Origin of the sequence: Sporosarcina sp. P12(2017), from assembly GCF_002743035.1 — a bacterium.
Taxonomy (GTDB): Bacteria; Bacillota; Bacilli; order Bacillales_A; family Planococcaceae; genus Sporosarcina; species Sporosarcina ureae.
In genome coordinates this window covers 1-115,343 of sequence record NZ_PDYL01000001.1, presented here as the reverse complement: position 1 = coordinate 115,343, position 115,343 = coordinate 1, and the positions used below count along the sequence as shown (strand labels likewise).

The 115,343-nt window shown below is 42.0% G+C and carries 122 protein-coding genes, 1 other RNA gene and 1 other annotated feature (1 of these 124 running past the window's edge); of the genes, 24 read left to right on the top strand and 99 right to left on the bottom strand.

Annotated features, from left to right (window positions below):
• The 5 genes from CSV80_RS00605 to rpmG form a co-directional block, all read right to left on the bottom strand.
• Positions 1–456, bottom strand: the start of a protein-coding gene (locus CSV80_RS00605) for a YqgU-like beta propeller domain-containing protein (protein ID WP_099669152.1). 564 nt of this gene lie to the left of the window's left edge; 456 of the gene's 1,020 nt are visible here — the first part of the coding sequence; the start codon lies at positions 454–456; its stop codon lies off the left edge, out of view.
• Positions 457–523: 67 nt separating this feature from the next.
• Positions 524–2,419 carry an LTA synthase family protein gene (locus CSV80_RS00600; protein ID WP_099669151.1) on the bottom strand — a complete coding sequence of 632 codons (1,896 nt, stop codon included), beginning with the start codon at positions 2,417–2,419 and terminating at the stop codon, positions 524–526.
• A gap of 124 nt (positions 2,420–2,543) precedes the next feature.
• Positions 2,544–2,729, bottom strand: coding sequence for a YqgQ family protein (locus tag CSV80_RS00595; protein WP_083030629.1), 186 nt, complete (start codon positions 2,727–2,729; stop codon positions 2,544–2,546).
• Positions 2,722–3,306: a 5-formyltetrahydrofolate cyclo-ligase gene (locus CSV80_RS00590; RefSeq protein ID WP_029054518.1), complete on the bottom strand. Its 585-nt coding sequence runs from the start codon at positions 3,304–3,306 to the stop codon at positions 2,722–2,724. The genes CSV80_RS00595 and CSV80_RS00590 overlap by 8 nt, the downstream gene beginning before the upstream one ends.
• A 55-nt stretch (positions 3,307–3,361) precedes the next feature.
• Complete coding sequence (gene rpmG / locus CSV80_RS00585) at positions 3,362–3,511, bottom strand: 50S ribosomal protein L33 (protein ID WP_029054517.1); 150 nt, start codon at positions 3,509–3,511, stop codon at positions 3,362–3,364.
• Between the two features lie 174 nt (positions 3,512–3,685).
• Between rpmG and CSV80_RS00580 the strand changes: the two genes are divergently transcribed.
• Both CSV80_RS00580 and CSV80_RS00575 read left to right on the top strand, forming a co-directional pair.
• Positions 3,686–4,045 (top strand): hypothetical protein, encoded by a 360-nt coding sequence (locus CSV80_RS00580; protein ID WP_099669150.1) that lies wholly within the window; start codon positions 3,686–3,688, stop codon positions 4,043–4,045.
• Entirely contained in the window at positions 4,042–4,491 is a 450-nt protein-coding gene (locus tag CSV80_RS00575; RefSeq protein ID WP_099669149.1) for an endolytic transglycosylase MltG, read from the top strand. The genes CSV80_RS00580 and CSV80_RS00575 overlap by 4 nt, the downstream gene beginning before the upstream one ends.
• 52 nt (positions 4,492–4,543) lie before the next feature.
• Here CSV80_RS00575 and CSV80_RS00570 read toward each other — a convergent pair whose 3' ends face one another.
• The 4 genes from CSV80_RS00570 to CSV80_RS00555 all read right to left on the bottom strand — a co-directional run bounded on the left by CSV80_RS00570 (position 4,544) and on the right by CSV80_RS00555 (position 9,624).
• Positions 4,544–6,694, bottom strand: coding sequence for a peptidoglycan D,D-transpeptidase FtsI family protein (locus CSV80_RS00570; RefSeq protein WP_233201483.1), 2,151 nt, complete (start codon positions 6,692–6,694; stop codon positions 4,544–4,546).
• Between the two features lie 99 nt (positions 6,695–6,793).
• Entirely contained in the window at positions 6,794–7,402 is a 609-nt protein-coding gene (locus CSV80_RS00565; protein ID WP_029054514.1) for a superoxide dismutase, read from the bottom strand.
• A gap of 87 nt (positions 7,403–7,489) precedes the next feature.
• Positions 7,490–7,972, bottom strand: coding sequence for a DUF456 domain-containing protein (locus CSV80_RS00560; protein ID WP_029054513.1), 483 nt, complete (start codon positions 7,970–7,972; stop codon positions 7,490–7,492).
• 20 nt (positions 7,973–7,992) lie between these two features.
• Positions 7,993–9,624, bottom strand: coding sequence for a Na/Pi cotransporter family protein (locus CSV80_RS00555; RefSeq protein ID WP_099669148.1), 1,632 nt, complete (start codon positions 9,622–9,624; stop codon positions 7,993–7,995).
• Positions 9,625–9,866: 242 nt separating this feature from the next.
• On the opposite strand from CSV80_RS00555, the gene CSV80_RS00550 reads away from it, so the two are divergent.
• From CSV80_RS00550 to CSV80_RS00530, 5 genes are all read left to right on the top strand, one after another.
• On the top strand, positions 9,867–10,370 hold the full coding sequence (locus tag CSV80_RS00550) for a DUF1189 family protein (protein ID WP_099669147.1): 504 nt from the start codon (positions 9,867–9,869) through the stop codon (positions 10,368–10,370).
• Positions 10,371–10,416: 46 nt separating this feature from the next.
• A complete protein-coding gene (locus tag CSV80_RS00545) occupies positions 10,417–10,761 on the top strand; it encodes a hypothetical protein (protein ID WP_029054510.1) in 345 nt (114 codons plus the stop codon).
• Positions 10,762–10,816: 55 nt separating this feature from the next.
• Positions 10,817–11,944, top strand: a complete 1,128-nt coding sequence (ispG, locus tag CSV80_RS00540) for a flavodoxin-dependent (E)-4-hydroxy-3-methylbut-2-enyl-diphosphate synthase (protein ID WP_037562033.1) — start codon at positions 10,817–10,819, stop codon at positions 11,942–11,944.
• Complete coding sequence (locus CSV80_RS00535) at positions 11,941–12,531, top strand: 5' nucleotidase, NT5C type (protein WP_099669146.1); 591 nt, start codon at positions 11,941–11,943, stop codon at positions 12,529–12,531. Before ispG ends, CSV80_RS00535 begins: the two co-directional genes overlap by 4 nt.
• Before the next feature lie 140 nt (positions 12,532–12,671).
• On the top strand, positions 12,672–13,421 hold the full coding sequence (locus CSV80_RS00530; protein ID WP_099669145.1) for a sulfite exporter TauE/SafE family protein: 750 nt from the start codon (positions 12,672–12,674) through the stop codon (positions 13,419–13,421).
• Positions 13,422–13,486: 65 nt separating this feature from the next.
• Here the strand turns inward: CSV80_RS00530 and CSV80_RS00525 are convergent, their stop codons facing one another.
• From CSV80_RS00525 to CSV80_RS00515, 3 genes are read right to left on the bottom strand one after another with little or no spacing between them, the layout of a single operon-like run.
• Entirely contained in the window at positions 13,487–13,903 is a 417-nt protein-coding gene (locus CSV80_RS00525) for a Fur family transcriptional regulator (protein ID WP_099669144.1), read from the bottom strand.
• Positions 13,904–13,928: 25 nt separating this feature from the next.
• The gene (locus CSV80_RS00520; RefSeq protein WP_099669143.1) at positions 13,929–14,759 is read right to left on the bottom strand and encodes a metal ABC transporter permease; all 831 of its coding nucleotides are present in this window, start codon (positions 14,757–14,759) and stop codon (positions 13,929–13,931) included.
• Positions 14,756–15,526 (bottom strand): metal ABC transporter ATP-binding protein, encoded by a 771-nt coding sequence (locus CSV80_RS00515; RefSeq protein WP_029054707.1) that lies wholly within the window; start codon positions 15,524–15,526, stop codon positions 14,756–14,758. Before CSV80_RS00515 ends, CSV80_RS00520 begins: the two co-directional genes overlap by 4 nt.
• 99 nt (positions 15,527–15,625) lie before the next feature.
• Here CSV80_RS00515 and CSV80_RS00510 point away from each other — a divergent pair, with 99 nt between their 5' ends.
• The gene (locus CSV80_RS00510) at positions 15,626–15,868 is read left to right on the top strand and encodes a hypothetical protein (RefSeq protein WP_099669142.1); all 243 of its coding nucleotides are present in this window, start codon (positions 15,626–15,628) and stop codon (positions 15,866–15,868) included.
• A gap of 33 nt (positions 15,869–15,901) precedes the next feature.
• On the opposite strand, the gene CSV80_RS00505 is transcribed toward CSV80_RS00510, so the two are convergent.
• Both CSV80_RS00505 and CSV80_RS00500 read right to left on the bottom strand, forming a co-directional pair.
• Entirely contained in the window at positions 15,902–16,804 is a 903-nt protein-coding gene (locus CSV80_RS00505) for a deoxyribonuclease IV (protein WP_099669141.1), read from the bottom strand.
• The gene (locus CSV80_RS00500; protein ID WP_029054704.1) at positions 16,801–18,096 is read right to left on the bottom strand and encodes a DEAD/DEAH box helicase; all 1,296 of its coding nucleotides are present in this window, start codon (positions 18,094–18,096) and stop codon (positions 16,801–16,803) included. The genes CSV80_RS00505 and CSV80_RS00500 overlap by 4 nt, the downstream gene beginning before the upstream one ends.
• Before the next feature lie 109 nt (positions 18,097–18,205).
• On the opposite strand from CSV80_RS00500, the gene vrrA reads away from it, so the two are divergent.
• Positions 18,206–18,655: a VrrA/YqfQ family protein gene (gene vrrA / locus CSV80_RS00495; protein ID WP_099669140.1), complete on the top strand. Its 450-nt coding sequence runs from the start codon at positions 18,206–18,208 to the stop codon at positions 18,653–18,655.
• A gap of 69 nt (positions 18,656–18,724) precedes the next feature.
• Positions 18,725–19,690: a 4-hydroxy-3-methylbut-2-enyl diphosphate reductase gene (locus CSV80_RS00490; protein WP_029054703.1), complete on the top strand. Its 966-nt coding sequence runs from the start codon at positions 18,725–18,727 to the stop codon at positions 19,688–19,690.
• A gap of 37 nt (positions 19,691–19,727) precedes the next feature.
• Here the strand turns inward: CSV80_RS00490 and CSV80_RS00485 are convergent, their stop codons facing one another.
• The 9 genes from CSV80_RS00485 to ccpN all read right to left on the bottom strand — a co-directional run bounded on the left by CSV80_RS00485 (position 19,728) and on the right by ccpN (position 28,710).
• Complete coding sequence (locus CSV80_RS00485) at positions 19,728–20,849, bottom strand: Nif3-like dinuclear metal center hexameric protein (protein ID WP_099669139.1); 1,122 nt, start codon at positions 20,847–20,849, stop codon at positions 19,728–19,730.
• Positions 20,836–21,543 carry a tRNA (adenine(22)-N(1))-methyltransferase gene (locus CSV80_RS00480; RefSeq protein WP_099671848.1) on the bottom strand — a complete coding sequence of 236 codons (708 nt, stop codon included), beginning with the start codon at positions 21,541–21,543 and terminating at the stop codon, positions 20,836–20,838. Before CSV80_RS00480 ends, CSV80_RS00485 begins: the two co-directional genes overlap by 14 nt.
• 117 nt (positions 21,544–21,660) lie before the next feature.
• On the bottom strand, positions 21,661–22,038 hold the full coding sequence (gene cccA, locus CSV80_RS00475; protein WP_199083902.1) for a cytochrome c550: 378 nt from the start codon (positions 22,036–22,038) through the stop codon (positions 21,661–21,663).
• A gap of 138 nt (positions 22,039–22,176) precedes the next feature.
• On the bottom strand, positions 22,177–23,316 hold the full coding sequence (locus CSV80_RS00470; RefSeq protein WP_099669303.1) for an acyl-CoA dehydrogenase family protein: 1,140 nt from the start codon (positions 23,314–23,316) through the stop codon (positions 22,177–22,179).
• 117 nt (positions 23,317–23,433) lie between these two features.
• Complete coding sequence (locus CSV80_RS00465; RefSeq protein ID WP_099669136.1) at positions 23,434–24,000, bottom strand: hypothetical protein; 567 nt, start codon at positions 23,998–24,000, stop codon at positions 23,434–23,436.
• An 80-nt stretch (positions 24,001–24,080) separates the two neighbouring features.
• Positions 24,081–25,250 (bottom strand): RNA polymerase sigma factor RpoD, encoded by a 1,170-nt coding sequence (rpoD, locus tag CSV80_RS00460; protein ID WP_099669135.1) that lies wholly within the window; start codon positions 25,248–25,250, stop codon positions 24,081–24,083.
• A 15-nt stretch (positions 25,251–25,265) separates the two neighbouring features.
• A complete protein-coding gene (dnaG, locus tag CSV80_RS00455; protein ID WP_099669134.1) occupies positions 25,266–27,074 on the bottom strand; it encodes a DNA primase in 1,809 nt (602 codons plus the stop codon).
• 167 nt (positions 27,075–27,241) lie between these two features.
• On the bottom strand, positions 27,242–28,060 hold the full coding sequence (locus tag CSV80_RS00450; protein ID WP_099669133.1) for a pyruvate, water dikinase regulatory protein: 819 nt from the start codon (positions 28,058–28,060) through the stop codon (positions 27,242–27,244).
• Between the two features lie 11 nt (positions 28,061–28,071).
• Positions 28,072–28,710 (bottom strand): transcriptional regulator CcpN, encoded by a 639-nt coding sequence (ccpN, locus tag CSV80_RS00445; RefSeq protein WP_099669132.1) that lies wholly within the window; start codon positions 28,708–28,710, stop codon positions 28,072–28,074.
• A gap of 317 nt (positions 28,711–29,027) precedes the next feature.
• Here ccpN and CSV80_RS00440 point away from each other — a divergent pair, with 317 nt between their 5' ends.
• Complete coding sequence (locus tag CSV80_RS00440) at positions 29,028–30,407, top strand: glycine--tRNA ligase (protein WP_029054693.1); 1,380 nt, start codon at positions 29,028–29,030, stop codon at positions 30,405–30,407.
• Positions 30,408–30,435: 28 nt separating this feature from the next.
• Here CSV80_RS00440 and recO read toward each other — a convergent pair whose 3' ends face one another.
• The 25 genes from recO to gpr form a co-directional block, all read right to left on the bottom strand.
• Positions 30,436–31,230: a DNA repair protein RecO gene (recO, locus tag CSV80_RS00435; RefSeq protein WP_099669131.1), complete on the bottom strand. Its 795-nt coding sequence runs from the start codon at positions 31,228–31,230 to the stop codon at positions 30,436–30,438.
• A gap of 30 nt (positions 31,231–31,260) precedes the next feature.
• Positions 31,261–32,169, bottom strand: a complete 909-nt coding sequence (gene era, locus CSV80_RS00430; RefSeq protein ID WP_099669130.1) for a GTPase Era — start codon at positions 32,167–32,169, stop codon at positions 31,261–31,263.
• Positions 32,150–32,563 (bottom strand): cytidine deaminase, encoded by a 414-nt coding sequence (locus CSV80_RS00425; protein ID WP_099669129.1) that lies wholly within the window; start codon positions 32,561–32,563, stop codon positions 32,150–32,152. The genes era and CSV80_RS00425 overlap by 20 nt, the downstream gene beginning before the upstream one ends.
• Positions 32,564–32,591: 28 nt before the next feature.
• Positions 32,592–32,942 carry a diacylglycerol kinase family protein gene (locus CSV80_RS00420; protein ID WP_099669128.1) on the bottom strand — a complete coding sequence of 117 codons (351 nt, stop codon included), beginning with the start codon at positions 32,940–32,942 and terminating at the stop codon, positions 32,592–32,594.
• 4 nt (positions 32,943–32,946) lie between these two features.
• Positions 32,947–33,420 carry an rRNA maturation RNase YbeY gene (ybeY, locus tag CSV80_RS00415; RefSeq protein ID WP_099669127.1) on the bottom strand — a complete coding sequence of 158 codons (474 nt, stop codon included), beginning with the start codon at positions 33,418–33,420 and terminating at the stop codon, positions 32,947–32,949.
• Between the two features lie 15 nt (positions 33,421–33,435).
• Complete coding sequence (locus tag CSV80_RS00410; protein ID WP_199083901.1) at positions 33,436–35,553, bottom strand: HD family phosphohydrolase; 2,118 nt, start codon at positions 35,551–35,553, stop codon at positions 33,436–33,438.
• A 78-nt stretch (positions 35,554–35,631) separates the two neighbouring features.
• Positions 35,632–36,543 carry a PhoH family protein gene (locus CSV80_RS00405; protein WP_051210593.1) on the bottom strand — a complete coding sequence of 304 codons (912 nt, stop codon included), beginning with the start codon at positions 36,541–36,543 and terminating at the stop codon, positions 35,632–35,634.
• A gap of 56 nt (positions 36,544–36,599) precedes the next feature.
• Entirely contained in the window at positions 36,600–37,691 is a 1,092-nt protein-coding gene (locus CSV80_RS00400; protein WP_099669125.1) for a sporulation protein YqfD, read from the bottom strand.
• Positions 37,681–37,938: a YabP/YqfC family sporulation protein gene (locus CSV80_RS00395; protein WP_029054684.1), complete on the bottom strand. Its 258-nt coding sequence runs from the start codon at positions 37,936–37,938 to the stop codon at positions 37,681–37,683. Before CSV80_RS00395 ends, CSV80_RS00400 begins: the two co-directional genes overlap by 11 nt.
• 47 nt (positions 37,939–37,985) lie before the next feature.
• Complete coding sequence (locus CSV80_RS00390; RefSeq protein ID WP_099669124.1) at positions 37,986–38,510, bottom strand: hypothetical protein; 525 nt, start codon at positions 38,508–38,510, stop codon at positions 37,986–37,988.
• Between the two features lie 33 nt (positions 38,511–38,543).
• Positions 38,544–39,536, bottom strand: coding sequence for a flotillin-like protein FloA (floA, locus tag CSV80_RS00385; protein WP_029054682.1), 993 nt, complete (start codon positions 39,534–39,536; stop codon positions 38,544–38,546).
• Complete coding sequence (locus CSV80_RS00380) at positions 39,536–40,873, bottom strand: NfeD family protein (RefSeq protein ID WP_099669123.1); 1,338 nt, start codon at positions 40,871–40,873, stop codon at positions 39,536–39,538. The genes floA and CSV80_RS00380 overlap by 1 nt, the downstream gene beginning before the upstream one ends.
• A 511-nt stretch (positions 40,874–41,384) precedes the next feature.
• Entirely contained in the window at positions 41,385–41,558 is a 174-nt protein-coding gene (gene rpsU / locus CSV80_RS00375; RefSeq protein ID WP_029054680.1) for a 30S ribosomal protein S21, read from the bottom strand.
• A gap of 144 nt (positions 41,559–41,702) precedes the next feature.
• Positions 41,703–42,401 (bottom strand): deoxyribose-phosphate aldolase, encoded by a 699-nt coding sequence (deoC, locus tag CSV80_RS00370; RefSeq protein WP_369802793.1) that lies wholly within the window; start codon positions 42,399–42,401, stop codon positions 41,703–41,705.
• Between the two features lie 67 nt (positions 42,402–42,468).
• Positions 42,469–43,809 (bottom strand): tRNA (N(6)-L-threonylcarbamoyladenosine(37)-C(2))-methylthiotransferase MtaB, encoded by a 1,341-nt coding sequence (gene mtaB / locus CSV80_RS00365; RefSeq protein WP_099669122.1) that lies wholly within the window; start codon positions 43,807–43,809, stop codon positions 42,469–42,471.
• A gap of 16 nt (positions 43,810–43,825) precedes the next feature.
• Positions 43,826–44,566 (bottom strand): 16S rRNA (uracil(1498)-N(3))-methyltransferase, encoded by a 741-nt coding sequence (locus tag CSV80_RS00360; RefSeq protein ID WP_099669121.1) that lies wholly within the window; start codon positions 44,564–44,566, stop codon positions 43,826–43,828.
• A gap of 2 nt (positions 44,567–44,568) precedes the next feature.
• Positions 44,569–45,513 (bottom strand): 50S ribosomal protein L11 methyltransferase, encoded by a 945-nt coding sequence (gene prmA / locus CSV80_RS00355; protein WP_029054676.1) that lies wholly within the window; start codon positions 45,511–45,513, stop codon positions 44,569–44,571.
• A gap of 15 nt (positions 45,514–45,528) precedes the next feature.
• Positions 45,529–46,650, bottom strand: coding sequence for a molecular chaperone DnaJ (gene dnaJ, locus CSV80_RS00350; protein ID WP_029054675.1), 1,122 nt, complete (start codon positions 46,648–46,650; stop codon positions 45,529–45,531).
• A gap of 136 nt (positions 46,651–46,786) precedes the next feature.
• Positions 46,787–48,622 (bottom strand): molecular chaperone DnaK, encoded by a 1,836-nt coding sequence (gene dnaK / locus CSV80_RS00345; RefSeq protein WP_099669120.1) that lies wholly within the window; start codon positions 48,620–48,622, stop codon positions 46,787–46,789.
• A gap of 37 nt (positions 48,623–48,659) precedes the next feature.
• Positions 48,660–49,238, bottom strand: coding sequence for a nucleotide exchange factor GrpE (gene grpE / locus CSV80_RS00340; protein ID WP_029054673.1), 579 nt, complete (start codon positions 49,236–49,238; stop codon positions 48,660–48,662).
• Entirely contained in the window at positions 49,235–50,290 is a 1,056-nt protein-coding gene (gene hrcA, locus CSV80_RS00335) for a heat-inducible transcriptional repressor HrcA (RefSeq protein WP_051210589.1), read from the bottom strand. The genes grpE and hrcA overlap by 4 nt, the downstream gene beginning before the upstream one ends.
• A 90-nt stretch (positions 50,291–50,380) precedes the next feature.
• A complete protein-coding gene (hemW, locus tag CSV80_RS00330; protein ID WP_099669119.1) occupies positions 50,381–51,520 on the bottom strand; it encodes a radical SAM family heme chaperone HemW in 1,140 nt (379 codons plus the stop codon).
• 72 nt (positions 51,521–51,592) lie between these two features.
• Positions 51,593–53,419 carry a translation elongation factor 4 gene (gene lepA, locus CSV80_RS00325; protein WP_199083900.1) on the bottom strand — a complete coding sequence of 609 codons (1,827 nt, stop codon included), beginning with the start codon at positions 53,417–53,419 and terminating at the stop codon, positions 51,593–51,595.
• A gap of 80 nt (positions 53,420–53,499) precedes the next feature.
• A complete protein-coding gene (gene spoIIP / locus CSV80_RS00320; protein WP_233190741.1) occupies positions 53,500–54,300 on the bottom strand; it encodes a stage II sporulation protein P in 801 nt (266 codons plus the stop codon).
• Between the two features lie 53 nt (positions 54,301–54,353).
• The gene (gene gpr, locus CSV80_RS00315; RefSeq protein WP_099669117.1) at positions 54,354–55,391 is read right to left on the bottom strand and encodes a GPR endopeptidase; all 1,038 of its coding nucleotides are present in this window, start codon (positions 55,389–55,391) and stop codon (positions 54,354–54,356) included.
• Positions 55,392–55,585: 194 nt separating this feature from the next.
• Between gpr and rpsT the strand changes: the two genes are divergently transcribed.
• Complete coding sequence (gene rpsT, locus CSV80_RS00310; protein WP_099669116.1) at positions 55,586–55,837, top strand: 30S ribosomal protein S20; 252 nt, start codon at positions 55,586–55,588, stop codon at positions 55,835–55,837.
• A 49-nt stretch (positions 55,838–55,886) separates the two neighbouring features.
• Here rpsT and holA read toward each other — a convergent pair whose 3' ends face one another.
• Positions 55,887–56,894, bottom strand: a complete 1,008-nt coding sequence (gene holA / locus CSV80_RS00305; RefSeq protein WP_099669115.1) for a DNA polymerase III subunit delta — start codon at positions 56,892–56,894, stop codon at positions 55,887–55,889.
• A gap of 103 nt (positions 56,895–56,997) precedes the next feature.
• Between holA and CSV80_RS17410 the strand changes: the two genes are divergently transcribed.
• Positions 56,998–57,162: a hypothetical protein gene (locus tag CSV80_RS17410; protein ID WP_155979536.1), complete on the top strand. Its 165-nt coding sequence runs from the start codon at positions 56,998–57,000 to the stop codon at positions 57,160–57,162.
• Between the two features lie 173 nt (positions 57,163–57,335).
• Positions 57,336–57,470 carry a YqzM family protein gene (locus CSV80_RS00300; RefSeq protein ID WP_029054667.1) on the top strand — a complete coding sequence of 45 codons (135 nt, stop codon included), beginning with the start codon at positions 57,336–57,338 and terminating at the stop codon, positions 57,468–57,470.
• Positions 57,471–57,529: 59 nt separating this feature from the next.
• On the opposite strand, the gene CSV80_RS00295 is transcribed toward CSV80_RS00300, so the two are convergent.
• The 11 genes from CSV80_RS00295 to CSV80_RS00245 form a co-directional block, all read right to left on the bottom strand.
• Positions 57,530–59,791 carry a DNA internalization-related competence protein ComEC/Rec2 gene (locus CSV80_RS00295; RefSeq protein ID WP_099669114.1) on the bottom strand — a complete coding sequence of 754 codons (2,262 nt, stop codon included), beginning with the start codon at positions 59,789–59,791 and terminating at the stop codon, positions 57,530–57,532.
• 17 nt (positions 59,792–59,808) lie between these two features.
• Positions 59,809–60,372 carry a ComE operon protein 2 gene (locus CSV80_RS00290; protein ID WP_099669113.1) on the bottom strand — a complete coding sequence of 188 codons (564 nt, stop codon included), beginning with the start codon at positions 60,370–60,372 and terminating at the stop codon, positions 59,809–59,811.
• Between the two features lie 13 nt (positions 60,373–60,385).
• Positions 60,386–61,051, bottom strand: coding sequence for a helix-hairpin-helix domain-containing protein (locus tag CSV80_RS00285; RefSeq protein ID WP_233201481.1), 666 nt, complete (start codon positions 61,049–61,051; stop codon positions 60,386–60,388).
• A gap of 68 nt (positions 61,052–61,119) precedes the next feature.
• Positions 61,120–61,860 (bottom strand): class I SAM-dependent DNA methyltransferase, encoded by a 741-nt coding sequence (locus CSV80_RS00280; protein WP_099669112.1) that lies wholly within the window; start codon positions 61,858–61,860, stop codon positions 61,120–61,122.
• Positions 61,857–62,201: a ribosome silencing factor gene (gene rsfS, locus CSV80_RS00275; protein ID WP_029054662.1), complete on the bottom strand. Its 345-nt coding sequence runs from the start codon at positions 62,199–62,201 to the stop codon at positions 61,857–61,859. Before rsfS ends, CSV80_RS00280 begins: the two co-directional genes overlap by 4 nt.
• 3 nt (positions 62,202–62,204) lie before the next feature.
• The gene (gene yqeK, locus CSV80_RS00270; protein WP_099669111.1) at positions 62,205–62,777 is read right to left on the bottom strand and encodes a bis(5'-nucleosyl)-tetraphosphatase (symmetrical) YqeK; all 573 of its coding nucleotides are present in this window, start codon (positions 62,775–62,777) and stop codon (positions 62,205–62,207) included.
• Entirely contained in the window at positions 62,758–63,336 is a 579-nt protein-coding gene (locus CSV80_RS00265) for a nicotinate-nucleotide adenylyltransferase (protein ID WP_029054660.1), read from the bottom strand. The genes yqeK and CSV80_RS00265 overlap by 20 nt, the downstream gene beginning before the upstream one ends.
• Positions 63,337–63,346: 10 nt before the next feature.
• On the bottom strand, positions 63,347–63,637 hold the full coding sequence (yhbY, locus tag CSV80_RS00260; protein WP_029054659.1) for a ribosome assembly RNA-binding protein YhbY: 291 nt from the start codon (positions 63,635–63,637) through the stop codon (positions 63,347–63,349).
• A gap of 2 nt (positions 63,638–63,639) precedes the next feature.
• A complete protein-coding gene (gene aroE, locus CSV80_RS00255) occupies positions 63,640–64,461 on the bottom strand; it encodes a shikimate dehydrogenase (protein ID WP_099669110.1) in 822 nt (273 codons plus the stop codon).
• Positions 64,462–64,483: 22 nt separating this feature from the next.
• Entirely contained in the window at positions 64,484–65,584 is a 1,101-nt protein-coding gene (yqeH, locus tag CSV80_RS00250; RefSeq protein WP_099669109.1) for a ribosome biogenesis GTPase YqeH, read from the bottom strand.
• A gap of 2 nt (positions 65,585–65,586) precedes the next feature.
• Positions 65,587–66,099 (bottom strand): YqeG family HAD IIIA-type phosphatase, encoded by a 513-nt coding sequence (locus tag CSV80_RS00245; protein ID WP_099669298.1) that lies wholly within the window; start codon positions 66,097–66,099, stop codon positions 65,587–65,589.
• A gap of 158 nt (positions 66,100–66,257) precedes the next feature.
• Here CSV80_RS00245 and sigK point away from each other — a divergent pair, with 158 nt between their 5' ends.
• Positions 66,258–66,956 carry an RNA polymerase sporulation sigma factor SigK gene (sigK, locus tag CSV80_RS00240; RefSeq protein ID WP_029054655.1) on the top strand — a complete coding sequence of 233 codons (699 nt, stop codon included), beginning with the start codon at positions 66,258–66,260 and terminating at the stop codon, positions 66,954–66,956.
• 220 nt (positions 66,957–67,176) lie between these two features.
• Here sigK and mtnN read toward each other — a convergent pair whose 3' ends face one another.
• From mtnN to cymR, 15 genes are all read right to left on the bottom strand, one after another.
• Positions 67,177–67,869, bottom strand: a complete 693-nt coding sequence (gene mtnN / locus CSV80_RS00235; protein ID WP_099669108.1) for a 5'-methylthioadenosine/S-adenosylhomocysteine nucleosidase — start codon at positions 67,867–67,869, stop codon at positions 67,177–67,179.
• A gap of 72 nt (positions 67,870–67,941) precedes the next feature.
• Positions 67,942–68,664: a DUF1510 family protein gene (locus CSV80_RS00230; RefSeq protein ID WP_158231828.1), complete on the bottom strand. Its 723-nt coding sequence runs from the start codon at positions 68,662–68,664 to the stop codon at positions 67,942–67,944.
• Positions 68,665–68,765: 101 nt separating this feature from the next.
• Positions 68,766–69,242 carry a transcription elongation factor GreA gene (gene greA, locus CSV80_RS00225; protein WP_099669106.1) on the bottom strand — a complete coding sequence of 159 codons (477 nt, stop codon included), beginning with the start codon at positions 69,240–69,242 and terminating at the stop codon, positions 68,766–68,768.
• Positions 69,243–69,461: 219 nt separating this feature from the next.
• Entirely contained in the window at positions 69,462–70,097 is a 636-nt protein-coding gene (gene udk, locus CSV80_RS00220; protein ID WP_099669105.1) for a uridine kinase, read from the bottom strand.
• 26 nt (positions 70,098–70,123) lie between these two features.
• Positions 70,124–70,762: an O-methyltransferase gene (locus CSV80_RS00215; protein ID WP_099669104.1), complete on the bottom strand. Its 639-nt coding sequence runs from the start codon at positions 70,760–70,762 to the stop codon at positions 70,124–70,126.
• A gap of 23 nt (positions 70,763–70,785) precedes the next feature.
• Complete coding sequence (gene mltG / locus CSV80_RS00210) at positions 70,786–71,964, bottom strand: endolytic transglycosylase MltG (protein WP_099669297.1); 1,179 nt, start codon at positions 71,962–71,964, stop codon at positions 70,786–70,788.
• Between the two features lie 52 nt (positions 71,965–72,016).
• Positions 72,017–72,304, bottom strand: coding sequence for a DUF1292 domain-containing protein (locus tag CSV80_RS00205; protein ID WP_029054648.1), 288 nt, complete (start codon positions 72,302–72,304; stop codon positions 72,017–72,019).
• A gap of 13 nt (positions 72,305–72,317) precedes the next feature.
• Positions 72,318–72,737, bottom strand: a complete 420-nt coding sequence (ruvX, locus tag CSV80_RS00200; RefSeq protein WP_099669103.1) for a Holliday junction resolvase RuvX — start codon at positions 72,735–72,737, stop codon at positions 72,318–72,320.
• Complete coding sequence (locus CSV80_RS00195; RefSeq protein ID WP_029054646.1) at positions 72,734–73,006, bottom strand: IreB family regulatory phosphoprotein; 273 nt, start codon at positions 73,004–73,006, stop codon at positions 72,734–72,736. Before CSV80_RS00195 ends, ruvX begins: the two co-directional genes overlap by 4 nt.
• Before the next feature lie 205 nt (positions 73,007–73,211).
• The gene (gene alaS / locus CSV80_RS00190) at positions 73,212–75,845 is read right to left on the bottom strand and encodes an alanine--tRNA ligase (RefSeq protein ID WP_099669102.1); all 2,634 of its coding nucleotides are present in this window, start codon (positions 75,843–75,845) and stop codon (positions 73,212–73,214) included.
• Between the two features lie 42 nt (positions 75,846–75,887).
• Positions 75,888–76,094: a binding site (T-box leader), on the bottom strand.
• Positions 76,095–76,133: 39 nt separating this feature from the next.
• A complete protein-coding gene (recD2, locus tag CSV80_RS00185) occupies positions 76,134–78,560 on the bottom strand; it encodes an SF1B family DNA helicase RecD2 (protein ID WP_099669101.1) in 2,427 nt (808 codons plus the stop codon).
• 32 nt (positions 78,561–78,592) lie between these two features.
• Entirely contained in the window at positions 78,593–79,258 is a 666-nt protein-coding gene (locus tag CSV80_RS00180) for a tetratricopeptide repeat protein (protein ID WP_099669100.1), read from the bottom strand.
• A 12-nt stretch (positions 79,259–79,270) separates the two neighbouring features.
• On the bottom strand, positions 79,271–80,389 hold the full coding sequence (gene mnmA / locus CSV80_RS00175) for a tRNA 2-thiouridine(34) synthase MnmA (protein WP_099669099.1): 1,119 nt from the start codon (positions 80,387–80,389) through the stop codon (positions 79,271–79,273).
• A 21-nt stretch (positions 80,390–80,410) separates the two neighbouring features.
• Positions 80,411–81,559, bottom strand: a complete 1,149-nt coding sequence (locus CSV80_RS00170) for a cysteine desulfurase family protein (RefSeq protein WP_099669098.1) — start codon at positions 81,557–81,559, stop codon at positions 80,411–80,413.
• A gap of 12 nt (positions 81,560–81,571) precedes the next feature.
• A complete protein-coding gene (gene cymR, locus CSV80_RS00165) occupies positions 81,572–81,991 on the bottom strand; it encodes a cysteine metabolism transcriptional regulator CymR (protein WP_029054640.1) in 420 nt (139 codons plus the stop codon).
• A 126-nt stretch (positions 81,992–82,117) separates the two neighbouring features.
• On the opposite strand from cymR, the gene CSV80_RS00160 reads away from it, so the two are divergent.
• Positions 82,118–83,413, top strand: coding sequence for a replication-associated recombination protein A (locus CSV80_RS00160; protein WP_099669097.1), 1,296 nt, complete (start codon positions 82,118–82,120; stop codon positions 83,411–83,413).
• A 64-nt stretch (positions 83,414–83,477) separates the two neighbouring features.
• Here CSV80_RS00160 and CSV80_RS00155 read toward each other — a convergent pair whose 3' ends face one another.
• The 7 genes from CSV80_RS00155 to nadC form a co-directional block, all read right to left on the bottom strand.
• Positions 83,478–84,278: a DUF6612 family protein gene (locus tag CSV80_RS00155; protein ID WP_099669096.1), complete on the bottom strand. Its 801-nt coding sequence runs from the start codon at positions 84,276–84,278 to the stop codon at positions 83,478–83,480.
• A gap of 90 nt (positions 84,279–84,368) precedes the next feature.
• Entirely contained in the window at positions 84,369–85,448 is a 1,080-nt protein-coding gene (locus CSV80_RS00150; protein WP_099669095.1) for a branched-chain amino acid aminotransferase, read from the bottom strand.
• Between the two features lie 19 nt (positions 85,449–85,467).
• Complete coding sequence (locus tag CSV80_RS00145) at positions 85,468–86,712, bottom strand: glutamate-5-semialdehyde dehydrogenase (protein ID WP_099669094.1); 1,245 nt, start codon at positions 86,710–86,712, stop codon at positions 85,468–85,470.
• Positions 86,713–86,731: 19 nt separating this feature from the next.
• Positions 86,732–87,823: a glutamate 5-kinase gene (gene proB, locus CSV80_RS00140; protein ID WP_099669093.1), complete on the bottom strand. Its 1,092-nt coding sequence runs from the start codon at positions 87,821–87,823 to the stop codon at positions 86,732–86,734.
• A 57-nt stretch (positions 87,824–87,880) separates the two neighbouring features.
• Entirely contained in the window at positions 87,881–88,111 is a 231-nt protein-coding gene (locus tag CSV80_RS17275; protein ID WP_143560439.1) for a hypothetical protein, read from the bottom strand.
• A gap of 46 nt (positions 88,112–88,157) precedes the next feature.
• Entirely contained in the window at positions 88,158–89,267 is a 1,110-nt protein-coding gene (nadA, locus tag CSV80_RS00135) for a quinolinate synthase NadA (protein ID WP_099669092.1), read from the bottom strand.
• A gap of 5 nt (positions 89,268–89,272) precedes the next feature.
• Complete coding sequence (gene nadC, locus CSV80_RS00130) at positions 89,273–90,121, bottom strand: carboxylating nicotinate-nucleotide diphosphorylase (protein ID WP_099669091.1); 849 nt, start codon at positions 90,119–90,121, stop codon at positions 89,273–89,275.
• 108 nt (positions 90,122–90,229) lie between these two features.
• Between nadC and CSV80_RS00125 the strand changes: the two genes are divergently transcribed.
• Both CSV80_RS00125 and CSV80_RS00120 read left to right on the top strand, forming a co-directional pair.
• A complete protein-coding gene (locus CSV80_RS00125; RefSeq protein WP_099669090.1) occupies positions 90,230–91,381 on the top strand; it encodes an IscS subfamily cysteine desulfurase in 1,152 nt (383 codons plus the stop codon).
• A gap of 16 nt (positions 91,382–91,397) precedes the next feature.
• The gene (locus tag CSV80_RS00120; RefSeq protein WP_099669089.1) at positions 91,398–91,937 is read left to right on the top strand and encodes a transcription repressor NadR; all 540 of its coding nucleotides are present in this window, start codon (positions 91,398–91,400) and stop codon (positions 91,935–91,937) included.
• 13 nt (positions 91,938–91,950) lie between these two features.
• Here CSV80_RS00120 and CSV80_RS00115 read toward each other — a convergent pair whose 3' ends face one another.
• Together CSV80_RS00115 and CSV80_RS00110 are read right to left on the bottom strand one after the other, a co-directional pair.
• Positions 91,951–92,643: an LrgB family protein gene (locus CSV80_RS00115; RefSeq protein ID WP_099669088.1), complete on the bottom strand. Its 693-nt coding sequence runs from the start codon at positions 92,641–92,643 to the stop codon at positions 91,951–91,953.
• On the bottom strand, positions 92,640–93,017 hold the full coding sequence (locus CSV80_RS00110; RefSeq protein WP_099669087.1) for a CidA/LrgA family protein: 378 nt from the start codon (positions 93,015–93,017) through the stop codon (positions 92,640–92,642). The genes CSV80_RS00115 and CSV80_RS00110 overlap by 4 nt, the downstream gene beginning before the upstream one ends.
• Before the next feature lie 246 nt (positions 93,018–93,263).
• On the opposite strand from CSV80_RS00110, the gene CSV80_RS00105 reads away from it, so the two are divergent.
• Entirely contained in the window at positions 93,264–93,476 is a 213-nt protein-coding gene (locus tag CSV80_RS00105) for a cold-shock protein (RefSeq protein WP_099669086.1), read from the top strand.
• A gap of 77 nt (positions 93,477–93,553) precedes the next feature.
• Here CSV80_RS00105 and CSV80_RS00100 read toward each other — a convergent pair whose 3' ends face one another.
• Complete coding sequence (locus CSV80_RS00100; RefSeq protein ID WP_099669085.1) at positions 93,554–93,751, bottom strand: zinc-finger domain-containing protein; 198 nt, start codon at positions 93,749–93,751, stop codon at positions 93,554–93,556.
• 109 nt (positions 93,752–93,860) lie between these two features.
• Here CSV80_RS00100 and CSV80_RS00095 point away from each other — a divergent pair, with 109 nt between their 5' ends.
• Positions 93,861–94,262 carry a reverse transcriptase-like protein gene (locus CSV80_RS00095; protein ID WP_099669084.1) on the top strand — a complete coding sequence of 134 codons (402 nt, stop codon included), beginning with the start codon at positions 93,861–93,863 and terminating at the stop codon, positions 94,260–94,262.
• 353 nt (positions 94,263–94,615) lie between these two features.
• Here the strand turns inward: CSV80_RS00095 and CSV80_RS00090 are convergent, their stop codons facing one another.
• The 8 genes from CSV80_RS00090 to CSV80_RS00055 form a co-directional block, all read right to left on the bottom strand.
• A complete protein-coding gene (locus CSV80_RS00090) occupies positions 94,616–94,810 on the bottom strand; it encodes a hypothetical protein (RefSeq protein ID WP_099669083.1) in 195 nt (64 codons plus the stop codon).
• A gap of 177 nt (positions 94,811–94,987) precedes the next feature.
• Entirely contained in the window at positions 94,988–96,214 is a 1,227-nt protein-coding gene (locus CSV80_RS00085; RefSeq protein ID WP_158231827.1) for an S-layer homology domain-containing protein, read from the bottom strand.
• 210 nt (positions 96,215–96,424) lie between these two features.
• Positions 96,425–97,195, bottom strand: a complete 771-nt coding sequence (locus CSV80_RS00080; RefSeq protein WP_099669081.1) for an ABC transporter permease — start codon at positions 97,193–97,195, stop codon at positions 96,425–96,427.
• Between the two features lie 12 nt (positions 97,196–97,207).
• A complete protein-coding gene (locus tag CSV80_RS00075) occupies positions 97,208–98,122 on the bottom strand; it encodes an ABC transporter ATP-binding protein (protein WP_099669080.1) in 915 nt (304 codons plus the stop codon).
• A gap of 288 nt (positions 98,123–98,410) precedes the next feature.
• Positions 98,411–99,199, bottom strand: coding sequence for a glutathione-dependent disulfide-bond oxidoreductase (yghU, locus tag CSV80_RS00070; RefSeq protein ID WP_099669079.1), 789 nt, complete (start codon positions 99,197–99,199; stop codon positions 98,411–98,413).
• A gap of 220 nt (positions 99,200–99,419) precedes the next feature.
• On the bottom strand, positions 99,420–100,019 hold the full coding sequence (locus CSV80_RS00065; RefSeq protein ID WP_099669078.1) for a metallophosphoesterase family protein: 600 nt from the start codon (positions 100,017–100,019) through the stop codon (positions 99,420–99,422).
• A 6-nt stretch (positions 100,020–100,025) separates the two neighbouring features.
• Positions 100,026–100,850: a sulfurtransferase gene (locus CSV80_RS00060; RefSeq protein ID WP_099669077.1), complete on the bottom strand. Its 825-nt coding sequence runs from the start codon at positions 100,848–100,850 to the stop codon at positions 100,026–100,028.
• The gene (locus CSV80_RS00055) at positions 100,847–104,440 is read right to left on the bottom strand and encodes a dynamin family protein (protein WP_099669076.1); all 3,594 of its coding nucleotides are present in this window, start codon (positions 104,438–104,440) and stop codon (positions 100,847–100,849) included. The genes CSV80_RS00060 and CSV80_RS00055 overlap by 4 nt, the downstream gene beginning before the upstream one ends.
• A 258-nt stretch (positions 104,441–104,698) precedes the next feature.
• On the opposite strand from CSV80_RS00055, the gene CSV80_RS00050 reads away from it, so the two are divergent.
• Positions 104,699–105,157: a chemotaxis protein CheX gene (locus tag CSV80_RS00050; protein ID WP_099669075.1), complete on the top strand. Its 459-nt coding sequence runs from the start codon at positions 104,699–104,701 to the stop codon at positions 105,155–105,157.
• A 59-nt stretch (positions 105,158–105,216) separates the two neighbouring features.
• Here CSV80_RS00050 and CSV80_RS00045 read toward each other — a convergent pair whose 3' ends face one another.
• The 3 genes from CSV80_RS00045 to rnpB form a co-directional block, all read right to left on the bottom strand.
• The gene (locus tag CSV80_RS00045; RefSeq protein ID WP_099669074.1) at positions 105,217–107,118 is read right to left on the bottom strand and encodes an ATP-dependent DNA helicase; all 1,902 of its coding nucleotides are present in this window, start codon (positions 107,116–107,118) and stop codon (positions 105,217–105,219) included.
• A gap of 62 nt (positions 107,119–107,180) precedes the next feature.
• Positions 107,181–108,308 carry a THUMP domain-containing class I SAM-dependent RNA methyltransferase gene (locus CSV80_RS00040; protein ID WP_099669073.1) on the bottom strand — a complete coding sequence of 376 codons (1,128 nt, stop codon included), beginning with the start codon at positions 108,306–108,308 and terminating at the stop codon, positions 107,181–107,183.
• Between the two features lie 141 nt (positions 108,309–108,449).
• An RNA gene (gene rnpB / locus CSV80_RS00035) (RNase P RNA component class B) lies at positions 108,450–108,825 on the bottom strand.
• A gap of 580 nt (positions 108,826–109,405) precedes the next feature.
• Here rnpB and CSV80_RS00030 point away from each other — a divergent pair.
• Both CSV80_RS00030 and CSV80_RS00025 read left to right on the top strand, forming a co-directional pair.
• Positions 109,406–111,670, top strand: a complete 2,265-nt coding sequence (locus CSV80_RS00030; protein ID WP_099669072.1) for an ATP-binding cassette domain-containing protein — start codon at positions 109,406–109,408, stop codon at positions 111,668–111,670.
• A gap of 44 nt (positions 111,671–111,714) precedes the next feature.
• The gene (locus CSV80_RS00025; RefSeq protein WP_143560438.1) at positions 111,715–112,383 is read left to right on the top strand and encodes a DNA-3-methyladenine glycosylase family protein; all 669 of its coding nucleotides are present in this window, start codon (positions 111,715–111,717) and stop codon (positions 112,381–112,383) included.
• A gap of 60 nt (positions 112,384–112,443) precedes the next feature.
• Here CSV80_RS00025 and gpsB read toward each other — a convergent pair whose 3' ends face one another.
• The 3 genes from gpsB to CSV80_RS00010 all read right to left on the bottom strand — a co-directional run bounded on the left by gpsB (position 112,444) and on the right by CSV80_RS00010 (position 114,598).
• Positions 112,444–112,743, bottom strand: a complete 300-nt coding sequence (gpsB, locus tag CSV80_RS00020; RefSeq protein WP_029052994.1) for a cell division regulator GpsB — start codon at positions 112,741–112,743, stop codon at positions 112,444–112,446.
• Positions 112,744–112,820: 77 nt separating this feature from the next.
• A complete protein-coding gene (locus CSV80_RS00015) occupies positions 112,821–114,095 on the bottom strand; it encodes a ribonuclease H-like domain-containing protein (RefSeq protein ID WP_099669070.1) in 1,275 nt (424 codons plus the stop codon).
• Positions 114,096–114,376: 281 nt separating this feature from the next.
• Positions 114,377–114,598 (bottom strand): transcriptional regulator, encoded by a 222-nt coding sequence (locus tag CSV80_RS00010; protein ID WP_099669069.1) that lies wholly within the window; start codon positions 114,596–114,598, stop codon positions 114,377–114,379.
• 130 nt (positions 114,599–114,728) lie between these two features.
• Between CSV80_RS00010 and CSV80_RS00005 the strand changes: the two genes are divergently transcribed.
• Positions 114,729–115,175, top strand: a complete 447-nt coding sequence (locus CSV80_RS00005; protein WP_099669068.1) for a DUF4385 domain-containing protein — start codon at positions 114,729–114,731, stop codon at positions 115,173–115,175.
• The last annotated feature ends 168 nt before the right edge of the window (positions 115,176–115,343 follow it).

Sequence of the window (115,343 nt, the reverse complement as noted above, 5' to 3'; positions counted from 1 at the left end):
AGCAGTTATAAGCATTTGTGAAGCGTCGATACCGTTCCATTGTATTTCAAGCTCTGAGGATGCTACCGACACTTCATTTAGTGGAGTACCTGCATGATCAAGTATATGTAGGATGGCTTCCGTTTGGTCGTCCGCTGTTTTGACTAGTAGTTGCGAAGCAGTAGAATGAACTTGCACTTCAGAAATCGTTGAAGAAGTGGTAAATATCGTATGTATATCTCCGGTTTGCAAATCATACGACAGCAGACGGTCTTCAGTATCTTTGTGAGCGACGAATAAAATCGCCGTTTCATTTAACCAGCCTACAACAAAACGAATATCATCTTGCGAAGCCGTAAGAGTTTTTACTGGTTCGACTTCATTTTCTACTGATTGTTCTTCGGTTTCAATATCTTCAGATTGCGTACATGCTATTAAAAAAACTGAACATACTAATAGGACGAGTATTCTCTTCACTTTTTCACTTCCTCTTCTTTTAGTTAAAAAAAGCTGCACGGCATAGGCAGCCGCGCAGCTCATCAAGTTATTTACTTTCTTTCATTTCAGGACTGCCCACTGGTCTTTCTTTGAATCGAAGCAAGTCACCATTGATGATGGTATCTGAATAATTTAATTCAGTATTGGCACGCTCAACATACGGCTCACATTGTGCTTTATCTAGCGATGGTTCTCCTGTTTCGATATCATAGCAAACTTCATGTGCGTAAATATTTTTGTCTGTGATAAGACGGCCGTCACGGAAAATGACGAATGGTTCATGATCTGGCGAGAATAAATCGGAACCGAATTGCATATCCGCTTTCGTATCAATTCCTAGTAGGTGAAGAATGGTAGGACGGATATCTATCTGTCCGCCAAGCTCATGCATTTGCTTACCTTCACCAGAACCTGGCATATGAATGAACAATGGAACTTTTTGAAGTTCTGCATTATCGAATGGTGTAATTTCTTTATCCATGTACATACCCATTGCTTTATTGTGGTTTTCGGAAATACCATAATGGTCTCCGTACATGACGATGATCGAGTCTTCATACAAACCACTTTCTTTCAAGTCTTCAAAGAACTCCTTAACCGCTTCGTCCATATATCGAACCGTCTGGAAATACTTATTCAACGTGTTGGAATTTGATGTGTATTCAGGAATTAATTTATCCTGTTCATCCAAATCAAATGGATGATGATTTGTTAGTGTAATCATTCGTGTAGCAAATGGTTGCTTAATATCTTTCATTAAATTAACGGATTGATGGAAAAACGGAATATCTTTCATTCCCCAGTTGACTGCTTCGTCTTCACCGATTGTGTAGCTATCTACATCATAGAACTTCTGGACATTAAGCGCTTTGTACATAATATCGCGGTTCCAGAAGCTCTTGCTGTTGGCGTGCATGACACTTGTGGCATACCCATTCTCGCCTAGTCGTTCAGAAAGCGAGTTATACGTATTACCGCTGTGCGTAAAGAATACCGCACTACCGTTACGTCCATATAAGGAGTTCTCTACAATAAACTCGGAGTCAGACGTTTTCCCTAATCCAGTTTGCTGATAAAAGTTGTCAAAGTAGAATGTATCTTTATCGTTTGTTAATTCATTCAAGAATGGAGTAATTTCATGTCCATCCATGTCATTGTTAATAACAAAGTTCTGCAATGATTCAAGAGAAACAATAATAACGTTTTTACCTTTTGCTGTACCGAACATTTTCGGATCCGGCTGTGCATGGTTAGCTTTGACGTAGTTTTCTATTTCTGTCAATTCCGTTCCATCAGCAAATGTACGTTGTGCATGGGATTTGGATTGAACGAATAGATCATATAAATGGTAATTATACGTACCAATGTTTTTAACGAGTAATTCGCGGTCAAAACTTCTTGTCAATAGCTGTGGGCGTTGCGCTTCAGCAAGAGCCAAGTTGAACATCATCAACGTAGCAGCTGCTGCGAAATACACTTTGCGTCCCATTTTACGGCTTGACTCTTGAATTGGCCCTTGCTTAAAGTAGCGAATGGCTATAAAAATAATCAAGGCGTCAGAGAAAAAGAATAGATCAAGAAGTCGCAAATTCTCAGTAATAGAAGAACTTAAATCTGCAAAGTTACTTGTCTGGAACAATAGAGGCAGTGTAATAAAGTCCGTAAAGAAACGATAGAACACAGCATTGGCAAACATGATAAAAGAAGTAATAAAACTAACCGCTAAAATATATCGGTTACGTGTTTTCGTCTTTTTAATAAATAAAGCTACCCCGTAAATAAATAATAGAAATGCCAGGGGATTAATTAGTAGAATAAATTGTTGCATAGCATTATCGATCTTCATATTGAAACTGGTGAAATACCCTATGTAGGTAGTCAACCAAGTTGCGATTACAGCGATAATGAGTACGGAATGCTTAGGCCATGAAAATTTTCTCATTCCATCTCTTCCTTTCGTTTCGTTTAGATACTGTTTTATAGTTATCATATATATTGACGTTTGACTGCGTGAAAAGTTTCACATGAGACGAGGAATGAGTAGTTCGTATATTGTTAGCTAGTTGTTAGCTCGTTTGTTCTCTTCTCAAAACAAGCAATGCTTGAATATATGTTTGTTGATCAATAAATTGATGGTCATACAGTTCTTTGACTTCGGACTCCATCACCATGCTGTCCTGTCTTTTATCGCCTGTATAAATGATTACACCAAAACGTTTAAGCAATTTCATCACGTCATAAAATTCATTCATTTTCTTCACGAGCTTTCTGACAATCTATAATATGTTCGTCTGTGTAAATATAGGACACCGGAACATCGTGCGGCTCCCTAACTATATTATGACGGATTTGACAGTCAAATGCCAGTGATATCGTTTGAAATGGAAAATTTATCAAATAACGATCGTAGTAACCGCCACCGAATCCAATACGATAACCAGTCTCTGAATACACGACACCCGGTACAATTTGCAAGTCTATGTCTTCAGGTTTTATAGGCTCTGTCAGATCAATCTTCGGCTCTTTTAAATCCATATAAACCACTTCTGTTTGATCAAATGAATTGATCAGACGAAAATCCATTTCTCTCGTAGAAGAAATACATCGTGGAATCGCAATTCGCTTTCCAGCTTGCCAGGCGGTTTCTATCAAACGATGCGTGTCCACTTCCGGAAATCTGGATAATGTGATTCCGATGGTCTCTGCATGCTTAAATTCATCCGAAGCAAGAACTTTATCTCTTATAATGGCTGATTTCCGTTCGTGATCAGATGGAGTTAATTGATGTAATTGCTGTATAACCTGTTTTCGAAGAAGCTGCTTTTCCACTGTATTACCTCCCGTAAGAAAAAACCAAAACCGAAGCAGGTTTTGGTTTTAATGATTATTTCGTTTCACGGTGCAAAGTTTGCTTTTTTTCACGTGAGCAATATTTCATCATTTCAATACGTTCTGGATTGTTACGCTTGTTTTTCTTAGTAATATAATTACGCTCTGCACATTCTGTACAAGCGAGTGTTACGTTTACGCGCATTACTGTCCCTCCCACTCAATAGCTATAGATATAAGTAAAACATGAGCATGATCTATACGACTAATATATTATACCATAGTTTTATTCATTGTACAGTAAAAAATATTCAATTATCATTCATCATATGCTTATGGTATTATGAAGGAAAATCTAGTTATTTTGGAGGGAAACGGTATGGATATCCCCTTAATCTTACTCAGCATTGGTGTATTGGCTGTCATTCTTTCATTTTTAGTGGGAAATAAGACTCGTGCAATCGATGATGAGTTGGAAAATGTATCGATCAGTCTCCATCAGGAAACGAGTAATCTAAAAAAGAGAGTACGATTGCTTGAAGAAGAATTGATGGTCGCATCCCCTGCTCCAGAACCCATTGCAGTAGCACCTCAAAAACCAATACACGCAATTATTGTTAATCAAATTACCTCCCTTCACAAGCAAGGCTATACGATCCCCGAGATTGCAAAACGCGCTTCACTCAGTGAAAAGGAAGTAACTGAAGTGCTACATTCTAAAGGAGTGCGGTTGTCATGATCAAGGAAGTATTGCGCGCTGTAGGTATTGGTTGTTTGATAGCCGGCGGTATTTTGTATTTTGTACAGCAGCAAACATCTGAAGGTGCGCTGCAAAAACAATTGGCTGATTCTAAAGAAGAAATAGCTATCCTTAAAAAGGAACTTGCAGTTTCACAGACATTGTCACGGAGAGAATCTATTCGTAAACCGGAATCCGAACAAGAAACGATTCCAGCTGAAGATGAAGCGGATGAAATTGTTACAAAGAGTTTTACCGTAAAAGCAGGCATTACACCCGCCGAACTATCGCGGGAGTTAGAAAACGAAAAGTTAATACAAGATGCCGAAGCATTTGAACTATATATAATGGAAAATGAATATACTCGAAAAATCAAAACCGGCACATATGAATTACGCTCTGATATGCGCTTTCCGGAGATTGCTAGAATCTTTTTACACTTATAAAATAAAAGACGAAAACCAATTGGTTTTCGTCTTTTATTTTGATTGACCCTGTTTACTTCTGTATTCTCACATCCGGAGATGCACCGTCTGCTTTTGCGTTTCTCTGCCTTTTCTGTTCAAAATATACATCCAGTGCTTCTTTGGCGATTTCACTTGCTGTTGCGGATGGATAGCGTTTTGTATTCGTCGAAATATAAGGGACAATTACTGAATACGCAACTTCCGGTTTGTCCGCTGGAGCGTACCCTACATGAGACAGGTTGATTGTCGGAATAACAGGGTTGGATTTATTACCCGTATAATAAAACGATTCTGCGGTACCCGTCTTTCCCGCTCCCGTATACGGCGCACCCGCTAGTAATCCAGAAGCTGTACCGTTCGCGCCGTAGTATACGTAATGCATACCTTTCTTTACTTGATCGATTTCCGCTTGGGAGTTTTTCAGGTGATTCAACACTTTTACAGGTGTTTCCTCAATTAGTTCGCCAAGTATCTCCCCGTCTGGAGAAGGTTCACGGATTTCCTTTAAAATCTTCGGTGCTATTCGATTACCGTCAGCTGCAATGGTCGCAACATATTGTGCCATTTGCAAAGGAGTATACGTATCAAACTGTCCAATCGAGAAGTCAAGAAGTTTTCCGGGGATTGTTTCAGTACCGGTTACCCCAGTATATTCACCTGGTAAATCAATTCCTGTTTTAACACCCAATCCAAATGCCGCAAAGTTCTCTCGGAATGTATCAAAGGCTTTCTTGTCAATTGGTAATCCTTGACCTGGTCGGTATGTTGCTTTTCCTAATCCCATTGCAATGCGGAACATATATACGTTAGACGACCGACCGATAGCGGCAATATCGTTTAATGCCACTCGACCATTTGGATTAAACAATGACCGTTTGTATCTGCCACCAATATTGATCGGTTGGTCAATTTTCACCTCACCGATTCTTGCAGCTCCTTCATTATAACCTGTAAGCATCGTCGCCAATTTCACGGTGGATCCGACTTCATACGCTGAAGTAAACGTACCATATGTGTAATCTTGTATCGTCCATCGCCCTGTCGATTCGTCCTTTACTACTTTCTTACCGACAAGTGACAATATTTCTCCGTTATTCGGGTCTAGCATGACAAGGAACGCTGATTCTAACGCACTTGTATTCGGACCTTGTTTTAAGCGCAATAATTTATTGGATACAACATCTTCAAGCGCCTTCTGCAATTCGGTATCCGTAGTCAAGACCAGATCTTTACCTGGCTTTCCTTCTTTCACCGTTTTTGTTTCAACGACTTTTCCTGTGCGGTCTTTGATATTTTTCACTATCGTTTTTTGACCTTTTAGTAAGTCTTCATAATACAATTCCAAATAACTTCGTCCGACGCGATCATTACGCGAATAATCTCTCGCTAGAAAATAGTTTATGTGAGAACGCGGAATTCCTTCTACCGGACTCGTTGTAGATCCTAGAATCGCACTATCGGATTTCTTGACCCGATCCCAGTCCGTAGTCGTATTGACGCCCGGCAGTTGATCCAACCTTTCAGACACAACAGCAAGTTCTTGATCGGTCACGCCATCGCTTTTGATAATTTGTGGTGAGTAGGCATAACCTGCCATCATTTCTCGATAAATTGCGAGTACTTCAACATCTTCCGCTGACAATGTAGCTAGTTCTTCGTCCGTGATTCGGTCACGCGTCAGCTGGTTAATCTCTCGTTGGATATCTTTTTGAGATTTATTGTCATCTTTACTGAGCTCTGCTTGCTCTTTCTTAGGTACTTTCTCTGCTGCTTTAACAGGGTTCAATAAAATCCAAAAATCTCGTTTGTCGCCCATTGTGACACGTTGTGTATCCTGATCAATCAACTTGGCAATTTTTCTTGCCAGCGCAAGCATTTCTTTCGTCGTCGTGGAAGATGTTTTCGTATACGTGATAGCATTTTTCGCTTCATTGTCTATGAGCACTTTTCCCGAGCGATCGAAGATTCTTCCACGCGGCGTGCTCGTGTTGACCGCAATCTCCTCGGTTCGTTCAAGACTGCGTGCATAATCTTCTCCCTTGACGATTTGCATATAACCTAAACGGAATATAAGTAAGGAAAAAAGGACAAAAATCGCTACAAATAAAAAATTCATTCGAAATGCAATATGTTGACGTTGACTCGTTTTTAGCGGCTCCGTCTTTTTCTGGTTTCTCTTCAACAGGAATCTCCTTTCTTAGGAAGTTTATGTATAAGAATTATAGCATGAAAATAATAAAGAACACACATCTAGACGAACTAGATGTGTGTCAGGTTTCAATTACTTATTGTCTTGGTAACGCTTTTCCACTTCATCCCAGTTTACTACGTTCCAGAATGCTGAAATATAGTCAGGACGACGGTTTTGATAGTTTAAGTAGTATGCATGCTCCCAAACGTCCAAACCTAGTAATGGTGTTTTACCATCCATATAAGGTGAGTCTTGGTTAGGAGTTGATGTTACTTCAATTTCACCGTTGTTTACAACAAGCCAAGCCCAACCTGAACCGAAGCGAGTTGTTGCAGCTTTAGCGAACTCTTCTTTGAAAGCGTCAAAGCTACCGAACTTCTTGTCGATTGCTTCTGCAACTTCTCCAGTTGGGTTGCCGCCACCGTTTGGTGAAAGGATCGTCCAGAACAATGAGTGGTTAGAGTGCCCACCACCGTTATTGCGGACTGCTGTACGCTTGTCCTCTGGAACCTTGTCCAAGTTTGCAACTAACTCGTCAACAGGCATATTAAGAAGTTCTTCGTGACCTTCTAATGCATTGTTTACGTTTGTTACGTACGTGTTGTGGTGTTTCGTGTGATGGATGTTCATCGTTTCTTTGTCGATGTGTGGCTCCAACGCATCATATGCGTATGGTAGTTCTGGTAATGTATAAGCCATTTTCCATTCCTCCTCTAATTTATCTCTGTTTTGCCCTACCTCTTCACATTATCAAAATATGAGTCAGCATTCAAAGAAAATGGACTGTTAACGGAGAAAAAATAGAAAAATGACAATCATGACCACCATAATAATACCTTTTACAACAACGGATGTCAGAAAACCAACAACAGAGCCGATTCCTGTGCGGAAAGCCTGTTTGATACTTGTACGAGTAAATATCAGTTCTGCAATAATGGCACCAAGAAAAGGTCCAGCTAGAATACCAACGACAGGAATGACGAATGGACCTATGAGCAGTCCAATCGTACTTCCCCACATACCTGCTTTGCTGCCTCCGAAGCGTTTAACACCGACGAGATTAGCGAGTGTATCCGCTCCGAACAATAACAAAACGAATAATACTTGAATCACCCAAAACAACCACGTTAACTCCTCAAATGAAACGAACGCTCCATAAAGCAGGAAACCCGCCAATATAAATACAACAGATGGAATGACAGGGTAGATCAATCCGACAAACGCGATCGCGAACATGATAATTGCCAATGTCCAACCGATCCATAACATAGCTGTCACTCCTTATTTCATTATACGTGCTTGCCTAAAATTGCTTCCGCAATGTTTACTGCATGGTCACCAATTCGCTCAAGGTTCGAAACGATATCGACAAATACCATGCCAGCTTGTGCACTACAATGTCCTTCATTCAAACGGACAATATGATTTTTACGGAATCGGCGTTCCATGTTATCAATTAGATCTTCTTTCTCTGATACGACACGCGCTAGATCTGTATCGTCTGAGTCTAATGATTCAATCGCTTTTTGAACGGTTTCAATTGTCAATGTAAACATTTCTGATAGATCTTCCATCGCATCATCTGTCAGCTTCAATTTATTGGTTTCACGTAAATCTATTAGCTCGATGATGTTTTCAAAATGGTCACCAATTCGCTCGATATCCCGGACAGTATCCATCAATAAGACGTGCCGTCCAGATTCAGCTGGCGAAACGATGACTACAGATACTTCTACTAAGTAATCTGTAATTTTACGGTCGAGATTATTGATGGCATCTTCAATTTGATACGCTGTTTCCGCATATTTTTTCTGACCTGTCTTCAAATACTCGAACGATTCCTGAAGACCTCGGACACTGAAATCACCCATTCGGACAATTTCTTCCTTGGCTTGTCCTATCGCTACAGCTGGTGATTGTGTGATGAAGCGACGGTCGAGATGTTTCGGTTTATACTCGATCGTCACATCCTCGCCCGGTATCATCTTCGTAACGAGATATGCCCAAGCACCGATGAACGGAAATTGTAGGACGGTATTGGCGATGTTGAATGAACCGTGCGCAAATGCGATTTGCATCTTGCTTTCGAGATTCAAGACACTCGCCATCCATTCAACATACGCTGTAAATGGTATGAGTAGGATCATAAAGACAATGGTACCGACTATATTGAATAGTACGTGAACAGCTGCCGCTCGTCTTGCTGCAACAGATGCCCCTAGTGCCGCAAGTACTGCAGTAATTGTCGTTCCGATGTTATCACCGAATAAAATCGGCAATGCAGCCTGCATTGTAACCAAGTCTTCAGCGAATAGTCCTTGCAAGATTCCGACAGTCGCACTGGAGCTCTGTACGATTAGCGTGAAGATTGTTCCCGCTACAACACCCAGCAATGAATGTTCACTCATTGCTAGTGTGAAATCAGCAAATGCTTCTAATGATCGTAATGGCTTCATTCCGTCACTCATTAATTCAAGTCCTAAGAACAATCCACCGAAACCGAAGATGACTTCTCCTAGGTTTTTAATTTTGGCCTTACGCACGAAGAAAATTAAAAAGGCACCTAATGCCATGATCGGTAATGCATATGCACCGACGTCTAGACCAATAATAAACGCAGTCACAGTCGTACCGATATTGGCGCCCATAATGACGCCGATTGCCTGACGGAGTGTCATGAAACCAGCACTTACCAGACCAACAGTAATAACAGTTGTTCCGGAACTAGACTGGATTAACACTGTTACGATAATACCGACAAGAATCCCCATAAATGGATTGGTAGTAAAACGGTCTAAGATCGCACGAAGTCTGTCCCCTGCAGCCTTTTGCAATCCATCCCCCATGTACTTAATTGCGAATAGGAAAATTCCTAAGCCTCCAAGAAATTGGAATGCCACTTCTTGCCAGTTCACTTCCATTTAAATGTCAACCTCCATCAAACGTTTTATGTATGATTTCTAACTGCCCTTCACCTCTTGATATTCGCGTGAAGTTTCAACCTATTATGAGAGTTGTATACGTCAATTGTAAAGTGTCCTACCGCAATCTTTACATCACCTTAACAATGCGGCAATAAAATGTCATAAGAATGTCGAAATTTCTGCAAAGCAGTATGTTTTAAAAAAATGGTAGACTATATGTAGAAAGGGAGGCCGGCTCAGTGAAATTCCATCAACTTTTCAAAGCTTCTTTACATGAACCGAAAAAACTTGCGGCATTTCGCTTGTTATCGATCGGTAAAGTCATTCAATACATATTCGTGTTTATCTTTCTTTACACCGGTGTATCGTTTTTGCAATTTGTCATAGGCGATCACACACTGTTCCAGTCATCTCCTGAATTAGCGGAAATCAGCGAAACGATCGGCTTTTTGATCTATCCAATCGCATTTGTCCTGCAATTGGTCATTATTACGTCGTATTTATTTATTCGCATCAGTATTTTTGCTATCATAGGGGTATTGCTATTGAAACTATTGCATCGCCGAGGCGAATTCCGTTTTATGTGGCGAACGGCAGCGATTGCTGCAACATTACCCATTTTGCTGACGATGGCATTTGAATTTGTTCCCTCTATCCAATCGTATAGCCTGTCGATCGCATCGTTAGTCCATCTTCTCTACGTGTGGAGGGCAGCAGTCTATTATCCAAAACAACCACGATGAATAGACTTCCTCTTGTCTGCATAGTGTAGAGCAGGAGGGATGCATGATGAGAATTTTACTGATCGCACTTGCTGTATTTTGTACAGTTCATTTTGTACGAATGGATTTAACGGAAGGGACAATCCCTCTTGCAGCCTTTTTTGAAGATGAATCGTCCTGTATAGAGGAAACGCCAAATCATTCAATTGCCATTCGAGTGGTTGAAGGTGATACAATAGAATCGTTATTCGCATTATATCCAGATTCAACACAAAACTTTCTTGAGAGGTTGGAGCAATTTTATTCCATGAACCCTCATCTCGAACGCCAACAATTTGTAGCTGGCGAACAAATTAAGCTGCCGATTGGTGAACAAATAGAATCTGTTTGCGAAGAAGGCGAAAAAAGATAACTTTATATTCCATCTATATACGATGGTATTTACTCATTTGAAGGAGAGAGACATAATGACTGAAATGATTCATCGTTCCAATACCCGTCCCGTAAAAGTTGGCAATTTAACTATCGGGGGAAGCAATGAGCTGTTTATGCAAAGCATGACGACGACAAAAACACATGATGTCGAAGCAACAGTTGCAGAAATTAAACGCTTGGAGGATGCAGGCTGCCAAATCGTACGTGTAGCATGTCCCGATGAGCGTGCTGCGTATTCGATTGGTGAAATCAAAAAGCAAATCAATATTCCGTTAGTAGTGGATATTCATTTTGACTATAAATTAGCATTGATTGCAATAGAACAAGGTGCAGATAAAATCCGTATCAACCCGGGTAATATCGGCCGTAAAGAAAAAGTAGAAGCTGTTGTTAACGCAGCAAAAGCAAAAGGCATTCCAATTCGTATCGGTGTCAACGCAGGTTCACTAGAGAGAAAAATTCTAGAGAAGTACGGCTACCCTACTGCAGAAGGTATGGTTGAAAGTGCATTGCATCATATCAAAATCCTTGAAGATTTGGATTTCCATGATATTATCGTGTCACTTAAAGCATCTGACGTTAACTTGGCGATCGAAGCGTATAAGCTTGCAGCTGCAGCATTCGATTATCCATTGCACTTAGGTATTACAGAATCTGGTACGTTATTCGCGGGATCGATTAAAAGTGCAGCAGGACTTGGTTCCCTTCTATCAGCAGGTATCGGTAACACGCTGCGCGTATCGTTAAGTGCGGATCCAATTCAGGAAATCAAAGTTGCGAAAGAGTTACTGAAAGTGTTCGGCTTATCATCTAACGCTGCGACATTAATTTCTTGTCCAACATGCGGTCGTATTGAAATCGACTTAATTTCTATTGCCAATGAAGTAGAAGAATATATCTCGAACATTAAAGCACCGTTGAAAGTAGCAGTTCTTGGCTGTGCGGTAAACGGCCCAGGTGAAGCACGTGAAGCGGATATCGGTATCGCTGGTGCTCGAGGTGAAGGATTGCTCTTCATGCATGGTAAAACTGTACGAAAAGTTCCCGAAGAGACAATGGTCGAAGAATTGAAAAAAGAAATCGATATTTTGGCTGAGGAATATTTCGAGAAGAAGAGACAAGAAGAAGCACTTGCAGCACAAGGTAGCGTTTCTGAATGAGGGACATACGTTTCGGGATCGACATTGACGGAACGGTAACCTGTCCTACAGCGCTTCTCCCTCATATCAATAAACGTTTCGGTTCTAATCTGACACTCGATGATATTAAAGAGTATGACTTGACGAAGGCGTTTGATGTAGATCCTATACAGTTTGGGCAATGGTACAAGGAAACGGAAGATTTGATCTATCAGACTTCCCCAGCGCAGCAGTTTGCGAAAGAAGTACTAACGAACTGGAAAAAGCAGTATGAGTTATTCTATATTTCAGCACGCGGTAACAACGTCTTGGAATGTACGACGAACTGGTTCCATGAGCAACAAATACCTTATGACCACGTAGAGTTGATTGGCACTCATCATAAAATTGAGGCAGCTAAGCAATTCAACGTAGATGTATTTTTCGAGGACAAGCATGACAATGCGGTAGGAATCCATGAAGAATTGGATATTCCGGTGTTCTTGTTTGATACTCCTTATAATCAGGATCCGATTCCTGAAGGCGTCATACGAGTAGCGAATTGGAAACAAGCTGATCAGTACGTTAGACAGCTGTTTCATGAGACGGAAATGATGAAGAGCAAGTAATTGGTAGAGCATCGCATATTGCGGTGCTCTTTTTTTCGTAGTATTCTTGTATATCTTCATCTTACTTTGAACTAGATTTGTATGTTAAAATGTAGTAGACAATTATTACACAAAATAGTAGATATCGAGGTTTTTTGTTCATGTCTGTCAATCTTATCGTATTAGTAATACTTGCCGTGTTTATTGGTGCTTTGTCGCGTGCCACATTCGGTTTCGGTGAAGCAGTTGTCAGTATGCCATTGCTCGCATTATTATCAGTAGACTTGCACACGTCTATTTCTTTAATAGGCTTAGTCGGACTCACGGTGGCGTTATTTACAGTAGTTTCAGAATGGCGTCATGCGGACCGTCAGGCTTTACTTCGCTTAGTCATAGGTGCTTTAGCAGGAATCCCTGTAGGTATTGTATTGGTCGTCAAACTCCCTGATACGTTAATTACTATTGCACTCGGGGTCTTTTTAATTCTTTATGGTTCATATTCATTTGGCAAGATTCTATTACAACATACTACTACTTCAGAAAGACTGAAGGCGAAGTTCTGGTCATGGCCAGTTGGATTTGTCTCCGGTGTTCTAGGAAGTGCTTATAATACACACGGTGTGCCTGTAGTAGTGTACGGTACGTTAAGACGTTGGGAACCTAAGCGTTTTCGCGGAACCTTGCAAGCCCATTTTCTTATTACAGGTACATTTATAGTTGCTGGACAAGCTTTGGGAGGGCTATGGTCAAAAGATGTATTTATATTATACGGGTACTCTTTCCCGACTGTAATACTCGCAACATGGCTCGGGATGTTTATACAACGTTGTATTCCAAATGAAAAATTTATACGGTATGTATTTCTTCTTCTAACACTACTAGGGGCTATCTTATTATTTACTTCCATTTGAATTCTGTTCAATAAAAAAAGGCGGCACATCATGAACAAAATGATGTACCGCCTTTTTTATTTAAACTACCCTACTTTACACTTCGGACATCTGCCATAAATTTCAAACTTATGCCCTTCTATTTCATACTCTGACAAATTGACCGTTACACTATCCATCGGGCAAATCGGAATGGATTTCGTGCCACCACACGCTGTACAAATGAAATGGTGGTGATGATGATCCGTTGCACATTGCATCCGGAAAAGTCGCTCGCCGTTCAGTTCTGTTTCATCTAAAATACCAAGCTTTGAGAACATCGCAAGATTCCGGTAGATCGTATCAAAACTAATGCCCGGATTATCTCGCTCTACTGCCATGCGAACTTCCATAGCCGTCACATATCGATCCACTTCATCAAAAAACCGTAATAAGATTTCTCGATTTTTTGTCCGTTTATAATCATATTTCAATAGAATATCCCATGCTTCATCTATCGACATATTGAAACGCCACCTTTCCTGCTTCTCATGACCGTACTTTTTTCACAAAAAGTACTAACAGTAAAATAAACACCGACGTAACTACAATGGTCCCTCCAGGCGCGATATCTAAGTAATATGCAGAAATCAGTCCGATAACTACGGCGATTTCTCCGAATATTATGGAGTATACTAGTGCACCCTTATAGCTTTTAGCCACTTGAATAGCAGCTGCAACAGGCAATGTCATCAACGAAGACACGAGCAAAATCCCAACAATTCGCATAGATGCACCAATGACTAGTGCTGTGATAATCATAAATGACGCCTGAATGACGCGTTCATTTATCCCCGATACTCTCGCATACTCTGGATCAAACGCCAATGAAAATAACTCTTTATATAAGAAATATATAAATGCGATCACAATAACAGCAATTAAAATTACGATGTATAAATCCTGCCGACTCACAGCAGATACTGATCCAAATAAATAACCAACTAAATCTGTACCGAATCCTTTAGCAAGAGATATGAATATTGCCCCAAAGCCAATTCCAGCAGATAAAATAATCGGAATCGCCAGTTCTTCAAAGCTTTTATACACTCTGCGCAATCGCTCGATTAATAAAGATCCGACTACCGCTGCACCCATCCCTAAATACACTGGATTAAGCGCAGCAAAAAACAATACTTGCTGACTTAAGTAGAGACTGCCCGCAATCCCTGCAAGTGCTACGTGACTGAGCGCATCTGAAATCATTGACATACGACGTACCACGATAAACAATCCGAGCATCGGTGCAATTAAGCCGATGATCAGTCCAGATAATACAGCATTTTGTAAAAACTCGTATGTGAAAATAGCTTCAATCATCTAACCGGCTCCGTTTCTTTTTGATGGAGCCGACGAATAGGATGACCGTACCAGCCCGACAATTCCGTCTCACTCATTTTTTCATAATCTGCATGAACTCCATGGAAATGGATGGAACGATTCAAGCATGCGATATGAGTTGCGAGCTTTGTCACGACATCGATTTCATGTGTCACGAGTAAAATCGCTATTCCATACTCACGATTCAATTCGCTAAGCATAGAATAGAAGGATTCAACATTTTGTCTGTCGATTCCCACTGTTGGCTCATCCATAATCAGCAAATCCGGGTGACTCACGAGGGCTCTTGCAATAAAGACTCGCTGTTGCTGACCTCCTGACAGATCACCTATACTTTCATCTTTACGGTCTGCCATTTTCACTACATGCAACGCGTCGATAGCTCGCTGTTCATCCTCTTTATTGAACCGTTTGAACAGTCCCTTTTTACTCGTTAAACCGCTTTTCACGACTTCCAATACCGTAGCTGGAAACTTCGTCGTAAATGCGTTGGACTTTTGAGAGACGTAACCGATTCGTTGCTGTTGGTTAAACGAATCTATAGGCCCGCCAAACAGTTCAATCGTGCCTTGTGACGGTTTCAGCAATCCTAATATGATTTTTAATAATGTAGATTTACCCGAACCGTTTGGACCGATTAACGCCCAAAACTCCCCTTGTTTCACTTCTAAACTGACATCAGATAGCGCAATGGAATGGTTAAATTTATGCGTAATATGCTCTAAGTTAATAATGGAATTTGTCATATACATATCCCTTCCTTTAATTCGGAATCATTCCGATTACTTTATGAATTATATAGTAAGATGCGAAGGGATACAACCAATTGAGAGGAATTGATGAAGATGGATTTACTTCAGTTAATTCAGGAAATTAAACAACTGACCGATCAAGAAGCTGTTCATTACGCGGCAAGTTACGGTGTGGAATTGTCTATTAAAGAAGTACAGCAGTTACGTCCTTTGCTTGATGAGGTTTCATTCACTTGGCTGTTTACAGGCATTCCTCCCGTATTTATTGAAAAAATCACATCAATCATTGGATACGAGAAAACTATGCTGTATATGGAACAGTATAAACTACAATAAAAAAGCGTTGCAAATATGCAACGCTTTTCATTTTCAATTATTCAATTCTTCTAATCGAGCAGGAGTGAATTGATGATTTTTTAACATGTCAATTTCTACTGCATAAGGTGCTTTTTTATTCGCTTTATCTGTTCCGATAAATGGTGTTTCCAAAATTTTTGGAACCTCTTTAAATGCCGGATGATGAACGATATAAGCTAACGGTTCGAAGCCGATATGCCCCATGCCGATATTTTCGTGGCGATCTTTTCCAGCGCCGCAAATGTTTTTGCTGTCGTTAACGTGGATAACAGAAATACGATCCAGTCCGACAATATGGTTAAATTGATCTAAGACACCTGAGAAGTCATTGACGATATCATACCCTGCATCGTGGACGTGGCATGTATCAAAACATACGGATAAACGTTCGTTATGCTTTACACCGTCGATGATCTTCGCGATTTCGTCAAAACTTCTACCACATTCTGTTCCTTTACCAGCCATCGTTTCAAGTGCGATGCGAACATTTGCGTCTTCAGATAACACTTCATTTAAGCCTTCAATAATTTTGTCGATGCCTGTTTCTGCTCCAGCACCCACATGTGCACCCGGATGGAGGACGATTTGGTTGGCACCAAGCGCTTCAGTACGCTGGATCTCTTGTTGCAAAAAGTCTACGCCCAGACGAAACGTTTCAGGCTTTGTAGTATTCGCAAGGTTGATAATATACGGCGCATGGATGACAAGATTTGATTGACCGTTTTGCTCCATACTCTGTATACCGCTTTCAATATTTAATTCTTCAATTGGTTTACGTCTCGTGTTCTGAGGTGCTCCCGTATAGATCATGAATGTATTGGCTCCATAGCTTAGAGCCTCTTCACTTGAGCCAAGCAGCATCTTTTTACCACTCATGGATACGTGAGAACCTAGAAGGATATCATCTTGTGTCATGATTTCTTCTTTATTCTCCTTTGTCTTCTTTTAAAGTTCTCTTTTTGTTCTGCCATCTTTTTCTTGTAACCCGGCTTTACTTTATCCGGCTTACGAATAAAGGAATCCGCTTTTTTATCAATTTCATCCACTTCACGTACACGTTTCTTACGTGCTTGACGCTCTTTTACTTCAATCCACTCACCATTTTTGACATCTTCGTGAATGAAAGGAATACCAAGCTTTTCAATTTGATTTATCGCATCTTCATCAGACGGTTCGTACAACGTAATCGCATGACCTTGCATGCCTGCACGTGCAGTACGTCCTACGCGGTGAACGAAGAATTCGAGATCATCTGGTAATTCAAAGTTAATAACGTGACTGACACCAGGAATATCGATCCCTCTTGCCGCCAAGTCAGTTGCCACGATGTATTGATACTCTAGATCGCGTACTTGCTTCATAACACGTGTACGTTCTCGTGGTGTTAAATCACCGTGGATTTTTCCAGGCTTATGGCCGTGTTCTGCCAAATAGGTAGCTAGACGATCAGCGTTTTGCTTAGTATTCATGAAGATAATCGCAAGATATGGCTGTAGGGCATCCATCACGTGAAGGAGTTTCTTATTTTTATCCATACTTCTAACAGGAACCAATGAATAACGCATATTCTCCGTCAACGGTTTCTTATCATCCATCCGCACATGAACGGGTGAGTTCATATACTTCGACAAGAATGGCTTAAGTTTCTCAGGAATCGTTGCAGAGAATACATACATGCTGATCTTCTCCGGCATTCTTGAAGCAAACTTATCAATATCTTCAATAAAGCCCATATCAAATGCAAGGTCTGCTTCGTCAATGACAAGCTGAGAAGCTGTGTGGATCGGTAATGCGCCGGTTTCCGACAGATCTTGGATACGTCCTGGTGTACCGACGATGATGTGCGGTGTGCTCTTCAATCGTTCAGCAGAGCGTTTTTTATCTGTACCGCCAATCAAGATCGCACTTTTGATCTCCGTTCCTTCAATTAGCTTTTTCAATTCATCATGAAGCTGAACAGCTAATTCACGTGTCGGTGCTGTAATGACCGTTTGCAGTTCGTTCTGCTCCGGCTTAAGTTTTTCAACGAGTGGAATTAGGAAACTATGAGATTTCCCTGTTCCTGTATGGGCTTGTCCAATAGCACTTGTGTTTTTCATGATCAATGGAATCATTTCTTTTTGAATCGGTGTTGGTTCTTCAAACCCTAATTTTTGAATGGCTTCCCTCAAAAACGGTTTGAATTGGTAATCAGTAAACTTAGACATATCGTTCCTCCTCTAGATAATTCTTATTGTACCATGATTCGGTGCCATCAGTGGTTTTTTTCGCATAGTATATAGGGGAAACAACTAAAAAATTAGAAAGGAGTTCGTGATGAGATATCAATCATTTTATCCGTTTAGTAATCAGCCACCTCCGTCTAGGATGACACCTGAAACTCCGCCTGTTCAATACAGAGCGCCCACGCCTTTTCCTCAGGGCATGCCGGGCAATTCCAGGGGCATAGGAGAAATGCGTGGCGGTGCTCCACAACAGCAGGCAGGTATGCAAGAAACTGGTCCTTCACGGGCTGATCAATACATGCAAACCGCTAATCGTTTTTTCAATACTGCTCAACAATTCGCACCTTTAGTTCAGCAGTTTGCACCACTTATCCAAAATATACCTGCTATGTGGAGATTATATAAAGGGGTGCAATCTATGCCGGACGCATCGACAGCCTCTGCTGCTTCACGACCAAGTAGTCCGCAAACACCTAGATCCGCACCTTCCCAAGCCACTAATCAGCCATCTATACCACGTATTTTCCAACCTCCCTTCTGAACTCTTTGAATCGTTCACGAATCTCCGCTATAATGAAAGAGAAGTTAATAGAGGAGTGGAGTGGAATAAATGAAAGTACTCAAGATATCACCAAGAGGTTATTGTTATGGTGTAGTTGATGCGATGGTCATTGCGAGGAATGCTGCGCTAGATCCTACCCTGCCGAGACCCATTTATATATTAGGCATGATCGTCCACAACAAACACGTCACAGACGCATTCGAAGAAGATGGAATTATTACGTTGGATGGAGAAAACCGTCTGGAAATCTTACGTAAAGTGGATAAGGGAACAGTGATTTACACGGCACACGGTGTTTCTCCTGAAGTTCGCCAATTAGCGAAAGACAAAGGGTTGGTTGCAATAGATGCAACATGTCCAGACGTTTCTGTTACACATTATTTAATTGAAGAAAAAGTAGCAGAAGGCTATGATATTCTGTATATCGGCAAGAAGCATCACCCAGAACCTGAGGGCGCAATCGGTGTGGCGCCGGATTCTGTTCATTTAATTGAGCGTCTTGAAGACATTGATAAATTAGAGATCACCAATGATAAACTACTGGTTACGAATCAAACCACGATGAGTCAATGGGACGTTGCACATCTCATGGAAGAGTTGGAACGTAAATTCCCTCACATCGAAGTACACCAAGAAATTTGTCTAGCTACGCAAGTCCGCCAAGAAGCTGTAGCAGAACAAGCAGGCGAAGCAGAGTTATTGATTGTTGTTGGAGATCCGAAAAGTAATAACTCTAACCGTTTAACGCAAGTATCTGTAGAAATTGCAAACACACCTTCATACCGCGTCTCAGACGTCTCAGAAATCGATCCGGCATGGCTAATGGGCATTGAGACGGTAGCGGTCACAGCAGGTGCTTCTACACCTACTATAATCGTTAGAGAAGTTATTTCGTTCCTGAACGAATTTGATCAAGAAGACCCTACAACACATCATCCGGAAAGAAAGTTCAAGCTCGAGAAAATCTTGCCGAAAGTCAAGAACCCAACTCCTGTGATCCGGATTGAACCTTAAGTATAGAAAAACCGTCGAGTACGCTCGACGGTTTTATTTATGATAGGAATTGAAATGGCTCTGTAATGACTGTAGATCCAATAAATTCGACCGCTAATTTATTTTCCTTACAAAGGTCTGTCATTTTATTCGCAACGCCAGTAATCATAATTTTTTCGATATTATGACCAGGGTCCACAATGGCAAGATCGAGCGCCTGCGCGTCTTGCGCGACATGATAATACATGTCTCCTGTCACGAGTACATCGGCTCCTTTTCTCTTGGCAGCCGTAATATATTTATTTCCATCTCCACCAAGAACTGCCACTTTATGGATTTTCTTCTCTGGATCACCTACAAAACGTAAAGCTGGAACTCCGAATACATCCTTCACATGTTGTCCAAATTCCTTCAGCGTCATCTCTTTGCCGATTTGTCCGATACGTCCAATCCCTTGCTCATTGATTTTCTGTTGCATCTTGACTATATCAAATGCAGGTTCTTCATAAGGATGTGCGGCAAACATCGCTTTAATGACTTTAGCCTGCTGACTTTCCGGGAAAACGACTTCAATTCGCTCTTCGTCCACCAGCGTCGGCTGGTCTACTTCTCCGATTGTCGGATTCGCTCCAGCAACCGGTGTGAATCGACCAGTGCCTTGTGAGCTGAAACTACATGCCTGGTAATCACCAATCGCGCCCGCTCCTGCACTTGCCAATTTCTGACGTACTGCATCCGCATCTTCTAACGGACAGAATACTGCTAGTTTCATCAAGTGTTCAGAATCTGTAATATCGATCGGTTCCGTCTGCCGTATGCCAAGACGGTCCGCCAACATATCATTGACACCACCTGCCGCAATATCAAGATTGGTATGGGCAGCGTAAACCGCAATATTATGCTTAATACATTTCTCAATCATTTTCCCTTGTGGTGTATCCGTCATAATAGATTTAACAGGGCGGAACAATGGAGGGTGGTGTGCAATGACTAGGCTTGCCCCATTTTCAATTGCTTCATCAATCACTTGCTCGTTGACATCCAGTGTAACAAGAACTTTATCTACAGGACGATTCAACTGACCGATATGCAGTCCAACCGGATCCCCTTCAAATGCAAGCCGTTTCGGTGACCACTTTTCAAATAGCTCAATGATCTGATGTCCATTACTTTTCTTCATGTGCTAACACCTTCCTGACTATTTCCATATTTTCTTGTAAATTTTCTCTTTTCCGCTTAATTTCTTCCGTTTGTTCTGCGTGTTCAAGAGCATTTATGACACGCTTCCATTCAAGCATCTCCCGCTCCCACTTCGCTCGGAATACGTTAGATTGTTTACGGCGTAAAACCGGTCCGACAAGTAAATCCGTTTTTGAGTAATCAGCCGATCCTCTTTCTAGTACAAGAACTTCATAAATTTTACTGTCTTCTAGCAAAATCTCTTCGTCTACAATGCAAAGCCCATTCGCTACAGCCCATTTCCTGATCGCGATCGCGTGCAGATTGGGTTGTAAAATGATTCGCTGTACATGTGTCAGACGGTCCTTGCCCGCTCCTAGAATTGAGGTAATCAATGTACCGCCCATTCCTGCGATCGTTACGGTCTCGACGTTGTCAGCGCCTTCTATCGCCTGCAAGCCGTTTGCTAGGCGCACTTCAATACGGTCCGCAAAACCATTCAATTCTACATTGCGTGTCGCCGCTTCATAGGGACCTGTCACGACTTCTCCTGCAATGGCTTTACGTATCTTTCCTTTGTTCATTAAATAGCACGGTAGATAGGCATGATCACTACCAATATCCGCAAGCACAGTATTCTTTGGAACAAAACTGGCCACCATCGCCAGACGTTCCGATAATTGATTGGTATTCATGGTTCCCCGCCTTTCATTCTTATCTATTGTATATTCGCTACTCATTTCATGCAATGCAAAAGAGCCAGTAAACCGAGAGTTACTCTGGTTTACTGGCTCTTTAAATTAAGTAGACAATCAGTCTAATGATAAAATGTAATCAACCATTTCATCTATGTTCTCATCTGGAACTAGTCCAGCTGGCATTGCAGTTCCAGCTACACCGTTTTTAATTGCATCATGTACTTCATCTGCGTCAAGTGAGCTATTTAGAGCAGGCCCCATTCCGCCAGCCAAGCCATCCCCGTGACAACTAATACACTTCTGCTGAGCAACAGCTTCAGCATCAAATTCGCCAGTGTTTGCACTTTCTTCTTCAGTTCCTTGCTCAGTGCCTTCTTCGTTAGCTCCAGCAATTTCCTCTTTTTGATCTAGGCCATAAAGTGACATGAAGAAAATCAGTCCAATTCCGAGCGCGAAAATTAGAAAAAATGGTACAACAGGATTTTTATTCATTGGATTACCCTCCTTCACCAGAATCTATTCTGTAAAAGATACAGTATACAATTAACATTGTACTGTATCTATAACAAAACTGAAAGTGTTATTGGGTGACTTTTCGTCTTTTGTGACAGAATCGCCATAATTCGCAGGTCAGCAACCAAGTTGTCTAGCGATGACCATCCGCTGTACTTCAGAAGTGCCTTCTCCAATTTCAAGGAGCTTGGCATCACGTAAGTAACGCTCTACTTCGTATTCGCGCATATAGCCATAACCACCGTGTATTTGGATCGCTTCATTGGCAACTTCCATCGCAATTTCGGAAGCATATAATTTACACATCGAGGCTTCCTTTGTAAACTTTCTGCCTTGGTCTTTCAGCCATGCTGCTTTATACACCATAGTCCGTGCAAGTTCGATCTTCATCGCCATATCCGCAAGTTTGAATTGCGTAATTTGGAAAGAGGATAAAGTCTTTCCAAATTGCTTGCGTTCTTTTGAATACTTCAAAGCGCGCTCGTAAGCTGCCTGTGCAATACCTACTGCCATCGCACCGATACCAATACGACCGCCGTCAAGTGTTACAAGAAATTGCTGGAACCCTTTACCACTCTCACCAAGCAGATTCTCTTCTGGAACTACTACATCTTCAAGCAATAGTTCTGTAGTATTGGAAGCATGCAAGCCCATCTTTTCATAGTTATCGATAATTTTAAAGCCTTTCGAATCTGTTGGAACGATAATTGCGCTAATTTCTTTCTTGCCGTCTTTACGACCCGTCACAGCAGTCAATGCTAGGTGTTTAGCGTAGCTTGCATTGGTGATATAAACCTTTGATCCATTGATCGTATACTGACCGTCAGAAAGCACGGCAGACGTCTCTGTTCCGCCAGCGTCAGAACCGGCATTAGGCTCTGTCAAACCGAAAGCACCAAATGATTCGCCTGTACAGATCGGTGTTAAATACTTCTGTTTTTGCTCCTCTGTTCCGAATAAGTGTAGAGGAGCACCACCTAGTGAAATATGCGCAGAATACGTAATACCCGTCGAGGCACATGCACGGCTTAATTCTTCCGTGACAATGGCAAAACTGATCGTGTCGGCTTCACCCCCACCGTATTTCTCGGGAAATGGTAAGCCCATCATGCCCATTTTGGAAAGCTTTTTAAAAATCTCCACTGGAAACTCTCCCGAGCGATCACGATCGACTGCACCTGGCGCTACTTCCTCATGTGCAAAGTCTCTCATCAGCTTTTTCACCATATGCTGTTCTTGAGTTAAATCAAAATTCATTCTGATCATCCTCTCTCCACTTATACGATTCTATTTCCGATCAAAGTGTAAGCCCTTACATAGTAGTATATAGAAAACGGACGGAATATAGCAATACATTCATTGCATTCCGTCCGATTATATAGATAATATTAAAAATGCGACTACTGTCAATAGACCTAGTGAGCCCGAAATAGTAAAGTATAATAACTTTAGTACTCTTCCAGTAAATAACCATAAACCGCAATTTAATACGAGAAGGCCGATCAGTAAAGTCGTGTCTCCATCAAAAAATGCAGTCCAAATCTTCAATGACATCATCAATAAAAGAAATGCCATCGATATGTAGAGGAATGGTGCAAAACCTTTCTTGATAAACGTTTTTCCAGAAACGAGCGTTAGAAAAATCATAGCCAATGCAGCAGCAACAGTCATTGTAGCAACTGGATATTCCGTCAGTACAAACATCGAAATTGACACTACGCCTGCAAGCAATAAGCTGATGAGCAAAATCATCAATTGTTTGGTTCGTAACTTTTTGCGTTCAATTTGAAGTGTGGACGATTCTTGCTCTGCCACTTCATCGGGGTCTTCTCCTTGTGCATACAAGGTAATCAGGAAATCGCAATAATGTTCTGGAAGAAGTTTATTGGCTTTCCAATACCGGATTTCAGAAATGATGATCTGTTTCTTATCTATAGCCATCCTTTCTCCTCCAATAGTATCAATCTTCTTTTTTTCACTAAAGAATAAAAAGCATCGGCTATATCAAGCCGATGCACTTATTATTCTAAGAAGTCTTTGAGACGTTTGCTGCGTGATGGGTGACGTAACTTTCTAAGTGCCTTTGCCTCGATTTGACGGATACGCTCACGCGTAACACCAAATACTTTGCCCACTTCTTCAAGCGTACGCGTACGGCCATCATCTAAACCAAAGCGTAAACGTAATACATTTTCTTCACGATCTGTTAACGTATCTAACACGTCTTCAAGCTGTTCCTTCAACAATTCATAAGCTGCATGGTCTGAAGGAGACTGTGCTTCCGAGTCTTCGATAAAATCGCCTAGATGAGAGTCATCTTCTTCACCAATTGGCGTTTCCAATGATACCGGCTCTTGAGCTATCTTCAAGATTTCACGAACTTTTTCTGGAGTCAAGTCCATTTCTTCTCCAATTTCTTCAGGTGAAGGCTCTCGTCCTAAATCTTGGAGTAATTGACGTTGGACACGGATCAGTTTATTAATCGTTTCCACCATATGCACAGGAATACGGATCGTACGTGCCTGGTCTGCGATTGCACGGGTGATTGCCTGACGGATCCACCAAGTTGCGTACGTACTGAATTTAAAGCCCTTCGTATGGTCAAATTTCTCAACAGCTTTAATAAGACCCATATTTCCTTCTTGGATCAAATCTAAGAATAGCATGCCGCGACCGACATAGCGTTTCGCGATACTGACAACTAAACGTAAGTTCGCTTCAGCCAATTTCTTTTTGGCATTCTCACCACGTATAATACTTGTTTCTATTTCAGGTGTCATTTCCCCTGTTTCTTCAAGGATAGCTTCAGAAGCTAAACCATCAATAATACGGATCGCCAAATCTACTTCTTCTTTACCCGTCAATAAATCCACTCGTCCAATTTCTTTCAAATACATACGGACGGGATCGTTGATTCTGACGCCTGGCGGTACACTTAAGTCATTTAAATCAAATTGTTCTTCTTTTTCAGCCTTGGGATCAGCTTCTTCTTTTCTGTCCATTTCAATTTCTTGTGCTTCTATCTGGTCAAGAAACTCTTCGAATTGCTCAGGCTCCATTTCAAAGGATGCCAGTTTTTCCGTTACATCCTCTAGTGTTAGCTCACCTGCTTTTTTACCCGCTTCAATAATAGCCGCTTTTGCTTCTTCAAGAGTCAATTCTACTTCTCCCGTTTGTTCTTCTTTTGTCATAGTGACTATACCTCCTTACAGAACCTTTAACGATCTCACAAGCTGGATTACTTCCGAGGCCAACTCCATTGCTTTTAGTAGGTCGTTCCTTTTTTCTGCTTCTTTTGATTCGTATCGCTTTTGATCAATTAGACGTTTAATTTGATTTCTTTTTAAATGACGGATACAGTCATTTACTTCTTGTGTGGTATGCTCCTGTGAACGTTCAGTTAAGATGGCTTCCATGACTACTTTTTTCAGTTGCCGGTCTTCCAACGTTTCTGCAAACCGCTGATAGTTTGGCAAATCATATTGCTCATAAAACGCTGCTAACTTAAAGAATATTTTGATGACGTCATCTCTTACAAATAAATCTTGAAGTTCCAGCCGTTTTTCTTCGAATAGATCTGCGTCCATCAGCAGATGCGCAAGAAGTAATTGTTCCGCACGATCTGTTTCTGCACGATTCGCCGGAGCTCTTGTAACATGCACAGTTCTGCTTTCTTCAGGACTTGTATCTCGCGATTGTTTCGCCTTTTTCGCAATCGACTTGGTGAATTCTTGTCCAAGTGATTCTTTTGAAGCCTGTGTTTCATTGTGGAGTTGCTGGATCAATAAGTCTTTCTCAATAGGAGAACAACGGTGAGCCAGTTCATCAAATACTTCGTGTACGTATTGCTTGATGTCATGATCAACGGATAAATTCTTATCTCTTCTATAGTAGGCTGCTACAAAAGAAATATATGATAGCGCTTGATCAAGCACCTTTTCTGAAAATACATCTGAACCATGTTGACCGATATAGTCATCAGGGTCCATTTTATCAGGTAAAGTGGCAACCAGTACATCCATTCCGCTATCCATTAGTTGGTCGGCAAATCGTTTGGCAGCCCCCCAGCCAGCTGAATCACCATCACAGCAAATGACTATCTTTTTTGCCATTCGCTTTAATTTCACGATATGATGCGCGGATAATGCAGTACCCATAACAGCCACCGTATTTCCTATTCCGCCACGATCTGCTGCAATCGTGTCCATGAAACCTTCGAATAGTACTACTTTACCCGTTTTTCGAACATTAAGACGTGCACGGTGAAAATTAAACAAAACCTTACTCTTTTCAAAGACGGGAGTTTCCGGACTATTGATATATTTAGCCTCAGAAGAAGAATCCTCCAACCTTCTGCCGGAGAATGCGATGGTTGCACCATTATCATCCTGAATCGGAAACATGATCCTTCCCCTGAAACGGTCAAAATAACCTGAGCCATCTTCCTTATGGAAACAAAGCCCTGCCGTTTCCATTTCCTTCATATCAAAACCTTGTCTCTTTAGCAGTGCCGATAAGGCATCTGACTGAACAGGAGACCATCCTATTTCATACTGTTCTATCTCGTCACGCGTAAATCCTCTTTTTTCTAGATATTCTAATGCTTTTTCGCCTTCTATGGTGTTTAAGAGCAGATGGCTGTAAAAATTAGCAGCCAGTGTATAGGCCTTCAGCATCTTATGGTTTGATGAGGATGTTGACGCTTGGTTATCTGTTTGGGAACTTTCCAACTCCAATCCCATTCGGCTGCCTAGTTTGACGATTGAGTCGATGAAAGACCGATTTTCCATATCCATCATGAACGTAATGGCATTACCGCTTGCTCCACAACCAAAACAATGGAATAGTTGCTTGTCTTCGGAAACAGAGAAAGACGGGCTACCTTCTTCGTGGAACGGACAGAGTCCAAACCAATTTTTACCTCTTTTTGCTAATTGGACATATTCACTGATCAAATCGACAATATCGGTTCCTGAACGGATTTCCTCAATTGTTTCGTCAGATATTCTTGTCATTCTATCACCATTTCCACTCTATATACATAAATTCTAGACGTTTTCCAAAAACCCTTCTTTATCGACATTTTTCGCTATAAATATTTTCAGTATCTGCATTTATGTCACATTTATGACATGTTAGCTGAGTGGAGACACACAGAAAAAAGAAGACCCAACTAGTTCGTTCAGTTGGCCTTCCTTGCTGAAAATGCTTTTAGAATCGTATTGGCTGTCTCTTCTACCGCGCGATTCGTCACATCGATGACGTTACAACCGACACGTGTAGTAATTCTATTGAAATAGTCGATCTCTTGTTGAATACGTGCTATTGTCGCATAGTTTGCATCATCATTCAAGCCTAATGTCTCCAAGCGGGATTTTCGAATTGAATTCAATTGCTCAACGGAAATACATAAGCCGAAGCACTTTGCAGGATCAATAGAAAACAGTTCTGATGGCGGGTCGACTTCAGGCACAAGCGGCACATTGGCCACTTTAAAACCTTTATTCGCTAGGAATTGAGATAACGGCGTTTTGGAAGTTCGTGAGACACCGATTAAAACAATATCCGCTTCCAATATGCCACGTGTGTCTCTTCCATCGTCATAGCGAACCGCAAACTCAATCGCTTCGATTTTCTTAAAATAATCATCGTCCAACTTTCTGACAAGACCGGGCTCTTCAAATGGTACTTGTTTCAACCGGTCTCCCATCTTGTCAATCAATGGACCAAGCAAGTCTACTGCAGGCACTTTCAACTCTTCGCAAAGTAGATGTAGCTGCTCCCTCATTTGGCTTTTGACCAATGTGAAAACAATCAATGCTTGTTGTTGTTTTGCTAAGAACACAATTTCTTCCAATTGCGAATTCTCTTCTATATACGAGAATCTTTTAATGGAAACAGTCTCTAAATCATGACGAAACTGACTTGCGGCTGCTTTCGTCACAAGGCCTGCAGTTTCCCCGACAGAATCCGAGACAATGAATAATGTGAATTTTGTCATCCTGTCACTCCTCATACATCTTGATCTTCCACTAATGAAAGAAAAGCGGCGGTAATATTTGTTTTCGTCACTCGCCCCATTACTTCAAGTCCATTTTCACGTTCTTGAATTATAGGTAATGAATCGATTTGGCTGTCCATCATTTTTTTGGCAACAGAAATGAGTGTATCTTCTTTTTTGCAATATGTGACATTCGGCATTCTTGTCATAATGACATGCACGGGTATCTTTTCTAATCCTGTTCTTCCGATGCTCGTTCTCAGCAAATCCTTACGTGACACCACGCCTGTCAATAACGACTGCTGATCTACTACGAATAGTGTACCTACATCTTCTAAAAACAGCTGGCAAATCGCGTCATATACAGATAGATTTTCAGTGATGACGACTGGTCTTGATTGATAATTGGCCACAATCATATCGACCATGCCATCCGCGACGGATTTGATAGGTTTCTTGCCAGAATAGAAATAACCTACACGAGGTCGTGCATCCAAAAATCCAGCCATCGTCAAGATTGCTAGATCCGGCCGGATGGTAGCGCGCGCCAAATGCAAACGTTCAGCAATTTGCTCTCCTGTTATCGGACCGTTTCCTTTGACGATGTCGAGGATTTCATTCTGACGTGTATTTAATTCCAAACATGTCACCGCCTTCAGACTTCAAAGTTGTATTTACTTACTAATTATATATCAACGCGCTCGCTATTGCGAAGAAAGGAGAAGCATGCTACACTAATTTTGAACGAAGTAAACGAAGAACGGTCAATAAGTAGTGTATATTTTGAGCGAACAGGGATAGTGAAAGCCTGTACCTACACGAAAACGGCAGCCGGGAGTTGAAATGTTCATTATGAAAGTGGGTTGAAAAACCAATCGGGGTGGAACCGCGGGTTATCATGCACTCGTCCCCGGACATGATTTTCATGTCCGGAGACGTGTGCTTATTTTAATTGGAGGCGTTTAGAATGTTATCTATGGAACAAGTAGTCAATCTTTCAAAACAACGGGGATTCGTATTCCCAGGATCTGATATTTATGGTGGTTTGGCGAACACTTGGGATTATGGTCCACTAGGTGTCGAACTAAAAAACAATATCAAGCGTGCTTGGTGGCAGAAATTTATCCAGGAATCCCCTTACAACGTAGGTCTTGATTCCGCAATCCTGATGAACCCGAAAGTTTGGGAAGCATCCGGTCATATTGGAAACTTCAATGATCCGATGATCGACTGTAAAAAATGTAATACCCGTCACCGTGCAGATAAATTAATCGAAGAAGCATTGGATGCGAAGGGAATTGAAATGGTCGTAGATGGCCTGCCGTTCGATAAAATGTTCGATTTGATTCAAGAACATGAAATCAAATGCCCTACATGTGGCGCATTGGATTATACAGAAATCCGTCAATTCAACTTAATGTTCAAAACAAGCCAAGGTGTAACTGACTCCTCTGCTAACGAAATCTTTTTACGTCCGGAAACGGCACAAGGGATCTTCGTGAACTTTAAAAATGTTCAACGCTCTATGAGAAAGAAAGTACCTTTTGGTATTGCACAAGTCGGAAAAAGTTTCCGTAACGAAATCACACCGGGTAACTTCACATTCCGTACTCGTGAATTCGAACAAATGGAACTTGAATTCTTCTGTAAGCCAGGCGAAGATGAGCAGTGGTATAAGTACTGGATTGACCAGTCAGAAAACTTGTTATTGAACCTTGGTTTGAACAAAGACAATATCCGTCTTCGCGAACACAATGAAGATGAGCTGTCCCATTATTCTAAAGGAACTGTGGATATTGAATACAAATTCCCATTTGGTTGGGGAGAGCTATGGGGAATCGCAAACCGTACGGACTTCGATTTGAAGCGTCATATGGAATATTCAGGCGAAGACTTCCATTATCAAGATCCAATTACGAATGAAAAATACGTACCATACTGTATCGAACCTTCCGTTGGAGCGGACCGCGTCACGTTGGCATTCTTATGTGATGCATTTGATACAGAGGAACTTGAAGACGGCGACACACGTACTGTTCTTCGTTTCCACCCAGCATTAGCACCAATCAAAGCAGCTGTACTGCCATTATCTAAAAAACTTGCAGATGATGCACAGAAAGTATATGCAGAGCTTTCAAAGCATTTCCCAGTACAATATGATGATTCCCAATCTATCGGACGTCGTTACCGTCGTCAAGATGAAATCGGAACACCATTCTGTATTACATTTGACTTCGATTCACTAGAAGACCAACAAGTAACTGTTCGTCACCGTGATTCCATGGAACAAGAACGTATGCCAATTGCAGACGTTACAGCATATATCCAAAAGCACCTACAGTTTTAACTATAGAAAAGCACAGGAGAAGTTGGCATTAGCCTTCCTCTTCTGGGCTTTCTTTAATTTGTCTTTTTGGTTTTTGCAATTCAGGTGTACGTTCCAGTTGTTCGATGAACTTTCTAGATTTCAGAAAAATCCCTGTTTGCTCCTGATAAATCGTTGAAACAAGCTTCGCCATAAATGTCTTCGTCGGTTTCTTCAACGTCAGCTTACCAATCTGATCGAGCGGAACATTGTAAAACATTCGGATCAGCTTGATTTGTGTAGGCGACAGACGAATGATATACGGATCCACGTGAAAGCAGCGATGACAGAGAAAACCTATCTGTTGAAAGGAAAAAGCGAATTCACCTTCTGTAGCGCCGCAACTCGCACACTCATGAAGTATCGGATGTATGCCTGCAACCGGCAGCATCTTCCACTGAACGAACAGTGAGATAGCTTCTGCATCATAGCCTTCTTCCATAGCGTTAAATGACTCACCTAGCAAACGAAATATGCTTGCATTTGGCTGTTCGGATTCTGTTAGGCGATCAAGCAATTCTACAATCAATCCAGCATATGCCGTCGTTTCTAAATCAGAGCGAATGTGACGGACACTGCTGATCAACTCGCCTTGTTCAAGCGACCCCATGCCTCTACTAGCACGAACAAGAAAATAGCCGTGAGTAAACGTTTGGGTAATGGCAGCTAAGCGACTCGCAGGCTTTTTGGCACCTCTCGCCATCGTCGTGATCTTCCCCGCTTCTTTCGTATAGATCGTCACGATTTTATTGGATTCTCCGTAAGGGATACTTTTGATAATAAAGCCTTCCAACTTATTCAGCAACACGCTCTCTCCTTCAGCAGGACAGACCGCTTAGTAGTCTTCCTCGTTAAATCCAAATTCTTTCAAACGACTTGGCCGGTTACGCCAGTCTTTTTGGACTTTCACCCATAGCTCTAAATATACTTTATGTCCGAGCAACATTTCGATATCTTTTCTTGCTTTCACACCGACTTCTTTTAGGAGCTTTCCACCTTTACCTATGACAATCCCCTTTTGCGAATCACGCTCCACTATGATAGTCGCGCGGATATGCGTTTTATCGGTTACTGGATCCTGCTCGATGCTTTCAATCGCCACCGCAATCGAGTGCGGAATTTCCTCACGTGTTGTGTGCAATACTTTTTCACGGATCATTTCGGAAATGATGAAGCGTTCCGGGTGATCGGTTACTTGCTCTGCATCATAAAATTGTGGCCCTTCTTCTAAGTAGCTTTCCAGTGTTTCCACCAATCGTTCAATATTATTGCCATTGAGTGCAGAAATCGGAACTACTTCTGCAAACTTCACTTCATTTGTGTACGATGTAATGATTTCGAATAATTGATCAGGATGCACTAGGTCGATTTTATTGATGACCAAAAATACAGGAGTCTCGGATTTCACAAGCCATTCCATAATGAACCGGTCGCCTGTACCGATCTTTTCATCCGCATTGACCATAAACATGATGACATCGACTTCACTTAACGTACTGCGTGTCACTTTCAACATGAAGTCGCCAAGACGGTGTTTCGGTTTGTGGACACCTGGTGTATCAATGAAAATCATTTGAGATGTATCGGTTGTGACGATACCCTGTACTTTGTTTCGTGTAGTTTGCGGCTTATCGCTCATGATTGCGATTTTTTGACCGACCATACGGTTAATAAATGTAGATTTCCCTACATTCGGTCGTCCGATGATGGAAATAAAGCCTGACTTAAAGTTGTTCTTCTGCATAATCTAAATCCTCCTTGGAAAAAGCACCCGGCAATAGCTGGTCTACTGTTGTTTCTTGTAAGTGACCCTTCAAGTTCGTCAAGTACACTGGCATGTCCGGCGCACAAAATTCTGCAATAACTTGGCGGCAAGAGCCACATGGCGCGATTGGACCGTCCGTATCACCAATTACAGTAATCGACTTGAACGACTTGATACCTTCGGATACAGCTTTGAAAATAGCTGTTCTTTCTGCGCAATTGGATAATCCATACGCTGAGTTTTCAATATTGCATCCACGATAAATGGTACCATCAGCAGTCTCTAATGCAGCTCCTACTGGAAATTTAGAATAGGGAACATAGGCCGTCTTCATCGCTTGCTTTGCTTCATTCATTAATTGTTCTACTTGCATCTACTTACCACCTCTTCATTTAATCTTATTATCCAAACCATTTCGGAAAGAAAATGATACAGCCGATAATCGCACTCGCAATAGCAAACACGAAAACGGATCCGGCTGCAATATCTTTTGCTTTTTTAGCTAGTGGATGAAATTCTGTTGTGACTAGATCCACAACATATTCCACTGCTGTATTCATTAATTCGAGCGCCATCACACCTGCAATGACGATAAAAATAATCATCCATTCTATTTGTGAAAGACCGGTGAACCAGCCTGCTATCAACACGATCATCGCTGATAAACCGTGAGATTTCATATTCCGACCTTGCCTAAAGCCGTCTTTAATACCTTCCCACGCATAGATGAATGATTTCAAGAATTTCTCCATACAATCACTGCCGTTCCAGACCGAATGCAGTTAAAATCTCTTTCTGCCTGCCGAACATCTCACGTTCTTCTTCTTCATTGAGATGATCATATCCGAGTAAATGCAAGAAACCATGCAATGCAAGAAACCCAAGTTCCCGCTCGAACGAGTGATTGTATTCAATAGCCTGACGTCTAGCCGTATCAATAGAAATAATGATATCTCCTAGAACAACAGGCATATCGCTTTCATGAACAATTGCCACTTCTCCTTCAGACAACTCTTCTAGCGCAAACGAAATTACGTCAGTTGGACGGTCTTTGCCTCTGTACTCAGCATTCACCGCTTGGATGGATTCATCATCCATAAACGTAATAGATAACTCATATAGGCCTTCCATTTTCTCCATGATTGACGCGTGAGTCAGTAAATCCTTGATCAATGCCTCCGAACTCGGGTCCACGATTTCTGTTTCGTCTTCGAAATAAAAATCTATCATAATTGCTCTGCTCCTTTACTTATTGGGATATTCAATACGATTATGGAAGATCCCATTTAACGTTTCATTAATTGCTTGTTTCACTAGTTTAATTTCTTTTAACGACAAATCACATTCATCAAATTGATCGTCCTCTAATTTGCCACGCACAATTGCGTTGACGAGCGTAGCAATTTTTTCAGGTGTCGGTTCTTTCATCGATCGCACCGCTGCTTCCACACTGTCCGCAATCATGATTATTGCATTTTCTTTCGTTTGGGGTTTCGGACCAGGATAACGGAAATCGTCTTCATTCACATCCGGATTGGTTTCTTTCGCTTTCAAATAAAAAAATTTGACGCTACTCGTTCCATGATGCTGTCTTGCGATCGCTATTAGTTCTTTTGGCATACGCTGTTTCTCCAAAATTTTTGCTCCGTCTTCCGCGTGGGCTATAATCATATCACGACTTTTCTCGGGTGTCAGTGCATCATGCAGATTACGGCCGTTATGTTGATTTTCAATGAAGAACCCTGGATGAATGGTCTTCCCTATATCATGATAATAACTGCCGACACGCGCGAGTAATCCGTTAGCGCCAATTGCTTCACACGCCGCATCAGCTAGATTCGCAACCATAATACTGTGATGATACGTACCCGGCGTCTCCACTAAGATTTTCTTAAGTAACGGATGATTAGGGTTCGAAAGCTCCACTAAACGCATATTAGAAAGCAAATGGAAACTTGACTCGAAAAACGGCAATAACCCCATCGTTAAAGCTCCAGACAACAAGCCTGACGAAATGGCCGCCACGGCATAGAAAATCAGTTCTGGCGTTGTATAACTAGTCTGTGTCATCAATAAATAAAATATGATGAACATCATGTTCGATCCTGCAACGCCAAGACTTGTCTGTAGAATCGTTGAGCGTCTGCCATGTTCACTTAGTAAATAAATACTCACAATCCCACCGAATAAAATATACAACGCTACTTCCATTTGCATGATGGCGGCCAAGCCTTCCTGCAACATGATGCCAGCTGTCGCAGAAGTAATAATCGTCGCCAGTACTGCTGATCGCTCATTAATCAATAACTTAATCAACATCGGTACGAGAGCCGTCGGAAATAAAAATGCAATGAGGACATCGAATTCATAATCGATATAGCTTACGATTTTCATCAATACGACTGCCAATAATAAAATAATGTAAAATATACCGAGCGCTTTCTTTTTGAATATCTCATCTCTTTTGGACTTGCCAAAGTGTATGGCAGTCAAACCTGATACGAACAAAATAAACAGGATAATGCCGAGCGTCGGTTTAAGTGAAGATTGATTATTGAGGACTCCAGAAAGCTTTAGTTGGTGATACACATCACGGTCGATCAACTGCCCTTCACGCACGATGACTTGTCCTTGTAAAATACGGATTGCTTCAACTGAAGCTCGCGCATCCATTTGATTCTTGACAGTCAATTCTTCATCTATTATTTCCGTTTCCACTACCGCCATTCGACCGAGCGCTAGTGCCACATCAAGCAAATCTCTCGGCAAAGTATTCGTTTCTCGAATGTTGCGCTCCACCTCATAACGATGCATCGGCACCTGTTCAGCTTTAAATGGCTTCGATAATTCTCTTCCCACAGCATGTGTCAGCAATTCATGCAAATTATTCAAATCACCTTGTTCAGCCGAAAGTAGCTGTTTAAGTTGGTCGTCTGTAACAGGTAATAAAGTCTGTTCTTTTTCAAGACCTTCCAACTTCTTTTGAAGCAACTTCATCTTAGTATCCGATGTCATGTCAGGATCTTCCTTCACTTCGACTTTGACATCGCTTACTGCAGTAAAGATCGAACCAAGGATAGCTTGGCGATTTTTCATAATATCTTCTGAAAAACGATAGGAATTAGGTACTGCCTGTTCCGCCCGTACACGTTCAAGTTCAGTTTTCTCGATATCTTCTATTGTTTTAGGTGACCGTATGGTTTTCGGTGAAATCTCAAAAGCCGATATTTCGTACGTTTCGTTCTGCGTACTCCCATACATCAGAAAAAACAATAAGATACTAGAAAGAGAGACGACAAGAAGCAAAAGAAATGTAAATTTCACTTTTCGAAGTTGTGAAAGCAGTTCCTTTAAAGCTGTCATGCAGTTGCCTCCTATCAGCAAATGTTCTTTACATGATGGATGAACTATGTATCTTCATCATTCAAAAAAAGCAGTCAATTAATTAGTTGACTGCTCTTTCTCATATGCATCAATGATCTTCGCCACAATCGGATGCCGGACTACGTCACCTTGTTCCAAATACATGAACTGGATATCCTGCACATTTTTCAAAATGTGTTCTGCGACATTTAGACCGGAATCCACGCCGCGAGGTAAATCAATTTGCGTTTTATCACCTGTGATGACCATCTTCGATCCAAAACCGAGACGCGTTAAAAACATTTTCATCTGTGCTTTTGTTGTATTTTGAGCTTCGTCCAAAATAACGAATGCATCGTCAAGCGTTCTACCGCGCATATACGCCAAAGGTGCAATTTCAATAACTCCGCGTTCCATAAGACGTTCAGTATGTTCGGCTCCTAGCACATCGTGTAGCGCGTCGTAAAGCGGCCGTAGGTACGGGTCAACTTTTTCTTTCAAGTCGCCTGGAAGGAATCCTAAGCTCTCTCCAGCTTCAACAGCAGGGCGGGTCAACACGATTCGCTTTACTGAACCTGTTTTCATTGCCTGCACTGCCATCACGACAGCGAGATACGTCTTTCCTGTTCCGGCAGGTCCGATACAAAATACTAAATCTCTTGAACGAATCGCCTGGACGTATTCTCTTTGTCCGATCGTCTTTGCACGGATGACTTTTCCTTTTGTGTTGCGTGCGATTTCTTCTTCGTATAAAGAAGAGAAATATTCAATCGTGCCGTTCTTCGCCATTTCAATCGCCGTTGCCACATCGCGTAAATTGATATTAATGCCTTTACGGATAACTTTCAGTAACTCTTCAAGCAATGTTTTCGCGGCTACCGCTTGTTCTTCTTCTCCACTGATCGAGATCGTTTCGCCTCTTGTGTGGATTGAAACGTTCAATTCTTCTTCGATCAGATTCATGTTCTGATCGGAAATGCCAAGAAGCATAATCGCTTCATTCGGTTCTTCAATATGAAGTTGAAGTACATGTTCGCTCAATATTTTCAGTCTCCTTGAGTTATAGGTCGTTTTTCAGCAATGTTTTCATTAATTAAAAATAGTATAGTCCCACTCACTTTATCATTAGTGAAGGATACATGTAAAATGTTTTCTTCTTTAATTATGCGCTCATTTGTTTTCTTTGACAATAAATCATGCTTGATTAGTGGCAAGATGATGGTCTCTTCCATCCCTTCTTTCAAAAACACTTCCTCAATGTGGGCTTCTTTTGTCTTATCAATAATAACAGGATTTCTAAAACTTAAGTTTTTTATTTGATTACCTTTCCATGGCTTTTGCCAACTGATGTTTAGATTTTCTTGCCCTTGAATGGAATAACTAATTGTCCGCGGTAATTCAAAATGACATTCTAACCAGTAGTCAGCAAATACTTCCCCGTCCGCCCCTACCACTGTTGTTTTTTCTCCTTGTTCCAGAATACCTGTCGCTAGCATATCACCTTTTTTTACAGTTTGATGAATGATACTCGCTCTTTCTCCTCTTGTTAACGCAAAGCGTGTAATCACCCCTCCTGTTTTTGCTATTAAATGAGATGGCTTTTCTTTCACTTCCTCTTTCACTTCAGTCGACAATGGCGCAAGCATCGGTGAAACAGTTAATGAAGTGCCGATCCTTGAGAACCGGATCCAAGATAGAGAAGGTTCATCTTGCATCAGCAGCCGACGAATTTCATCCTCTTCCGGTAATTTGGATAATAAAGAGGGTGCGGTAATTTGTGCTTTCTCCATCTTTGTTTCCATTCGTTGCGCAATTTCTGGTACATCACTTTCCACTGTGATATTCCATAGAAACAAAGAGGCAACTAGCGGAATGAAGCAGATGATTAAGAATAACAAAGATGCGAATAGCCGATGCTGGACAGTGTCCAAACCTTTACGCCTGATTTGTACTTTCACATGGTATTTTCTCCTGAAACGGCGGATGATTTGAATTCCCTTCGTATCCGTTTCAAAAAACATAGCACTTCCAGAAACATACAAGCTACTGATCTTGACATTTTCTCTCTGTAATCTACTTAGAAACACAGAACCGTTACGAACATTTTTCACCTGAACTTCAAATCGTTTAGGACTCATAGCTGTTTCCTACCTCAGGCGTAAAGCGCACCGTCACTTCCTGTAGTTCATCAATCGATATGTGGGCGTGTTGTTCAGTCAGCATTAGAACCGTTACATCTTCTCCTTTGACGGTCATGACATAGTCATTCGTTTGAAAGGATACGGATTGTTCGCTTAATGCGAGCAAGCGATAGTTACCAGTAATCCGCAATGAGTTGAATTCATCTAGAATAATGGATGGATGAAGTGCGAATAATTTTTTCATGAAAAAACCCCCTGTCTCATCCTATGAAAAGACAGGGGGCGGCATGATTACCGTTTTGATTTTGGTGGACCTAAAATTTCTGCATAGACAATCCCTTGCATGATCTGCTGAGGAGTTCTTGGAATCAGGTCTTCTTGCAAAATTTGTTCATCTTCAATTATACTGGACTGCTTCTCTCCATGCAGCCTACCTCTGCCCGTTTGACGCTCCGAACGCGGTGTAGAAGCGGGTTTAGCCGGCTTCTTAGGCTCTGCATAGAAGATTTCAGACTGAGGCGCCTGCGTCTTTACAGGTTGCTCAGATTCTTTCGTTTCTTGTTGGAGATCTTGGAATTCCTTTTGAATATCCTCGAATAGATTCTTAGATAACTCTTTCAACGAACGCGGCTTCTCTACAGGAGTAGCATTCGTACGCTGAGGTTCTCTCTGATTCATTTGACGTTGAGTTGGTTGAGCTGGCCATTGCTGACTAGTCGGACGCTTCGGTTGTTGATCTGGTTTCTCTTGGTCTTTCTTTTTACCGAATAAAGATCCTAAAGCCAGCATAATGACCAAAATTATCAGTTGTTCCATTATGCATCCCCTTCCCGGGAATTCATCTTGTTATTATTGATCTTTCTTTGGTTGTTGATCCGATCCTGTCTTGCTAATGGAATCCCGCATGCTTGTATCTGCTTGGATATTTTTATAATTCATATAATCCATGATTCCGATATTGCCTGAACGCAATGCTTCAGCCATAGCTAAAGGTACTTCGGCTTCTGCACCCACAACTTTAGAGCGCATCTCTTGAGTTTTCGCCTTCATCTCTTGTTCATTAGCGACAGCCATTGCACGACGTTCTTCTGCTTTTGCTTGGGCAATATTTTTATCTGCCATCGCTTGTTCAGTCTGAAGTTCTGCACCAATGTTTTTACCGATATCCACGTCGGCAATATCAATGGACAAAATTTCAAACGCTGTACCTGAGTCCAATCCTTTTTTCAATACCGTCTGGGAAATCAAATCTGGATTTTCTAGTACTTTCGCGTGACTGATAGAAGAACCGATTGTAGATACGATACCTTCACCAACACGTGCAACAACTGTATCTTCACCCGCACCACCGACGAGACGGTCAATGTTTGCACGAACTGTTATACGCGCTTTTGCCTTTACTTCAATACCGTTCATCGCAACACCTGCAATAAATGGTGTTTCAATCACTTTCGGGTTAACGGACATTTGAACTGCTTCTAGTACGTCACGTCCCGCTAAGTCGATCGCTTGTGCTCTTTCAAACGTCAATTCAATGTTTGCACGTTGCGCAGCGATTAACGCGTTAACCACGCGGTCTACGTTACCACCTGCAAGGTAATGACTTTCCAATTGGTTGATCGATACTGTTAAACCCGCTTTATGTGCTTTGATCAACGGGTTAACGACTCGACTCGGAATAACTCGACGTAAACGCATACCGATTAATGTGAAGATACTTACTCGTACGCCTGCCGCAATTGCGGAAATCCACAGCGTAACTGGAACGAATGTAAAGAATACCGCCAGTACGATGATGATGATAAAGACTGCTGCTACCAGTCCAATTGTTCCTAGTCCCATCATAAGCCTTGTTCCTCCTCTTTCTTCTTCTCTCTAACAACGATTCTAAAGCCTTCTACCTCTACAATCACTACTTCTTTACCACTTTCGATGTAACGACCTTCAGATACTACATCAATCCGTTCACCATCTAACTCAGCGACACCAGATGGATAAAGTGGTGTAATGGTCGTTGCAACTTTCTGCAATAACTCGCTACGATTTTTATTGGAGACGTAACCGCTTTCCGTATCCATCGTATCCATTAAAATGATTTTATTCAACAGATGAAGTTTTTTTCCGAAGAATTTCATAATAACCACTGCTCCTATCAATGCTACGGCTATCGCAATTAGCACCGAAACTGCCATGAATGCCAAGTTTGTGCCTGTCAGTAATATACTTCCGATGATAGCCAAAATCCCGAAGATCCCCGCTATCCCTCCTGCCACAAAGAATTCGGCAATGATGAGTGCGACGCCGAGCAAGAACAATATCAACGTCTCATAACCCGCGAGACCCGCTACTGTATGTCCGTAGAAGAATAAGAATAGAGCTGTTAGTCCCATGCTTCCCGGCACACCAAAGCCTGGTGAATATAATTCTACAATCAGTCCGAGACTTGCAACAGAAAGTAAAATCGGTACAACGACCGGATTGGTGATGAATCGCGCCATTTTCTCTGTAAACGTTTCCGTTGTGGAAATGACTTGTGCATCTTGCAAGTCCAGCTTCTTAAGTAACTCATCAAATGAAGCGACTGTTCCTTCACTGTACTTCACCTGCTCGGCTTCGTCAGCAGTGAGAGTCAGAAGTTCCCCTTTTTGCGCACGTAAGTCCGGCAGATCGATTTCTGGATTTGCCATCGCCAGTGCGTACTGTGGATCACGGCCTGAGTGAAGTGCTGCATTTTTCATTTGCGCCAACCAATAACTATTGGCTTTCGTTTCTGCTGCATTTCCAGATCCATCAATGACTTGTGCAGCCCCGATCGATCCGTTTGGTGTCATGTAGATTTCATCTGCATAAAGTGCAAGGAAAGCGCCTGCAGATAGTGCACGATCGTTGATGAATGCGACGATTTTTACATCATCCATTGTTTTCATCAGCTTTGCGATTTGATCAGCAGCGTCTACAAAGCCTCCAGGAGTGTCTATATCCAACACAATCGTCTCTGCGCCTTCAGCTTTGGCCTCTTTGAATGAACGCTGTAGGAAGGCATGCAGCCCCTTTTCCACTTCTTGGTGAAGGGGTACTTGATATACTTTTGTTTCAGCTGCGTCTGAGTGTATAAAAGGCAATGCGATTGTACTGATGAATAAAATGAGCAGAAAAACTGACCTAATCATTTTAGACATTATTTTCTCACCTCTCTCTACTGCCTATTATACTTATTATTTACGTTTGAAGTAGCATTTGGTTTCATTTAATTGCAATTAAATAAAAGTTTTTCTTTCTGTGTGTCCTAGCTTGATGGTATATGGTTTCTTTATGGATAGAAATGAACTGAATAGTTGAAGTCGTAATGGAATTTATAGAGGAGTGAGGGTTGAATTAGAAGAGTGAATTAGTCTCTATGAGGGGATGGAAGCTCCAGCTGGCGGACGCTTTCTTAGTTGTCTCGCCGCGAACCCTCAGGAAAGCGTCCCCTCCGAAGTGCCAATCTCCACCCCTAGGCCTTCGCCAACTACTTCCTATCAACTAATTCACACTCATGCACTACTTCCCAAAACTAGCACCCGTCAAATACGCTGTTTAGAATTAATTTAAAATTCCACACAATAAAATAAACCGAAAATCCAGTGAAGGATTTTCGGTTTATAAGAAATTACATTAGTAGGTAATGTCAAAATTCAATGTAGGCAGAAATTAGAACTTGCGCTTACGTGCAGCTTCTGATTTCTTTTTACGTTTTACGCTTGGCTTATCATAGAATTCACGCTTTCTACTCTCTTGTATTGTACCACTCTTGGATACAGTACGTTTGAAGCGGCGAAGAGCGTCTTCAAGTGATTCATTTTTGCGAACGACTGTCTTAGTCATATCTCTTGTCCCTCCCTCCAAACACACACTTCGAAACATAGCACTTTGCTATGTACTCTAAAATTATAACGTATATTTTTTGTTTGGTCAATAAAAACTATTAGAATATCACGATAAATTTTACGAATTACTCTTTTGAATTGATCAATAATCGGCTGACGACGAGAGTCCTTGCATGATAGAAACACCTGAACTCGCACCGATGCGCGTTGCACCCGACTCGATCATGCGATCTACGTCTTCCGCACTTCGAACACCGCCACTTGCTTTGACTCCAATTGTCGGCCCTACAACAGCACGCATTAGCTTCACATCTTCTGGAGTCGCACCGCCAGTAGAGAAGCCAGTCGATGTTTTGACGAAATCCGCTCCCGCGAGTACAGCCAGTTCACATGCTGTACGTTTTTGGACATCATCTAGCAAGGAAGTCTCGATGATCACTTTTACTAAAGCCTGATCTTTTGCTGCTCGAACGACGGCTACGATGTCATTTTGCACCTGTTCAAGCAGTCCACTTTGTAATGCACCAATATTGATGACCATATCTACTTCTGTCGCACCGTTAGCAATCGCGTCTTTAGTCTCAAAAGCTTTAACTTCGGATGTGCTTGCGCCTAAAGGGAAGCCGATCACGGTGCATACTTTTACTTCCGTACCTTGTAAAGCTTCTGCAGCTGTTTTCACCCAAGTCGGATTAATACAGACTGAAGCGAAGGAATACTTTTTGGCTTCTTCACATAATTCCAGTACTTGCTGTTTTGTGGCTTCTGCCTTTAACAGCGTATGATCGATATAAGCGGCATAATTTGTAGTCAATGAAAGCGCTCCTTTTTTACATACCATTTTTTCCAGTATAACAAAGCTTACATTTTGTTGCACGAAAAAGACCACCCATTACAGGTGGCCCATATTAAATCGTTATTTTTTCTTCTGTAAGTACACGAACAGGTTGGCCTTCATTGTGAGGATAGCCCGCTTTTATGATTTTTACTTTTACAATTTGTCCGATCATCGTTTCATCTGCAGGTAAGATTACTTTCAAATAGTTATCTGTATAGCCTACATAGAGATTTTGCTCAGTATCATGCTTAAAGCTTTCTTCTGGAATAACTTCGAGGACTTCGCCTTCAAAACGAGCAGCATAATTTTTTGCTAATTGATCGTTCAACGTTAATAAACGGTGCACGCGTTCGTTTTTTACATTTTCATCAACTTGATCTTCCATGCGAGCGGCAGGTGTGCCCGTTCTCTTCGAATAAGGGAACACATGAAGCTCAGAAAACTTATGGTCACGAATGAAGTTATACGTTTCCATGAATTCTTCTTCCGTTTCACCCGGGAAACCTACGATGACATCGGATGTAATGGCAAGATCCGGTAACGCTTCATTCAGACGCGTTAAACGATCAGAGAAGAATTCCATTGTGTATTTACGGCGCATCCTTTTTAGTACGGTATCTGAACCCGATTGAATCGGAATATGCAAATGACGTACGACTATATTAGATTCGCGCAATACATCAATCACTTCATCTGTTAATTGGCTCGCTTCGATTGAACTAATACGAAGTCGTTTTAACCCTTTTACCTGCTGTTCCAGGTCCCGTAATAGACGAGCTAGGTTATAACCTTTTAGGTCTTCACCGTAACCACCTGTATGAATACCTGTTAAGACGATTTCAAGATAACCCGCGTCGACAAGTTGCTGTGCTTGATGAATAACTTCTTCAGGATCACGTGATCGCATCAATCCTCTAGCCCACGGAATGATACAGAACGTACAAAAGTTATTACAACCTTCTTGTATTTTTAACGAAGCGCGTGTGCGATCTGTAAATGACGGTACGTCCAGTTCTTCATAGACACGGTTTTTCATAATGTTACGCACCGCATTAATCGGCTGGCGCTCTTCACGGAATTGGTCGATCAGCCCAAGTAGTTTTGAACGATCTTGTGTACCTACCACAATATCCACGCCTGGAATCGCCATAATTTCTGCTGGTGATGTTTGCGCATAACAACCCGTTACACAGATTACTGCATCTGGATTTTTACGAATCGCGCGGCGGATTACTTGTCGACTCTTTTTATCACCAGTATTCGTTACGGTACATGTATTAATAACATAGACATCAGAATTCTTATCAAACTCTACTCTTTCATAGTCTGCTTCTTGAAACAATTGCCAAATAGCTTCTGTTTCATAATGATTCACTTTGCAGCCCAGTGTATGAAAAGCAACTGAAGACATAAGTTGTTCACTTCTTTCATTCAAATTCATAAGACATAGCGGACAAAACATATAAAGGAGCTGTTTCCGTGCGCAAGATTCTAGGCCCTAACGACACGGGGAGGAAACCCGCATCTTGAAGTAGAGCAGCTTCTTCCCGTGCTAATCCGCCTTCCGGTCCAAAAACAACTACTATCGATTGTCCATGATACACGTTTTTCAGACGGTCCGCAATCTTATGCGGAACATCACTTTTCGCATCTTCTTCATCCGCAAATAATTTGACATCAAAGGAATCTGTATACATGATCAGTTGCTTGACGCTTTGGACGGATAAAATCTCAGGCACTTGGTTACGATGACATTGTTCCGCAGCTTCCTTGGCAATTTTCTGCAAACGTTCTATACGTTTATCGCCTTTTTTAGCATCCCATTTGACGATCGACCGACTCGCAGCAAAAGGAATTAATCGACTCATACCGAGTTCGGTACTTTTTTGTGTAATCAAATCGAGTTTGTCGCCTTTAGGTAATCCGCAGGCAATCGTGACGGAAATGGGCAACTCATGATCTTTGTCCAGTTGTTTCTGCTCTGAAACGATAACAAAGTCTTCAGAAATACTGTCAATCATCGCTACCGATGCAACGCCATTATAAACTGTCAGTATTTCCTGACCCGGTGTCATACGCATCACTTTGACAATATGTTTATAATCATCTCCACTGATCGCTACTTGACGCTGCTCATTAAATGGTTGATTCAGGAAATAACGTTGCATGATTATTCACTACCCTTACGCGCAATGATCGCTACCCAATCTTCCATTAGAACCGTTTCCACAATATCAAAACCTTGTGCCATCAGGTCGTTACGCACTTCGTCCCGTTTAGCCCCGATGATACCTGATGTAATGAATAGTCCGCCTGGTTTAACGAGTTGGTAAGCATCTTGGGAAAACGACATAATGACTTCGGCCAATATATTTGCAATGATCATGTCAGGTGGTTCTTCAATTGAATCAAGAAGATTACCTTTCAAAACAGTGATGCGATCATCTGCATGGTTATACGTCACATTTTCCTGTGCAGCGCGTACAGCTACTTCATCCAGGTCAAGTGCGGTAATGTGTTTGGCACCAAGTAATGCTGCTCCTATTGCTAGTACGCCTGAACCTGTTCCAACATCGACAATCGTCTGACCAGGTTCGAGGTACTTCTCCAGTGCTTGTAAACAGAGGACTGTCGTAGGGTGTGTACCCGTACCGAAGGCCATTCCCGGATCTAGTTCGATGATCAATTCATCAGATTCCACTGGCGTATACTCTTCCCATGTAGGAACAATCGTAAAACGCTTCGATATTTTCACCGGATGGAAGTATTGTTTCCATGAGTTAGCCCAATCTTCTTCATCCACTTCTGTGATGCCAATCGTAAAGCGTCCAGGATTTAATGAAAACTGACGAAGGCCTTCGATTGCCAATTCAAGATTTTCAACTGTTTCGTTGATAAAACTAGTGACAGGCAAATACGCTTTGATAATGACTCCATCACTCGGGAAGTCTTCTTTATCTAGTGCATATATTTCGCCATACTGGTCCACTCGTTCTTTACCAGGTTCTTCGGAGTCTTCAATAACGACTCCGCTCGCGCCTGCTTCATGCAAGATGTTCGCTACTGCCTCAGTTGCTTCATGTGTTGTGTGCACGGAAACTTCAGACCATTTCACAGTTAGTCAATCCTTTCATTCACCTTTAAAAGTGCGTTTGATTTTATCAAAGAATGAGCTGGAATACTCATCAGGTGATTCTCCTTCTATTGATGCAAACTCACGCAGTAATTCCTTTTGTCGCTCGGTCATCTTTTTCGGTGTAAGCACTTTGACGATGACATGCTGATCACCTGTTCCGTGTCCATGTACATTTGGGACCCCTTTGCCACGAAGGCGGAATGTTGTGCCGTTTTGTGTACCAGCCGGAATCTTCAACTTCACTTTTCCATGCACCGTTTGGACTTCGAGTTCGTCTCCAAGTGATGCTTGTGGGAACGTCAAGTTCAATTCCAATATAATATCGTCTTCTTCACGAATGAAACGTTTATGTGGACGCACATTAAAGACGATGTACAAGTCTCCAGGAGGTCCTCCATTAATTCCTGCTTCGCCTTGACCGCCTACACGTAGACGTTGTCCTTGGTCTACTCCAGCAGGAATTGTTATTTTGATAACTTTGTTTTTAGTTACGCGACCTTTGCCTCGACATGTTTCACATTTTTCAGGAATAATTTTACCTGTACCCTGACATGTAGGACATGTTCTGCGATTCACAACTTGACCAAATGGTGTGTTTTGAGCGAAAGAAATCTCACCCGAACCATTACATTCCGTACATGTTTTGACGCTTGTACCCTTTTTGGCACCTGTACCGTCACATGTATCACATTCTTCCTCACGAGGGATATCAATTTCTGTTTCTTTACCGAAAATAGCATCCATGAAGTCGACTGTCATCGTGTATTGCAAGTCGTTACCTTTTTGTGGAGCGTTTGGATCCCTTCTTCTAGCACTACCACCGAAGAACGTGCTGAAGATATCTTCGAAACCAAAGCCATCTGCACCTCCGCCCCCAAATCCTCCAAAGCCTGCACCCGGACCGTTATGACCATATTGATCATATTCCGCTCTTTTATTCTCGTCGCTCAGTACTTCAAATGCTTCTGTTACTTCTTTAAATTTTACTTCTGCATCCGCTTCTTTGTTCAAGTCCGGATGGTACTTTTTAGAAAGTGTACGGTATGCTTTGCGGATCTCTTCCTTTGTAGCAGATTTAGATACGCCTAGCACCTCATAGTAATCTCGTTTACTCATCATTGCACCCCTCATCGCATTTTACCTGTTGTCCATTGTAACACGTTGATATCAAATTTTGTTGAGTTAACAAACGAAAAAGTCAAAGCCGGAATTTCGGACTTTGACTTTTCCGTCAATAGCTATTTCGATTTACTTATTTTTTATCTTTATCGTCTTCTACTTCTTCGAAATCTGCATCTACTACACTGTCGTCTTCTTGACCAGGTTGTGCATCGCCTTGTGCAGCTTGTGCTTCTGCAGCAGCTTGCTCATATAGTTTTACAGATAGAGCTTGGACTAATTCGTCAAGTTTTTCTTTCTTCGTACGAATTTCCTCAAGGTCTCCGGATTCATTAGCAGCTTTCAATTCTTCCAATGCCGCTTCAGCATCTTTCACTTCTGCTTCATCCACTTTGCCTTCTATATCTTTAAGTGTCTTTTCAGCCATGAATACTAACTGATCCGCTTCGTTGCGAAGTTCTGCTTCTTCTTTACGCTTTGTATCTTCTTCAGCGTGTGCTTCTGCATCTTTAACCATTTGATCAATCTCTTCATCCGAAAGACCTGAACTAGATTGGATCGTAATGTTCTGTTCTTTCTGTGTACCCATATCTTTCGCTTTAACATTAACGATACCGTTTTTGTCGATGTCGAATGTTACTTCGATTTGTGGAACGCCACGTGGTGCTGGTGGAATATCCGTCAATTGGAAACGGCCTAATGTTTTATTGTCAGTCGCCATCGGACGCTCACCTTGCAATACATGGATATCTACTGCCGGCTGGTTGTCAGCTGCTGTAGAGAACACCTGTGATTTGCTTGTAGGGATTGTCGTGTTGCGGTCAATTAGTTTTGTGAAAACAGAGCCCATTGTTTCAATACCTAGTGATAGAGGTGTTACGTCAAGAAGTACAACGTCTTTTACGTCTCCAGTTAGGATTGAACCTTGAACTGCTGCACCCATTGCTACTACTTCGTCTGGGTTTACGCCTTTGAACGGCTCTTTGCCCGTTACATTTTTGATTGCTTCTTGTACTGCTGGAATACGTGTAGAACCACCAACTAAGATAACACGGTCAATTTCAGATGCCGTAAGATCTGCGTCTTTTAGTGCTTGACGCGTTGGGATCATAGAACGTTCAACTAGGTTCGCTGTCAATTCATCGAATTTACCGCGAGTCAATGTGATTTCCATGTGTAATGGTCCTGCTTCTCCAGCCGTGATGAACGGAAGAGAGATTGAAGTGGATGTTACACCAGACAAGTCTTTCTTCGCTTTTTCAGCTGCATCTTTTAGACGTTGCATAGCCATTTTGTCTTTAGAAAGATCAATGGAGTTTTCTTTACGGAATTCCTGTACTAAGTAATCCATAATGATATCATCAAAGTCGTCTCCACCAAGTTTATTGTCACCTGCTGTTGAACGTACTTGGAATACTCCGTCACCTAGCTCAAGAATAGATACGTCAAACGTACCGCCACCTAGGTCATATACTAGAATAGTTTGATCTTCATCTGTTTTATCCAAACCATAAGCAAGTGCTGCTGCTGTCGGCTCGTTAATGATACGCTCTACTTCAAGACCAGCGATTTTACCAGCATCTTTTGTTGCTTGGCGCTGTGCATCGTTAAAGTACGCAGGAACTGTAACAACAGCCTTCGTTACTTTTTCGCCTAAGTATTCTTCAGCATAGCCTTTCATGTATTGAAGGATCATAGCAGAAACTTCTTGTGGAGAATATTCTTTGCCATCCACTTTTACTTTATAGTCCGTACCCATATGTCTTTTAACAGACATAATCGTGTTAGGGTTTGTGATCGATTGACGCTTTGCTACTTCCCCTACTTGTCGTTCGCCGTTTTTGAATGCTACAACGGATGGTGATGTTCTGTTACCTTCAGGGTTCGGAATTACTTTCGCTTCTCCGCCTTCATATACTGCTACTACTGAGTTTGTTGTTCCTAAGTCAATACCGATAATTTTACTCATGAGTGATTTTCCTCCTAAAATGTGAATGCTTTAATTTTTATTCGTTTACTTTAACCATGGATGGTCGTAATACACGTTCTTTTAGTTTATATCCTTTTTGCAGTTCTTCCAAAACAATTCCAGAATCTTTATCTTCTTCATTGCCTGTCATTACTGCCTGGTGGAAGTTCGGATCAAATTCTTGATCAAGCGCTTCGATTTCTTCCAGTCCGTCAGATTTTAAAGCTTCTACTAATGAACGGTAAACCATGTCCATCCCTGTTAAGAGGGCCTTCGTCTCTTCCTCTTTCGCTTCGACAGCAAGTGCACGTTCGAAGTTATCAAGTACAGGTAAAATATTCACCATGACATTTTGTGCGCGATATGTTTGCAACGTTTGATAGTCGAGTGATGCTCGTCTCTTGACGTTTTCCATATCTGCCATTACGCGTAATTTCTTACCCTCTTCTTCTTCAAGAGCTTTCGTTAATTCATCTATTTTTTTCTCGAGTTCTTGTTCTGTAGTGAGCTCTTCGACGACTTCAACATCTAGCTGATCTGTCGCTTCTATTGGCTCTTGCTCGTTTTCGGAAAGATTTTCATCTAGTTGCTCTTCGAACTCTTGGTTTTCTTTCACGTGTCTTGCCTCCCGTTCCCGTCTTTTCCGATGGTTAACCGATGAAGTGCAGAAGATAAATCACTGCTTAGTATATCCAGCAATGTTATGACCCTTCCGTAATCCATCCGCTTCGGACCGATAATTGCAATGGAACCTTCCATATTCTCTCCTGCCGAGTACGTGGAAGTAATCACGCTGTAGTCTTCCATATCAATCACATTGTTTTCAGAGCCGATACGAACTTGAATCCCTTGTTCGTTTTTTTTGAAAAGCCCCATGGCAGGATTGCCTTTCTCTATCAGTTCAAAAAATGATTGCATCTTCTGGAAGTCGTGAAATTCCGGTTGTTTCCACATATTCAATTTGCCGCCAAAATATAACCGTTCTTCCGGCTCCACTGCCATCGCTTGCTGCAAGGAGCTGAATAGTTGTTCAGCTTGGTGAATATGCTGTTCAAATACATACTTCGCTTCGAGTTGCAATTTTTGCTGCAACTGCACAAGCGATGTGCCGATTAGGCGTTCATTTAAAATATTTACCGTCTTCTCAATTTCCGAAGCAGTGAGTCCAGGTGGCACATCGAAAATTCGGTTTTCCACATGTCCGTTATCCGTTACGATAATCGCCACTGCCCGTTGTTGATCCAATGGAACAATAGAGAATTTCTTGACGGCATGCGTAGATGTGTCAGGTCCGAGAAGGATCGACGTGTAATTCGTCAAGTCGGAAAGAATGGTTGCGGATTTCCGAATTAATTCTTCAGACTCTCCTACTCTTTCCTGAAACATCGTACGCAACTGCAAGCTGTCTTCCAGACCCAGAGCTTGTGGCTGCAATAAATGATCCACAAAGAACCGATAGCCTTTTTCGGAAGGCACTCTTCCAGATGATGTGTGAGTCTTTTCTAAATAACCCATATCCTCCAGATCTGCCATGTCATTCCGAATGGTTGCCGAACTAAATGGCGCTTCCGGTTTTTTCGACAGTTGTCTGGAACCAACCGGTTGAGCAGACTCGATGAAATCTTTCACTGTCAATTGTAGTATGAGCAATTGTCTGTTTGTCAACATGATCATCACTCCTGTTAGCACTCTTTAACCCCGAGTGCTAATACTACTCATAATTTATCAAATTCTATTTTATATGTCAACGAATCAAACTCAATCTCCTAATAAAAATTCCTGAAATACGGTGTTCCCTTGAAAAATACCTTTTCTAGTCAAGCGGAGATGGTCTCCATCGATTTTCAGAAGCCCCTGTTGCTGTAATTTTTCTATCGGTTTACCGAATACTTTATGAATCGGGCGTTGGAATTTCTGCTCGAATCCTTTCATCGAAACTCCTTCAATGATTCGTAAACCGAGAAACATTTCTTCTTCCATCGATTCAGCAAGACTTACTTCATGTACTTCTTTATGGGGTAACTTCCCTTCATCCAATAGTTTAATGTAATGTGTCAACGGTCCGACGTTCGCATAACGGCCTTGGCCGATATAACCGTGTGCACCTGCACCAATGCCTGCATAGTGGGAGTTTTCCCAATAAATCAGGTTATGAAACGAAGGATGATCAGGTTTTGCAAAATTACTGATTTCATATTGGTCGCGACCTGCTGCATTCATGCGGTCGATCACCATCGCGAACATTTCTGCTTCAATATCTTCTCCCGGCAAGGGTAACTTTCCTTTGATCATTCGGTTATAAAAGATCGTTTTCGGTTCCACAATCAATGAATAGGCCGAGTAATGAGGCAGATCAAGCGCTAATGCACGATCAAGTGTATCTTCCCATTCTTTCACTGTCTGAGTAGGTAAGCTGTACATCAAATCGATACTAATGTTTTCGAAGCCAACTTTACGCGCAGCCTTGATCACGTTCTCCACGTCTTCATTGGAATGCGTACGCCCAATTTGTTTCAGTAATCGTTCATTGAAAGTCTGCACGCCAATCGACAAGCGATTTACGCCTTTTTCTTTCAATATAGCAAGTTGTCCTTCCGATAAATCATCGGGGTTTGCTTCTGTCGTGAACTCCTTTAATGTCGAGACGTCGATATACTCAGAAACAATTGTCAGTAACCGGTCGAGCTGAGGAACATTAAGTGCTGTCGGTGTACCTCCGCCTAAAAACACCGTTTCCACTTCTTCAAATGAATAGCCGGCTTCTTTCATATAAGAAAACTCTTTGCCGATCGATTCGATGTATTGATCAACCGGTTGGTTTTTGAGAAATACTTTATTGAAATCGCAATAATGACAAATTTGCTGGCAAAACGGTATGTGGATATATACTCCCCGCATGCTGTCACATCCTTTATGTAAATATGTAAACGCCAAAAAGAGGGCGGTTTGCCCCCTTTTCACTAAATTTAATTAATCTTCATCCATCTTCAGAACAGCCATGAACGCTTCTTGTGGCACTTCCACCGAGCCAACTTGCTTCATCTTTTTCTTACCTTCTTTTTGTTTCTCAAGCAATTTACGCTTACGGGAAATATCTCCACCGTAACATTTCGCTAAAACGTTTTTCCCCATAGATTTAATAGTTGAACGTGCAACGATTTTTTGACCGATTGCTGCTTGGACAGGAACCTCAAACTGTTGTCTTGGAATTAATGATTTCAGTTTTTCAACGATTGCCTTCCCGCGTTCGTAGCTAAAGTCATTGTGCACGATAAAGCTCAACGCATCAACAGTTTCACCGTTTAACAAAATGTCCATCTTGACGAGTTTCGACTGCTTATAGCCAATTAATTCATAATCCAGTGACGCGTACCCTTTTGTACTGGATTTTAATTGGTCAAAGAAGTCAAAGACGATTTCAGCTAATGGCAGTTCATAAATAATATTGACACGTGATGCGTCCATATAATCCATTGTCATAAAGTCTCCACGTTTACGCTGACAGAGCTCCATGACGGCTCCAACGTAATCATTCGGTACCATGATGGATGCTTTAACATATGGCTCTTCAACATAGTCTACTTTTTGTGCACTGGGCATCATCGATGGATTATCTACGCTCATCGTCGAGCCGTCCGTTAAGTTTACTTTATAAATAACACTTGGTGCTGTCGTAATTAAGTCAATGTTGAATTCACGTTCAATTCGTTCCTGAATGATTTCCATGTGCAACAAACCAAGGAACCCGCAACGGTAACCGAACCCTAATGCCTGAGATGTCTCTGGCTCATATTCAAGTGCAGAGTCATTCAGCTCCAACTTTTCTAGCGCTTCACGCAAATCGTTGTATTTAGATGTATCGATTGGATACAGTCCGCAGAATACCATCGGATTCATACGACGATAACCTGGCAATGCTTCCTCAGCAGGGTCATCGACAAGTGTTATTGTATCCCCTACTCGTGTATCGCCTACCGTTTTAATGGAAGCAGATAAGAATCCTACATCGCCTACAGTTAATTCGTCACGCGGAGAAATACCCGGAGTGAAGACTCCTAGTTCCAATACTTCAAATTCTTTACCCGTTGCCATCATGCGAATCCTATCGCCTGGCTTTACCTTTCCTTCGACGATACGGATATTGACGATAACCCCTTTATATTGATCATAATGAGAGTCAAAGATCAATGCTTTTAATGGCGCTTCTGGGTCTCCTTGAGGAGCTGGTACTTTTTCTACGATCTGTTCCAATATCTCATCAATCCCAATTCCAGCTTTCGCAGAAGCTAAAACTGCCTCAGATGCATCTAATCCGATCACATCTTCAATTTCTTTTTTCACACGATCCGGATCAGCTGCCGGAAGGTCGATTTTATTAATAACAGGTAATATTTCCAAATCATTGTCCAACGCCAGATAAACGTTCGCTAATGTTTGCGCCTCGATACCTTGCGCAGAATCCACTACAAGAATAGCGCCTTCACAAGCCGCTAGACTTCTCGATACTTCATATGTGAAATCGACGTGTCCTGGTGTATCGATCAAGTGTAACGTATAGTCTTCGCCATTCTTTGCCGTATATACTAACTGAACGGCATTCAATTTAATGGTGATACCGCGTTCACGTTCTAGGTCCATCGAATCCAATGATTGTGATTTCATATTACGTGTTTTCACTATTTCTGTTTTTTCCAAAATTCGATCAGCCAGTGTGGACTTCCCGTGGTCGATATGGGCTATGATAGAAAAATTTCGGATGTTTTTTTGACGTGCTGTTCTCTTCTCTTGATTCATCACTGTTCACTCCTACATGTGCGTACCTATTTAAGCTACTTGAATTATAGCAGTGAACGGTTCAGACTTCAATATTTGAAAGATTATTGCACGATCATCATTGCGGAAACAGATTCACCAACGACAGACACCGTTTGATTGATCTCCGCTTCCGTATTACCAACGCCACCCATTTCAATTAAAATGATGCTTGTATTTAGATCTTGATTGTATTTACCGTCTACTCCACGGCCACCTTTGATAATGATCTCGCGCGTAATACCTGGCACTATTTTTTCCATTTCATTTTTCAATTGTTTCGCTTTAGCCAGGTTCCGTTCGTAATACGGATGGTCCCTTCCTATTACAAACGCCACTTTTGCATAGCGTTGCCCGGCGTGTGTAATCGTTGTTTTAGAAGGTCCAAGAGAATCTCTGTGCATGTCGATGACTAAATCATAAGACCCCTCGTTAACTTTCTTTTCCACATACGGCCGAATCGCAGCATACGAGCGATGATACGGTATTTTCTTTTGTTGCATGATTTTTACAATGTCAATATCGAGCTGTTCTGCCGCAAGACCATGTGTAATTAAATTCTCTTTCAGGCGCGCGCCTACTTTTAAAATATTCTCGGAATGATGAGATACGGCTACTTTTCCGTTCGCTGCTTTCGTAATAGGTTCATACGCTTCATGTGCGTGAGTCGAATAAATCAACACATTCCCTTGTGCTTTCGGTTTAATATCCTCTTCCAACACATTGGATGCGTAGACAATCGTGCTCGGTTCCTTTAACGAGAGGGCAGCAGGAATGGTCGGCTGTTTGGGAATGTACTGCAGTACGACAGGAAAGATGAACAATACAAAAATAACGCTCATCCAGATTTGCAAAGTTTTTTTCATAGTAATCCCTCCATCTCCCACACTATGCGGAAGAAAAAAGGTCAATGACTAGTTCATGAATTTACTTTGTGAATCCAAGTAATTAATGAAGTAGATAATGCAGTTGCGTAGTTTGCTACCCATGAATCAATTTCTTTCGGAGAAATAAATGTCGATAATTCCTGATTAGTCAGCACTTCTTCAAATAATTGGATTCGTTCTTCATGCGTCCATGATGACCAATCACCGAATATAGGGCCTAGCGCTGTGCGATCCGCATCTTTGCTTAAGCGTTGTGGAAATCGGCCAGTGGAAAGTTTGGATGAAGGCATACCATCTTCTTCTATTTTCGCTGCGATATAACCAAACATCGTGTCAATTGCATCCGCCACTAGCACAGGTCCGTCCACAACGGTTGGCACGCCTAATGCAATGACAGGGATGCCGAGACTTTTTTCCGACAACTCTTTGCGGCTGTTCCCTACACCTGAGCCTGGATGAATGCCTGTATCCGTCAGCTGGATCGTGCGGCAAAGCCTTGCGCTACTCCTTGCAGCAAGCGCATCGACGACGAGCAACAGATCGGGCTTACTTTGATCCACGATCGCTTTAACGAATGAAGCAGTTTCCAAACCAGTCTGAATGGTTACGCCCGGTGCATACACCATCACACCACTCTCGTCCGTTTCGTAATAATCGGGTATTACTTCCTTCACATAATCCATAACAGCAGGCCCAACAGCGTCTGGCGTAATCTCTCGGTTGCCGAGACCGACACACAATACTTTTTTTACTTCGCCCGGTAACTTTTCCTTAATTAATGTATCCATTTTTTCGACCACAAGTTCACATAGCGCTTGAAGCTCATCGGTTTCGTGAACAGCAAGTGTCGGAATCGTTAGCGTAATATATGTACCTTTCGCTTTTCCGATTTCTTCTTCACCTTCCGCTGTCACTTTTACAGTTGTTGCCTTAATTCGACCAATGGTTTGTTCTTCGACACGTATTCCGGACATTTCCTTCAACTTCTTTTCTTCTGACTCTGTCTGATGTCTGACAAACTCGTCACTTTCGTCAATTAAATCCGTGCGGTAGTAGTTGATTTCGCTCATTTTCTTCACCTCTACTAACAAGTTTGTGCAGTTTATCGGCATTTATTCTGGTATAGATGGCTGTAAAGATGAATCACTTTACTTTTTTTCTTGCAATCTGTCGGTAGCTTTGATAAAATAATGCTTGTTGTAAAGAGATGTCCGGATGATTGTGGAAACACTCTTGCCTTACCTGAAAGCTGGAGGTGAATGAAATGCCAAACATTAAAGGTGCTATCAAACGCGTGAAACAAAGTGCTGCTGCTAACGAGCAAAACTCTAACGTAAAAGCTTCTATGCGTACTGCAATCCGTAAAGCGGATGCGGCTCTTATGAATAATGATGAGAACGCTGAAGAACTGTTGAGAAATGCTGTGAAACAATTGGATACTGCTGCTCGTAAAGGTCTTATCCCAAGAAACACTGCTGCTCGCCAAAAATCACGTCTAACTAAAAAAGCTCAATAATGATAAGTTAAAAGACTGCCTCCTTGTGACGGCAGTCTTTTTTGCGTTCTTATAGACCATTCATTAAAAATAATTCCAGTTTTCGCTGACGATTACCACTCGTAGTTTTAAGTTGTAGATCGATCGTCGCCAAATCATCCAATGCTTTAAGCAGCACTTGCAAAGGTGGCAGCTTCCGTTGCATCATCAATTTAACGCGATACGGGTGGATTCGAAGCGTTGTGGCGATTTGTTGTTGCTGATAGCCTTTTTTTCGTAAATTTGTCACATGAATCATTAAACGTACCTGACTCGCAATGAGTGACGCGAGCATGATGGGTTCTTCACCATTACGCAATAAATCATGATAGACAGCGATTGATTCCGCTCTTTTATTATTGACGAATGAATCTGTTAGGCGAAATACGTCCATCTCTGGCGTCCTAGCCACAAGTTGCTCAATCATATCGATGTCCACTGCGCCCTTAAACGCCAAGTAGCCAGCGAGCTTGTCCACTTCTGTCGCCAATGTCAATAAGTCGGTTCCTGACATTTCCATAAGAAATTCAGCTGTCTTTTTATCGAATTCAATTCCTTTAGCCTTACCTTGTTGCATAATCCACGTAGATATATCTTGCCCTTGCAAAGCAACGGCTTCTACGACAACTGCATGCTTCTTTATTTTTTTCGTGATTTTCTTACGTGCATCTAATTTTTCATAAGGCGCCACAAATACTACGGTTGCGGTAGGTGATGGATTTTCCAACCACTTTTCCAACAGATCTAGTTGATGGTTCTGCTTTTCTTTCGATTGATCTGTCGCTTTCAAGAATGAACAGTTTTTTGCGACGATCAATTTATGGTCAACCAAAAATGGAAATTCATTCGCCACTTCGAGCACGGCCTGGATTGGAATCTCTTCTAAATCAAAACGATTCACTTCAGAAGTCGTCATACCTGGGACTGCCTTAATTAATTTCTTAATTGTTTCGTCTAATAAATGTTGCTCTGTGCCTGTCAGCAAATAAACTGGCTGAACATCACCTTTTTCAATTTGACTCCAAATTTTTGTAACCATTTTCTTCACCTCAATTACCGATTGCTTGCTAATAAAAACCTGTGATAACTATACATGAAAATCAATCATTTCTCCATACTAGCAAGTAAAGGAGGTTTTTTTGATGAAAAAGTCTAACCGTTCACAAATGAATTCCCGTGAGAAATTGAAGACTGAAGGGAAAGAAGAAATATCACTAGAGTTAGCAGAGTTCGAACACTTAGCACCAAAGCAGGAGCCAATGACTCCGAACCACCGGGAGACAGCTGAGAAGGACAAATATTATTAATTCAAAAAGACGAAGCGGAATTGGCTATGAGCAATTCCGCTCTTTTAACTTATAACGCACTTACTCTATGAACAAATTGTGTCAACGTTCGTTGCAACTCCTAAAAACTGCGATTTTAATGGATTTTTCTTTCACTTTCATCTATACTTAGTATGGAATTAGGAGGTGTAGCAATGAATGAATTTGAACATGATGTCCAATCCAAACGTAATGATGCGATTGACAGCGGCATCGGCTTTATAGTAGCGTTTATCGGTTTTTCTGCAATTTTTGTTGTTGCTACGATCATCGATATCGTCGCTCTCTAATCAACTGTTGTATAAAATAGACACATCCACCACATTGGCGGATGTGTCTATTTGTTTTTCTAACGACTCGAAGCGGCCGTATACACTCCGTCTTTTACGCGCAATTCAATCGTTCCCTGTTCAGCTGTCGACCAAAACGGAATACCGTGCGCATGGAAGCGGTCAATTACTTCTGCATGTGGATGCCCGTAACGACTATTCCTCCCTGCTGATACAATAATAAACTCAGGTTGGAGAAAACTGATAAATGGCTCCGTACTCGACGTCTTACTCCCGTGATGGCCTGCTTTTAGTATGACACGTTGAAAATCAGCAGAAATGTATCTTTGCAAAAACCGCTGCTCCCCCTCTTTTTCGAGATCTCCAGGAAACACGAAATGAAGATCTTCTTTCTTCATCACAAGTACTAGCGAACTGTCATTACCGTCATATATACGCTCTTCAGGCGCTACATATTGGAATTGATAGTCTCCTACTTTCCAATTAACTCCTTCCTTGACTAGTTGCACAGGAATTTTCTGCTCCTTTGCCAACCGCAACACTTCATCCATCGCTTTCTCTTGTTCACTTCCAGGGGACAGCTGAATTTCCTTTACTTTTAACTCTTCCAATACTTCATCGGCACCTTCCATGTGATCCATATCGGCATGAGATATAATCAGCCGATCAATTTTCGTAATTCCTTTTGCTTTTAAGTATGGCACAACGATATTTCGTCCGATTTCAAACGGCTGCTCAGGCGTTTTCCAATCGTTTTCGCCAAAATGGAGAACTCCACCCGTATCTATCACATACACCGCTTTCCGGTAAGGCATTTCGATCATCGTACTGTCCCCTTGCCCGACATCTAGATAGGAAATGATCACGTCACGATGAAGAATTGGTTTAATTTCCAAATAGAGCGCGGGGAGCAGCAAGCAGATAAGACCGAACACGATCAACTTCTTTCTTTCCAGACAGACGAGGAAGATCAGAATACCAACAACAGCCAACGCTGACCCCACCCCATCCGGTTGTCCCGGCGTCCACATTTGATAGGGAAAGGAAGCAAACCAAGTCGTCATACTACCAATCCATTGCCTTACAGGCTCATAGATAAAAAAGAGGCTGTCTGCCAGTGGTGGCACTACGCACGTGCAAATCAGCAACAGTAAATTAGCAGGCAAAATAAGGATAGAATACAACGGAACATAGAATAAATTGGCAATAAAAGAGGAGATAGACAACTCATAGAAGTGATACAGCAAAATAGGATAGAGAGCGACTTGTGTAATGACAGTGAGGAGAAACGAAACAACCAATCCGTTTTTCGCTTGGCTAAGAATAGCTGACGAATACAATAAAGAACACGCAGCTAAATAGGATAGTTGAAATCCCGGTTGGAACACGATATAAGGTTGCATCAAGATAAAAAATAATGCGCTTAAAGCAAGAGCATCATCCAGGCGCAATTTAAAATTGCCTGAAACAGCAAGCAATACAATCATCGTTACTGTCGCTGCACGCCAGACAGACGGTGCCCCGCCAGCAATACATGCGTAGATTGGCAAAAAGATGAGTAATCCGTATGTCACCCACTCTTTGCGAAAGCCAATACGCAACAAAATCGCTCGAATAAAGAACGTCAATAGACCGACATGCAAGCCAGAAATCGCAAATAGATGCGTAATACCTAGCGTCTGGTACTCTTTTTGCAAAACGCGATCCATTCCCGAACGGTCACCGATTAATAATGCTTCAGCTTCTGTAACTAGTAAAGGTGGAAACTGATCGTGAATATGTTGTTTAATTGCAGAACGATAGTGAGAGAGTCGTGAACGCGGTGTAGTGAGTGGTTCGCTCGATGTGATACGAGTGGCTTCTAGAATTCCTGCCGCTCCATTCATTCGTAAATAACGCGCCATATCGAATGAATATTTATGGGCTGCTGGTTCCAATTCTTTCAGCTCCACTTCCGCCGTGAACTGATATGTCGATAATCGCACAGACTGAAATCGGATCTTTTCTTGTTCGGAATGTAATGGATACATCATATACACAACGGTTCCGTCAGATAGAGTGGCGAAACCTTTCACTTTAGCCCCGTCGATTTTCACTTGATCTTTCCAATGAAATGTCACGACTGAGTCGTCAGGAAGAGTTGTAGAATGACTGGAGAAATAGAAAAAAGAGAGACTTGCAAGAAGTGTGCAAAGAAGGAGATGTAGATAATCTTTGCGTAAAAAGTAGAACGGTATGAGGAATAATACATTCAAAAATAAAAGCGATCCTGAAAGCTCAGCTGCAAACGCAGAAATCGCAACAGGAATCGCTATATACATCCATCGTATCGATCGGATTAATTGCCAAATAAATGATTCACCCTTTGCAAAAGGGTATCCAGTTCTTCAGGTTCAGCGCCAAGTTCCTGCATTTTCGTCAACATCTCGTTGAATAATGAAAATTTCTCTTCACTGGCGAAGTCAATTGAACGCTCGTCAAACGGCACTTTTTCAATCTCCACACCTGCTTGCGCAAATAGCTCGAGTGCATACTCACTGTTTCGATAATCTTCCGCATATTTAACGTGTTTAATACCCGCCTGAATCAATGCTTTACTACACTGTAAACACGGGAAGTGAGTGACATAAATGGTCGCTTTTGCAACCGGTATGCCGTATTTGGCACATTGCAGTAATGCATTCATTTCTGAGTGTATCGTTCGAACGCAATGATTATCCACGACATAACAGCCGTGTTCAATACAATGGTCTCCACCCGATATCGAACCATTGTAGCCGCCAGCAATAATGCGTTGATCGCGTACTAAAATGGAACCTACCGAGAGTCGCGTGCATGTGCTGCGCATCGCCAGTAAATGACTTTGCGCCATGAAGAACTGATCCCAAGTAATTCGCTCCATACGGTTGCCTCCATCAGTTAAGAATAATATGTGGTTCTAATTTTTCAAATGTCTTGTCACCAATACCTGACACATTCTTTATTCCATCCAATTGTGAAAAAGCTCCATGCTCTTCACGGTATTGGACAATCGCCATAGCTTTTGCCGGGCCGATGCCAGGAAGCGTCTGAAAGTCGCTTTCATTCGCTGTATTAATATTTACTTTTGAAGCGGAACTGTCAGATGAAGAAGATGCCGCTGTAGCCGGTTGTTCGTACACCGGTGGTTCTTCTCCTGCGACCGGTACATAGACGACAGATTCATCCTGCAGTCTTTGCGCATGATTCAACAACCTCGTGTCAGCGACCTCTGTGTAGCCTCCTGCTTTGTCGACCGCATCTAGCAATCGGTCGCCATCTTGCATCGAATAAAGTCCAGGATGTTTCACAGCACCTTTAACGTCCACCAGAATAGCAACAGTAACAGCTTCCGCGACCAATTCGACAGGCGCTTCCACTTCTATATTTTGTTCAGCAGTTTCAATAGATTCGATTGGTTCAAATAGGGATTGTCCACGTTCTTCGGAAAGTTGATCCGGTTGTTCTCGGGGAAAGAACAAGACAGTGGAAAGTACAGCGAACGCTGCAATAGGAATGATCAATGTACGCCATTTTTCGGTGAGGAATGAACGGATAATCAACAATCCTTTCTATCAGCACCGTATGGAGTCTCATTAACTATACCCGATTCCGAAATACTATGGTAGCACTATTTTCGAACTTGGAAGAATATTCTTTCACTCTCTTCTTCAGGTGCTTCATCTTCCCAGTCTGCAAAAATCCGTTCAATATGAAATCCAACTTCTTCGAGCATTTGAACATATTCCGGTACTGCAAACGATCGTTGCATATGTACTTCGTCAAAACGTTGGTAGGATCCATCTTCTTGTTTTACGAAAAACGCTAGCTCAGAATAAATCGAGTGATTCTCTTCTCCAGGGGCAGTTTGCCAAATATAGGAAATACGTCGATTATCAAAAACAAAAGGTCCTTCAAGGAAGATCTCATCCATTTTACATAATGAATGCACATCAAAGAGCAATACGCCACCTGTAGCAAGCGCTCCATAAATCCGGCGGAACGTTTCCACGACATCTTGCTGCTTTATTACATAATTCAATGAATCGATTGAGATAATCGCAGCATCAAATGTATCTTCTACATCCAGTTGCTGCATAGGTTGCTCGATAAACTGAATATCTAGAGAAAGTGACTGTGCACGGTGCGAAGCGACCTCGAGCATATCAGAAGAAAGGTCAATACCAGTAACGTGTGCCCCTCTTTTCGCCAGCATGGCAGATAGCAAACCAGTTCCACAACCTATATCCAATACTTTTTTCCCTGAAACGCCAGCAGACGCCAAATCGAGTAACTCGACATAGGCGTCATACGGGATATCATTCATTAGTTCGTCATAAATGGATGCGAACGCTGAATAGGAAGAACTCATATTTCATCCTCAACGTTTAGTAACTGTGCGTCTCCCCATAGCTTTTCCAAGTTATAAAATCCACGTTCGTCTCTGTGGAATACGTGAACGACTACATCGAGAAGATCGATTAAAATCCAACGGCCCGCGTCGAATCCTTCCAAACGCTTCACAGTGTAGCCTTCTTTAGAAGCAACATCTGCTACTTCACGTGCGATGGCCTGCACTTGTCTTTCAGAGTTCGCATGACAAATGATGAATTGATCAGCAATTAGTGAGATGCCCTCCATGTTTAATACTACGATGTCTTCTGCTTTCTTACTATCTACTGCTTCATAAGCTAATTCCAATAATGTTGGCATATTTCACTGTTCCTTTCTTCTACGTACATGTTCATTATAACAGTCAAATGAATGTGGGAAAATGACTGCGTATCGCTGAACTAAAAATTTAAATGTATGCTGGATGCATTCTGTCATTTGATCTTCCAGCGGTTCACCGTCAATACGTTGACGCAATTCTTCGATACCCGGAAACTTTCTTCCTGGTTCGATTAAATCAGCGATATAGATCACTTTTTCTAGCTCGCTCATTTCTGCACGTCCCGTCGTATGAAAACGGATGGCCTGCAAGATGTCGTGATCTTCTACTCCATAACGCTCTTTCGCAAGCATAGCTCCAACTGGCGCATGCCATAATTCGGCGTGATACTGTGCATAGAGCTCATACTCTTCGTCACGTTTTAGTAATTCCAGTAATTCATCTTTATCCATAAACTTGGCGTAATCATGAAATAGGCCAGCAATTTCAGCCTTTTCTACTGACACACCCACTTCTTCAGCTAATTTCTTTGCCGTGTCCGTGACACGCAGTACGTGTTCATACCGTGCCTTAGGTAAGCGTTGTTCTAGGTCACTTTTAACTTGTTGTAGATCCATATAATCTCTCCTCTCGAATGTAAGCCTCGACAGCCGGGGGAATCAAAAGTTGCACGGTTCCACCTTCTACAAAACGTTGGCGGATCAATGTGGATGACAAATCAAGTTGTGGTGTTTCTACCAATTGTACCGGGATTGCAGAAGCGTTATCAGCACCTGGGCGTTTTACACCGATAAACGTAACGATATCGAGTAAGTCCTCAATCCGGTACCATGTCGGTAACTGATCGATCATATCTCCACCAATAATGAAATGAAAGTGAACATCAGCTTCGTCTTGTACGAGTTGTGACATTGTATCATATGTAAATGATACACCGCCGCGCTCCATTTCAAACGACGACGCACGCAAGCCATCCACTTCATCTACCGCCAGTTTCACCATTTGTAGGCGTTGCTCGGCTGTCGCGTCGCCTACCGCCACCTTATGTGGTGGGACTGCAGTAGGCATCAACCATACCTCATCTAGCTGCAGTGCATAACGCACTTCATTGGCGATCAATAAATGTCCAGTGTGTGGCGGATTGAAAGTTCCGCCCAAAATGCCGATTCGTTTCATCTAATTCTCCTTACGGTAATTGTATGCGTTTTTTCTCTGTCGATTCCCTGTATAAAACAATGGTGTTACCGATGACTTGGACTACGTGAATACCTTTATACGCACCCATTTTTTCAGCAATTTCATTTTTGTCTTCTTCGCAATTTTGAAGTACGCTCACTTTAAGTAGTTCACGTGCTTCGAGCGCCTCGTCGATTTGCACGAGGATCGCATCAGTCAAACCACTTTTCCCAATTTGGAATAATGAATCCAAATGATGTGCTTCGCTACGTAAAAATCTTTTTTGTTTACCTGTTAACATGTTTACCCGCCAACTTTCATTGTAATCATATCGATCATTTTTTTCGTGTCAGGATAGACACCTGTCCACTTTTCAAAAGCGAGGGCACCTTGATGAACGAACATTCCTACACCGTTCATCGTCTTGGCTCCTGCTTGTTTTGCTTGTCGTAAAAATTCAGTTTCGAGCGGATTGTAAATAATGTCCGCTACCACTGCACCGTTTGCGACTTTCTTTGGATTAAGCGGTATTCCTTCTTGTGCAAAGTTCATACCGACCGATGTCGTTTGGACTACAAGTCCAAACTCACCGAGACGATCTTCCGCGTCTTCAATAGAGATCGCATGCCCATCCTTCATATCCGCCGCTAATTCTGCAGATCTCGAAGCGGTGCGATTCGTGAAATAGAGAGGACCGTAGCCAGCCGATTGCAGTGCAAAGGCGATGCCTCTAGCTGCACCGCCAGCTCCAATTAGTAATACAGAACCTTTAACTAATTCCGTAAACTCTTCCAACGACTTCACGAATCCGGCCCCATCCGTATTGGCACCGATTAGTTTACCCTCATCAGTTTGATGCACTGTGTTGACCGCATTCATAACCGCTGCCGATTCGTCCATTTCGTCGAGGAAAGGAAGAATCGCTTGCTTGTGGGGTACCGTCACATTAAAACCACTACATCCGAGTGAACGTAAACTATTTATCGTCTGTTTCAAACTTCCGGCTGTTGCATGAATCGGTATATACGTTGCATCCAATGCATTTTCTTTAAACCACTGATCATGCATGACCGGTGACATCGATTGCGCAATGGGATCGCCTACTACCGCATACCATTTTTTCATCTGGTATTCCCTCCTGTCCCTCTTAAATCAATGAAGGTCTGACTTCGACATTCACACCTTTTGGTGCATGTACAGCCACTTTTACATTGGCGTGCTGAAGTGTAATCCAACCAAGGCCTGAAATGACTAAGTCCGTCTTTGCTTCTTTAATCGAAAATTCATGACGCACAAGTGACGGCAACTTCTCAAGTGATGCAGGTCCTGGCGGAGATAGCATGTCACCAAGATGGTTTTTGTACAATTCATCCGCATTTTCCAACTTCGTCCGATGAACTGGCAAACCATTGGCTGCATAGATGTTGAAGGAGGAGCGTCCACCTTGAATGAAGTCAAAACGTGCTAGTCCGCCGATAAATAATGTTTGTTCAGCATTCAGCTGATAGACTTTCGGCTTCAGTTCTTTCTTCGGTGTAATCAACTTCAAATCATGAGGATCTAAGTGATGGGCCATTTGATGATCGTTGATAATCCCTGGTGTATCCATCAGCATTTTTCCGTCGTCCAATGGAATTTCCACTACATCGAGGGTTGTTCCCGGGAAATAAGATGTCGTAATGACATCTTGCATACCGGTCGCATCTTTAATAATCCGATTAATGAACGTAGATTTTCCTACATTTGTACAACCGACTACGTAGACGTCCTTGCCCTTACGGTACTTCTCAATCGCGTCGAGCGCTTCACTCATACCATTACCTTTTACAGCTGATACGAGCAACACATCGATTGGTTTTAGTCCTAGCTTTGCAGCTTCTGCCTTCATCCAATTTTTCACTCGTTGCGGATTAATCGCTTTCGGTAGAATATCTGCCTTGTTACCAATTAATAAAATATCTTTCTTGCCCACAAAGCGATGCAAGCCGTTGATCCAACTACCGTTGAAATCAAAAATATCTACCACTTTCACAATCAAGCCTTGTTTTTCACCAATTCCATTTAAAATTGCTAAAAAGTCGTCTCCTGATAAGGACACTGGCTGCAATTCGTTATAATTTCGTAATTTAAAGCAACGTTGGCATATGACATCTTCTTTTTCTAATGAAGCTGGAGGTGCATAGCCTTCCATTTTCTTATCCGTCGTTTGGATCGTAATACCGCATCCAATACACTTGATCAATTCCAAATTTAGTCCTCCCACGTGAGTAGTCCTTTTCTTTTAAACCTTGCCATAATCCGTCGTTCAATCGCTCGGTTGAACTTTGTAATCGTCGCATCGGAACTTGCTACAGGGACGACCAATATTGACTGCAGCCCCACCCGATTCGCACCTAAGACATCCGTTAGCAATTGATCGCCAATCATGACAACTTCATTTTTTGGCAAGCCTAATGTAGCAAGTGCCTGATGAAATGATTTTTTCATCGGCTTCCGTGCTTCACAAATATACGGGATGCCTAATGGATCACAAAAGTGACTGACGCGTTCTATATGGTTATTGGATACAACTGTAATTTGCAAACCGGCATCGCGCATAGACTTGAACCACGCCGTTATATCTTGCGTAGCATCCGCACGATCCCATTCAACGAGTGTGTTATCTAAATCTGTAATGATGCCCTTAAAACCATTTTCAAGAAGGTCTTCTGGTTTGATCAATAATACGGATTTTACATAAGCACTCGGTAAAAAATGATTCAACACATTATCCTCTCCGCCCTACAACAAATTCTTGTCTGATTATAACATAGTTGTGTGACATGCACGCACAACTATGTCTGATTTTATCGCTTTTCTTGTCTGTGGTAGACCATCTGTATTTTGCATAGAGTAAACTACTACTAATCGGAGGTGGTCATATGAGCGGGTTTTTCCTGGCCGTCATGCAATTATGGTTAGAGATCCCCGCGCTAATCGGTTATATCAGAGGGCAAGCTTTCCTTCGTCCGTTGTCTAAGAAAGAAGAAGAAGAGTGCCTGAGACGATTAGCTGAAGGCGATGTAAGTGCACGTGATGAACTTATCGAACACAATATGCGTTTGGTCGCCCATATCGTCAAGAAGTTCCAACCAAAGCACGAACTACTTGATGATTATATTTCCATAGGGGCGATTGGTCTGATGAAAGCCGTCAACAGTTTTACGCCAGATCGTAAAACCAAGCTAGCGACGTATGCTGCCCGCTGTATTGAAAATGAAATTCTTATGTATTTACGAACACAGAAAAAAGTACAAAAAGATGTGTCCCTCTACGAACCAATTGGCATGGATAAAGATGGCCAATCCCTGGAAATCGCAGACCTCCTTCAAACAAACGACATACCTCCACAAACAACCGTAGAACAAAATGAACAAAAAGAGCGACTCTACCGTCATTTGGATAAGCTCGATTCACGCGAGTTAGAAATCATTCAAAGACGCTACGGCTTGCTAGATGACCAGCCAATGACACAAAAAGAAATTGCCGAGCAACTAAATATTTCTAGGAGTTATGTTTCACGTATCGAGAAACGAGCGATCGTCAAATTGTACCAATCATTCAAGCATGAATATCAATAATGCAAAAAGCGTTTCCGATTATGCGTCAGAGGGCCACAGCCCCCGCATATCGGAAACGCTTTGTTTCTTTTCTCAGTCAGCTTTAACCTCGCGTAAAATTATTGCTGCCAATAGTGCCGTGACGATAAATACGCCACCCATTAAGAATTCCATTAAATGTCCCTCCTCTCAACCAAACGAACTGCTAGTCTGTCTACTTAGACATTTTATCATAGAACGATCAAAGTTTCGAGATGACGCGCAAAACAATCTGTGACGAGTGTTTGGCAGCCAGAGGTAAAAACTCTTCAAAGCTGACGGTCGATTCTTTCCCAGCAATATCAGATAGCGCACGGATGACAACACATCGCGTATTGAACTGATAACAGACTTGCGCAACAGCGGCCGCTTCCATTTCTACAGCGATTACGCGTGGGAAACGATTTTTAACTTGTAAGACTTTTTCAGGATCAGCCATGAACGTATCAGCTGAAGCGATAGTTCCTACAGCATGTTGATATGTATCTAACTCAATTACAGCTTCTCTAGCAAAATCGATCAGTTCAGAATCTGAAGGAAAGCTTGCAGGAAGTTGTGGCACTTGGCCTAGCTCGTAGCCGAATGCACTGGCATCGACATCATGATGCAGGACATAGTCAGATATTACAATCGTTCCAACCTCGAGTTCAGGATTAGTTCCACCAGCAGAACCTGTATTCAAGACTACGTCAGGTTTGTAGTTTTGCAACAGGATCGCTGTGGCCATGGCAGCATTTACTTTCCCGATGCCACTCTTCGTCACGATCACTTGATGCTTGCCTACTTTTCCTTCAATAAACTCACAGTTACCAATGGTTGTAATTTTTCCAATTCCAATCTCTCTGCGTAATATTTCAACTTCTTCCTCCATTGCACCCACGATTGCTATTTTCATTTATGCCCTCTCCTCTTTTTCACTTACTAGAATGTCCTGCACGATAGGCAGCACATCGGTAGGTTGATTCACTTACTTCATTACTTCCATTTTCACAGGTTTCCAGCCTTGGCCGTCCACCCACTCAAGGTATACTTTGAATTTTTTGGAATTGTCTTTGCTTCTCACAATACCTTCTGACTTTTGAGGACTGCCACCATTTTGAATACGTTCAAAGTACAATTGATCTTCAGACAAGCCGGTTGCATAAGAAATAGCTTTCTTTTTCTCATACCAGTCATCGGACTGACCATCGTATTTCGAAACGTGCTCTCCAGTTTGCTTTGTTCCAATTGGTTTCCAGTCAGGATTAACCACAACTTTCTTGCCCGAATCCGGTGAAGCTTCTTTCTTCGGCTTGTCCTGTTTAGGTTGTTCTTTTTTCGGCGCTTCTACCACTGGCGCTTCCGGTTCTTCAACCACTTCATTTACCACTTCGTTATTTTCTTCAGGAGCCTGAACTTCTGGTTCATCCATTTCTTCCGGCTCTGCATCTTCAGCTTCAGGCTTGTCCGCCTCGTCTTCATCGTCTAAAACGATAGGTTCAATTGGAGCTGCATCGGACTGCGTGGATTGCTCCGGCTTGTCAATTGCTACTTCATTTTTATCGTCATCACCTGTGAGAAAGATTATTGCAACAACCGCAATGAGAAATACCACTACACCAATTGAAATATTCAATGCTCTATTCACTTTGTTCGCTTTACTGCCTTTTTTTCTAGACGTTCTCGAATACTTCGGATTTTGATCTGCCATTTCAGACATCTCCTTTACTATGAAATGAAATGCGTATACAACGGTGGAAAGAATTAAAAACGACAATACCGTCTTCTGCTAGTGAGAAGACGGTACGTGTGTCACTTTATCTCGAGTATTTCTACTGACATTTCACCGCCGGGAGTCTGGATCTTTACTTTATCATCTTTTTTCCGACCAATTAATGCTTTCGCAATTGGCGAGTCGTTCGAGATCATACCTTCCAATGGATTCGCTTCAGCGGAACCAACAATCGTATATGTCTCTTCTTCACCATCAGGAATTTCTTTAAAAGTAACTGTCTTGCCTAATTGCACTTCATCCGTATTCAATTCATCTTCAGTAATAATGACCGCATTACGAATCATTCCTTCAATAGAAGAAATCTTTCCTTCAACAAATGCCTGGTCCTCTTTCGCTGAATCGTACTCGGAGTTTTCCGATAAGTCACCGTAGCTACGTGCGATTTTAATGCGTTCTACTACTTCTACACGTTTAACCGTTTTCAATTGCTCTAGCTCTTCTTCTAACTTCGCTTTACCTGCAGCCGTCATTGGAAATTTCTTTTCTGAAACCATGTAATAACACTCCTCAAATGTCTGTTCATAAAAAATACTATGTCACACTAACTTCAATTATGTGACATAGCAGAACTATTTTAGTTTTGACTATACTTATTTCCGTTCTTTATTCTAATCTGAACGAAAAAAAGCCCTTGCTTATCTTGCGTGCATCCTAGTTTTTCTACAGAAAGACCAACGGATGCTAAATTAATTTAAAATTATGTCATCATCATATTATACTTCGTCGACAGAAGCAAGAATTGTTTTTATCTTCGTTACCATCAAATCGATGGCGACCGCATTCTCGCCGCCTTCCGGAATGATTATATCAGCATACTTTTTTGTCGGTTCAATAAATTGGTTATGCATGGGGCGCACAACCGTTACGTATTGCTCGACAACAGAATCTACTGTACGGCCACGATCATGAATATCTCGTAAAATTCGACGAATTATACGAATATCAGAATCCGTATCCACAAACAGCTTGATATCCATAAGATCTCGCAATCGTTCATCTTCCAACACGAGGATTCCTTCAAGAATGATGACATCTTGTGAATCTACAGTTACTTTTTCAGCTGAACGTGTATGCAATGTGTAATCGTATGTTGGCTTTTCGATTGCCAGTCTGTTGATCAGCTGCCGGACATGTTGAATCAGTAGGTCGGTATCGAATGCTAATGGATGATCATAATTCGTTTTTAATCTTTCTTCAAACACTAAATGTGATTGGTCTTTATAGTAATCGTCTTGTTCAATCACTACGACCGAATGACCTTGGAATACCTCGTGTATCTTTTTTGTGACACTTGTCTTACCGGAGCCCGAACCACCGGTAATACCTATTACGACAGGTTTTTTCTTCACAGCAATTCCCCTTTGTAGCCTACTGTTTAGTACTTTTTCACAGCTATTAAAATGCCGTCACCTATTGGTACAAGGGACGTTTCATAGTGAACATTCTGCATCGCCCAGCTCGTGAATTGTTGCAAGTTTCGGATCATTGTCCGGTTGCGTTTTGGTATGTCTGCATCTTCCAACAGCACCATACCATGCATAAACATATTATCACAATAGATTACACCTGAAGAACCGACAAGCGGGCTATATTTGTCGAAAAACTTTCGATATTGCCCTTTGGCTGCATCGATGAACAGTGTATCAAATGGTTCTTGTGGTAACTTGGTTTCGTCTAACTCGAGTGCGTCATCATGAATGATACTAATACGCTCTTGTAGTCCACTGCGCTCAATATATTCGACTGCTTTCTCATACCGTTCTGCGTCACGCTCGACTGTATAAATGACGGCTTCAGGAAAAGCTTTCGCTAATCGAATAGCTGAATAGCCAATTGCGCTTCCTATTTCAAGAATACGTTTCGGCTGCTGAATTTGCAGTAGCCCGATCAACGTATACAAGCCTGTATCGTCCATGATGGGCACACGATGCTCTGCAGCGTAGTGCTCCATCTCCACGATGAGCGGCTCTTTTTCTTCTACAAAGCGGCTAATGTACGTATTGTAGTCCGTCATATTTACTTCCCCTTTACGACGTATTATTTATGTTGGCTGTCGATATACTTTGCTTTGTTTTTCAAATGTTCTTCATATGTTTTAGCAAAGTGATTAACGCCATCTTTATCTGCCAGGAAGAACAAGTATCCAGTATTGGATGGTTCTACTGTTGCCTGGAGAGAAGCAGTTCCAGCATTCGCAATGGGACCTGGCGGTAATCCTTTATTCTTGTACGTATTATAGACATTTTCCACTTTCAAATCCTCATTCATGACGCGGGCTTTATGTTCCCCTAGTGCATATAAAACGGTTGGATCTGTCTGTAATGGCATTTCTTGTTCAATACGGTTATTGAAGACGCTCGCAATCGTTTCGCGATCCGATTGGCCAGTTGCTTCTTTTTCTAACAGGGAAGCAAATGTCAGCATTTTATGAACTGAACGATTTTTGTCTTTCTCTGCCCAATACGCTTTATACGGTATGACGTTTTGCACAGTGGCATCCACCATCGTATCGACCACTTCTTTAACTGTAGGTTTTTCTTCAAAGAATGGATAAGTAGCAGGGAATAAATAACCTTCTAGTGCATAACGTATATTCTCATTAAGAATTTCTTTTGTTATGACTTCTGGATACTTGGCTATATATTCTTGAATGACTTGTTCATTCGTCACGTACTCCATAAACTGTTCTTTCGTAATCGTCGTCTTTTCGCTTGTTCTTTCTGCAATCTGATCTATCGTTAACCCTTCCGGAATCGTAAGTGTAAATGCCGGTGTGCGATAGACTACACCTGTTTTCAGGCTCTTAATCAGTTCATCTGGTGTCATAGACTGCGTTAATCCATACGTTCCAGCCTGAAAGTCTGCTTCATTGTTTACTTTTGCATAGTATTTGAAAATCCGCGCATTTTTGATAATACCCGACTCTTGTAGTTTTTCCGAAATCATATCCAAACCTGAACCGATCGGAATTTCTACTTCTATAATTTTTTCCGAGTCCGGATCAACAGGCTCTAACGCACTTTTTATGTATGTATAGACCGAAAAACCTCCTACTATCCCTACAACCAACACGACCGCCACAATCCAAAACACTATTTTTCTAACGGTTCTCACTTCTTCCTTCTGTTCTAACATACGTTCAAACATGACATCTTTTTTTCTCTGGGGCTCTTTTGCCACAAGCCTCACCTCTTCTTCCGCTATAGATAACTTCATTAAAAAAGACGGAACGGTCAGCACCATTCCGCCCGTCACATGATATTATCGCTTACTCTTCTTCTTCAAGGAATGTGTTCAATACTTCTTCGATCATATCCCATTCTTCATCAGATTCGATTTCAAGAAGTGATCCGCCATCTTGTCCTTCTTCAGTCGGAATAAATGCAGATGCGTGGATTTCAACTTCCTCGTCATCGTCTCTCTCTTCGCCATCTAAAATATGGTAAAGCACATATGATCTTTCATATTCTTTTGAATCAAATGTTAAAATTACCTCACATACGTGCTCTTCGCCGTTCTCATCTACGATTGTCATTGTTTCTTGTCCGTGTTCCATTGTTTAATCACCTCTAGTTTTTTTGTGAATCCAAATAGCCTTGTAAAATCATGACAGCTGCCATTTTATCTATGACCGATTTACGTTTTTTACGGCTGACATCCGCTTCAATCAAAACGCGTTCAGCAGCCATAGTAGTTAATCGCTCATCCCATAATACGACAGGTAAACCGAACTTTTCGCGTAATTTCTCTGCGTACTGTTCGGAAGCTTCTCCACGGGGACCAATCGTATTATTCATATTCTTAGGGTACCCGACGACAAACTCCGTCACTTCGTATTCTTCTGTCAGCTGTTTGACTCGTTTCATCCCGAAAGAACCTACCGCTTCATCAATTTTGATCGTTTCTATTCCTTGGGCTGTCCAACCGAGACTATCGCTGATCGCGATGCCTACGGTTTTCGTGCCAACATCCAATCCCATAATTCTCATTCTGTCTTCCCTCTGTTTTCTCGGATATAGAACTTAACTAATTCTTCTAGAATTTCGTCTCGCTCCAGTTTCCGGATCAGACTGCGTGCGTCTTCGTGTCGTGGAATGTAGGCTGGATCTCCTGATAATAAATAGCCGACCATCTGGTTAATTGGGTTGTAACCTTTTTCTTCTAATGATTTGTAAACGTGGAGCATGACTGTTTTGACTTCTTCCTCCATTGACTCTTCAGGAAAGTTAAACTTCATCGTTTCATCGGACGAATTCATACTCGACACCCCGCTTTCCGATTTCCATTTATGTCTATAACGATCTACCGTCATGATATACATATTACATAGATTGGTGGATCAACCACCGTTCATATTCGCTTCTAGTCTGGCTCTTACATCTGGGCATATACTTTAGGCATCCAAATGAAAATTAACTAGTTACATGTATCTATATTTTATGATTCATCGCTCTACATAATGGTTAAACAGATTTTACATAATCATACACGGATTGAAGCGCATCATCAAGTTTTGATGCATCTTTCGCTCCTGCCATCGCCATGTCAGGACGTCCACCGCCTTTTCCGCCACAAAGTGACGCAACATGGTTGACGATTTTACCTGCGTGGTAGTTGCCACCTTTTAAGTCATCGGTAACACCAGCCGCCAGCATTACTTTCCCATCCGTTACTGTACCAAGTACAATGACGCCTTTGGAAGTTTTTTGTTTCATTTCATCAATCAATTGACGTAAACCGTTATTGTCTTTCACTTCTACATTTGCAGAAATGACTGTAACGTCTTCGATCTGCTGAGCCGTTTCCATGACACTTGCCAATTGGCTGTTGCCCATCTTCGCTTGCAGTGATTCATTTTCGCGTTGAAGTTCTTTAAAGTCAGCGAGAATCGATTCGACTTTCGTCACGACTGTTTTCGGAGTCGCTTTTGCAGTTGCTGCTATTTCATCGATGATTGCTTGATCTTCTTTAAATGAACGGAATGCTTGTCCACCCGTGAAGGCCTCAATACGTCGTGTGCCCGCTCCGATGCCGCCTTCTGAAACGATTTTGAATACGTTGATATCAGACGTGTTGCGAACGTGACAACCTCCACAAAGCTCGACAGAGTAGCCACCAACTTTGACGACGCGAACGATATCGCCGTATTTTTCACCGAACAATGCCATCGCACCCATTTCTTTTGCTTCTGCAATGGGTGAAATGATCGTATTGACAGGAGTGCCTGCCCAAATTTGTTCATTGACCTGGAATTCGATACGCTCGAGCTCTTCTTTTGTAACTTGTCCAAAATGAGAGAAGTCAAAGCGAAGACGATCCGGTCCAACATATGAACCTGCTTGATTGACATGTTCACCAAGAACATCTTTCAACGCGCGGTGCAACAAGTGTGTAGCTGTGTGATTTTTAACTGTCAAATTGCGTGAGAACTCGTCCACTTTTGCGCTAACTGATACGCCTTCATTCAATTCACCTGAACTGATGAAGACCGTATGCAAGTTCTGTCCATTAGGTGCTTTTTTGACGTCGCGAACTTCCGCTGTGAACGATTCATTGGAGATCGTTCCTTTATCCGCTACTTGACCGCCACTTTCTGCATAGAACGGAGTCTGATCCAACATAAGTTGTACGGTTTCTCCTTCAGATGCATGCGCGATACGTTGACCGTCTTGAACAAGGACATTAACAATTGCAGTTGTTTCTAGTTGACCATACCCAATGAATTCACTTGCTTCATGAATTTCACCAAGAACACCCGATTGAACATGCATGGAGTCGGATGTAGCACGCGCAGCACGTGCACGGTTTCGTTGTGCAGCCATTTCTTCGTCAAACCCGATACGATCGACTGCCACGTTTTCTTCAAGAGCAAATTCCTCTGTCAGTTCAAACGGGAAGCCGTATGTGTCATAGAGCTTGAACGCGTCACTGCCTGAAACGATTGGCAAGCCTGAAGCTTTTGCCTTTTCAATGATGGTCGTTAGAATCGACATACCGTCATGCAATGTTTCGTGGAAACGATCTTCCTCGTTTTTCACAACTTTCATAATGAATGCCTGTTTGTCATGAACTTCAGGGTAGAAGTCTTTCATGATATCTCCAACAATTGGCACCAGCATGTACATAAACGGCTTATCAATGCCTAATTGCTTCGCGAAACGAACTGCTCTTCTTAATAGACGGCGTAGAACATAGCCCCGGCCTTCATTGGAAGGAAGTGCTCCGTCTCCAATAGCGAATGCTACCGTGCGGATGTGATCCGAAATTACTTTAAACGCCGTGTCTGCTTGCGTAGTTTCACCGTATTTTCTTCCTGATACATTTTCAACTGCTTCAATGATCGGTAAGAACAAGTCTGTATCGAAGTTCGTAGGCACGTCCTGGATAACGGATGCCATGCGCTCAAGACCCATTCCTGTATCGATGTTTTTCTTCGGTAGCGGTGTGTACGTGTGATCAGGATTATGATTGAACTCAGAGAATACTAAGTTCCAAATTTCCAAATAGCGTTCGTTTTCTCCACCTGGATATAATTCAGGATCTGAGAAATCGTCACCGTAAGTTGGTCCACGATCGTAGAAGATTTCGGAGTTCGGACCACTTGGACCTTCACCGATATCCCAGAAGTTTCCTTCAAGACGAATGATACGCTCTTCCGGAATACCGATCTGATCTTTCCAGATTGCGTACGCCTCTTCATCTTCCGGATGGATCGTAATTGACAAGCGTTGTGGATCAAAACCAATCCATTGTTCATTTGTCAGGAAATCCCACGCACGAATAATGGCTTCTTCTTTGAAATAATCACCAATAGAAAAGTTGCCGAGCATTTCAAAGAACGTATGGTGACGCGCTGTATAGCCGACATTTTCAATATCGTTTGTGCGGATCGATTTTTGTGCATTCGCAATCCGCGGGTTTTCAGGAATCACTCGTCCATCAAAATATTTCTTCAATGTAGCGACTCCACTGTTGATCCATAGTAGTGATGCGTCATCAACCGGCACTAATGCAGCTGATGGTTCTACAGTATGCCCGTGCTCTTTAAAATAGTCTAAAAACATTTGGCGAATTTCAGATGCCGTAAGTTTTCTCATCGTTTTGCTCCTCCTAAAATTAAAAAAACTCCACCCCTTGTATAAAGGGGCGAAGGTTTTATTGATCGCGGTACCACCCTAATTACCGCATGACGCGGTATCTCGAGTTGCCTTAACGCGGCAAGACGGCAGGGATTAGCCTGCAACTTCGGAATAGCGTTCGCTGTAAATCTGAGAGAGCTTTTTCAGCCAAGAAGCTCTTTTCTATGACACAGAATAAACAGGTACTTGTTCCTTCAACGTTTTTCATTATTTCTAAACGAATTATAGGAAAGTTCTTTCGCTTTGTCAATCAGTCACTTCAAGAAAGTCGAATGGTGACACGTTGTTCATGCCAACGAGCGGATCAATTCCAGTAAAATTGTCCATCGTTAACTTTGCCGGAGACGTATCTCGTGGTTCAACCGCCACTTTTGCAGGTGCTGTATTGCGCGTAATAGTTTCCTCAAGTTGTGTTGTCTGAACTTCTTGTGTTTCTCCCGTTATGCGTTCTTGTAGCGTCGTCTGTCGCTCTGTTTCGTCAGTGCGTGCAATCCCCGCTTTAAATTCTTCCGCTTCACCGCACAGTATTAAGAAGTTCTTCGCTCGTGTAATCCCTGTGTACAGTAGATTACGACGCAACATTTTCCGCTGACTTCTGACGATTGGCATGACGACAATCGGAAATTCACTACCTTGGGATTTATGGATAGAACAACAATACGCCAGTGTCAACTGATTCAAATCGCTTCGTTCATACTGCACTTCATTGCCATCATACGAAACCACCATGATCGCTTTTTTGTCAGTAGTTTCTTTCGCTAACATGATCGCAACAACTTCTCCCATATCCCCGTTAAAGACATTGCTCTCCGGTTGATTGACGAGTTGCAGCACTTTATCTCCAATGCGATATATCGTTTCACCGAAGACCATTTCTTTTCTTCCTTCTGCAGGAGGATTCGTCACTTCTTGAATCATTTTATTCAAGCCATCTATGCCTGCTGGACCTTTATACATCGGAGCCAGCACTTGGATGTCTTTAATGGAATGTCCTTTTGATGTTGCATTTTGAACAATTTGTTTAACCACAGGCAAAATTTGATCACTCGATGCTTTAATAAATGAGCGATCAGACGTCTTCTTCGTGACATCCATCGTCCATTCTTTTTGCTTGATCATATGTGCCATTTCAATGATTGTTGAGCCTTCACTTTGTCGGAAAATATCGGTCAGTTCAACAACTGGGATTTTTCCCGACTGCATGAAGTCATGCAACACTTGTCCGGGTCCAACGGAAGGTAGTTGATCTTGGTCTCCAACGAATAACAACTGTGCGTCGTTGCGGACAGCTTTTAACAGCTGATGCATGAGCCAAGTATCTACCATGGATGTTTCATCAATGATAATGAGATTGCCATCCACTTCGCGTTCCGTCTCTTCTTCGGTTTCCTGACCTGTAAATCCGAGTAGACGATGAATCGTCATGGCGGGTAGTCCAGTCGATTCGGACATTCGCTTCGCTGCGCGCCCGGTAGGTGCTGCCAAAATAATCGGGAACGGCTCTTTTTTACGTGCATATTCTTCAAGGTCGAGTGAAATGCCGTGCAGTTCTGCATACGCCTCAACTAAGCCTCTAATCACGGTTGTTTTCCCTGTTCCTGGTCCACCTGTTAACACAAGCAATGAAGAATGAAGAGCACGTTCAATGGCCTCGACTTGTGTTTCGGCATATTGCACTTCCAAACGTTCCTCAATTTCACCAATAGCTTTTCTAATTTCAGAAGCAGGAAATTGTTCGGCGACTTCATTTTCGAGAATTTTATTCACTTTAGCGGCAATACCGATTTCTGAAAAATAAAGAGAGGGCAAGTAGAGACGCTGCATTTCGGCAGACAGTGTGCCTTCTTCGACGAGTTCAATCACTGCTTGCGTGATCGATTCGTACGAGATGATATGTGCCTGACTTGATTCAAGTAACTGTTTTGCTTGCGGCAAGATCACCTCTGACTCCACGTAGACATGCCCTGCTGACTGTACTTCATTATGTACGCTGTAATAAACAGCTGCCTTAATACGCGCGGGATGATCTCCTACGAGCCCGAGTTGCTTTGCCAGATCATCTGCACGTTGAAAGCCGATTCCTTCGATTTCCTTGATTAAACGGTATGGATTTTCCGTCAGAATCGTGATGGCGTCATCTTGATAGGCTTGATATATTCGCATAGCCACTTGTGGACCGAAGCCCCATTCATTCAGTTGCACCATTGTACGCTCAAGACCTAGATTCTCCTGCAAGACCGAAACAAGCGTATCTTTTCGTTCGTCACTCAAACGCGGGATTTGGTCCAGTACGCTGCGGTCTTCGAGAACTTTCTGGATGACGTTATTGCCGAGTGTCTTGACAATATCAGTCGCTGTTTTCTTCCCTATTCCAGGAAACAAATCACCGGATAAGTAATGAATCAGACCCGCTTCTGTCGCAGGTAACTCTTTCGAGAACGTCTGCACATCGAACTGCTGTCCATGTACCGGATGGTTGACTAGTCGACCCGTAAATTTGTAATCTTCTTCCGCAACTAAAGGAGGGAATGACCCTTTGATCACTATTTCACTGTCGCGGTAATCGGTATTGGTGGAAGTGACTTTTAGCTTGACTATGGAAAATAGATTCGTCGTATTATGAAAAATCGTCACGACCGGTCTGCCGATTATATATGGTGCTGTTTCACTCATCGCTAGGGCTCCCTCCTTTTTTAGCTGATGTATTACTCGCCTTGTTCTCCAAGCTTGATCATATCGAATAAATAGCGTGCTTGTGTATGGTCAGGTTCTGCAGTGAATGCTTGTTCTAAGTGTGACAGTGCACTTGCTTTGTCTTCCGTTGATACTGCATATAAAACACCCAAATTATAATGGCTATCCGCATGATCCGGAACTACCGCCAAGATCGATTCAAATACAGGCTTCGCCTCTTTAAATAGCTCGAGTTTCGCTAGTAAAATTCCATAGGACAATGCAATTTCCTGATCGTCAGAATTTAATTCAACGGCACGCTGCAAATATGGTAAAGCTAAACGGTCATTACCTGCTTGTTCCATACTTTTACCGAGCATGAAATATGCATCGGCAGAGTCCAATCCTGTTTGGATCGCTTTTTCATATAATTTTGCTGCTTCTTCAAAGCGTTCTTGATTGTAATACAGATTTGCCAGTCCGTAAAATGCCGTTCCTGCACTTTCGTCAAGCGTCAACGCTTTTTGGAAAAATGGTTCCGCCTGCTCAGCATCTCCAAGTGACGCAAAAATATTTCCAATATTAATATACCCTGTAGGCTCTTCCGGGTTTTCTTCTACTGCTTTCATGAAAAGCTCAATTGCTTTCTCATAATTGCCTTCTTGCATTTCTTTAATCGCATCTTGATGAATCGACATGCTGTTGCCTCCTTATCCTACGTATGTCAGTTTCTTGCCGTCTTTAAATACTTCATTGATTGTTCCGCCACCTAGGCACTCATCACCGTCATACAGCACGACAGCTTGTCCTGGCGTAACTGCACGAACAGGTTCATCAAACGTCACAATTGCTTCGTCACCAGTTAACTGCACAGTTACTTTAGTGTCGGGCTGACGATAACGGAATTTAGCTGTACAAGTGAACGTTTCCGGTAATTCTTTCGGTGAACAAATATTCATATCCGTTGCTTGTAAACTCGTTGAGAACAGTGTGTCATGATAGAAGCCTTGTTCAACTAGCAACACATTGCGCTCCAAGTCTTTACCGACGGCAAACCAAGGTTCACCAGCTCCACCAATTCCTAGACCATGACGTTGCCCAATTGTGTGGTACATGAGTCCGTCATGCTTGCCCATCTTCACTCCGGCCATCGTCTGCATCTCGCCTGGACGCGCAGGTAAGTACTCCCCAAGGAATTCTTTGAAATTGCGCTCACCGATGAAACAGATCCCTGTTGAATCTTTTTTCTTCGCTGTTGCCAGTCCCGCTTGTTCCGCGACTTCTCGAACTTCGCTTTTCTCCATATGACCTAGAGGGAACATCACTTGCTGAAGTTGTTCTTGTGTCAATTGATTCAAGAAATACGTTTGATCTTTATTATTGTCTACACCACGGAGCATCGCTACACCATTTTCACGTTCTACGACTTGCGCATAATGTCCAGTCGCCAAATAATCGGCACCTAGACTTTTGGCGTGCTCGAGGAATGCTTTGAATTTGATTTCTTTATTACACATTACATCTGGATTCGGTGTGCGACCTTTTTTGTATTCATCCAAGAAATACGTAAATACTTTATCCCAATATTGTTTTTCAAAATTAACTGAGTAATAAGGGATGCCGATCTGATCACATACGCAGCGTACGTCTTCAAAGTCTTCTGTCGCAGTACAATGTCCGGATTCGTCCGTGTCATCCCAGTTTTTCATAAAGATTCCGATCACTTCATAGCCTTGCTGTTTTAAGAGTAATGCCGCAACCGAAGAGTCCACTCCGCCTGACATTCCAATGACTACACGTGTATCAGCAGGTGCTTTTTTTGTTGTCATATTGTTCATCCTTTACTTAATTCATTTCACTAGTCGTTTGACTACATTCGCAATTCGATTGGCTGCTTCTTCTATAATAGATTCATCCAAGTCATAGCCGAAACTGATGCGAATCGAGTTTCTAGCTTTATCTGATTCTGTACCAACCATGGCCGTTACGACATGTGACGGTTCAAATGATCCTGCCGTACAAGCAGAACCACTAGATACGGCTACCCCTTCTAAATCTAAACTCATCAAAAATGTCTCCACATCGGTGCCGGGAAACGATACATGATAAATATGCGGTAAAGATGCTACTGCATCGGGAATGGTAGGCAGGAAATCGATTTGATGTTTTTCAAAGACTTCCGCCATTTTTTGTTTATACGAAAAATAGGCTGTTTGCTTTTCTTGTTTGGATTGCTCGGCAATAGAGACCGCTTCTGCAAACGCAACTATTGCTGGCACATTTTCAGTACCAGCACGTCGCTGTTTCTCTTGTGAACCTCCGAGTACTTGGCTCGACAGTAACTTGCCATTTCTCTGATAAAGGAAGCCGATTCCTTTAGGACCATTCAGTTTATGCGCCGAAACTGACAGTAAATCGACTTGCAGTTCTTCAACGTCAAGTGAACAACTACCGTAAGCTTGCACAGCGTCTGTGTGGAATACGGACTGATGTGTAGAGAGCAACCGGCCGATTTCTGCAATCGGTTGGATTGTTCCAACTTCATTGTTTCCGTACATGATGGATACTAAAATAGTTTCATCCGTTAACGCAGCTTGAACTTGTTCTGCTGTAATGACCCCATGCTTGTCAGGTGAAAGATATGTCACTTTATAGCCTTGTGACTCCAGTTGTTTACACGGGTTTAACACCGCATGATGTTCGATTTCCGTTGTAATAATGTGTTTGCCTTCTGTTTTCAACGACTGTACGTACCCAAAAATCGCCAAGTTATCCGCTTCTGTCCCTCCAGAAGTAACAATGATTTCATTAGGTGACGCATTGATCGAGGATGCTAGCGTTTTGCGGGCATCTTCCAGCACTTTTTTTGCGTGTCGACCAAATTGATGCGTACTTGAAGGATTACCATATGTATCTTGCAGCGCAGTGGTGAATCGCTCCAGTACAGCTGGATGCATCGGTGTCGTAGCGGCATAATCTAAATATATAGCTGGTTTCATCACTAAACTCCTTTAAATATAGAACATGTATTCATCAGCAGTGGACGTATCTTCAAATTCAATTAAATCTTTGATCGTCGTATGATCTAATACCCCTCGGATGGCGTCTCCGATTCGTTTCCATAGTTCGCGTTGCGGGATATCATCGTCATCAAGTCCTTCGACTAATTGGATTGGCCCTTCAAGCAAACGGATTACGTCTCCTGCCATAATTTCAGAAGGATCTTTTGCGAGTTTATAGCCACCGTAGGCCCCGCGAACACTCTTCACCATTCCGCTGTTGCGTAGAGGTGGGATGAGTTGTTCCAGATATGCTTCAGAGAGATTTTGCTCTTCTGCGATTTTACGCAAAGGTACAGGACCCTCTCCATATTTTCGTCCTAATTCTACTATTACTGTAAGTCCGTATCGTCCTTTAGTGGATATTTTCATTGGGCATCGTCCTTTACTAAAATTGCTGAAATCAGTATAGCATAATTGTATCACTGGTTCTTGCAAATGACTTCACTAATGTTTTACAGTATAATGAAGGAACAAACGTACGCTAGGAGGATGTACATGCATAATGAACCTTTGGCCTTTCGCATGCGGCCCGAGACGATTGATGAAGTGATCGGACAAGACCACGTCATCGGCAATAATACTCCCTTATATCGGATGATCAAGAACGGGCATGTCCCGTCTCTTTTATTATATGGTGAACCAGGTATCGGAAAAACGTCTCTAGCATACGCAATTGCGGGTACGTCAAAACTACCTTTCATTGCGCTAAATGCTACTGTGGCAGGCAAGAAAGATGTAGAAGATGTAGTGAAAGAAGCGCGGATGACAGGTAAAGTATTGCTATTTTTAGATGAAATCCATCGTTTCAATAAATTGCAACAGGATACGCTGCTTCCTCATGTAGAAAGCGGTTCGATCGTCTTGATCGGCGCAACAACGGAAAATCCGTTTCACGACGTCAATCCCGCTATTCGTTCACGTTGTGGGGAAATCGTCCAATTGAAACGATTGCAACCAAAAGATTTACTGGAATTACTCGAGCGCACGTTGAAAGACGAGAAAAAAGGACTTGGTAAGGAAACGATCGAAATCACTACAGAGCAACTAGAGAAAATTTCAGAAGGCGTCAATGGGGATGCGCGAAAAGCTTTAACGTTCCTCGAATCATTACTTGCTGCAAGTGATGAAGAGGACGGCAAGATTATTGTAGAAGATGCATTGCTCACTCAATTATTAACTAGGATTAGTTTACTAGGTGATAAAAAAGGCTCGCATCATTTTAATTTATTATCCGCTTTACAAAAAAGTGTCCGCGGAAGTGATGTCGATGCGGCGCTTTATTATTTGGCCCAATTACTTGAAATTGGCGATTTAACTGCAGTTACAAGACGCATGCTCGTCATGAGTTATGAAGATATTGGACTGGCAGCGCCAGATGTCGGAAGCCGTGTTCTCGCGGCCACGGATGCCGCACAGCGTCTCGGTATGCCAGAGGCACGTATTCCACTTGCCACGGCCATTATCGAGATGTGTCTGGCTTCCAAATCAAACTCCGCTTATAAAGCGATCGATGCGGCCACCAAAACATTGCACGAAAAGCCAACTGGCGAAATCCCGATGCATTTACGTGACACACACTACAGCGGATCCGCTGCGCTCGGTCATGGGGGCTACGTCTACCCACACGCAACACCCGTTGGCACATTCGGCGGTTGGACAGACCAACAATACTTGCCTGACAGCCTAGTACACTCTAAGTTCTACACCCCTGTAGAAGCAGGTGAAGAAACAAGAATGGCCGCCATTCACCAACGGCTTCAATCATTCAAAGGGAAAAAGAATCCACGTTAGAATTTAGCTAGATATCCAAAAAATCCACGCCAACCTGTAGTAGGTCAGCGTGGATTTTTTCCTATTACTCGAACATCTCCGCATCTTTCGGTGTGGAAATCGCATCGATATCATTAAAATAACTATACTTTGCATCAAGCTTCTGTTTATAACGGATATAATCCCGTCCAAAATAACTCGTGACATTTGCTGACATCTTCATGCCCGTCACAAACATCGTCTTTTCATTTACCGTCAGCTCTACATCTAGCTTCTCCACTACTGGAAATCCACCATGTGTATGAACAAACTTTTCTGGGTGTGGACTATTCACTGAAACCACTTCCATCAATTGACGATAATCAGCAGGTGATAAAGAAAACTGTATGGCATAACCGTAATCAATCTTTTCTATTTCTGCATCATGCACGAAAGGTTCTAACAGCGACAATTCCATGACAGGAGAGACGAACGGCACCCACACGCCAAGTAATTCCGCGCGTTGCTCTTCTGTCAGCTTTTGCCATTCGCTCTTTTCTTCTTCGAATGTCTCTTGCATAGCCAATTGGTTACCTTGGCGGAATAGCTGAATATTTTTCGCGCCTTGTTTTGGAATTTTCCAGACGACTTCCTCTGAAACCTTCAGTGGATTCTGTTCAATATCCGCCTGAACTTGTACGTTTTTACTTGTACGTTTTGCAGGATCGGATGTGACGCTACTTTCGTCGTACGCGATATTGGCATGGACAGATTCCAATTCATTCATCGCTTGTTCCGCTTTCTTCAATAAATCTTCCGCACTCGACGGGGCAGAAGACGTTTTTCCGCATCCTGTCACTGTAAATAGCAGTACTGCCAGGAATAGAACGATCAAACTTTTGTTCATCAGGAAACTCCCCTTCAATCAAAACTATTAACAGTGTACTTCACAGCAACGCAGTTGTCACGAACCATTCCACCTGTTTTATGAGGGAAATTAGTCTACCGGCACGACCCAGTTATATGGATCTTCCACTTTACCTGTTTGGATGCCTGTGATCGTCTCATATAACTTCAATGACAGCTCACCGATTTCATTATGATTGATCTCGCATTTCTCGCCATCATAGAATAGTTCACCTATTGGAGAAATAACAGCGGCCGTCCCTGTGCCGAATGCTTCTTCCAATGTACCTGCCCGGTTAGCTTCCATAATTTCATCGATGGAAACTTTACGTTCAGTAATTGGAATATCCCAATCTATTAATAATTCGATCACCGACTTACGGGTGATGCCTTCCAAAATACTACCATTGAGGCTTGGGGTAATAATTTCTCCATTGATTTTGAAGAATACATTCATCGCTCCCACTTCTTCGATATAGCAATGTTCTTTTGCGTCAAGCCATAGAACTTGCGAATACCCTTCCGCTTCCGCCACTTCTTGAGCTTTCATTGCGCCTGCATAGTTACCGGCTGTTTTCGCAGAGCCTGTACCACCTACTGCGGCACGGACATACTGTGATTCAACTGCAATTTTGACAGGATTGACTCCTTCTTTATAATACGGACCTACCGGAGACAAAATGATCATGAGTCGGTACGTTTTAGAAGGGGCGACACCTAAATAAGGCTGTGTCGCGAAAATGAAAGGACGCACGTAAAGGGAAGTCCCCTCTCTATCCGGAATCCAGTCTTTATCTAGAGAAATTAATTCTTTTAGCGCACTTAATACGAATTTTTCATCGAACATCGGCATGCATAATCTATCATTTGAACGATTCAAACGTTTCATGTTTTCGTCTGGACGGAATAAAACTACTTCCTTGTCTTCATTTAAATAGGCTTTCAATCCTTCGAAAACAGTTTGTCCATAATGTAACACGATAGCGGCCGGATCCAGAAGAAACGGCTTGTACGGCTCAATACGAGGATCATGCCATCCAGTTCCATCTGTATAATCCATCACAAACATGTGATCAGTAAAAATTGTCCCGAAAGCGAGTGGATCATCCGTTGCCGGCTTGTCTTTTGGTGCGGAAGTTTCATAGTGTAAAATATGTTTTTCAGTTGACATACATAACCCCTCCTACATATTATCTGATTTGTCCGGTTCCTCGAATCACAAATTTTGAAGAAGTCAGTGCTTCTAATCCCATCGGACCTCTTGCGTGAAGCTTTTGTGTACTAATACCAATTTCTGCACCATACCCGAATTCGAAACCATCCGTAAAGCGAGTGGAGGCATTGACGTAAACAGCTGCCGCATCTACGCTATTCAAAAATTGCTCAGCATGTGCATCCGTCTGGGTAATAATGCTTTCCGAATGCTTCGTACTGTACGTGGCAATATGTTCTAGTGCTTGCTGTACATTTTCCACGCTCTTTACGCGTAATGTCAAGTCCAAGTATTCACTTGACCAATCATTTTGTTCAACAGCTACGATATTCGAATCAAATGCCTGTAGCGTATCGTCACCTTGTAATTGAACATCTTGGTCTTGTAAAGCTTTGATCAAACTCTTGCCATGTTGCGCTAACCAGTTAGAATCAATCAAAACAGTTTCGATGGCATTACAAACTGATGGACGTTGTGTTTTGGCATTCACGACTATATCGATTGCCATTTTCTCATCAGCAGATTCATCGATAAAGACATGGCAATTTCCTGCACCCGTTTCGATGACGGGTACTGTAGATTCACGGATCACAGTCTGAATTAACTTCGCACCGCCACGTGGGATTAAGACATCTAAATAGTCATTGAGTGTGAATAATTCTTTCGCTGTTTCTCGACTTGTATCTTCTATTAATTGAACACAATCAACTGGCAATGAACTTTTTTCAAGTCCTCGTTGAATGACACGCCATAGTGCCAAATTGGAATGTTTTGCAGATGAGCTTCCGCGCAAGACGACCGCATTGCCTGTTTTCAATGCTAGGGACGCAGCATCAATCGTAACATTCGGCCGTGCTTCATAAATCATAGCGATGACACCGATTGGCACGCGCTTCTTGACAATATGTAATCCATTTTCCTTATGGATTTCTTCCAGCGTTTCTCCAATTGGATCGTGTAAATCAATCAGTAGACGAACACCTTCCGCCATGGCTTCGATTCTTTCAGGCGTTAATAAAATACGGTCTAGAACCGCCGAATCGATGCCTTTTTCACGACCTTCTTCAATATCTTTTTTATTTTCAATGAGCAATTGATCTTGTTCTTCCATTAATTGCTCAGCAATCAATTGCAATGCGCGGTTTTTCTCTTCAGTTGTCGCCACGTTCAATACAATACTCGCTTCTTTTGCAGCCTTTCCTTTATCTCTAATCTCACTCATATTCCATTCTCTCCTTTGATTATACTTGTACCCAGCGGTCACGGTGAATGACTTCTAGCATGGGCTTGAATTCTTCCAGTTTATCCTTATTAGAAATCGTTTGTTTTAATTGCTCAGACGAATAAGTAACTTCACCTTTACCGATCAATCCATCTAAACCGAACACTTCCACTACTTCCCCAACCCCAAATTCACCTTGGACTTTAAAGACGCCGGCTGGTAATAAACTGCGTCCATTATGTACAATCGCTTCTTCAGCGCCTTTATCGACGTATAGACGTCCAGTCGATTCGGAATGAAGTGCAATCCATTGGCGGTTCGTATTGATCGTGTTGGCAGCAGGGCTGGAAATATACGTGCCGTCTCCATAACCCTTTAAAATATCTAGCAATTTTGATGGACCGCGTCCTGTTCCGATGAAGACCGGAACGGCTAACGTGTGAGCGGTTCTGGCAGCTAGTAACTTCGAACGCATACCACCAGTTCCGACTTTCGAGCCGGTATCATCAGCGCCACCAAGCAGTTCATCTGAAATTTCAACCAACTTCGTCAATCGTACAGCATCTGGATCTGTTCGTGGATTACTTGTGTAGATGCCGTTGACATCGGTTAAAATAATCAACTGATCCGCGTGCAGAAAGCCACTGACTAATGCGGATAGCATATCATTATCACCAAAAGTTAACTCGTCAATGGATACCGTATCGTTTTCATTAATAATCGGCATGATGCCACGGTCAAGCAATTCGGACATTGCCGCAAACGCGTTGCGGTATCGATCACGGTCGGCAAAGTCATGACGCGTCAATAAGATCTGTGCCGGTATGACTTTATGTGCGCTGAATCTTTCGATATAGGATTGTATCAACAAGCTCTGGCCTACTGCCGCTGCGGCTTGTTTACCTTTAATCGTCTGTGGACGGGAGGAATAGCCGAGACGCGCAAAGCCTGCCGCCACCGCTCCTGAAGAGACGACAATAACTTCATGCCCGACGTTCTTTAGCATTGCCAAGGCATCGACATGATCATTGAATTTTACCTGATCGATTTCTCCATTATCATTCGTTAACGAGCTGCTACCAATTTTCACAACGATTCGTTGTCTTTTCATATGAATTCTCCTGCCATTTCTACATATCATCTACTTTTATACAATAAAAAAGCCCAATCATCCCGATACAATCAGGACGAAAGGACGTAACTTCCGCGGTGCCACCATCATTGGATTCATCTTCACGAATCCCGCTTTCCTTCTAACGCCAAGGTGCGCGCCTGTGTTTACACAGGACTCAAAAGGCAGGTTCGACAAGGCATTGCGACGGAAACTTCCAGCCGATGGTTTCCGCTCTCTAACACATGCTATTTTATCTACTGGTCCTTCTTCGACGTTCCATATCATTTCCCCAATCATACAATATTCAGAGTAATTGTCAAGCAATGCTGCGTTACTTTCGTTGTAGCATCCGGTCTAACGCTTCGATCGCATCTGCAGAGGTAACTGCATCCACTTGTATAATATTTTGCTCCGTGCCTTCCATAATACTTTCAAGACTCCATAGTAAATGTGGTAAATCGATACGGTTCATTGTCAAACAAGGACACATTAAAGGATTTAATGAAATGATATCTAAGTCAGGATGATTTTCTATCAATCGATTAACTAAATTCATTTCTGTGCCAATCGCCCATTTTGTACCAGGTGCGGCCGCTTCAATTTGATCAATAATATACTTTGTTGAACCGTCATCATCAGACTTCATCACAACTTCATGTGAGCATTCGGGATGAACGATAATACGACGATCAGGATCATTTTCACGTAACTGACGAATATTTTCTACCGTGAAGTTTTCGTGAACCGAGCAATGTCCCTTCCACAATATCACTTGACACTCTTCGTTTTGCCCATCGTGTTCTAGAGTATCTGTAATTGGGTTCCATACCGCCATATGATCAAGAGGCACGCCGAGTCCATACGCTGTGTTACGCCCTAAATGCTGATCCGGTAAGAATAAAATTCGCTTTTTCTGTGTGAACGCCCATTGAACGATTTCTTTGGCGTTTGACGAGGTCACTGTTGCGCCGCCATTACGGCCAACGAATGCTTTGATTGCTGCCGTTGAATTGACGTACGTCAACGGCAGAATCGTATCTCCAAACCGTGCTTGCAAGTCAGTCCATGCTCGTTCCGTCTGGTAGATATCTGCCATATCTGCCATCGAACAACCAGCACGCATATCGGGTAAATATACTTTTTGATTTTCCGTTGTTAAAATATCTGCCGTTTCTGCCATGAAGTGTACGCCACAAAACACGATATGTTCCGCTTGTTCGTTCGCTGCGCAGATTTGTGCTAATTGCAAAGAATCTCCTGTAGCATCCGCAAATTGAATCACTTCATTCTTCTGGTAGTGATGGCCAGGAATAAATAATTTGTCACCTAGTGTTTGTTTAATCGCGCGAATCTTTTCTTCCATTTCAGTCACCGTGTAGTGTTTATACCGCTCGGGTAACATAGCGTTTGCCTGTTCTCTTACAAGATCCATCATCGACATATTCTTCAGTCCTCCTGCGTAGTAAGTTGTATAGTCGCACTAATATCAGCTGCAATAACGGAATGCGTTAGGGCGCCGACCGATATGTAATCAATTCCTGTCTTGCCGTAAGAGGCGATCGTATCTTCTGTAATCATGCCGGAAGCTTCGGTAATGATCTGTGCGGGTACGAGTGGTAACCAGTTCATAATTTCTTCTGGCATCCGGTTATCAAACATAATAATATCCACGTTTGCTTCGATAGCTTCTTGTAGTTGCGCTAGAGATTCAATCTCTACTTCTATTTTCACCGTATGACCTAAACGTGTTCTCAGTAGTTGCACAGCATTGGTAATAGAACCCGCATATGCCAAGTGATTATCTTTTAGCATCACTGCGTCATACAGACCATTGCGATGATTAAATCCTCCGCCTGTACGGACTGCGTATTTATCTAGCATGCGAAGCCCAGGAGCTGTTTTGCGTGTATCACAAATCCTTGTCTTCGTCCCCGACAATAATGCGGTTAGGTCCGCGGTTTTCGTTGCAATCGCACTCATTCGCTGGATACAATTCAGCACTACTCGTTCCGCAGTCAAAAGACTTCTGACAGGACCTTTCGCAATTGCAAGTACTTGTTTGTCTGTTATTCTTTCTCCATCTTCTACGAGACACGTGACTTCTATAGATGGATTCATCACGTGAAAACCTGTCGTGATGACATCTACTCCGCAAAATACTCCTGATGTTTTAGAGATGATTTGCATTTCACCTATCGCATCAGCAGGAAATAATGAATTAGCCGATAGATCACCATCTCCTACATCTTCTATGAAAAACTGTTCAAGCATTGAGACCAATTTGATTCTATTCATGTGCAGTCCTACGACCCTTCTCTTTACGTAGTGTCTTTACATCTATCTTTACATATAAACAGTTATATGACAAGATGAATATATTATTTATTGCAGGAGGTCATTCAATTGCATTACTTTGATTACGCTGCCACGACGCCTCTACGTGAGGAAGCCGCCTCAGTTTATGTGTCGGTCTCACAACAACAGTTTGGTAATACGACGAGCCTGCACGACGCAGGAGGGGCTGCACAAAATATCTTGACCCATAGCAGACAAAACCTATCTGTACTTCTTGGCGTGCGTTCTGAAGGGGTATACTTCACTTCAGGCGGTACGGAAAGTAACACACTCGCACTAGTATCTTTGGCTGAGTCGGCAAAGAACAAAGGACAGCATATTATTCTGTCTGCTGCGGAACACCCTTCCCTCCATTCGGCTGCAGCGTACCTTGAAGGACAAGGCTTCCAAATTACGATGATTCCTTTTACAACGAAAGGCATCATCAATTTACAAGCACTGGAAGATGCCATTACGGAACAAACGACTGTCGTCTCGGTGCAACATTGCAATCCAGAAATTGGTACAATTCAACCAATCCGATCCATATCGGAATTAGTAAAACCGAAAGGAATTTATTTACATAGCGACTGTGTACAATCTTTTGGTAAATTATCTGTGCGTGACATCTCTCCTTATGTAGACAGCTTGTCGGTATCTAGCCATAAAGTGTACGGCCCAAAAGGCGTTGGGGCAGTCTATATCGATCCACGTATTCGCGCAGTTCCACTATTTCCAGGGGCTACACAAGAGAAAGGATTCAGAGGTGGAACGGTGAACGTACCAGGAATTGCTGCATTCGTGACGGCAGCTGAACTGGCAAATACGAATGAAGCAAAGTATCGCGCATTACGCTCTCTGTTCATGAATATACTTTCTACACATCAAGATTTGTTCACTTTCTATACTAGTCCCCGGCCATCTGAACAACTTCCGCAAATTATCGGACTATGCGCCAAACACTCAGAAGGACAGCTTATTATGTTAGAATTAAATAGAAGAGGATTTTCGGTGTCGACAGGCAGTGCTTGTCAAGTCGGTCAGCAACAGTCATCTATGACGATGAGCGCGATGAATATACCCGCCCACTTGGCGAAAGGATTTGTTCGGATTTCATTTGGCGAGACATCGACTAGTGAAAACGTCACCCAATTAGCAAAAGCGTTGCTCGAAGTGGCGGTATTAGCACATACTGCACAAACCCCGATAGACATTTTATAGATAGCAGGTGAGAGTTTTGCGTAAAAAAGCAAAAGTGGCAGGAGAACAGCGCCGTGATTTAATTCTCCAGACATTGAAAGAAGCAAATCATCCCGTAACGGGTGCAGTACTAGGTGATTTGACAAAAGTCAGCAGACAAGTAATCGTCAGTGATATTAATTTATTGAAGGCAAAAAATGAACCTATCATGGCGACAAATCAAGGATACTTATATACACAGTCAACTAAAAAAGTAAAAGACGTGGAAAAAATTATTGTCTGCAAACATACGCCTAATCAAACGGAAGAAGAGTTGCATATATTAGTCGACCACGGCGTAACCGTGAGAGATGTCCGTGTAGAACATCCTGTGTATGGCGATGTGCGTGCATCCATCATGGTATCGAACCGGCAAGAAGTGAAGACATTCATTGAACAGATTCAACAGGCACAAGCTCCTTATCTATTGAATTTGGACGAGAGTGGCATTCATTTACACGCTATTTCCGCTCCACGAGCAGAACAACTACACGATGCAGAAGAAGCATTAAAAAAAGCGGGATTCCTAATTGAATAGGAATTCCGCTTTTCTATGGAAATAACCAAATACCGAATAAAGGACCTGCAAGTGCGCCGATAATGGCTGATAATGTCATGGCGACCGAGCTCATGGAAGCCGTTTGTTCTCCGTATTCTAGCGCTTTAGAAGTTCCAATTGCATGCGCACCGACCCCGAGACCGATGCCTTGACCAATCGCTGTATCAATTTTGAACCAGCGATTGATCCAAGGTCCCATAAGGATTCCAGCGAGTCCGGCGATTATGACCAATACCGTCGCTAGCGAAGGAATGCCACCGAGTTCTTCTGCTATTTGCATTGCTATTGGCGACGTAATGGATTTCGGTAAAATACTCGCTAAAAGTTCGGTTGAAAACCCAACGAATCTAGCTGCTAGGACACCTGTCAACATCCCGATAATTCCTCCTACAACGACTCCACCGAAGATCGGCAACAAATTTTTCTTGATGAGATTCCTCTGCTTATATAGCGGGATACAAAGTGAGACAATGGCAGGGCCAAGCAATGCATCGATCCATTTGCCTCCTACCATATACGTTTCATATGACGTATTGAATAACGATAATACGATAATAACTACGATAGTCGTTGTCAGAATAGGGACTAGAAAAGGGGAACGTAACCTGACGTAGACGGCGTTCATCACAAAATAAAGAATTACTGTTAACAATATCATTGTCAGGGCAAGCACTACTGTATTCATGAAAGAGTCCCCTCCTCTTTCACATGACGCTTGGCAATAGATTGGCTGACAAGACTTGCGACGACCATTGTGATCAATGTACTGCCGATTGTGATTAAGATCAGCAGACTTCCTTTGCCGGCAAAAACATGGCCATAATCCATCACACCAACCGTAGCCGGAATCAGATAAAGCGGCAAAGTCGATAGAAATACATACGCACCTTTTTCCACCCAGCGAAGTGGAATAACTTGGATCGATAACAGTCCCCATAACACAAGCAAACCGATAATGCTTCCTGGCAACGGAATGGATAGTTTCGCCCGTAAAAACTCTCCTGCTAGAAATAGTATGTATAAAAATCCTACTTGCAAAAGTGTAATGATAATTTTCACTCTAACACTTCCTTACCTAATTCTTATATGTAGATAAAAATGAATACTTCTTCATTATAGGGAATAGTCAGACAAAAACCAATACTTTCCTTATTATCACTGAATGGTAATCAGAATATTCTTCCTAGCGTTGACACTTTTATCCTACTCATGTATAGTGTAAGAAGCCGTATTGGGCAAGTTGTCAATAATAGGCTTGTACGTTACGCGTGGAGTTGGATTTCTAATTGCCGAGGAGGAATTATTATGCACCAAGGTAAAGTGAAGTGGTTCAGCAGTGACAAAGGATATGGATTTATCGAAGCGGATGACGGGGAAGACATTTTTGTACATTTTACCGGAATTACTACCGATGGATTCAAGACACTGGCTGAAGGTCAAACAGTTTCTTTTGAAGTAATTGAAGGAAATCGTGGTCCACAGGCGGCTAACGTATCGACTCTTGAGGATGAAGTGTAACCTCATCTCGGCGCAAAGAGCTGAGTTTCTAACATAAACAAAGCATCCACGCAGTTGCGGGATGCTTTTTTCATTATTTATTTGGAGGCCGTACTGATCTTGTTGATTTCTCTTCCAAGGAATTGCAGCTGGTCTCCTACAGTACAGTCGGATATACAAAATTGGTGAGCGCCTGTTTTGCCTCGTTCGTTTGTGAGTTGTTTTTTGACGTAACAACCTTCACAATATATATCGAGCAATTGATTAATTTCTTTCATAATAACTACTTTATCCATTAGAAAAGAACTCCCACCTTTCTTCCTTCTATTGTAAGTTGGCTGACGGGATGTTGCAAGTGTTTCTAAGTTTTTTACAATTGATTACCAGATTGGAGTGAAAAATTTTATGTTAGAAGTGTACATAGATGGTGCTAGCGCAGGTAATCCTGGGTTGAGTGGAATTGGTGTGTATATTAAAGGAGAAGGTCAAGATGTGCGGATTAGTGAGCCGATTGAGCCAACGAATAATCACCACGCGGAGTTTCAAGCGCTTGTGAGAGGTCTTGAAGAGGCGTCTAAGCTGACGACAGGTATGGTGTCTGTAAGGTCTGATTCGGCAGTGGTCGTGCAATCGATGGAAAAAGAATTTGTGAAGAACGAGCAGTATGCACCTCATTTGAAAGAGGCTTTGAGACTCGTAGCGACGTTTGACTTTTTCTTTATTAAGTGGATTGCGGACAGTACAAACAAGACGGCAGATACGCTTGCACGGCAGGCGATATTGATGCAGAAGAAGCAAAAGGAATAAACTGAATGAAATGTTTTGTTGTCATTTGAGAAACCCTCATTAAAAGAGTGTACTGCTACTGCTTTATTTTTATTCGCACAGGTCGTTCTTCATGACGACCTTCATGCAGGAGTTTTAGCCTGATTGAGCGGTAGCATTGATGCGAGAAATGCACACCGTGATAAGATAGTGGTTGAAACCCGTTGATCTGCGCTGCAGCCGGATGCGTGTCCTATGGGCGGGCGGTGAACCGTACCCCTCGCTTTGCTTGCTGGGTGTTTCATCTGTCAAAGCAAAGATGTGCTCCTTATCATACTTCTTATATATGGCCCGTTTCAGGAACAGTTCACCTTCTACAACTTCCTCTATTTGCTTTATTCATTCATCATGGTTGCACTATCATTTTCAACTTCAAAAATCAAAAACTCCTCATCTTCTTCAACTACTACTTTTTCATATTTAATCTCTTTGTCAATTATCATTTCAAAGTAGTTCATTTCGTTATTCAATTCAAAAACTGAGCATTGATCAAATCGAACATCACCAATAAAAATCGCTCTTATTTTCATTGGACTTTCCTTCTCACAGTTTAAATTACAAAGTGGCGCATTTATTTAACGTCAAACCTCTCTACACTTCCACACCATTATACCAAAGATATCCAAATGTATTTCGAAAATAAAAAAGCACCGCAAAACGCGATGCTTCACTTGGTATTTAAAATTTGACGCACAGGCAGATATTTTCTACTTACTGTCGTTCATCTTTGTTATCTTGACTTCATAATAAAGCATATGTGTAGTCGGCGCTTTCACGTCTACCGTATAGCGTACTTCTTTTCCGTCAGTTAAGCGGACTGTTGCGATAAAGTTGCCGGTCTTGTTGACACGAATGAACACATCCGGTGAATCAGTATATCTTTCAAAAGGCATCTTATCGGATAGGACCTCTCCATCCGTATGCACCAAACGAACGTTTTCAACCTTTTCACCCGCTGCTAATTTCAGTCGTGCCCGTGTCTTTAAGATTTCAGATGGGTATTGAAGCTGTATCTTCAATTTACCGTCAACCTTTTTCACATCCACATAATATTTATGGTAATACCGTTTGATATTTTGCGCTTCCATACCATAATTACCACCGATTTGAATAGTTCCCCTTCCCTCTTTAAGCGGAGTCAATTGCAAGCGATCACCTGTATAACCTGCTGACGTCTGTCTTCCTTTAATGATTGCGGCATGATAAATCTCAGAGTTCGGAATGAATTCATCTGTATCTTCATCCGTCATGATTTCCGAGAATCGCAACATGGTCCCCGAGTTTTCTCCTTGCGTTTTTATTGAATAGGTCTCAGGGTGCACGCGCTCCGTTATCAGCATCAGTTTAGAAGCTTGTCCTCTCGTCACAAATTCATTGATACCGAATCTCTCCGGTGTAACGCCTGTTGTAATGCCGAGTTTATAAAGATTTAACACATTGGCACCATGAGAGTTAGTGGATTTCACATCACGGAATGGATTCTCCTTAGCAATGAAATCAAAGCGCGGCAGATCATACGCTTTAACAAGAATAGAAGCCATTTGTCCACGTGTTACAGGATCATTCGGACCGAAACTGCCGTCCGCATAGCCTCCCATTATTTCAAGTTCTGCAAGCTTTGCGATGGAATTGTAATAACCATTCGCTTTCGAAACGTCTTTAAATCCTGGTTCCTTTACGAAGTAATCAGGGTTTTCTTTTAGCAACTTCACTATAATCGCCGCAACTTGTCCGCGGGTGATCGGATTGCCGGGTTTGAACATTCCGTCCGGATATCCCGTAATAATATGACGTTCAGCCAATTCATTGACCGCCTCCGCAAAGTGCTTTGTTTCGGGTACATCTGTGAACTTCTGGTTACTTGCAGCCATACTTGATAATGGTAAGCTGAGGGCGAGAGCCACCGTGCCGAATGTCAAAAATAATTTCTTCATCATGTCGCTTCCTTTCGCTTGTGTATTTGTATATCCACGTACAGACGCAGATTTACGTAAATAGTTTCAAAGCTTTTTATTTATTTCATTAAAAAAATGCCCAGCAACTTGCTAGGCACTTCTTTCATCAATTGTAAACGTATCAAGTCTAGATACGATTCAGAATTGTTGTTAAGTTGTGTGATGCATAGTTGGACGCGATAACAGATGTTAACTTCTCAGTCCACGGCCTTTTTCAATCAAATTCCAATTGATTACATAAAGCACAATGACAAAGGTAATCGAAATAAGTATAGAGAATAAAATCGGAACATCGATTACACCAAGAATCCCGAATCGGAATCCAGATATCATATAAACAATCGGGTTGAACTGGGATACAACCTGCCAAAAGGGTGGCAACATAGAGATGGCAAAGAACACGCCGCCTAAGTAAGTCAATGGCTGAAGAATAAACGTAGGAACAATAGACACATCGTCAAATGATTTTGCAAAAATACCGTTCAACAGGCCTGCCAAAGAAAACAAAATAGATGTCAGTAAAAATGTTAAGATGACCATGCTCCAAGAGTGGACTTGTAATGGAACAAAAAACAGAGAAATAATTGTGACCAGTATCCCCACCAGAATACTTCTTCCTAGTCCTCCAATGACAAACCCCCAGATAATAATATGAGTCGGTACAGGAGCAACTAATAGTTCTTCGATGTTCTTTTGAAACTTTTGCGAGAAAAATGATGACGAGACATTTGAGTAGGAACTGGTGATGACTGACATCATAATCAATCCAGGAACTATAAACTCCATGTAGGAGAAACCTTCCATCTCTCCAATTCGTTCACCAATCAAATTCCCGAAAATGATAAAGTACAAGGAAGTTGTAATAACTGGCGGGACCAGTGTTTGGATCCAGATTCTAAGATAGCGGTTCGTTTCTTTGAGCGCTAAACCTTTTAATGCTGTTAGATATAATTTAAACATATGTATCCTCCACTACGCAGTTTCTTCTGTAAGTTTTAAAAATAACTCTTCTAATCGATTGGACTTATTGCGCATAGATAACACTTTAATCCCTTGTTCTGTCAATTGGTTAAACACTTCGTTGATCCCTTGATCACGCGCTACCTCTACAGAAAGAGATCCATCGTCCATGAGCTCACTAGTATAACCTTTGATCACTGGTGCTTGTCCTGAAGAATCGATATCTAAAATAATTGTTTCATACTGGAGCTTAGCGAGCAATGATTTCATACTAGTATCTTCAATCAGCTGCCCTTTTTGAATGATTCCGATGTTTCGACACAACATCTCCGCTTCTTCCAAGTAATGTGTTGTCAAAATAATCGTCGTGCCATTTTCATTCAACTCTTTCAGAAACGTCCACATCTCTCGTCTCAATTCAATGTCTACACCGGCAGTCGGCTCATCAAGAATAAGTAGACGCGGTTCGTGCATCAATGCGCGTGAGATCATCAGTCGGCGTTTCATCCCTCCAGAAAGCATCTGTGCCTGAACATTTCGTTTCTCCCATAAATCAGACTGCTTCAAGTATTTTTCGCTACGCTTTAGTGCCTCTTTCCTTGATACGCCGTAATAACCCGCCTGATTCAACACAATTTGCTGGACGGTTTCAAAAAGACTAAAATTGAACTCTTGGGGAACTAGACCGATCTGCAGCTTGGCTTGCATTAACTGCGTGTCCATATCATAGCCGAAGACTTTCACTTTTCCTGATGTCTTATTGACGAGTGACGTCACAATCCCAATAGTCGTAGATTTGCCGGCACCATTAGGACCCAAAAGAGCATAAAAGTCCCCTTCTTCCACTTTCAAATCAATGCCACGCAAAGCCTCGACACCACCAGCATAGACTTTTTTTAAGTCTTTAATTTCTAATGCGTATGTCATTCTTATTATCTCCTCACGATCTTTTTAATCAGCTGCATGTAATTATCCATTTGCCAGTATACCACTCCTATGTTAAAGGCACCAGGTTCCAACACCAGTCTGAATAGTGTTCGAATCTGGTATTTTCAACAAAAATAAACTCCAATAAAGTACCCCCCTGATACGATTATCGAAAACGGGTACTTTATTGGAGTAACATTACTTACTGTCGTTCATTTTTGATATATTGACTTAACGTGAATGTTTGAACATTCATGATAGTTTCTTGCACAGGTACATTAAGCAAAACTACTCCCCAAGCGACTGATACTCTGCTGCAAGACCTTTTTGAACGCCTGGTCGTTTCGCAATGCGATGAGACCATTCCAAGAGATGGGTATATTCATCCATGTTTAAAAATTCATAAGAGCCTTCATACAATTTTCCTAAAGCTAAACGTCCGTACCAAGACCATATCGTAATATCTGCAATAGTATAGGTATCGCCAGCGATATAAGAACGTTGAGCTAATATTTTATCTAGTAAGTCTAATTGACGTTTCGTTTCCATAGTAAAACGATCAATTGGGTATTTCATAGGCTCTGGTGCATAAGCAAAAAAGTGACCAAACCCTCCACCAACATAAGGACCCGACCCTATTTGCCAGAATAGCCAATTAAGGGTTTCTGTCCGTCCATGAATATCTGTGGGGATCAGCTTATTAAATTTCTCAGCCAAGTAAAGCAAAATTGACCCTGATTCAAAAATTTCCACACGTGGACTTTGACTTTGATCGACTAGGGCTGGGATCTTAGAATTAGGATTGATCTTGACAAAATCTGAACCAAATTGTTCGTCGGCTCCAATATTGATTGTATACAAATCATAGTCTGCACCATCGACATCCAACTCTTTTAATTCTTCCAGCATAATCGTCACTTTAATACCGTTCGGCGTTCCCAGTGAATAGAGTTGGAACGGTGCCTCTCCGACTGGTAGTTTTTGTTCGAAACGTTCACCGGCTGTCGGACGATTACCACCTCTATTCGAATTCTCTACTTCCCACTTCCACACATTTGATAATTCATATTTTGTCATCTCTACACTCCTCCTACTATCTATTTAATAACTCCATCATACTAACAGTATAAAACTATTCCTAATATTTAGTTTACCATCTATAATTCTTTAACCTTCAACGTCAGTATACCAAAGATATCCAAAAATATTTCAAAAATAAAAAGCACCGCAAAATGCGATGCTTCACTTGTGATTTTACTATTCTCTACCTAACTAAACGAGTCAGACATAAACCCATTTAGCCTTGTGACACTTTCATAAAGCTAACGTTTTGTTTTTCAGAGTCATATAACACCCATTCCCTAGAGCCCACTACAGCTCCCACGTTGACAACAGTTCGTGAACCCCTCACTGATATCTTGTCGTTCCAGTTAATGGCTACGGGTTTTCCATCGCTCATAAAGCTTGATCGGTGGGTATGTCCGTGAAAGACTAGGGGTGCTTCTGGTAATTGCTCAGCAAGCCACGCCTCCGCTTCGTTATGCGGCCATTGGTGTCCATGGATGACAACTGCCTGATCTATCTTCAAAGTCTCGGGTAAGTCGTTCAAGAAGTTCCGAATAGGTTCCATCTGCTTTGTCAGCAACAGAATACGTTCTTCTTGATTGCCGTAGATGGACGGAAAAGTGAATAGCTCATCGATGCCATCCGGGTGTTTAATCACTTCTTCGACAGTAGGGTAAATTTGTCCATGAAGGTCTTTTTTGCTGACCGTGCATTCGTATAAATCGCCCGTCCCAATGAGAGTTGCTTCGGGTGCTTTATCGGCAATTTGTGCCAGTACAGCTTGCAAATCTTCTTTCGATGAATGAATATCTCCGAGTAATGCGTATTGCATCGTGTTTCAACCCCTTATTGCGGTTTCGATCGGTGCGTCGTCTTTGGAAATCCAATCGCTGAAACTGCCGACATATAGTTTTACATTTGGATAGTCCAGTTCTTTAAGTGCTGCGAATAAAGGGGAAGCCGTTACACCGCTGCCACAGTAGACCATCACATCATCTTCAGGTGATACGACTTGTTGTAATTGTTCTTTCGCTTGCTGCACATCATATTGTCCGTCTTGCTTCAATTGTTCCCAATCGAAGTTTCGCGCTGTCGGTATATGGCCTGCTTTATGGTAAAGCGGCTCTTTTTCTCCGCGATAACGAACTTCAGAACGTGCGTCGACAAGCTGTGACGCTCGATTGCCCGCCACCACTTCTTCGACTTCACTTCTACTTGCGTATAGATGCTCTTGCCACTGCGGTTCCACCGTTGAGCGCGCAGGCGTAGCAGAGTCACTTGTTACATCTACAATTTCGCGTAATTCAGCATATCCTTCTGTTACGACCTGCACATCCGTGAAACCTCCATACTGCAACATCCACCAAGCACGTGTTGCAAAAGGACTTCCACCATCGTCATAAACCAAAATAGTATCTGTACGTTCCAGTCCGCTTTTACGGAACAGCTCAGTCAAGTGTTCAGTAGTGGGCATCGGATGACGTCCACCTTCTAAAGATGTGCCAGATAGATCTTCTGCTAAATCCCAATGAATCGCGCCTTTTACGTGTTCTTTTTGATAATCAAGTTTGCCACGCTCTTCATCTTGCAATGAAAAGCGCGCATCGATCCATTTCGCATGACTTGTCTCTATATCGTGAATCGATACGAATACTTGCGTCATTGAACCAACTCCTCTTGACGGATTTTTTCATACGTTTTCTGCCATTGTTCCAGCTGTTCCGAACCATCAAGCAATGTACGCTCCGATTCGATTTGTACTAGACTTTCCTGTAACAAATGAACGCGTAGTGCTTCTGCTTCATCGTCAATCCATAAGTCTGCCCACTTCTCAATACGTTCTTTCTGATCGCCAAGATAGCTGGACGCGTCTTTTTTCAATGTTTCTTCTAGCTTCGCTTTCAAGATATCGCGATCACCGCGCTCAAAAAACGACTTTTGATTTTTGAACGATTTATTGACTGCGCTGTATTTCAAAGGATCTTCATATGGCGTGTCAAATGACAGCATTTCTTTGTCGTTCGGCTCATAAGGAGAAGGCACGATCGACTGGTCCATATCAGATAATGAACGAACTTCCATACGTTGACGTTCTAACAATTGTTTCTTCATGTACTGAAGAATACGCAAATTCGTTACTTTCAATTCCTGCGTTAAGTCAAAGCCTACCATATTGACCGTTTCCGCCAATGCAATTTTCAATGCTTTGTCCGATGAATTTTTCGCGAATGTAGACGGACTATATCCCTCTTTGAAGAAATCACCGAAACGTAAGAATACACGTTGCAAAATATAGTAGACGAGTTCACTTAATTCATCTTGAGTGGATTTCACTAAAATCTCACTTGCGCTCTTTTCAAAACGCTCTTTAATTGCCATTTCAGCAGTCGCGAGCTCTTCCAATCTCTCCGCCTTACGTGAGCGGTTCTGGATCGTTCTGTCGATCAATGATGCTAGACGATCGATTGTTTTCGTAGTTTCTTCTTCTAGCGCCTGCACGACTTGTGCACGCAGATCATGCTCGAGGAATGAATAGAATTTCTCTTCAAAGTCGACCATCAATGGATTCGGTTGTTGTGTTAACTTCCCTTCCAAAGCTTCAAGACTTGAAATACCGTGCACCCGTGGATTACGGATTCCGAATTTCTGTAATTCATTCGCAACGAAGCCTTTTACTTCTTCGCCTTCTTCTTCATTCGAAGCCAGGTCGATTGCGTTGACGATAAAGAACATTTTATCGAGTTCGAATGCATCTTTTACACGGCCCAGCTGAATAAGGAATTCACGGTCGGCACGTGCGAATGCGTGGTTATAGTACGTAACGAAAAGAATCGCATCGGCATTACGAATATATTCAAATGCTACGTCGGTGTGACGCGCGTTGATGGAGTCCGCTCCCGGTGTATCCACCAATGTAATACCGTGGCGAGTTAACGGACAGTCATAGAAGAAGTCGATAGAGTCGACGAAACAGCTGCGCTCCTCTTGTGCAACGAATTTCGTAAACTCTTCACGCTCTACCGTCAACGTCGTACCGAGTGCAGCCGTATATAATGGATACCCTCTCTGGAATGCGCTGATGAACGACTTATGGATGTGCAAGTTCTCGTCTTCAAGTGGTTGTTTCATTGCAGCATCCGTTTTATTGAAGGCATCTTCAAGTGAAGAAATATCGATACCGAGTGCACCGAATGACAACGCTACGTCTTCTGTCATCGTGGCTACATCCTTCAAGTGGATATCTGCAGTATTATGCACGTGTGTTTCACTTACTGGACGAATTCGGTTGATCGCAGCCGTTGTTGGATTCGGTGAAACAGGCAACACCTTTTCGCCAATCAACGCGTTAGAAAATGAAGATTTCCCTGCACTGAATGCGCCAAACAATGCAACTGTGAATTCTTGTCCTTTTAAGCGATCTGCTTTCGTCATCAAATACGATGCCGTTTCTGCAAATCCTGGAATAGATCCGACTGATTCGGCGATATGCTGTGCATGAACAATCGCTTTTTCTGAATCGACAATTTGACGTTCCTCTTCCACTACTTCTTCTACTTCTTCAGCAGTAGTTTCTTGCTCTTCTACTTTCGCTACATAATCAATTGTTTCGATTTTCTTAGGCTGTTCCCATTTGGCAACAAGTTGGTCGCGCCCCATACGTGTCGGCGCAGATGGATTGGCGATTTCTTTATCGACCCATTCCATACGCTCTTGCCACTTATTCATTTCTTTCAGTGCATCTACTTTTTCTTGCAACATCGCAATGGTTTCAACAAGAGGTCCTGATTGCTCGCCGCCGGATTTTTTCGCGATGACAGACATATCTTGTTTCCATTTATCCGTTTTACGCTTATACACTAAATGAATAGCACGCTTCATTTGCTCTGCGTAATTTAAAATGGTTTCACCGGTGATCACTTCTTGAACATGCAGTTGCTCATCCACTTCGTCAAACGGTAGTGTCAGGTCCATATTATCAATCTTAAGTGAACGCTCATCGGTTAAAATTCCTGCTAGTTTCAATGAACTTTTCATCAATGACTTCATATAAATCTCGATTTGTGTGTGAGCCAGACCTGAAATATTATCATTTAACTTTTGACGACGTTTCTCACGCTCTTCTGCCGTCTTCTTCGCGCCAAATAGTAAACCGACTTTGAATTTCGGTGACTTCGCTTCCAAATGATCTTTCAGTAATTCTCTCGTTTCAAACGGAGCAAGGCCCGCGTTCGACAACAATTCATTGCGTTCTTTCTCGAAATTCACATAGAATTCGTCACCTGAGACTAGTTCTAGACGTTTTTTCGCATCCTTCAAATCTTGATTCAACTCTTCAAACTGATCCCACTCGGATTCGCTAAGAATTTCCGAATGGTTCTCCTTCAAGTCATCTACTTGCTGCTGAAGATATTTCATATGCTCATCTTTTAATTTCAATAAGGATTGCTCAACATTCTGTTCAAAGTTCTCTTCGCGGTGTTCAATCGAACCATCCACAATTGCTTTAACTTTTTCAAAATCATTATGCGGGTGATCCAGTTGTTTCAATGACGTGTAGAAAATCCCTTTTGGCTCTACCCCCCATAACTTGAACGAATCTTCAACCGACTTTTTGAACTCATCGAATGATAATTCACTGTCACGATGCTTATCAATCTGGTTGATAATTAAATAAACGTTGCTATTATAACGCATCAATTCTTTTGTGAAACGGAAATTCATTTCAGATTGTACATGGTTATAATCCATCGTATAGAATACGAGATCCGCTAAATGCAATGAAGACTCTGTAGATAATCTATGTGCATCATCTGTAGAGTCGACGCCTGGTGTATCCATTACTGTAATGCCTTCTGGTAAATTGGATTCAGTATGACCAATTTCAACTAATGAAACTTCAGCCCCGTCCTTACTGTACGCTTTCACGCCTTCAGAGAAACCATGACCGCTAAATTTCACTGCACTGCCATCGACACGATGGATAATAGCATAATCCTCATCCGCTTTATGCACCTTCACAATATTTGCACTTGTCGGAATAGGGCTAGATGGTAAAAGGTCGTCTCCTGTTAATGCATTGATTGTCGAAGATTTTCCTGCCGAAAAGTGTCCAGCAAAAGCAATTGTATATTCTTTGTCGATTATTTTATTAGCAAGTAATGTCGTCTTTGCTTTGCGTTCATCATCTTCATTATTTGAAAAAATTTGTCCATATGTAGCTGATTGCTGTAAATACTCATGATTTGTAGACATAATCGTCGTCCTTTCAATTTAAACTCATCTCATCATACCATTAATGCGTGAAAAAATAGATAGTTACTTTATAAGTATTACTTTTATAATGGAGAAAGCATTATACACCTATTCTCTAGGTAATTATGTTAGCCAATTTCGAAGATTTTGATTGAACAGTGACAGTTTAACTATTCACCGAAAATTTAACTAGTCTTTTGGACATGTTTGGTGATATGATTGAACTAACAACTTGTTCGGGAAAGGGTGTTCCTTTAGATGGATACAGCAACAAATGTACAAAAAGTGTTAAATGCAACGATTGCTTCCCTCACTACTGTAGTTCCATTAAAATTCCAAGTACTTTCTCCTGCCCTTATACAGCAACCGTATGAACAACGTGAAATCAGTGTATTGATCGGTCTAATTGGAAATATTAAAGGTCGTTTAATTGTAGAGCCTACACATTCCATTATCAGTGAAATTGGTCTAGCTATGTTCGGTATGCAAATTGAAGGAGATATGGCTGAGTCATTCACTGGAGAACTTGGAAATATGATTGCAGGAAATCTTTGTACGGTATTGGAAAAGGATGATTTAACGTTAGATATTTCACCGCCCACGGTCATGACAGGACAAACTAAATTTTATGGCTTTAAGCAAGCATTTAAAATTCCTGTGAAATTTGAAGATGGCCAGACTTTAAATTTATTGCTTACCATTGACGAAGAACGATAACAGGCAAAAAAGCGTGTAGATGTCGGAATTCCGACGTCTGCACGCTTTTTCTATCCTGTTCAAGAGAATGGTACAGGCAGCACACGTTCAATCACCGGCAATAATTCTATATTCTCCGGTTTTACAAATAGATGAATCGAACCGTAATCATCGCTCGTTCGAATTAATCGACCAATTCCTTGTCGCAAACGCAACAGCATAAAGGGTAATTCCACTTCATCAAACGGATCTTCGGCATATTCTCTTCTAGCTTGGAATAATGGATCATGCGGTGGAAACGGCAAATCGAAGATAATGACACGAGTCAGCGCGTCATTTGGTAAATCCAGACCTTCCCACAAATGATACGAGAAGAAGACAGGGACTTTACGTTGCTGGAAGTCTTTCACCAATGAAGATAGTGAACGTTCCCCTTCATACGTCACCATGACGCTTTGTTCAAGTGGTAATTGATCGTATGCTTCCATCATGGATTGCTTGGAATTGAACAATACCAATGTCTGTTCCTCTTGTTCCAATAACTCGGAAAGGCGTGCGATGTTCTCATTCGTATTCCCTTGTTCCAAATGAATTTTCATGACATTTTCATAGTCGAATGGCGATGCGATAGAGAATGATTGATAATCTACTATTCCTAAACTGTATGCTAAATAATCAAATGATTTCTCAACTGACAATGTAGCAGACGAGAAAATAATTGGCATAGTTCCTGTAAATAATTTCTCTTTCAAAATAGACGTTACAAGTCTTGGCATAATGAGCAACGTACTTTCTTCGCGACGATTTTCAAGCCAATCTACCGCGTCGTTGTCGCCTGCAAATAGCTCCATTGAATAGATATATTGCTCCAAATATTCTTCGACAATTTTTAAGTCATATTCAGGAATTACATATAATTCGCCTTCAAAAACAAATTCTTCAAGAAGCTCATTGGATAATGAGACGGCTGTTTTAGCAAGCTTCATCATATCTTGATTCTTTTCGATAGTGAGCCGTTCATTATCATTTTGCGTAGCATTACTTTTCAACTGTTTGAAAAACAGTTCATGCGTCTCGAGCAATTGCTCCATTAACTGCAATGTTTTCTCTCGGATGCCATCCACCATAATACGTTCAAGCAAGTTGATAATCGTTTGTTCTTGCACCTCATACGTCAACGCACGCTGAGCGGAATACTCAAGTAAATGTCCTTCATCAAAGACGACCATCGATACTTCAGGTAATAAAGGCAACTGCCCTTGTCTAACACGTGATTCTTTTGTCCACAAATGTTCCATATAGAAGTCATGTGAGCAAATGATCAAGTCTGCAGCTTCACGATAATGATTACGATGAATCGTTTGCCCGCAACGATTACGAATATCACAAGCCGCACATTGCATGATCGGGTGGTAATTGATCATTTCCCACTCATTGTCAGCCAAATATGGATAATCTGAACGCTCGCCATAAGGATATACCGATTGCAATGAACGCTCCGCATGCACGAACTCTGGTAATTGATCTTCGACTAAATCGACAAAGTCTTCGTTCGTCTTCATGCTCGTTTCTTCTAGACGTTTTAGACAAATATACTGATTTCGTGCTTTCGCTAAACGGACGTCCACTGTCATATTAAGTGCCGTACTCAATTTCTGAATATCGCCTTCTTCTTTGATCAATTGATCGATCAGTGTTTCATCTGCACAGGAAATCACTGCTGGTTTACCTGTATAACGTGCATACGCAATAGCCGGCAATAAGTACGCAATCGTTTTTCCCGTACCTACTCCTGCCTCTGCAAGCAAGACGTTTTTTTCTTTCAGCGCTTTTTCTATTTGAAATGCCATATAAATTTGCTCATCACGGCATTCGAATCCTTTTTCTGTTAAATCATCATATAACGTATCCCCGAGCCAATCGTTGAGAGATTCATAAAATGTTTGACCTTTATCCAACTCAAATGGAATTTTTGTACTCATAGTAACTCCTCCTGAATGCAAGCGAAAGGAAGAGGGATCTTCTCCTCTTCCTGCCCGTCTAATTATGAACGCTGTCCCCAGAACTGATATAAATCAGTACGGATGAAGCCGTTGAATAGTTTACGTTTTTTTGTTGCACGTTTGCCGTACATCGTTTCATAGTTTTCAAGTGAAGATAAAATATATACGGACCATGATGGATATTGTTTCATAATCTCACCAAGCACCTCTGCAATACTTTCTGCTTCTTCCACTTCACCAAGTCGTTCACCGTATGGCGGATTGGCGATCAAAACTCCATTTTGTCCTTCAAGTCTCAAATCACGCACGTCTCGCTGTTCGAATGAAATCAAATCTGTAAACCCGGCTTCCATAGCATTTCGCTGTGCCACAGAGACGATATTGTGATCTACATCAAAGCCACGAATATCAAGTTCCAAATCATACTTCGCAACGTCTTCTACTTCTTCGCGAACACGATCCCATACATCCGCTTTCATCCAAGGCCATTCTTCACTTAAGAATGAACGATTATAACCTGGCGCTAAATTTTGTCCAATCATCGCTGCTTCAATAGCAATCGTACCTGAACCACAGAATGGATCTACAAATGGACGATTCGGGCTCCACTTAGAGAGTTTTACGAGTGCAGCTGCCATCGTTTCTTTCAGTGGCGCATCCCCTTGAGCCATTCGATAGCCGCGCTTATGCAAGCCTTGGCCACTGGAATCTATTGTCAAAATTACTTGATCTTTTACTATAGATACTTCTAATTTGAAAAGCGGACCTGATTCACTTAAGAATCCAGTGCGTTTATATGCGCTATTCAATCGTTCCACAATCGCTTTTTTCACGATCGCCTGACAGTCAGGTACGCTGAATAATTTTGACTTGACGGATTTACCTGAAACCGGGAAAGCGGCATCTACCGGCAAGAACTCTTCCCATGGTAAAGCTTTCGTACGTTCGAATAATTCATCAAACGTAAAGGCTTTAAATTCGCCCACAATAATTCGTACACGGTCGCCCACGCGCAACCACATATTCGCTCGAGCGATTGCTTCCTCGTCACCCGTAAAATAGACTTTTCCGTTCTCTGTCTGGCAGTCATAGCCAAGATCTTTTATTTCAGACGCAACGATGGATTCAAGTCCCATCGCAGCGGTTGCTACTAATTTGTATTCACTCATGTTTCAACACTCCATTCTTTGCATCTGGTCAATATGTTTCTTCCGTCATCGGAAAGGTATATGTATACGTTCGTTTCTATAAAAAGAAAAACTCTCCCAAAACTGTAGGAGAGCTAATTGTAAGGTAAATGCCATAGAATATTCTGTAAGCCATGTTTTGTTCTTCGGTACTCAAACGGCTCGCGCCTCGTACTTGAAGTGGTAATCATCTATCTACAGACAATTGCCTGTTCCTTCCTCCATTGAATTCTTTCGGAAGAACGCCCCTACCATAATTTGGGTTTCTCACTCGTGGGGTTTACCCGTTCCACTCGACATGTTTCCATGCCGACTACGTCACTGTGGCACTTTCAGAGAATCTAGTCCATATCCGAAGACTTAGGAGTTATTCTCGCCATCAATGCAGATGCATTGCCCCGGCTTATTTTTTCACCGAGCACGAACACTACGGTCATCTCAGATCCGTGTGAGCATGGACTTTCCTCTACAACCGAAGTTGCAGCGATTACCTAAATACTCTCTATGGCACTCCTGAGTATACACCAAATCAGTTCATTATACAATGGATACGATTGGAATGAGTTAAATTAAATGTTTGGAGTGAAATGGAGAATGGTTTGGATGGTTACATATAGATTACTTACTGGTAGTAGTAAGTGACTTACTGTTATCTTAGAAATTTTTTCAGTTTGAGAGCAGATTGAGTTCGGAATCTGGTGTAGATATAGTGTGGATTGAGCGGTTGGATATAGTTGATGAGCGGTTAAAGTTTGATATAGAGCAGATACAAGTGAGGTATGAGCGTTTATTGTAAATTAAGAGCGGTTGAAGTGAAAGTATGAGCGCTTAAGCGAATTAATGAGCGCAGACGAGTTCACTTACATTAATTCATCACCTTTCCAACTGAAAACAATACAAAAATTGATCGGAAAGCATAAGCGGAACGTTGGGTGTAGCTATTTGCACTGCAACTCGCCTCTCCGATACAAATGTCTGTCTCTCCCCACCCATTTTCCTAAATTACATAGTGTAACTTCTGTAAAACAGGGAAATCAGCTAGCAAGACTACTATTTACTGTTTGAAGGAGGGCTTTTATATGAAGGAAATCAAAGATGAGATTGTTTTGCGTGGACTACGAGAAAACAATTTGAAGGATATAGATTTAAATTTGCCAAAGGAAGAGATTACGGTGTTTACTGGCTTGTCAGGATCGGGCAAGAGTTCGGTCGTGTTTGACACGTTGGCGACGGAAAGTAGACGGCAGATGACGTTAAATTATCCGCTTTATGTACGTAATCAAATGCCTCGTTATGAACGACCACGTGCTGATTTAATGCAGCATTTAAGCCCAGTTATTGTGGTAGAGCAAAAGCCGGTTGGAGGTAATACTCGCTCGACGGTTGGGACGTATATGGACATTCATCCATTGATTCGTCTATTGTTCTCTCGCATCGGTACGCCAGCAATTGGCTCAGCTACTGATTTCTCCAGTCAAAGCTCCTTTGGTAAATGTCCAGAATGTAATGGGTTCGGTGAAGTAGTGTACCCTGATTTACATAAAATTATCGACTTGGATAAGTCACTTCGAGAGTACGCTGTACAGTTTAAGCCATTGTCCCCTTCCGGTTGGCAAGGTAGATGGATGATGACAGGCGGATTATTCGACCCCGATTTACCCATTAAAGACTACCCGCAAGATCAGTATAATTTATTGATCTATGGACCACCTGAAGGGGAAAGAGTATTTGCGCCATTCCATACGAAAGATGGCCCACATGATCATGAGTGGGATGGTTTGTTACCTAGATTTGTACGTCTATATATTAATCGAGATATTACGAAACTCAAACAAACGTCACAAGAAGATGTACTGGCTGTATCGACACATACACTCTGTCCTACTTGTGATGGCTCAGGATTAAATCCAGAAGTGTTGAAGAGTAAAATCAACGGTTTCAATATTGCTGAATACGATAAATTGGAACTAACAGAGCTTCTACCCGAACTGAAAAATATACAAGATCCTTTAGGTGAGTCTATTGCACAACAGGCGATTCCCAATATACAGCAATTGATTGATTTGGGACTTGGCTATTTAAGCCTGTCACGAAAAATGGGAACACTTTCTGGTGGAGAAGCGCAACGAGTAAAAATCGCACGACATTTAGGAAGCAGCTTAAACAATATTAGTTATATTTTTGATGAGCCAAGTGCAGGTCTTCATCCAGAAGAAGTGGATATGTTAATTCAGATGCTCAAAAGTCTGAAAGCTAACCATAATACCGTCATTGTGATTGAACACGATTTATCCGTTATAAAGGTAGCGGATGAAATTGTGGAAATGGGTCCTGGTGCAGGTACAGCAGGCGGTGAAATCGTTTATCAAGGGAAACCTGATGGATTAAAGAATGCTTCTGCATTAACAAAACTGGATCACAAATTAGAAATCAATCAGCACCCACGTCAGTCAAACGATCATTTTGTCGTTACTAGGGCGAATAATAATAACCTCAAGGATGTATCAATTGATATTCCTCAAAACGTTCTCGTTTCTGTCTGTGGCGTATCAGGTTCAGGTAAAAGTTCTCTCTTGTTTGAAGCGTTCTCTGCAAAATATCCCGATATAATTAAAGTAAGCCAGGGCCGAATCGGAATTTCTAGCCGTTCTACGCTAGCTACGTATATGGGAATCATGGATGATATCCGGCAGATCTTGGCGAAAGAAACAGGACAGCCAGCCGGTTTATTTAGCTTTAATTCATTAGGCGCTTGCCCAGTATGTGACGGGAAAGGTGTCACCACTCCAGACGTGGCATTTGCGGACCCGGTAACCGTTGTTTGCGAGGCTTGTGGTGGACTGCGCTATTCCGATGAAGCTCTTTCTTACGTATACCGCGGGAAAAACATCGCGGAAATCTTGGAATTGACGGTAGATGAGGCGAAAGAATATTTTGTCATGCCGAAGATAGTAAAAAGGATGGATATGCTGGATGAAGTCGGATTAAATTATCTCACGTTAGGACAAACGACAAGTTCATTGAGTGGTGGGGAAATACAGCGACTTAAACTGGCGAGCCACTTACAGAATGAAGGACAAATCTATCTATTAGACGAACCTTCATTGGGATTGCATATGAGTGATAATGGTAAGCTACTTGAATTGTTCCAGAAACTTGTAAACAAAGGGAATTCGGTCATAATCATTGAACATAATCTAGATTTCATTGCAGCTAGTGACTGGGTAATTGAGCTAGGTCCAGGCGGCGGAAAACGTGGTGGAACCGTTCTCTTTGAAGGTACACCGCAAGAGATGCTGTCTGCTGATACATTGACGGCAAAATGGTTGAAGGATGGTGTCTGACTCACTACCACCCGACTTAAAGACTAGAGGTGAGCGACTTGGAAATGCTTCATATAACTACACAGGATCCAGCAGTTCAATCTATTTGCGCAAAAGATCCAAAACTTAAGCAGTTAATTTCACTGATTGGCGATATTGACATACCTTTACGAACAGATTATTTATCGTCTATTGTTCGATCCATGATTGGTCAACAGATTTCAGTAAATGCAGCTAGCGCGATCTATGCTCGTTTACTCGATTTGCTTGGAGGGCATATAACGGTTGACGGGTTGATCATGACGTCAAAGGAAGAGTTGAGAGAAGTAGGCTTGACTATGAGAAAGGCCGAATATGTCAAGGACCTTGCGGATAAAATAGTGAATCGTGATCTCGATCTTAACCATATCGCGGCGTATGATGATGACGCGATTCTCCAACAATTAATTCATGTCAAAGGCATCGGTAAATGGACAGCAGAAATGTTTTTGATTTTATCACTCGGCCGGCCAGACGTGCTAGCTGTAGACGACGTAGGAATCCAGCGAGCTGCACAGTGGCTATATGGAGTGGAAAAGTCGGAACGGCGTCAGCTACTCATTGAGAAATCACCACTTTGGGCACCTGAACGTTCCATTGCGTCCCATTATTTATGGGAAGCCATTCATGTAGGCTTTGTTCAAGATTTTAAATCGCTAGAGGAATTAATCGAAATGAGAAATAAACGTAAGTAAACCGAAAAAGAACCGCCACATCCTTACTGTGGCGGTTCTTCTATTTTAAGTGAACATTTTTTACTCTTCAGGCTGAACCAGTTTGTCACCAAAAACTTCTCTTTCAAGGTTCGCGATGCGCTGAATGATATCAATATTCGTCGTTTGAGGAGCCGGTGTTTGAGAACGTCTTTGGGAAGAATTGACTTCCGACTTCAATCTCGTATTTTCTTCTTGTAGTCGTGCAATTTCTTTTTTGAATGTTTCATAGTCTTGAATGACATCATCCAAAAACCAGTCCACTTCTTCTTGCTTATAGCCTCGAATGGCTTGCTTAAATTCTTTTTCTAAAATTGTTTTCGTATCTAGCTTTAATTCCATGACACAACGTCCTTCCGTCTGTGATTCCATAAGGTCATTATAGCATATGTTGTCATTCTTTGTCTTACTGAAAAAGACTATTGTTCTTCTTGTGGCGCTTCTTGCGCTTGCCCAGGAAATAGTTTTCTACTCACTCGCATTTCTCGCTTTGCTAAAGACTTCTTCATCCGATTACTGAAACGTGATGTAAATTCATCGGATTGCTGCACTAGTTGATCTGCACATAGTATGTGCTCATATGCGAGCGAGTAATCCTTTACTTGGTGTTCATATAATTTTGCTAGTTCCTCGTAAGCTAGCACCTGTTCTCTGCCAGTACCGTGCGTTGCGACGATCTCAAATGATTGAATGGCTCGATCGATTTCTTTATGGCGCTTTAGTAAAAAACCTAAATGAAAATGCGTCATAGGATAACTCGTCCCGTACTCTTCCGCAATTCGTTGAAGTTCCGTATAACTATGATCTTTCAAACCAAGATCTTGGAACCATTTGGCGATATTCGTTGCGATTTGAGCATTTTGCTGACTAGCTTCTTCCATGACAATATCAGTGGATAAACTAAACAGAGTCACAAGCGATAGGATATCCCATTCATTATGCCACATGACTTTCATTAAAATTTCTGCACGGCCATTTTTTACCGCATCTTGATAAATAATAGGTGCCATATGGCCAGGTATATCGTCTTTCCGGTGAAAGCCTAGCTGCGTTTTCTCTACTTCAGTCAACTTGAATGATTCCATCTGTCCTTTCCAAATTCGGCGCGACCCATGTAACAAATCGATTTGGTGCGGGACAGGCAGTGGAGGCAACAGTTTCCGATGCAAAGACCAACGTGTTTGGAGTTGAGGGAAATCAAAGCTTTTCCCGTTATATGTGACGAGTGTAAGTCCTTCATTCCATAATTCTGACGCATAAAGAAATGCCACTTCATGATCTGGATTCGGCAACACGTACTGCGTCATGATGAATTCATCGGACTTTAATTCCAATAGTCCGATGAGAAAAATAACAGCTCCAGCGCCTTTCAAACCTGTTGTCTCCGTATCAAAAAATAGAAGCTTACCAGCGTTTGGGGCTAATGGATGCATATAATCAGCTTCGGACCATTTCATTAGCTTTTTCTTTACATCTCCCAAACGAAAATCACCGTGCATTGTATCGAGCGGATAATGAATAACACGCTTATAGACAACACCAAATTCATTTTCAATTTTCTCCATGCCTGTTGTCAACCAGCGTTTTTCATAGCTTGGTGCTGGCGGCGTATTGAAAGTCTCTTCCACTTCTTTCACAACTGTCGTCTTTTTCAACAGCGACTTCATCGCCATCAGTTTCTGCTCATATGACATGACGATTCAACTCATCTATCTGTTCCCCTATTTGTTGGCTATCCACTATATGTTGAACCTCTTGTCTATAGAACCAATTAACATTCACGTTCGGTACATCCTGGTCTATCATAATTTCACCTCGAAAATGATCGTAATGCTCTAAATTATACATGATATAACTCGTTTTATATGAAATTTGATTTTCTTACGTTTCGTTACTTCATACCTCAAACAACTTAAAAAGCGATGTATCCTACGAAACAGGACAAATCGCTTGAGTTCTTTCTATATGAATTCGATTAAACTATAACCGCTTTTTTCACTATTACAGGAACAACTGCTAGTACATGATCAATTAGGAAAGTTCGTTTAGAATTACGCAAAAAACAGTACGCTGTAAATGTTTTGCCATGTATATTCAGTACACGGATTTTTCGTTTGCTAATGGAACCATCTTTCGCTTCATACATCACATCGAGAATATCGCCATATCGTAATGCCTTTTCTAATGAACACCGCACACTCGTTCCCTCCCTTTGTTTGTTTAAGTATAAAGAATGTACGTTCTGTTGTAAAGGATTTTACATAAGTAATTCTCACGTTTTTCACCATTCTTTCAGGGGTACAGTAGAGGAAAAAGGATGTGAGTTTATGTCATTCGATTATGATGTAGATTACAGTACGTTAGACTTACGCAAGCAACCCGAATTATATAGAGTAGGAAGAGGCGAACAAGGGGTGTTGTTGGTTGAGCCTTACAAAAGTGAAATTTTACCTCATTGGCGTTTTAAAACACCTGAAATTGCAAAAGAGTCTGCTGATAAAATTTATGAACTCTTTGAAGAATATCGAAAGCATAATGATTTCGTCGGAATGGACATGGCACGTAAATTCATTCAAATGGGGTATACGCGCGCACGTCGTTATGCAAATCATAAAAGTGGAAACAAGTATAATGAAGACGAAATGGTAAAAGAGCGCGATATGGATCCGATCAAAGCGGAGTCTGCAAAAATTTTCAAGGAACGATGGGACGCAATTCGTGAAGATGAGGATTATATTAAGAGAAAAAAGGCGCATCAGAAAGCATATGGATAATGATCCGTAAGAAAGAGGCTGGGACATAACTATTTCACCCCGTTTCCCTGCACTCCGAAAGGCACGCTTTCCGAGGGGCGTGGCTTGAGCCGCTTCCTTCGCTTTGCTCCGTCCAGGGTCTCAAGACGCACGCTGATCCCTCAGGAGTCGGCCTTTCTCCGTTCCGGT

Excerpts from the sequence above, each read along its gene's own strand:
- CSV80_RS00600 (WP_099669151.1), bottom strand. The coding sequence starts at position 2,419 with ATGAGAAAATTTTCATGGCCTAAGCATTCCGTACTCATTATCGCTGTA.
- CSV80_RS00595 (WP_083030629.1), bottom strand. The coding sequence starts at position 2,729 with ATGAATGAATTTTATGACGTGATGAAATTGCTTAAACGTTTTGGTGTA.
- rpmG (WP_029054517.1), bottom strand. The coding sequence starts at position 3,511 with ATGCGCGTAAACGTAACACTCGCTTGTACAGAATGTGCAGAGCGTAAT.
- CSV80_RS00580 (WP_099669150.1), top strand. The coding sequence starts at position 3,686 with ATGGATATCCCCTTAATCTTACTCAGCATTGGTGTATTGGCTGTCATT.
- CSV80_RS00575 (WP_099669149.1), top strand. The coding sequence starts at position 4,042 with ATGATCAAGGAAGTATTGCGCGCTGTAGGTATTGGTTGTTTGATAGCC.
- CSV80_RS00565 (WP_029054514.1), bottom strand. The coding sequence starts at position 7,402 with ATGGCTTATACATTACCAGAACTACCATACGCATATGATGCGTTGGAG.
- CSV80_RS00560 (WP_029054513.1), bottom strand. The coding sequence starts at position 7,972 with ATGTTATGGATCGGTTGGACATTGGCAATTATCATGTTCGCGATCGCG.
- CSV80_RS00555 (WP_099669148.1), bottom strand. The coding sequence starts at position 9,624 with ATGGAAGTGAACTGGCAAGAAGTGGCATTCCAATTTCTTGGAGGCTTA.
- CSV80_RS00545 (WP_029054510.1), top strand. The coding sequence starts at position 10,417 with ATGAGAATTTTACTGATCGCACTTGCTGTATTTTGTACAGTTCATTTT.
- ispG (WP_037562033.1), top strand. The coding sequence starts at position 10,817 with ATGACTGAAATGATTCATCGTTCCAATACCCGTCCCGTAAAAGTTGGC.
- CSV80_RS00535 (WP_099669146.1), top strand. The coding sequence starts at position 11,941 with ATGAGGGACATACGTTTCGGGATCGACATTGACGGAACGGTAACCTGT.
- CSV80_RS00530 (WP_099669145.1), top strand. The coding sequence starts at position 12,672 with ATGTCTGTCAATCTTATCGTATTAGTAATACTTGCCGTGTTTATTGGT.
- CSV80_RS00525 (WP_099669144.1), bottom strand. The coding sequence starts at position 13,903 with ATGTCGATAGATGAAGCATGGGATATTCTATTGAAATATGATTATAAA.
- CSV80_RS00520 (WP_099669143.1), bottom strand. The coding sequence starts at position 14,759 with ATGATTGAAGCTATTTTCACATACGAGTTTTTACAAAATGCTGTATTA.
- CSV80_RS00515 (WP_029054707.1), bottom strand. The coding sequence starts at position 15,526 with ATGACAAATTCCATTATTAACTTAGAGCATATTACGCATAAATTTAAC.
- CSV80_RS00510 (WP_099669142.1), top strand. The coding sequence starts at position 15,626 with ATGGATTTACTTCAGTTAATTCAGGAAATTAAACAACTGACCGATCAA.
- CSV80_RS00505 (WP_099669141.1), bottom strand. The coding sequence starts at position 16,804 with ATGACACAAGATGATATCCTTCTAGGTTCTCACGTATCCATGAGTGGT.
- CSV80_RS00500 (WP_029054704.1), bottom strand. The coding sequence starts at position 18,096 with ATGTCTAAGTTTACTGATTACCAATTCAAACCGTTTTTGAGGGAAGCC.
- vrrA (WP_099669140.1), top strand. The coding sequence starts at position 18,206 with ATGAGATATCAATCATTTTATCCGTTTAGTAATCAGCCACCTCCGTCT.
- CSV80_RS00490 (WP_029054703.1), top strand. The coding sequence starts at position 18,725 with ATGAAAGTACTCAAGATATCACCAAGAGGTTATTGTTATGGTGTAGTT.
- CSV80_RS00485 (WP_099669139.1), bottom strand. The coding sequence starts at position 20,849 with ATGAAGAAAAGTAATGGACATCAGATCATTGAGCTATTTGAAAAGTGG.
- CSV80_RS00480 (WP_099671848.1), bottom strand. The coding sequence starts at position 21,543 with ATGAATACCAATCAATTATCGGAACGTCTGGCGATGGTGGCCAGTTTT.
- cccA (WP_199083902.1), bottom strand. The coding sequence starts at position 22,038 with ATGAATAAAAATCCTGTTGTACCATTTTTTCTAATTTTCGCGCTCGGA.
- CSV80_RS00470 (WP_099669303.1), bottom strand. The coding sequence starts at position 23,316 with ATGAATTTTGATTTAACTCAAGAACAGCATATGGTGAAAAAGCTGATG.
- CSV80_RS00465 (WP_099669136.1), bottom strand. The coding sequence starts at position 24,000 with ATGGCTATAGATAAGAAACAGATCATCATTTCTGAAATCCGGTATTGG.
- rpoD (WP_099669135.1), bottom strand. The coding sequence starts at position 25,250 with ATGACAAAAGAAGAACAAACGGGAGAAGTAGAATTGACTCTTGAAGAA.
- dnaG (WP_099669134.1), bottom strand. The coding sequence starts at position 27,074 with ATGACAAGAATATCTGACGAAACAATTGAGGAAATCCGTTCAGGAACC.
- CSV80_RS00450 (WP_099669133.1), bottom strand. The coding sequence starts at position 28,060 with ATGACAAAATTCACATTATTCATTGTCTCGGATTCTGTCGGGGAAACT.
- CSV80_RS00440 (WP_029054693.1), top strand. The coding sequence starts at position 29,028 with ATGTTATCTATGGAACAAGTAGTCAATCTTTCAAAACAACGGGGATTC.
- era (WP_099669130.1), bottom strand. The coding sequence starts at position 32,169 with ATGCAGAAGAACAACTTTAAGTCAGGCTTTATTTCCATCATCGGACGA.
- CSV80_RS00425 (WP_099669129.1), bottom strand. The coding sequence starts at position 32,563 with ATGCAAGTAGAACAATTAATGAATGAAGCAAAGCAAGCGATGAAGACG.
- CSV80_RS00420 (WP_099669128.1), bottom strand. The coding sequence starts at position 32,942 with ATGGAGAAATTCTTGAAATCATTCATCTATGCGTGGGAAGGTATTAAA.
- ybeY (WP_099669127.1), bottom strand. The coding sequence starts at position 33,420 with ATGATAGATTTTTATTTCGAAGACGAAACAGAAATCGTGGACCCGAGT.
- CSV80_RS00410 (WP_199083901.1), bottom strand. The coding sequence starts at position 35,553 with ATGACAGCTTTAAAGGAACTGCTTTCACAACTTCGAAAAGTGAAATTT.
- CSV80_RS00405 (WP_051210593.1), bottom strand. The coding sequence starts at position 36,543 with ATGCTTCTTGGCATTTCCGATCAGAACATGAATCTGATCGAAGAAGAA.
- CSV80_RS00400 (WP_099669125.1), bottom strand. The coding sequence starts at position 37,691 with ATGAGTCCTAAACGATTTGAAGTTCAGGTGAAAAATGTTCGTAACGGT.
- CSV80_RS00395 (WP_029054684.1), bottom strand. The coding sequence starts at position 37,938 with ATGAAAAAATTATTCGCACTTCATCCATCCATTATTCTAGATGAATTC.
- CSV80_RS00390 (WP_099669124.1), bottom strand. The coding sequence starts at position 38,510 with ATGGAACAACTGATAATTTTGGTCATTATGCTGGCTTTAGGATCTTTA.
- floA (WP_029054682.1), bottom strand. The coding sequence starts at position 39,536 with ATGGGACTAGGAACAATTGGACTGGTAGCAGCAGTCTTTATCATCATC.
- CSV80_RS00380 (WP_099669123.1), bottom strand. The coding sequence starts at position 40,873 with ATGTCTAAAATGATTAGGTCAGTTTTTCTGCTCATTTTATTCATCAGT.
- rpsU (WP_029054680.1), bottom strand. The coding sequence starts at position 41,558 with ATGACTAAGACAGTCGTTCGCAAAAATGAATCACTTGAAGACGCTCTT.
- deoC (WP_369802793.1), bottom strand. The coding sequence starts at position 42,401 with ATGGTATGTAAAAAAGGAGCGCTTTCATTGACTACAAATTATGCCGCT.
- mtaB (WP_099669122.1), bottom strand. The coding sequence starts at position 43,809 with ATGTCTTCAGTTGCTTTTCATACACTGGGCTGCAAAGTGAATCATTAT.
- CSV80_RS00360 (WP_099669121.1), bottom strand. The coding sequence starts at position 44,566 with ATGCAACGTTATTTCCTGAATCAACCATTTAATGAGCAGCGTCAAGTA.
- dnaJ (WP_029054675.1), bottom strand. The coding sequence starts at position 46,650 with ATGAGTAAACGAGATTACTATGAGGTGCTAGGCGTATCTAAATCTGCT.
- dnaK (WP_099669120.1), bottom strand. The coding sequence starts at position 48,622 with ATGAGTAAAATTATCGGTATTGACTTAGGAACAACAAACTCAGTAGTA.
- hrcA (WP_051210589.1), bottom strand. The coding sequence starts at position 50,290 with ATGTTGACAAACAGACAATTGCTCATACTACAATTGACAGTGAAAGAT.
- hemW (WP_099669119.1), bottom strand. The coding sequence starts at position 51,520 with ATGCGGGGAGTATATATCCACATACCGTTTTGCCAGCAAATTTGTCAT.
- spoIIP (WP_233190741.1), bottom strand. The coding sequence starts at position 54,300 with ATGAAAAAAACTTTGCAAATCTGGATGAGCGTTATTTTTGTATTGTTC.
- gpr (WP_099669117.1), bottom strand. The coding sequence starts at position 55,391 with ATGAGCGAAATCAACTACTACCGCACGGATTTAATTGACGAAAGTGAC.
- rpsT (WP_099669116.1), top strand. The coding sequence starts at position 55,586 with ATGCCAAACATTAAAGGTGCTATCAAACGCGTGAAACAAAGTGCTGCT.
- holA (WP_099669115.1), bottom strand. The coding sequence starts at position 56,894 with ATGGTTACAAAAATTTGGAGTCAAATTGAAAAAGGTGATGTTCAGCCA.
- CSV80_RS17410 (WP_155979536.1), top strand. The coding sequence starts at position 56,998 with ATGAAAAAGTCTAACCGTTCACAAATGAATTCCCGTGAGAAATTGAAG.
- CSV80_RS00300 (WP_029054667.1), top strand. The coding sequence starts at position 57,336 with ATGAATGAATTTGAACATGATGTCCAATCCAAACGTAATGATGCGATT.
- CSV80_RS00295 (WP_099669114.1), bottom strand. The coding sequence starts at position 59,791 with ATGTATATAGCGATTCCTGTTGCGATTTCTGCGTTTGCAGCTGAGCTT.
- CSV80_RS00290 (WP_099669113.1), bottom strand. The coding sequence starts at position 60,372 with ATGGAGCGAATTACTTGGGATCAGTTCTTCATGGCGCAAAGTCATTTA.
- CSV80_RS00280 (WP_099669112.1), bottom strand. The coding sequence starts at position 61,860 with ATGAGTTCTTCCTATTCAGCGTTCGCATCCATTTATGACGAACTAATG.
- rsfS (WP_029054662.1), bottom strand. The coding sequence starts at position 62,201 with ATGCCAACATTATTGGAATTAGCTTATGAAGCAGTAGATAGTAAGAAA.
- yqeK (WP_099669111.1), bottom strand. The coding sequence starts at position 62,777 with ATGGATCTACAACAAGTTAAAAGTGACCTAGAACAACGCTTACCTAAG.
- CSV80_RS00265 (WP_029054660.1), bottom strand. The coding sequence starts at position 63,336 with ATGAAACGAATCGGCATTTTGGGCGGAACTTTCAATCCGCCACACACT.
- yhbY (WP_029054659.1), bottom strand. The coding sequence starts at position 63,637 with ATGTTAACAGGTAAACAAAAAAGATTTTTACGTAGCGAAGCACATCAT.
- aroE (WP_099669110.1), bottom strand. The coding sequence starts at position 64,461 with ATGAAAAAATGGTATGCGGTAGTAGGCGATCCCATTGCGCAATCGATG.
- sigK (WP_029054655.1), top strand. The coding sequence starts at position 66,258 with ATGAGCGGGTTTTTCCTGGCCGTCATGCAATTATGGTTAGAGATCCCC.
- mtnN (WP_099669108.1), bottom strand. The coding sequence starts at position 67,869 with ATGAAAATAGCAATCGTGGGTGCAATGGAGGAAGAAGTTGAAATATTA.
- CSV80_RS00230 (WP_158231828.1), bottom strand. The coding sequence starts at position 68,664 with ATGGCAGATCAAAATCCGAAGTATTCGAGAACGTCTAGAAAAAAAGGC.
- greA (WP_099669106.1), bottom strand. The coding sequence starts at position 69,242 with ATGGTTTCAGAAAAGAAATTTCCAATGACGGCTGCAGGTAAAGCGAAG.
- CSV80_RS00215 (WP_099669104.1), bottom strand. The coding sequence starts at position 70,762 with ATGACGGACTACAATACGTACATTAGCCGCTTTGTAGAAGAAAAAGAG.
- mltG (WP_099669297.1), bottom strand. The coding sequence starts at position 71,964 with ATGAAGTTATCTATAGCGGAAGAAGAGGTGAGGCTTGTGGCAAAAGAG.
- CSV80_RS00205 (WP_029054648.1), bottom strand. The coding sequence starts at position 72,304 with ATGGAACACGGACAAGAAACAATGACAATCGTAGATGAGAACGGCGAA.
- ruvX (WP_099669103.1), bottom strand. The coding sequence starts at position 72,737 with ATGAGAATTATGGGATTGGATGTTGGCACGAAAACCGTAGGCATCGCG.
- CSV80_RS00195 (WP_029054646.1), bottom strand. The coding sequence starts at position 73,006 with ATGAATTCGTCCGATGAAACGATGAAGTTTAACTTTCCTGAAGAGTCA.
- alaS (WP_099669102.1), bottom strand. The coding sequence starts at position 75,845 with ATGAGAAAACTTACGGCATCTGAAATTCGCCAAATGTTTTTAGACTAT.
- recD2 (WP_099669101.1), bottom strand. The coding sequence starts at position 78,560 with ATGAGTGAAACAGCACCATATATAATCGGCAGACCGGTCGTGACGATT.
- CSV80_RS00180 (WP_099669100.1), bottom strand. The coding sequence starts at position 79,258 with ATGTCGATTCATCAAGATGCGATTAAAGAAATGCAAGAAGGCAATTAT.
- mnmA (WP_099669099.1), bottom strand. The coding sequence starts at position 80,389 with ATGACAACAAAAAAAGCACCTGCTGATACACGTGTAGTCATTGGAATG.
- CSV80_RS00170 (WP_099669098.1), bottom strand. The coding sequence starts at position 81,559 with ATGAAACCAGCTATATATTTAGATTATGCCGCTACGACACCGATGCAT.
- cymR (WP_029054640.1), bottom strand. The coding sequence starts at position 81,991 with ATGAAAATATCCACTAAAGGACGATACGGACTTACAGTAATAGTAGAA.
- CSV80_RS00160 (WP_099669097.1), top strand. The coding sequence starts at position 82,118 with ATGCATAATGAACCTTTGGCCTTTCGCATGCGGCCCGAGACGATTGAT.
- CSV80_RS00155 (WP_099669096.1), bottom strand. The coding sequence starts at position 84,278 with ATGAACAAAAGTTTGATCGTTCTATTCCTGGCAGTACTGCTATTTACA.
- CSV80_RS00150 (WP_099669095.1), bottom strand. The coding sequence starts at position 85,448 with ATGTCAACTGAAAAACATATTTTACACTATGAAACTTCCGCACCAAAA.
- CSV80_RS00145 (WP_099669094.1), bottom strand. The coding sequence starts at position 86,712 with ATGAGTGAGATTAGAGATAAAGGAAAGGCTGCAAAAGAAGCGAGTATT.
- proB (WP_099669093.1), bottom strand. The coding sequence starts at position 87,823 with ATGAAAAGACAACGAATCGTTGTGAAAATTGGTAGCAGCTCGTTAACG.
- CSV80_RS17275 (WP_143560439.1), bottom strand. The coding sequence starts at position 88,111 with ATGATATGGAACGTCGAAGAAGGACCAGTAGATAAAATAGCATGTGTT.
- nadA (WP_099669092.1), bottom strand. The coding sequence starts at position 89,267 with ATGTCGATGATGGATCTTGTAAGAGAACAGGCAAACGCTATGTTACCC.
- nadC (WP_099669091.1), bottom strand. The coding sequence starts at position 90,121 with ATGAATAGAATCAAATTGGTCTCAATGCTTGAACAGTTTTTCATAGAA.
- CSV80_RS00115 (WP_099669088.1), bottom strand. The coding sequence starts at position 92,643 with ATGAATACAGTAGTGCTTGCCCTGACAATGATATTGTTAACAGTAATT.
- CSV80_RS00105 (WP_099669086.1), top strand. The coding sequence starts at position 93,264 with ATGCACCAAGGTAAAGTGAAGTGGTTCAGCAGTGACAAAGGATATGGA.
- CSV80_RS00100 (WP_099669085.1), bottom strand. The coding sequence starts at position 93,751 with ATGGATAAAGTAGTTATTATGAAAGAAATTAATCAATTGCTCGATATA.
- CSV80_RS00095 (WP_099669084.1), top strand. The coding sequence starts at position 93,861 with ATGTTAGAAGTGTACATAGATGGTGCTAGCGCAGGTAATCCTGGGTTG.
- CSV80_RS00090 (WP_099669083.1), bottom strand. The coding sequence starts at position 94,810 with ATGAAAATAAGAGCGATTTTTATTGGTGATGTTCGATTTGATCAATGC.
- CSV80_RS00085 (WP_158231827.1), bottom strand. The coding sequence starts at position 96,214 with ATGAAGAAATTATTTTTGACATTCGGCACGGTGGCTCTCGCCCTCAGC.
- CSV80_RS00080 (WP_099669081.1), bottom strand. The coding sequence starts at position 97,195 with ATGTTTAAATTATATCTAACAGCATTAAAAGGTTTAGCGCTCAAAGAA.
- CSV80_RS00075 (WP_099669080.1), bottom strand. The coding sequence starts at position 98,122 with ATGACATACGCATTAGAAATTAAAGACTTAAAAAAAGTCTATGCTGGT.
- yghU (WP_099669079.1), bottom strand. The coding sequence starts at position 99,199 with ATGACAAAATATGAATTATCAAATGTGTGGAAGTGGGAAGTAGAGAAT.
- CSV80_RS00065 (WP_099669078.1), bottom strand. The coding sequence starts at position 100,019 with ATGCAATACGCATTACTCGGAGATATTCATTCATCGAAAGAAGATTTG.
- CSV80_RS00060 (WP_099669077.1), bottom strand. The coding sequence starts at position 100,850 with ATGACGCAAGTATTCGTATCGATTCACGATATAGAGACAAGTCATGCG.
- CSV80_RS00055 (WP_099669076.1), bottom strand. The coding sequence starts at position 104,440 with ATGTCTACAAATCATGAGTATTTACAGCAATCAGCTACATATGGACAA.
- CSV80_RS00050 (WP_099669075.1), top strand. The coding sequence starts at position 104,699 with ATGGATACAGCAACAAATGTACAAAAAGTGTTAAATGCAACGATTGCT.
- CSV80_RS00045 (WP_099669074.1), bottom strand. The coding sequence starts at position 107,118 with ATGAGTACAAAAATTCCATTTGAGTTGGATAAAGGTCAAACATTTTAT.
- CSV80_RS00040 (WP_099669073.1), bottom strand. The coding sequence starts at position 108,308 with ATGAGTGAATACAAATTAGTAGCAACCGCTGCGATGGGACTTGAATCC.
- CSV80_RS00030 (WP_099669072.1), top strand. The coding sequence starts at position 109,406 with ATGAAGGAAATCAAAGATGAGATTGTTTTGCGTGGACTACGAGAAAAC.
- CSV80_RS00025 (WP_143560438.1), top strand. The coding sequence starts at position 111,715 with ATGCTTCATATAACTACACAGGATCCAGCAGTTCAATCTATTTGCGCA.
- gpsB (WP_029052994.1), bottom strand. The coding sequence starts at position 112,743 with ATGGAATTAAAGCTAGATACGAAAACAATTTTAGAAAAAGAATTTAAG.
- CSV80_RS00015 (WP_099669070.1), bottom strand. The coding sequence starts at position 114,095 with ATGTCATATGAGCAGAAACTGATGGCGATGAAGTCGCTGTTGAAAAAG.
- CSV80_RS00005 (WP_099669068.1), top strand. The coding sequence starts at position 114,729 with ATGTCATTCGATTATGATGTAGATTACAGTACGTTAGACTTACGCAAG.